Raw genomic sequence first — 111356 nt, 5'->3', positions numbered from 1 at the left:
CCTCACCCGGGTAGAGGTCGAGGTCGACGCCGTCGACGGCCTGGACCGCCCCGACGGTGCGCTTGATCAGCCCGCCGCCCTTGATCGGGAAGTGCTTCTGCAGGCCGCGCACGCTGAGGATCGGCTCCCCGCGACCCGCCGCCCCGCTGCCGGTGCGCTCCGTGGTGGGGGCGCTCATGCCCGGTCTCCGTCCGTCGTGCCGCGGTGGCTGCTGATGACGCTGCCGGTGTCGGGGACGTCGGCAGCCGGTTCGGTCTGGTCCGGCGGCGGGGCGTCGCCGGCGGTGGTCTCGCCGCCGGCCTCGCCGAGGGCGAGGTCGGTGGGGATGGCGTCCCCGGCCAGGACGGCGTCTGTCGCCGTCTCGCTGAACACCTCGGCGGCGTGGCCGTGCGCCCGCTCCACCTGCTCGGTGCGGATGCAGGCCGCCTCGTGCCCGGCCCCGACCTGGAACAGCGGCGGCTCGGCCGCGTCGCACTCGGCGATGTGCAGCGGGCAGCGCGGCGCGAACGGGCACCCGGGCGGCATGTTCACCAGCGAGGGCGGCGAACCGAGGATCGGGGTCAGCCGCTCCCGGGTGGGGGCGTCCAGCCGGGGCAGCGAGCCGAGCAGGCCGAGCGTGTAGGGCATCCGCGGCTCGTAGTAGATGTCCTCGACGCTGCCGATCTCGACCGGCCGGCCGGCGTACATGACCAGGACCCGGTCGGCGATGCCGGCGACGACGCCGAGGTCGTGGGTGATCATGACCATCGCCGCGCCGGTCTCCTGCAGCGCCGTCTGCAGCACCTCGAGGATCTGCGCCTGCACGGTCACGTCCAGCGCGGTGGTCGGCTCGTCGGCGATGATCACCTCGGGCTGGTTGGCCATCGCGATGGCGATGACCACGCGCTGGCGCATGCCGCCGGAGAACTCGTGCGGGTAGGAGTTCACCCGGTCGCCGGCGTTCGGGATGCCGACCAGCTCGAGCAGCTCGACCGCTCGGGTCTCGGCGGCCTTCGACGACAGCGACTTGTCGTGGATCCGCAGCGTCTCCTCGATCTGCGCCCCGACCTTGTAGACCGGGTCCAGCGAGGTCATCGGGTCCTGGAAGATCATCGAGACGCCCTTGCCGCGGATCCGCGACATGCTGCGGTCGCCCTGCCCGAGCAGCTCCTGGCCGCGGTACTTGACCGAGCCGGTGACCCGGGCGGAACCCGGCAGCAGGCCCATGACGGCCAGCGAGGTGACCGACTTGCCCGAGCCGGACTCGCCGACGATGCCGAGCACCTCACCGGAGCGCAGCGTGTAGTCGACACCGCGGACGGCGTGGACCAGGCCGTCGTCGGTGGGGAACCGGACGTTGAGGTCGGTGACCTGCAGCAGCGGTGCGGCCGCGTCGAAGCCGGGCAGGCTCTGGGTGCGACCGCGGCTGATCGTCCCGGTGGAGGAGACGGCGGTCGCGCCGGTGGTCCCGGGGGTGGACATGGAACTCCTTCTCAGGCCCGCACGCGGCGGTTGCTCGGGTCGAAGGCATCCCGGATCCCGTCGCCGATCAGGTTGATCGACAGCACGATGATCAGCAGGAGGATGCCGGGGAAGTAGAAGAGCCACGGGCGGGTCGACGCGGCCTGCACGCCGTCGGAGACCAACCGGCCCAGCGACGTGGCGTTCGGGTCGTTGACACCGAAGCCCAGGTAGGTCAGCGACGCCTCGAGGATGATCGCGGTCGCCGCGGCCAGCGTCGTCCAGACGATGAGCGAGCCGAGCGCGTTCGGGATCAGGTGCTTGAAGATGATCCGGCCGTTGGAGGCACCGAGGGAGTGCGCCGCCTCGACGTACTCCTTCTCGCGCAGCGAGAGGAACTGGCTGCGCACGATGCGCGCCAGGTCCAGCCAGCCGAACAGGCCCAGGATGATGCCGACCCCGAGCGGGGTGCGGGAGCCGGGGAAGTTGCTGGCGACCACGATCAGCACGACCAGCAGCGGCACGGTGAGGACCAGGTCGACCACGCGCATCAGGACGGAGTCGACCCACTTGCCGAAGTAGCCGGCCAGGGCTCCGACGAGCAGGCCCAGCGGCAGGGCGATGACGACGAACAGCAGCACGATGAACAGCGACCGCTGGACGCCGGACATCAGGCCGGCCAGCAGGTCGCGGCCGATCGCGTCGCTGCCCAGCAGGTAGCCCTGCGTGCCGGGCGGGACGGACTGCGCGCTGGAGTTCAGGTCGGAGTAGGACTTCCCGTCGAGCAGCGGGCCGATGAAGCCGAAGACCAGCAGCAGGCCGAAGACGACCAGCCCGGTCATCCCGACCTTGTTGTGCAGGAAGCGGCGGACGATCTGCTGCCGCTGGCTGCGGGCCTTGACGGTGAACTCGCGCTCGACCTCACCGCTGCCCTGCGGGGCACCGGGAACGGCCGGCTGCACGCCGCCGGCGGTGGTGCTGGCGTGGGTGGTGGCCATGGTGGTCTCTCTCTCTGAGGGGGTCGGCCGCTCAGGCCAGCCGGATCCGTGGGTCGAGGACCGCGTAGAGGATGTCGGCCACGAGGTTGAACAGGACGACGAAGACCGCGCTGACCAGCAGCCAGCCGAGCACGACGTTGATGTCGTTCTGCCCGATGCCGTCCTGGATCAGGTACTCCCCCATGCCGTGCCAGACGAACACCTGCTCGGTGATGATGGCGCCGCCGAAGAGGGTGCCGATGCCGAGGGCCACCACCGTGGTCAGCGGGATCAGCGCGTTGCGCAGCCCGTGCTTGAGCACGGTGCGCCGGTAGGTGAGGCCCTTGGCCCGCGCCAGGCGCATGTAGTCCGAGCCGAGGACGTCGAGCATCGACGCGCGCTGGAACCGGCTCCACGCGGCGAAGGTCAGCAGCGCCAGGCTGAGCGTGGGCAGCACGAGGTGCCCGAGCCGGTCCTGCCAGAGCTCCCAGCCGCTGGCGTACAGCGACAGGCCCGGTGTCTCCTCGCCGAGGGTGTAGACCACCTGACTGCCGACCAGGTCGTTGATCCCGCCGGCCACGAACTCCTTCAGCAGCGCGGCGAACCAGAAGGTCGGCAGCGCGATGAGGATGTAGGCGATGAAGGTGAACGTGTAGTCCGAGGGCTTGTACTGCCGGACCGCGCCGATGACGCCGACGATGATCGCCAGGATGACGGCGATGACGACCGCGCCGATGATCATCCGGCCGGTCACCATCAGCCGCGGCCCGAGCTGCTCGGCCACCGGGGTGCCGTTGACGGTCTGCCCGAAGTCCCCGGTGAGCACCCCGGAGAGCCAGTTCCAGTACCGCACGAAGAAGTTGTCGTTCAGCCCCAGCTGCTCGCGCAGGTTGTCGAAGAACTCCGGCGGCGGTGGGGGGTTGCGGTTGTAGTACTTGCTGAGCGGATCGAAGCTGGTGGCGCAGAGCGTGAACACCAGGAACGAGCTCACCAGCAACACGAGGACCGACGCCAGGATGCGCCGGATCGTGAAGAAGAACATGTGGTGACCTTACGCCGACAGCGGAAGTCGTCCGGGCGGAACGACCAGTGCAGCGAACACTCTGGACCAGCTCCCCGCAGCTCCTGCGGAGCCCCCCTGCGGAGGCGCGGGGACGGCCGCACCGACGCGCACACGGCGGTCATCGGCGCGACACAGCGGTGTCACATCGGGCCCGGACAGACCACGGCCCCCGGGGGGTGCCCGGGGGCCGTGGCTGCCGGCGGGCCGGCACCGCCGGAGCGGTGCGGGGCCGGGCTACAGGTGGTTCCCCGCCGTGCCGGGCAGGTGCGCGGCACGGCGGGTGGTGCGGTGCTTCGGGCGGTTCAGCGCCGTCGGGGAGCCCGACGGGTCACTGCACCGTCCAGGTGGACGCGTTCCACAGCGGGCCGGCCTGCGTCGGGTTGTCCTCGACGCCGCCGGTGGTGCTGGTGTAGGCGATGTAGGTCGGCTTCTGGTACAGCGGCAGGGTCGCCATCTGCTCCCAGAGGGCCGAGTCGATCTCGTTGCCGGTCGCCGCGACGGCCGACTCGTCGGTCTCGGTCAGCCACCGGCCGAGCAGGGTGTCGATCTCCGGCGACCCGACCCGCGAGTAGTTCTGCTGGACGGCACCGCCGGCGCCCTCGGGCGACTGGTAGATCGGCGGGGTCGAGGAGATGAACGGGCTGCCGACCCAGGCGAACAGGGCGACCTGGAAGCCACCGGCGACGAGGCTGGTGGGCTTGTCCGGGCCGGCGAAGATGTCCGGGTTGGCGTTGAAGACGCCCTCGATGCCGGCGGCCTTCAGCTGCGGGATCATGACGTTGATCGTCTGCTCGCGCAGCGGGTTGTTGGCCGTGGTGTCGATCTTGAACGACAGCCGCTGGGCGCCCTTGGCGTAGATGCCGTCGGAACCCAGGGTGTAGCCGGCCTGCTCGAGCAGCGCCTTGGCACCCGCGACGTCCACCGACTTGTACTGGTCGGGGGCGTTGTCCTGGTACTGCGACTGGTTGTTGAGCCAGATGCGGTTGTTCAGGACCTGCGCGTCGGAGGAGAACTGGCCGACGGTCTGGTCGACGATCTCCTGCCGGTCCAGCGCCATCGCGAAGGCCTGGCGCACCCGCACGTCGCTCAGCTGCGGGTCGGTGGTGTTGAAGTCCAGGTGCTCGAACGTGATGCCGAAGTTCACGTCGCTCTCGACGTTCGGCGCCAGGTCGTCGACCTGACCGACGAGGTCCAGCTGGGGCTGCGGGTAGATGACGTTCAGCTCGCCGCTCTTGAGCGCCTGGACCTGGGCCGTCGGGTCGTTGCCGACACCCTGGATGACCAGCTGCTCGAGCTTCGGCTTGTCACCCCAGTAGTTCTCGTTCGGGGTGAGGACGACGATCTGCTGACCGTTGTTGATGTTGGACTTCTTCAGCTGCCACGGGCCGCCGGAGATGTCCTGGGGCAGACCGTCGGCGATCGGCCAGCCGGTGCTGATGTAGGCACAGTTGGCCTCGGGGCTGCCCTGGTCCATCACGTGGGCGGGGAAGACCGGGCTGTTCGAGCCCGAGAAGAGGGCCTTCCAGTCCGCGAACGGGGAGAGCGTGACCGTCACGGTCTTGCCCTCGTCCGAGCCCTCGACCGAGGTGATCTTGTCGTAGCCGGTGGTGCTCAGCAGCGTCTCGCAACCGCCCGCGGCGGGGTCGGAGGACTTCTGGATGTTCCAGCTGTACTCGAAGTCGTCGGCCGTGATCGGCTCGCCGTCGCTCCAGTTGGCGTCCGGGTTGATCTTGTACGTGACCGTCTGCACGTCGCCGTTGACCTCGGAGGTCGGCTCCTCGGTCAGCAGCTGGTCGTCGTACTTCAGCGAGAAGTCCGGCTGGACGAGGTACGCCTGCGGGAGCAGCTGCGCCTCGATGTTCGCCACGGACGTCGCGTTGCCGGCCGAGATCAGCGGCATCAGGTTCTCGGGCCAGTCGGTCGCCTCGCCGTAGACCACGCGGCCGGAACCGGAACCGCCGTCGTCCCCGCCGCCGCTGTCGCTACCGCCACCGCACGCCGACAGGGCCATCGCACCGGTGACCCCGGTGGCGATGAGCACTGCGCTGCGCTTGCTCAACTTCACGTTCGATTGCCTCCTCGACCCGCACGAGCGGGGGGAACGTCCATGTCCGACCACCCCCGGGATCGGGGGGCGGCCTGGCTGCTGCCTGACCACACCCTGGCAGGCGACCGTCGGGAGACCGTCCTGCAGGGCGCGACGGACCGACATTAGGCAGGCACCGGAGACCCGTCGAGGACCGTCACCATTTTGTGACCCCACCTCAGGAATGCCGCCACACGGCCGGAACATTGCCGCAACAAGGGCCCTTCCGCCGAAGAGTTTCCGGTCCAGCGGCAGCCGCCCGGGAAGAGGTGATCACGCTGTCACCCTCACAGGCGACATCGCGTGTGCCCCGCCCTCACGCTGGGCACAACTCCTCTGACATCCACGGACCACAGGAGGCCCCGCATGAGCGCCATGGACAAGCTGCAGAACAAGGCCCAGGAGCTCGCCGGACAGGGCAAGGAGGCCGCCGGCAAGGCGACCGACGACAAGGACCTGCAGGCCGAGGGCCACAAGGACCAGGCCGCCGGGAACGCCAAGCAGGCCGGCGAGAAGGTCAAGGACATCTTCAAGTGACCTGCGGTCACTGACCTGCACCACCGAGAGCGCCGTCCCCGGTCCGCCGGGGGCGGCGCTCTCGCTTGTGCCTCCCCGGGTGGGGGCGCACGATGAGCTCGATGATGAGCCTCGCTAAGAAGAACGCCCGGATCCGTGGCTGACGTCCCCGCCACCGTGGAGGCCGCCGTCGAGGCCGCCCTCGCCGCCGGTGCGCGCTACGCCGACGCCCGGCTGGTCGACCGGCGGTACGAGTCGATGACCGCGCGGGACGGCGACGTGCGCGCGCTCACCCAGACCACGTCGGCCGGGCTCGGCGTCCGCGCCCTCGTCGGCTCGTCCTGGGGCTTCGCCGCACTGGGCGACCCGGCCGGCGACGACGACGCCCGCCGCACCGGCGCCCGCGCCACCGCGATCGCCGAGGCGTCGGCCGCCGTCCCCGGGCCGCCGGTCGACCTCGTCGGCGTGCCCGCCGTGCAGGGCGGCTGGGCCAGCGAGTGCCTCGAGGACCCGTTCGCCGTCCCGCTGGCGGAGAAGGGCGACCTGCTCACCGGCGTCACCGCGACGATGCGCGCCGCCGGGGTGGCCGTCGCCGAGGCCTCCTCCCAGGCGTGGGACACCCGCACCGCGTTCGTGTCCAGCGAGGGCGCCCGCATCGGCCAGCACGTGCGCGAGTGCGGCGCCGGCATGCACTGCCTCACCGTCGGCGACGGGGAGACGCAGCGCCGCTCCTACCCCGCCTTCCGTGGCCAGTTCGGCACCCGCGGCTGGGAGCTGGTGCGGTCGCTGGACCTGCCCGGCCACGCCGAGCGGATCGCCGCCGAGTGCCAGGAGCTGCTCACCGCGCCGCAGTGCCCCTCCGGGGACACCACGCTGCTGCTCGGTGGAGAGCAGATGTCGCTGCAGATCCACGAGTCGGTGGGGCACGCGATCGAGCTGGACCGGATCCTCGGCTGGGAGGCCGCCTTCGCCGGCACCTCCTGGCTGGACCTGCAGCAGCTGGGCTCGCTGCGCTTCGGCTCCGAGCTGATGAACATCACCATCGACCCGACGATCCCCGGGGCGCTGGGCTCCTTCGGCTTCGACGACGAGGGGACGCCGGCCACCGCCCGGGACGCCGTCCGCAACGGGATCTGGGTGGGCGTCCTCGCCGGCCGGGACTCCGCCGCTGTCGCCGGCCTGGACTACGCCGGCTCGGTCCGCGCCGACGGGTTCGCCCGGCTGCCCATGGTGCGGATGACCAACGTCGGCCTGGAGCCCGGTCCGCACACGCTGGAGGAGATGATCGCGGCGACCGACGACGGCGTGCTGATGGAGCACAACCGGTCCTGGTCGATCGACGACCGCCGGCTGAACTTCCAGTTCGGCTGCGAGATCGGCTGGGAGGTCAAGCGCGGCCGGCGCGGCCGGATGCTGAAGAACCCCTCCTACACCGGCATCGGCCCGCGCTTCTGGTCCTCCCTGGACATGCTCGGCGGCCGCGCCCCCGGGGAGTGGCGCGCGTGGGGCACCCCGAACTGCGGCAAGGGGCAGCCCGGCCAGGTCGGGCACACCGGCCACGGCGCGGCGCCGGCCCGGTTCTCCGGCGTCCGGGTGGGGGTGCGCGGGTGACCGCCCTCGACACCCTGGTCGCCGCCGTCCTCGACGAGGTGCGCCGGCAGGCCGGCGCGGACGCCGCCGCGGTGGTGCGGGCCGAGTCCACCGCGCTGGCGCTGACCCGGTTCGCCGCGTCGGCCGTGCACCAGAACGTCGCCGACGAGCGGACCACGCTGCACCTGCAGCTCACCGTGGACGGCGGCCGGACGGCGACCGCGTCGACCACCCGGACCGCCTCGGCGGCCGACCTGGTGACCGCCACCCTGGCCGCCGCCCGGCTGCGCCCGCGGGACGCCGACTGGCCGGGGCTCGGCGGCCCGGCCCCGCTGGTGTCGGCCGGCAACCCGGACGAGGCCACCGCGCAGGCCACCCCCGCCGAGCGGGCCGCCGCCGTGGCCGCGTTCGTCGAGGCCGCCGGCGGGCTGAGCACCGCCGGCTACGTGCAGACGTCGGCGAGCACCGCCGTGCTGGCCGACACCGCCGGTCAGCACGTCCGCGGCGCGGCCACCTCGGCGGCCTGCGACGGCATCGCCCGGCTGGGCGGCGCCGACGGCGTGGCCCGCTCGGCGTCCCGCCGGTTCGCCGACCTGGACCCCGCGGCGCTCGGCGCGCGGGCCGCGGCCAAGGCCCGGGCCGGGGTGGACGCCGTCCCGGTCGAGCCCGGCCGCTACGCCGTCGTGCTGGAGCCGGCCGCGGTCGGTGACCTCGTCGCCGGCCTGGCGTCGGGCCAGTTCAACGGCAAGGCCGTGGTGGACGGCACCTCGGGGCTGCGGCTGGGCGAGCAGCAGTTCGACCGGGCGGTCTCGCTGGTCGACGACGCGGCCGGCCCGGACGCGACTGGCCTCCCCTTCGACACCGAGGGCACCCCCGCCCGGCGCACCGAGCTGGTGCGCGACGGCGTCCCGGTCGGGCTGACCACCGACCGGCGGGTGGCCGCGGCGCTCGGGGGCTCCTCGACCGGGCACGCCTCGGACGTCTCGGCGACCACCGGTCCGGTCGCCGGCGACCCCGCGCTGGCCGCCGGCGACGGCGGCTCGGTCGACGACCTGGTGACCGGCCTGGAGCGCGGGCTGCTGATCAGCGATCTCTGGTACACCCGCGTCGTCGACCCCAAGCGGTCGGTGTGGACCGGGCTGACCCGCAACGGGGTGTGGCTCGTCGAGGACGGCCGGGTCGTCGCGCCGGTGAGCACGCTGCGGTTCACCCAGTCCTACCTGGAGGCGCTCGCCCCCGGCGCGGTGACCGTCGGTTCGGTCGTCGACCCGCAACCCGCCCGGCTGACGATGACCTACGCGGGCACCAACCGCCTCGCCGTCCCAGCCCTCCGCCTGTCGTCCTGGAACATCACCGGCAACACCACCGGCTGACCCCTCCCCCGCGCTTTCGCGCGCTCACGCACGCGCGCTTTCGCGCGACGGCGTACACGCGCTTTCGCGCGATCAGGTACGCGTACCGGTCAGCCGAGGACGCCGGCGTCGACGAGCGCGGCCCGGATCCTGTCGACGACGGCGTCCAGGTCTCGCAGGTCGATCGAGCTCAGCCGGATGACGCGCCAGCCCGCGGCGACCAGGCGTGCGTACCGCGCGTCGTCCTTGGCGATCTGCAGGTCGTCGAAGTGGTACTCACCCTCGTACTCGACGACCAACCTCGCCTCGGGCCACGCGAGGTCCACCTGCGCCAGGACGAGGCCCTCGTGGACGACCTCGTACTGCGGGACGGGATGCGGCAGGCCGGCGAAGTGACATGCCAACCGGACGCGCGACTCCGGCGGGCTCATCGCCCGGTGGTCGACGAGCGGCAGCAGAGCGCTCGCCCGCCTGCTGCCCCACTGGCCGCGCCGGCGGAGGAACTCGGTGGCCAGCCCGGATCCGGTGAGTCCGTCCTCGTTCTCCCGCCCGTCTCGCAACATGCCGTCGAGCAGTGCGACCGCGGCCGCGGTGGGCTCGAGCGTCGCGATGTCCCACGCCGTGCGAGCAGCCGTGGTGAGGAGCACTCCGTCGTCCGCGGTCCAGGTCTCCCGCAGGTGGACGTCGGTCCGGTGGACCTGCACCCCTCGGGGACCGGTCCACCGGCACTCCTGCGGGACGACGACGAGAACGGGGTCGGCGGACGAGCTGAAGGGTGCCCCGAACCAGGCCGCTGCCGAACGTCCGCCCAGAGCCGCCCCGGCGGGCATCAGCAGAGCAGCCGCTCGGGCCTTCAGCCGGTGGTCGTGCCGGAGTCCCGGATCCGCGTACACGTTGCGCAGCACCCGGCGGTACAGCCCTGACTCCAGTTGCCGTCTGGTCAGCGCCCCCTCAGCCAGTGCATGGGAACCCAGGAAGAGGCCGCCGAGGAAGCGGCGATGCGGCGTCACGGACGGCAGCGTCGCCCATCCGGCCACACCGGTGCGGCCGTCGTCCACAGCCCCGTGCTTGGTCGCGCGAAAGAGCGCGGACGTAGTCGCGCGAAAGCGCGCGGACGTAGTCGCGCGAAAGCGCGGGGAGGGGTCAGGGGTGGGTGAGGAGGGTGCGGACGGCGGGGAGGAGGGGGCGGTCGGCGGCGATCCAGGCCAGGTCCTCGAGCTCGTCGGCGGCCAGCCAGCGCAGCTCGGTGTGCTCGTGCGCCACCAGCTCCCCCGCCACGATCCGGCCGGCCCACACCCGCAGGGTCGAGGCGCCCGGGGGCCCGCCGGCGACGACGCCGTCCAGCGGCACCTCGCCGAGGAAGCCCTGCGGCTGCACGCGGACGCCGAGCTCCTCGGTGCACTCCCGGACCAGCGCGGTGAGGTCGGACTCCCCCCGCTCGACCTTGCCGCCGGGGAACTCCCACAGCCCGGCGAGCGGACCGGACCCGCGCTGGGCGACGAGCACCCGGCGCCGGTCGTCGACCAGCGCCGCGCCGACCACCTGGGTCACCTCCAGGGCCCGGCGGGCGGCCGCGGCGGCGAACGCGTCCAGGTGCGCCTGCATGGCCCGCTCCACCCGGCGCCGGAGCAGCCGGTCGGCGGGCCCGAGACCGGTGTCGACGTCGAGCTGCTCCTCCACGCGCGTGCCGTCGCCAGTCGCGGAGAAGTGCCGGGTGTGCACCAGCGTCCGCCAGCCGCTGCCGGGCGCCGCCCGGTAGACGTCCCGCCACGGCCGCTCGGAGACGACCTCCTCCAGCGGGTGCCCCCAGGGGCGGCCGAGGGACCTCGCGACGTCGAACGCCACGGTGAGCGGGGCCTCCACCAACGTGGTGAACCTCAACTGGAACACGGGTCCAGCCTGGCAGACACGGCAGGATGGCCTCCGTGCGCATCTCAGCCCGGGTCGACTACGCGGTACGGGCGGCCGTCGAGCTGGCCGCCGTCGCCCCCGAGTCCCTCACCTCCGACCGGATCGCGCAGGCGCAGGGGATCCCGGCCCGCTTCCTGCAGGCGATCCTCGGCGACCTGCAGCACGCCCGGCTGGTCACCAGCCAGCGCGGCCGGGAGGGCGGGTACCGGCTGGCGCTCCCCGCCTCGGAGGTGTCCATCGCCCGGGTCATGCGGGTCGAGCAGGGCTTCCTCGCCGAGGTGCACGGCCAGCGACCCGAGGACGTCGAGTACCCGGGCGCCGCCGCGCCGCTGGCGCACGTGTGGGTCGCCGCCCGCGAGGCCTACCGGCGGGTGCTGGAGAACGTCACGCTCGCCGACGTCGTGGCCGGCACGATGCCGCCGCAGGTCGCGGAGATGATCGAGCTGGAGAGCGCCTGGCGGTCGTTCAGCACCGCCGAGCAGGACTGAGCCCGAGCCGGCGGTCCCGGGTGTGGGACCATCGAGTCGTGACTGACTGCGGCGCTCTCCTCGTGGCGCGCCTGCACGTCGACCTGGCGCGCGTCTCCAGCGCCGCGTGTCGCGCCCCGCGCTGACCCCGGCACCGCTCGCGCAGCCTCCCAGAGCTGCTCCCCCGCACCCGGCCGCGTCGCGCACGCTCGGCGTGCCGGCGCAGATGGAGATCCCCTGACGTGTCCACCCCCACCCGCACCAGCAACCGGCCGCAGCGCGGCCAGGGACAGTGGGCGCTCGGCTACCGCGAGCCGCTGAACCCGAACGAGCGGATGAAGAAGGACTCCGACGGGCTCGACGTGCGCCAGCGGATCCTGGACATCTACGCGCACACCGGCTTCGACGGCATCGACCCCGGCGACCTGCGCGGGCGGATGCGCTGGATGGGCCTCTACACCCAGCGGGCGCAGGGCATCCCCGGCGGCAAGACCGCCGTGCTGGAGCCCGAGGAGCTCGAGGACTCGTACTTCATGCTCCGGGTCCGCATCGACGGCGGGCAGCTGAGCACCGAGCAGCTGAAGGTCATCGGCGGCATCAGCACCGAGTTCGGCCGGGACGTCGCCGACGTCACCGACCGGCAGAACGTGCAGCTGCACTGGATCCGGATCGAGGACGTGCCCGAGATCTGGCGCCGGCTGGAGGCGGTCGGCCTGTCCACCACCGAGGCCTGCGGCGACGTCCCCCGCGTCATGCTCAACTGCCCGCTGGCCGGGGTGCTCGAGGACGAGGTCATCGACGCGACCGGGGTCCTGCGGGAGACGGTGGACAAGTACCTCGGCGACCCGGCGTTCAGCAACCTCCCGCGCAAGTGGAAGACGTCGATGAGCGGCTGCGTCGACCGCTGCACCGAGCCGGAGATCGACGACGTCTCCTTCAACGGGGTGGTCAACGAGGCCGGCGAGGCCGGCTACGACCTGTGGGTCGGCGGCGGCCTGTCGACCAACCCGATGTTCGCCCAGCGGATCGGTGTGTTCGTCCGCCCCGACCAGGTGTCGGACGTGTGGGCGGCGTGCACGTCGATCTTCCGCGACTACGGCTACCGGCGGTCGCGGAACCACGCCCGGATCAAGTTCCTGATGGCCGACTGGGGCCCGGAGAAGTTCCGCCAGGTGCTGCAGGACGAGTACCTGCACGAGCAGCTCCCCGACGGCCCGGCCGCCGCCCCGCCGAAGCACGAGGAGCGCGACCACGTCGGCGTCAGCAGGCAGAAGGACGGCGGGAACGCGCTGGGCTTCGCACTGCGCACCGGCCGGCTCAGCGGCACGCTGCTCACCCGCATCGCCGACCTGGCCGAGGAGTTCGGCACGCAGGGCGGCCGGATCCGGACGACGACGCAGCAGAAGCTGGTGGTCCTCGACGTCCCGGACGAGCGGGTCGAGGAGCTGGTGGACGCACTGGCCGAGCACGACCTGCTGGTGCGCCCCAGCGCCTTCCGCCGGGGCACGATGGCCTGCACCGGCCTGGAGTTCTGCAAGCTGGCGATCGTCGAGACCAAGCAGCACGCCCAGGACCTGTACGCCGAGCTGGAGAAGCGGCTGCCGGACTTCGACGAGCCGATCGGCATCAACGTCAACGGCTGCCCGAACAGCTGCGCCCGCTTCCAGACCGCGGACATCGGCTTCAAGGGCATGATCGTCCGCAACGCCGAGGGCGAGAGCGTCGAGGGCTTCCAGGTGCACCTGGGCGGCCACCTGGGCGTCGAGGCCTCCTTCGGCCGCAAGTTCCGCGGTCACAAGATCACCAAGGACGAGACGGCGGACTACTGCGAGCGGGTGCTCCGCGGCTACCAGGAGCGCCGCGAGCCCGGTGAGCGGTTCGCCCAGTACGTCGCGCGGGCCGAGGAGGCGTGGCTGCTGTGAGCGAGGCGCCGTCCGCGGGAAGGCGCCGCCAGCTCCCGGTGTTCCACTGCCCGTACTGCGGCGAGGAGGACCTCGTCCCCGAGGGCGAGGGCTGGCACTGCGGTGCCTGCCTGCGCACCTTCGTCGTCCAGCTGACCGGAACAGGGGTGGAACGAGCGTGACCGCTGCCGTCGTCCGACCGACGCCCGAGCTCGCCGCGGAGGCCGATGCGCGCTTCGGCGGCATCGCCGACCCGGTCGAGCAGGCGCTGGCCGTGCTGACCTGGGCCGGGGACACCTTCGGCGAGGCGTTCGCGATCACCTCGAGCATGGCCGACGGGCTGCTCGCGCACCTGGCCGGCCGAGCCGTCCCCGGCGTCAACGTCGTGTTCCTGGACACCGGCTACCACTTCGCCGAGACGATCGGCACCCGCGACTGGATCACCAGCGCCCTGCCGATCACGCTGCACAACATCCTGCCGGCGCGCACCGTCGCCGAGCAGGACGCCGAGCACGGGCCGGCGCTGCACGAGCGCGACCCCGACCTGTGCTGCGCGCTGCGCAAGGTGCAGCCGCTGGCCGCGGCGCTGGCCGGCTACAGCGCGTGGGGTTCCGGCGTCCGCCGCGACGAGGCGGCCAGCCGGGCCGGCACGTTGCTGGTCGACTGGGACGCCAAGCGCGGCATGGTGAAGGTCAACCCGCTCGCCGCCTGGACCCAGGACGACGTCGACGCCTACATAGCCGAGCACCAGGTGCCGGTCAACCCGCTGCAGGAGATCGGCTACGCCTCCATCGGCTGCGAGCCCTGCACCCGCCCGGTCGCCCCCGGCGAGGACCCGCGCGCCGGCCGCTGGGCCGGCAAGAACAAGGTGGAGTGCGGGCTGCACACCTGACGAAGGACCTCGTCCCACCCCACGACGCGCTCCGCACGCCGCGGGCCCCTGGGACGAGGCCGCTCCAGCGGGCATGATCGACGCATGCCGCGTCCTCCGCGCCTGTCCCCCGACGACGTCGCCGCTGCACTGCGCGACCTCCCGCTGTGGTCCGGCGGTGCCGACGGGATCGAACGCACCCTCGAGCTGCCCAGCTTCCGGGCCGCGGTCGAGGCGATCAGCGTGATCGCCGACGCCGCCGAGCTCATGGACCACCACCCGGACATGGACCTGCGGTGGAGGAAGGTGCGGGTCGCCACCGTCTCGCACTCCGAGGGCGGGCTGACCGAGCTCGATCTCGACCTCGCCCGGCGGGTGGACGCCCTCTACCCCGCCTCCTGACCCTGCGTCACGGCGCGCGCCGACGTCCGGCGGGCGGTCCGGTGACCCACCTGGCGCACCGCGCCTCCCGCGGCGCGCCGCGAGTAGCTTCCGCCGGGTGACCACCACCACCGCCGGGCACGCCGCCGTCGACGGCTACGCCCGGGCCTGGCTGGAGCCGGACCCGGCGGCCCGCCGGGCGCTGCTGGAGCAGTGCTGGGCGGTGGACGGCGTCTACTGCGACCCGCTGGGGCAGGTGACCGGACGGGACGGGCTGGCCGACCACATCGGCGGGTTCCAGGCGGAGCAGCCGGGCGCCCGCCTCGAGGTGGTCAGCGGCGTCGACGAGCACGACGGCTGGCTGCGGTTCGGCTGGCAGCTGCGGGCGCCGGACGGCTCGGTGGCGCTGGAGGGCACGGACTTCGGGGAACTGGACGGCGACGGAGTGCTGCGCCGGATCATCGGCTTCTTCGGCCCCCTCCCCCCGGGTGGGTCGACGAGCTGACCCCGACGCCGCCTCCACGGACGGAGGACGGCATGGCTGCGATCGTGGTGCTCGGTGGTGGCGTGTGCGGTCTCGCGACCTCCCTGGTCCTGGCCCGGGACGGGCACGAGGTGACGGTGCTCGAGCGGGACGACGCACCGGTCCCGGACTCCACCGACGACGCGTGGGAGGACTGGCGGCGGCCCGGGGTGGCGCAGTTCCACCAGGCGCACTACCTGCAACCCCGGTGGGCCCGGCTGCTCGACGCGGAGCTGCCCGACGTCCGGGACGCCCTGCTGGCCACCGGGGCCCTGCGGTTCGACCCGCTCCGCAGCGCGCCGCCGACCGCCGGCGTCCAGGAGCGGCGCCCGGACGACGACCGGTTCACCACCGTGACCGCCCGCCGGACGACGCTCGAGCAGGTGGTCGCCCGGGTGGCCGCCGACGAGCCGCGGCTGCAGGTGCAGCGCGGGACCGCGGTCGACGGCCTGGTCACCCGCCGGGTCGACGGTGCCGCGCTCGTGACCGCCGTGCGCACGACCGGGGGCCGGGAGGTGCCCGCGGACCTCGTCGTCGACGCGACCGGCCGCCGGTCCCCGCTGCCGGACTGGCTGCACGACGCCGGGGACCGGCCGCCGTACGAGGAGGTCACGGACTCCGGGTTCGGCTACTACACCCGCTTCTTCCGCTCCCGGGACGGCGGGCTGCCCCAGGTCCGGGCGAGCATGCAGACCCATGTCGGGACGTTCTCCCTGCTCACGCTGCCGGCCGACCGCGGCACCTGGTCGGTCACGGTGGTCGTCGACTCCCACGACCGGCCGCTGAAGGAGCTGCGGCACGAGGACGTGTGGACGGCGGTGGTGGCCGCCTGCCCGCGGCACGCCCACTGGCTGGACGGCGAGCCGATCACCCGCGTGCTGCCGATGTCCGGCGTGCTCGACCGGTACACCCGGGCGGTGGTCGACGGCGTCCCGGTCGTCACCGGGCTGGTCGCCGTGGCCGACTCCTGGGCCTGCACCAACCCCTCGCTCGGGCGCGGCATCACCATGGGGCTGCTGCAGGCGGCGTGCCTGCGGGACGCCCTCCGGGACGGCGCGGACGACGACCCGACGGCCTTCGCCGCACGCTGGGACGACCGCGTGGAGGAGGCGGTGACCCCCTGGTACCGGGCGACCCTGGCGGTCGACCGGGCGCGGCTGGCCGAGATGCGGGCGCTGCGGGAGGGCCGGGTGCCCGACCCCCCGCAGGGACGCGCCGCGCTCGGACCGGCGCTGGGCCGGGCGGCCGCGTACGACCCGGAGCTGTTCCGCGCGATGCTGGAGATCATCGGCTGCCTCGCGCTCCCGGCAGAGGTGTTCTCCCGGCCGGGCCTGGCCGAGCGCGTGGCCCGGGTCGCCGGCGAGCAGCCCCCGGCACCCGCGCCCGGACCGGACCGCGAGGAGCTGCTCCGTCTCGTCGCCGGGGCGCCGGTGGGCTGACCGACCGTCAGGGTCGGCGACCGTCGCGTGGCGCTGCCCCCCGGCGGCGTCGGGGGCCGAGGTGTCGGCCGTCCGCGGAGGTCCCCGTACCCCGGGTTCCGCACCAGGACCCAGACCGGCGGGCAGACTCGCCGGGTGCGCCCCGTGCAGATCGTCCTCGACGCCCAGGACACCCAGCGGCTGGCGACCTTCTGGGCCGCCGCGCTCGCCGACCGCGGCTACCGCCTCCCGACCCCGCCCGACGGTGCGCCGGACTGGCCGACCTGGCTGCGCGCCCAGGGCGTGCCCGAGGAGCAGTGGGGCGCGGGCTTCGCACTGGACAACGACGACCCGGCCCAGCCCCGGCTGTACCTGCAGCGCGTCCCCGAGGGGAAGACCACCAAGAACCGGGTGCACCTGGACCTGCTGGCCGGGGGCGGGGCCGGCGTCCCGCTCCCCGAGCAGGAGCAGCGGGTGGACGCCGCGGTCGAGCGGCTGGTCGCGGCCGGCGCGGTCCTGGTCGAGCGGCGGACCGAGCTCGGCGTGCACTGGGCGGTCCTGCTCGACCCGGAGGGCAACGAGTTCTGCGCCTGATCAGGCGTCCGGGTCGCGCAGCCCGACCGCGTCGTGCCGCCAGAAGGTCTCGGCGTAGACGTGCGTGCCGGTCATCCACGGCTCGTACGCCGGCAGCAGCGCCGCCTGGAACGCCGGCTCGGGGATCCGCAGCGACGGCCGCCGGAAGCCGTGGTCGGCCCCGGCGACGAAGCCCAGCCGCCGGTAGAACGCCGGGTCCCCCTCCAGGAAGACGACGGGCACGCCCCGCGCGGCCATCTCCTGCAGGCCGGCGCGCACCAGGGCCGAGCCGGTCCCCCGCCGCTGGGAGCCGGGCAGCACCGCCAGCGGGCTCAGCGTGTACACCGGCACCAGCCGGCGCGGGGCGTCGAGCAGCCCCGGGACGAGGAGCACGTGCCCCAGCACCGCGCCGGCGTCCTCGGCGACCAGGCCGACCGCCCGGTCGTCGGCCCGCAGGTCGTCGACGAGGCCGGCGACCACCTCGCCGTGGTCGCCGAACGCCACCCGGTGCAGCTCGCGGACGGCGGCGGCATCGGTCGGCAGCTCGGGGCGCAGCAGGACCACGGCGCCAGCCTGCCGACGGCACCGCCGGCCGGCCACCGGTTTCCTCAGTCGGTGACGGGCAGGACCAGCAGGCGGAGCAGCCGGTCGGCCTCGGCGTCCGGGTCCGCGGTGAGGCCGGTGTGCACCGGACCGGGCTGGACGACGGTGCTCCGCGGGGCGGTCAGCCAGCGGAACCGCGAGCCGAGCGCCTCCCGCCCGGCCGCGCCGGCGACCACCGCCGCCGAGCAGACGTCGGCGGCGGCCTGCAGCGCCCCGGTGATGGCCACCGGGTCGGCGGTCGGGTCCAGCACGCGGAGCCGGTCGGCGTCCAGGTGCACCCGCGAGCCCAGGTAGTCGCGCTGCCGGCAGTAGACCAGCACGCCGGCGTTGAGGAACTCCCCGCGCTCGACCCGGGGCACCACCCGGAGCACCGCGTACTCGAAGGTGTCCTTGCGTGTCACAGCCCTCACCGCTGGGTGACCCCCTCCGGCGGCGGCGGACCCAACCACGACGGCCGGTTCTGCCCCCGCGGCGCGCTGCGGCGTCCGGCCCCGCCGGCGGCGGCCGCGGCGACCACGCCGGGCAGCCAGGAGTCGCGCGCGGCGAGCCGGGCCAGCAGCTGGGCGACGTACCGCTCACGGACGTCGTCCGGCGGGTCGTCGGGCGCGGGCCCCTCCAGCCAGGCGCCGGGCACCTGGGCCAGCACCTCGGTCAGCAGCCGCCGGGTGACCAGCGGACCGAGGGCCGCGTCGGCGGCGCGCACGTCGGGGTCGCACTCGACGAGCGCGTGCTGCGACGCGTCGTAGGGACGGGGAACAGCGGCGGCCGCACCCGGCCAGTTGTGGTGGAACGTCAGCGCGGCGCCGTGGTCGATCAGCTGCAGCCGGCCGTGCCAGAACAGCATGTTCGGGTTGCGCCAGGAGCGGTCGACGTTGCCGGTGAGCGCGTCGAACCACAGCACCCGGCCGGCCAGCTCCGGGCCGACCCGCGCCGCACCGGCCTCGAAGTCCAGCGCGCCGGGCAGGTAGTCCATGCCCAGGTTCACCCCCGCGGAGTTGCGCAGCAGCTCCTGGACCTCCTGGTCCGGCTCGCCGACCGCGAGCTCGGGGGCGACGTCGACGGTGACCAGCGCGGGCACCGGCAGCGCCAGCCGGCGGGCCAGCTCGCCGCAGACCACCTCGGCGGCCAGCACCTTCACGCCCTGCCCGGCGGCCCGCCACTTGACCACGTAGGTGCCGAGGTCGTCGGCCTCCATGAGCCCCGGCAGCGAGCCACCCTCGCGCAGCGGGGTGACGTAGCGGGTGGCGGTGACGGCGGGCAGCACAGTGCCCAGACCCTATGCGGTCCGCTGCGGCTGGAGCTGCACCTCCACCGGGCAGACGTGCGGCGGCGTGCCGACCACCCAGGCGACGGCGTCCGCGACGTCCGCGGGCTGCAGCAGCTGGTCCGGGCGGACCCCGGGGGCGCGCAGCCCCGCGCCGGCCGCGACCAGGCCGGGCGAGAGCAGCGTGACGGCGACGTCCCGGTCGCGGACGTCGAGGAAGACCGACCGGGCGAAGCCGGCCAGCCCGTGCTTGCTGGCGACGTAGGCCGGGTTGCCGGGGAAGGCGGTGTGCGCGGCCGCCGAGCCCAGGAGCACCAGCGAGGAGGGCGCCCCGGCCAGCAGCGCCGGCAGCACCCCGCGGGTCACCCGCATCGCCGCGGTCAGGTTGACCGCGACCAGCTCGTCCCAGACGCCGGGGTCACCGGTGTCCGCGGGCGCCCAGTCGAACAGGCCGGCGGCGTAGACCACCACCGACAGCCGCTCGGGCAGCTCCGCGAGGGCGGCGTCCACCTCCGCCGGTGCGCGCAGGTCGACGACGCGGGAGCGGTCGGGCAGCCGCCGGACGTCCCGCCCCCAGCCCAGGCAGTCGTGCCCGGCCGCGGTCAGCGCCCGGACCACCGCCGCCCCGATGTCGCTGCTCGCACCGACCACCAACGCCGTCCCCACCCGGCGGGGCCTACCCAGCCGCACGCACACTGACCCGGTGGGACTCCTCCGCCGCGCGACCCTCGACCAGTACGCCGGGACACCCTTCACCTACCCCGAGGTCGGCGGCACCCGGGAGCCCCAGCTGCCACCCGGCTACGACCACGTCGAGCGCGCGCACGTGATCGGCTCCGGCCGGACGTCCTTCGAGCGGGCCGGCGCGGCGGTGTTCCGCTGGGCGGGGCAGCGCGGCGCGGGGCTGCGGATCCAGGCCAGCGGCCCGGCGAGCACCCCGGGCACCGTCGTCCTGATGACGGCCGGGCTGCGGCGGGCCGGCCTGGACATCCCCTGCCGGGTGGTCTGGGTCGTCGACGAGCCGGACCGGCGGGGCTTCGGCTACGGCACGCTGCCCGGCCACCCGGAGAGCGGCGAGGAGTCCTTCGTCGTCTCGCTGCGGCCGGACGGCGAGGTCGTCTACGAGCTGCGGGCGTTCTCCCGGCTGGCGATGCCGTTCCCCCGGCTGGCCGCGCCGGTCGGCCACCGGGTGCAGACCCTGGCCCTGGACCGCTACGTCGCCGCGATGCGCCGGGCCGCCGGGCGCTGATCAGGAGGAGGCGGCCTCGGCGCGCTCCTGCTCGATCATGTCCTTGCTGCGCACCAGCCGGAGCAGCGTGACCACCAGCAGCCCGCCGGCCATGTTGAGCAGCGTCGTGTACCAGAACCAGGCCAGCCAGTCGCCGTAGCCGAACGGCGCACCCGCCTGCAGCGCGGCGAAGATGACCAGCGAGTCCAGGATCGAGTGGAACAGCTGCAGGCCGGCCAGCACGAGGGCACCGCCGAAGGCCGCGACGATCTTCGCCGGGTCCGACGTCGTGCCGTGCTGCATCCGGGTCATGACCGTGATCGCGATGCCGGCCAGGAACGCCAGCGACGCGGACTGCAGGTCCAGCGGTGCGTTCACGAACGTCGTCGCGCTCTCGACCGCGGTCGCCCGCAGGTCCGGGAGGGCGTGGACGACCACCCACATCAGCAGCCAGCCGCCGACCAGGTTGCCGGCCAGCGTGCCCACCCACAGCTTGCCCAGCTGGGGCGCGCTGGCCCGGCCGGCGACGACCGCGGTGACCGGCACCAGGAAGCCCTCGGTGAACAGCTCGCTGCGGGCCAGCAGCAGCGCCACGAAGCCGACCCCGAACGCGAGCCCGGCGAGCAGGTGGCTGCCGGTCTCGGCGTACACCGCCAACAGCAGGACGACGCCGATCCCGATCTCCAGCCCGCCGGCCAGACCGGTGGTCAGCACCTCCCGCCAGGTGCGGTGCAGCCGCTGGGCGCCCTCGCTGACGATCAGGTCGAAGGCCTCCTGGAGCTGGTCCTCCGTCTGCCCCTCGCTGTCCCCGAGCTCCTCGCGTGCGGTCTCCCGCCCCTGTGCCATGCGCACTGCCTACCCCACCCCGCCCGACGGCAACGCGGACCGGGCAGCGGGACGGCGCTCCGTTTCCCCGTGATCGACACCCGGGTAGGAGGCACTGCCGTCCACCTCCGAGCACAGGAGCCCGCAATGCCCCCCGCGCGCAAGCCCGACCAGTCCGCACCGGAGACCGTCAGCGCCACCGGCGTCGGCTACGAGGGGCCGGAGGACGGACGCGACCCGCGCGCCCAGGCCGGGGACTTCCTGACCTCCCCGATGGGCGTCCGGCTGCCGGACACCGACCACTCCCTCAAGGCCGGCCGCCGCGGCCCGACCCTGCTGGAGGACTTTCACCTCCGCGAGAAGATCAACGCCTTCGACCACGAGCGGATCCCGGAGCGCGTGGTGCACGCCCGCGGTGCCGCCGCGCACGGCGTCTTCACCGCCTACGGGACCGCCGGGACGATCACCCGGGCCGCCGTGCTGGCGGAGAAGGACCTCGAGACGCCGGTGTTCGTCCGGTTCTCCACGGTGCTGGGCTCGCGCGGCTCCGCCGACACCGCCCGGGACACCCGCGGGTTCGCGGTGAAGTTCTACTCGAAGGAGGGGAATTGGGACCTGGTCGGCAACAACATGCCGGTCTTCTTCATCCAGGACGCGATCAAGTTCCCGGACATCATCCACGCCGGGAAGCCCAACCCGAGCCGGGAGATCCCGCAGGCGCAGTCGGCGCACGACTCGTTCTGGGACTTCGTCACCCTGCACACCGAGGCCACCCACCACACGATCTGGAACATGAGCGACCGGGGCATCCCGCGCTCCTACCGGATGATGGAGGGCTTCGGCGTGCACACCTTCCGGCTGGTGAACGAGGCGCGGGAGACCGTGCTCGTGCAGTTCAAGTGGACGCCGAAGCTGGGCGTGCACTCCCTCACCTGGGAGGAGGCGCAGCTCGCCGCCGGCGCCGACCCGGACTTCCACCGCCGCGACCTGGCCGACGCCATCGAGGCCGGCGCGTTCCCGGAGTGGGAGCTCGGCGTGCAGGTGTTCCCCGACAATGACGAGCAGATGTACGAGGGCATCGACCTGCTCGACCCGACGAAGATCGTCCCCGAGGAGATGGTCCCGGTCCAGCCGATCGGGAAGCTGGTGCTCACCGCCAACCCGACGAACTACTTCGCCGAGACCGAGCAGGTCGCGTTCAACACCGGCCACGTCGTCCCGGGCATCGAGTTCACCAACGACCCGCTGCTGCAGGGCCGCAACTTCTCCTACCTGGACACCCAGCTCACCCGCCTCGGCGGGCCGAACTGGCGGCAGATCCCGGTCAACCGGCCGCACGCGCCGGTGAACGACAACCTGCGCGACGGGTTCATGCAGCAGGGCATCCCCACCGGCGACGCCCCGTACCTGCCCAACACCGTCGACGACGGCGAGCCGAAGCCGGCCGACTGGGAGCACGGCGGTTACGTGACCGTGCCGCGGCACGTCGAGGGCGACGTCGTCCGGGAGACGCAGTCCTCGTTCGAGGACCACTTCTCCCAGGCGGCGATGTTCTACGCGAGCCTCTCCGAGCCGGAGAAGGTGCACACCACCGAGGCCTACACGTTCGAGCTCGGCAAGGTCTACGAGAAGGAGATCAAGGTCCGGGCGCTCGGCGTCCTGGCCAAGATCGACACCGAGCTGTGCGCGAGGGTCGCCGCCGGCCTGGGGCTGCCCGCCCCGGAGCCGGACCTGGTCGAGCACCTCGAGGCCTCCCCCGCGCTCTCGCAGGTGACGGGGCAGACCCACCCGGTCGACGGCCGCCAGGTCGCGGTCATCGCCGGGCCGGACGCCGACCTGGCCGGCATCGCCGCGTTCCGCGAGGCGATCGAGGCGGCTGGGGCGCAGGTCAAGGTGCTGGCACCCGCCGGCGGCGAGCTCGGCAGCGGGAAGACCCAGCAGGTCGTCGAGCGCACCTACGTCACGGCCCGGTCGATCGAGTTCGACGCGGTCGTGGTCGCCGACGGCGCACCGAAGGAGAAGGACATCAAGGCCGTCGTGCTGCTGCACGAGGCATTCCGGCAGCTGAAGGCCTTCGGCACCTGGGGCGACGGCGCCGAGGTGCTCACCGCCGCCGGCATCGACACCACCGGCCCGGGGGTGCTCAGCGCGGACAGCGGCGCAGCGCTCGCGGCAGACGTGATCGCGGCCCTGTCCCTGCACCGGGTCTGGGACCGTGCGGCGCTCGTGACCTCGAGCGCGGTGCCGCCGGTCGGCTGAGCGACGACCCGACGGGCCCGGTGCGCAGCTGCGCACCGGGCCCGTCGTGCGTCATGCCGCGGGCTGCGCGACCGCGGTGGCCGGGTCGCCGTCGGCGGCGGCGGCGAGCGCCGGCACGACCTCGTCGATGAGGTAGGGCAGCGACAGCGGGCTGCCGAAGCCGAGCGCGGCGGACACGGCGCTGGAGTAGCCGCCCAGCAGCACCGTCCGGCCCTGGGTGACGACGTCGAGGCCGGAGAACAGGCTGTCCGCGGCGGCGTCGGCCTCGTCGTACCCGTTCACCGCGAGCACGTCGGCCTCCAGCAGGTCCAGCCGCTCCTGGCTCACGTCGGTGCTGGTGTCCGGCACGGCGAAGCCCAGGTCGCTGAAGAACTGGGTGCGCAGGTCGTCGCGGCCGAGCAGGTAGTGGCCCGAGCCGACCCCGGTCAGGTCGACCGCGATGCTGGTCCCGGCGAAGGAGGGGTTCTCGCTGGTCGCCTCGTCGAACCGGCCCTCGACGTCGTCGACGAGCTGCTGCGCCTCGTCGTCCTTGCCCAGCGCCTGGCCGGTGAGCAGGGTCTGCTCCTGCCACGGGGTGGCGCCGTCGGCGTACTCGTCGGTCTGCGCGAGCGTCGGCGCGATGCCGGACAGCTGGTCGTAGACCGCCTGGTCCATGAAGGAGTAGACGCCGATGATCAGGTCGGGGTCGAGCGCGGCGACGGCCTCGACGTCGATCTCCTCCCCGCCCACGGTCGGGAGCTCCGCGCCGTCGAGCTGCTCCTGGGCCCAGGGGCGCGAGGGGGCGTCGTAGTCGCCCAGGAGCTCGCGGACGCCGACCGGGGTGACCCCGAGGGCCAGCACGAAGTCCTCGTCGTTGAAGCCGACGGTGACCACGCGCTGCGGCTCGGCCTCGATCTCGGTGGTGCCGAACTTGTTCTCGATGCTCACCGGGAACGCGCCGTCGGTCGCGGCGGTGGCGCTGGCCTCCGCCTCCTCCTCGTCCCCGCCGCAGGCGGTCAGGCCGGCGACGGCGGAGAGCACGCCGGCGAGGGCGAGGGCACGGACGGGACGGCGGGGCACGGCGACTCCTCATGATCAGGACAGGTGACCTGAGGTTAGCCTGCCCTAAGGAGTCGCCGTGCACGGGGCCGTCAGCGCTTGGGCAGCTCCAGCGCCGAGGGGCCGAACCGCTCCACCCGCACCGCGGCCGCCGGGATGCCCAGCCCGACCAGCAGCTGGCTCGCCGCCTCGGCGAAACCGGCCGAGCCGCAGACGAACGCGGTCTGGCCCTCCTCCCACAGCGGCAGGAGGTCCATCGCGGTGAGCCGGGCCGCCGGCCGGATGCCGTGCGCCTCGCGGGTGGTGACGACCAGCGCGCCGGCCTCGGCGAGCTCGTCGGCGTAGGGCAGCTCGGCGAGCGTGCGCGCCGACACCGCGACCCGCAGCAGGTCCAGCCGGCCCAGGTCGCGGGCGTGCCGGACCATCGCCACCAGCGGGACGACGCCGGTGCCGCCGCCGACCAGCAGCGCCGGGGTGGTGCCGTCCCAGACGAACCAGCCGCCGATCGGCCCGCGCACCTCCAGCTCGTCGCCGGGCTCGACGACGTCGGTGAGGTACGGCGAGACCTCGCCGTCGTCCAGCCGCTCGACGAACAGCTCGACCAGGGGGTCACCCGGCGCGGAGGCCACCGAGTAGGACCGCTGCGCGGTGTACCCGTCCTCGGCGGTCAGCCGGACGACGTAGTGCTGCCCGGGCAGGTGGTCGACCCGGTCGTGGACGTCGAGCCGCAGCTCCACCGAACGGGCCACCGGACGGCGGACGCCGGAGACCGTCGCGGTGCGCCAGCCACCCGCCGGCGCGACCGCCCCGCTGGGCGGCCCACCCCCGGCGCCCAGGGGCGTCGGCGCCGGCCCGTCCTCAGTCACCTTGATACCGCTGCTGCTTCCACGGGTCGCCGCGGTCGTGGTAGCCGTTCTGCTCCCAGAAGCCCTGCTGGTCGCGCTTCAGCACGGTGATCCGGCTGATCCACTTGGCGCTCTTCCAGAAGTACAGGTGCGGCACCAGCATCCGCACCGGCCCGCCGTGCTCGGCGGTCAGCGGCTTGCCGTCGAACTCCCACACGATCCAGGCCTTGCCGCCGGTGACGTCCTCGATCGGCAGGTTGGTCGTGTAGCCGGTCTTCGACGTGGCCATCACGAAGCGGCCCTCGGCGGTGGGCTGGGCGACGTCGAGCAGCGAGTCGACGCTGATGCCGCCGAACACGGTGTCGAACTTCGACCAGGTGGTCACGCAGTGGATGTCGCCGCGGTACTCCGCACCGGGCAGCGCGTGCGCCTCGTCCCAGCTCCAGGTGGTCGGGTTGGCCACCTCGCCGTCGACGGTGATGCTCCAGGTCTCCGGGGTGATCCGGGGCGTCGGCTCGGCGGTGAGCACCGGCCAGTCACCCCCGACGTCGTACTGGCCGGGTGGCAGCCGCGGATCGCTGGCGGTTCGGCGGCGTCCGAGGAAGCCGCGGGTGGGTCCAGGCACGTCTCTGGTCCGTTCTGCAGGGCCCCTCGGGGGGCGCTCGGTCCGGTCACCGGCGATCTTCGCGCACGCCCGGCGCCCTTGTCTGCAGCGGCCCGGGGAACACCGCGCCGCCCCGCCTCGTTCCCCCGGACGAGGAACCCGCAGGTGAGGGTGGCCTTACATGAGGTGTGTCACGACCGGTTCACCTGGGTGTCATGTGTGCAGTGGGCTTACCGTGGCGCTGTGGCGACAGTGACGACGCAGCAGGCTCCACGCACGACCCGGAAGCCCGGGAAGTTCAGCAACTCGGTGGTCAAGAAGGCCGTCATGGCGGTCACCGGGATCATCATGATCCTCTACTTGATCGCGCACATGATCGGCAACCTGCACGCGTTCCAGGGCGCCGATGAGTTCAACGGGTACTCGCACTGGATCCGCACGATCGGTGAGCCGGCCGTGCCGGAGCAGACGACGCTGTGGATCATCCGGCTCGTCCTGCTGGTCTCGGTGGTGGCGCACTTCTGGGCGGCCATCTCGCTGTGGCGCCAGGCCCGGCGGGCCCGGCCGGTGCCCTACGTGACCAAGAAGCGCGTGCAGCAGAGCTTCGCGTCGCGCACGGTGCGCTGGGGCGGCCTGATCCTGGCGCTGTTCATCATCTGGCACATCCTCGACCTCACCTTCGGTGTGGTGAACCCGGCCGGCACCGGTACGACGCCCTACGACCGGTTGATCGCCAGCTTCTCGAACATCCCGATCACGCTGTTCTACGTGGTCTCGATGATCCTGCTCGGCCTGCACCTGCGGCACGGCATCTTCGCCGCCACCCAGACGCTGGGGCAGACCAACAAGCGCCGCGAGCGCGCGGTCAACGGCATCGCCTACGTGGTGTCCGGGCTGATCACCGTCGGCTTCATCCTCGTGCCGCTGTCCATCGCCTTCGGCCTCATCGACTGACGGAGTCACAGCCATGACACTCGAGCTCTTCACCGTCGGCGAGCCGATCGCCGACACCAAGGCCCCCACCGACGTCCCCGTCCCGCAGATGTGGGAGGAGCGGAAGTTCCGCGCCCGGCTGGTCAACCCGGCCAACCGGCGCCGGCTGTCGGTGATCGTCGTCGGCACCGGCCTGGCCGGTGGATCCGCCGCCGCCACGCTGGCCGAGGCCGGCTACCGGGTCAAGAACTTCTGGTTCCAGGACAGCCCCCGGCGCGCCCACAGCGTCGCGGCGCAGGGCGGGATCAACGCGGCCAAGAACTACCGCAACGACGGCGACAGCGTGCACCGGCTGTTCTACGACACGGTCAAGGGCGGCGACTTCCGCTCCCGGGAGACCAACTCCTACCGGCTGGCCGAGGTCAGCGCGGCGATCATCGACCAGGCGGTCGCCCAGGGCGTGCCGTTCGCCCGCGAGTACGGCGGCCTGCTGGACAACCGCTCCTTCGGTGGCGCGCAGGTCTCCCGGACCTTCTACGCCCGGGGCCAGACGGGCCAGCAGCTCCTCTACGGCGCCTACCAGGCGCTCGAGCGGCAGATCGGCCTCGGCAACGTCGAGACCCACGGCCGCACCGAGATGCTGGACCTGGTCGTCGTCGACGGCCGGGCGCGCGGCATCGTCGTCCGGGACCTGATCACCGGACAGATCAGCACCCACCTGGCCGACGCCGTCGTGCTGGCCTCGGGCGGGTACAGCAACGTCTTCTACCTCTCCACCAACGCCAAGGGCTCCAACGTCACGGCGGCGTGGCGGGCGCACAAGCGGGGCGCGCTGTTCGCCAACCCCTGCTACACGCAGATCCACCCGACCTGCATCCCGGTCAGCGGCGACTACCAGTCGAAGCTGACGCTGATGAGCGAGTCGCTGCGCAACGACGGCCGCGTCTGGGTGCCCAAGGAGCGCGGCGACGACCGCGACCCGCGGCAGATCCCCGAGGAGGAGCGCGACTACTTCCTCGAGCGCAAGTACCCGGCGTTCGGCAACCTGGTGCCCCGCGACATCGCCTCGCGCCAGGCGAAGAACGTCTGCGACGAGGGCCGCGGGGTGGGCCCGAACGGGCTGGGCGTCTACCTCGACTTCACCGACGCCATCGAGCGGCTGGGCCGCAGTGCCATCGAGGCCAAGTACGGCAACCTCTTCGACATGTACAACCGGATCACCGGTGAGGACGCCTACGAGACCGGGATGCGGATCTACCCGGCGGTCCACTACACGATGGGCGGGCTGTGGGTCGACTACGACCTGGAGTCCAACATCCCGGGCCTGTTCGTGATCGGTGAGGCCAACTTCTCCGACCAGGGCGCCAACCGGCTCGGGGCCAGCGCGCTGATGCAGGGCCTGGCCGACGGCTACTTCGTGCTGCCGAACACGCTGGCCAACTACCTCGCCGACGGGCCGTTCCCGAAGGTGGCGGCCGACCACCCGGCCGTGGTGGAGGCGGAGACGGCGGTCCGGACGCAGACCGAGAAGCTGCTGTCGATCAACGGCACCCGCACCGTCGCCTCGTTCCACCGCGAGCTGGGCCGGCTGATGTGGGACCTGTGCGGCATGGAGCGCTCCGAGGAGGGCCTGCGCAAGGCGCTGGACCGCATCCCGGAGATCAAGCAGGAGTTCTGGACCAACGTGAAGGTGTCCGGCGAGCAGGGCGTGTTCAACCAGAACCTGGAGCACGCCGGCCGGGTCGCCGACTTCATCGAGCTCGCCGAGCTGATGTGCGTCGACGCGCTGCACCGCAACGAGAGCTGCGGTGGGCACTTCCGGGCCGAGAGCCAGACCCCCGAGGGTGAGGCCCTGCGCGACGACGAGAACTTCGCCTACGTCGCCGCCTGGGAGTACACCCCGGACGGGACCCCGCCGGTGCTGCACCGCGAGGCCCTCGAGTACGAGTACATCCACCTCGCACAGCGGAGCTACAAGTGAACTTGACCCTCAAGATCTGGCGGCAGGTCAGCCCCGTCAAGAAGGGCAAGATGGTGAGCTACCACGTCACCGACGTCTCGCCCGACATGTCCTTCCTCGAGATGCTCGACGTGCTCAACGAGAAGCTCATCCTGGACGGCGACGACCCGATCGCCTTCGACCACGACTGCCGTGAGGGCATCTGCGGTTCCTGCGGCCTGATGATCGACGGCGTCGCGCACGGTCCGGAGCAGGCGACGGTGTGCCAGCTGCACATGCGGTCGTTCAAGGACGGCGACGTCATCGACATCGAGCCGTGGCGCTCCGGTGGCTTCCCGGTGGTCAAGGACCTCGTCGTCGACCGGTCGGCCTTCGACCGGATCATCTCCGCCGGTGGCTTCATCAGCGCCCCGACCGGCACGGCGCCGGAGGCGCACGCCACCCCGGTGCCGAAGAAGGACTCCGACGCCGCGTTCGACGCCGCCACCTGCATCGGCTGCGGCGCCTGCGTCGCCGCCTGCCCGAACGGCTCGGCGATGCTGTTCACCGCCGCGAAGGTCTCCCACCTCGGGCTGCTGCCGCAGGGCCAGCCGGAGCGGGACGCCCGGGTGCTGCGGATGGTGGGCCAGCAGGACGCCGAGGACTTCGGCGGCTGCACCAACATCGGCGAGTGCTCCGCGGTGTGCCCGAAGGGCATCTCGATGGAGACCATCTCCCGGCTGAACCACGACCTGCTCGGCGCACTCCGGGCAGGAGCGGTCCCGGCCAGCTGAACGAGGACCCCGTCGAACGGGCCGGCACCCCACTGGGGGTGCCGGCCCGTTCGTCGTCCGGCCCCGTCCGGAGGCTCGTCCCGAGCTCGCGAGGGACGAGAGGGACGGGGTCCTTCAACTGATGCCGAGCCGGTCGGTGAGGAACAGGAAGGTGACGGCGAAGTCGTTGCCGGCCACCTCGCTGCGCAGCCGGTCCCAGTCCAGCTGCTCCCGGACGGCGCGGACGTGCGGGAGCAGCCGGCCGAAGTCGCAGTAGTGCTCGGTCATCGACCGCAGCTTGCTGGACAGCAGGTCGGTGGCCGGCAGCACCGGCAGCCGGATGCCCAGCAGGTCCATGTCCGTGGACCGCTCGATCAGCGCCGGCCCGACCGGCTCGCCGACGACCCGGTGCAGCACGTCGACCTCGGCACCGTCGCAGCCGACCTTGAACAGCCAGTCCTCCGGCGGCCGGGTCACCGCGAACCCGGCCTCCTCCAGCACGTGCACCGCCCGCTCGGTGTCCTCCTCGGCGACGACGAAGTCGACGTCGTTCTCCGACTCGGGCGCGCCGTGCGCCCACAGCGCGTAGCCACCGGCCAGGGCGAAGGGCACCCCGCCGGCCTTCAGCGCGGACGCGGTGCGCTTGAGCGCCCCGCGCAGGGCGTCGCGGTCGGCGGGCACGCAGCACTCTCCACGGTCAGGGGTCGGATCGAGTTGAGGCACTACCCGGGCGGGTAGCGGTCACGCGTGCGCCTCGCGACCTTCAACATCCTGCACGGACGCTCCCTGACCGACGACCGGGTGGACGTCGACCGGTTCGCCGCCGCCGTGGCGACGCTGGACGCCGACGTCCTGGCGCTGCAGGAGGTCGACCGGGAGCAACCGCGCTCGCACCACGCCGACCTCACCGCGGTGGCCGCCGAGGCGATGGGCGCCGGGGCCCACCGGTTCGTCGCGGCGATCGCGGGCACGCCGGGGGCCACCTGGATGGCCGCGACCGGGCGCGAGCAGCCGGGGACGGCGGAGTACGGCATCGCGCTGCTGTCCCGGTACCCGGTGCGCTCCTGGCAGGTGGTCCGGCTGCCCGCCATCCCCTTCCGCTTCCCGATGTGGCTGCCCGGTCCGCGCAAGGTGATCGTGGTCGACGAGGAGCCGCGGGCCGCCGTGATCGCGGTGGTCGAGACCCCGCACGGCCAGCTGACCGTGGTCAACACCCACCTGTCGTTCGTGCCGGGGTGGAACCGGCGGCAGCTGCGCCGGCTGCGCCGAGACCTGGACGCGTTCCCCGGCCCGCTGGTGCTGATGGGCGACCTGAACATGACCCCGCCGACGCCGACCGCGATCACCGGCTGGGAGCCGCTGGCCGGCGGCCTGACCTTCCCGCTCGACGAGCCGGACCGGCAGCTGGACCACGTGCTGCTGCGCGGGTCGTTCGCCTCGGTCACCGCGGTGTCCGCGCCGGCGCTGCCGCTGTCGGACCACCGCGCGCTCACCGTCGACCTGGGCTGAGCGAGGACCATGGGACCCGTGCCCGCCCCCACGCTCGTCTTCGACGGCGACTGCGCCTTCTGCACCCGCTCGGCCGACCTCGCCCGTCGCGTGCTGCCCGCCGACGTCCAGGTCGTCCCCTGGCAGTGGACCGACCTGGCCGCCGCCGGGGTCACCGAGGAACGTGCCCGGTCCGAGGTGCTGTGGATCGGCCCGGACGGCGCGGTGGCCGGCGGTGCGCCGGCGGTGGCCCTGGCGCTCCGGGCAGCCGGCGCGCCGTGGTCGCTGGCCGGCGTGCTGCTCTCGCTGCCGCCGCTGCGCTGGGTGGCTCCTTTCGTCTACCGGCTGGTCGCGGCCAACCGGCACCGGCTGCCCGGTGGCACCGCGGCCTGCCGGATGCCCCCGCCGGCGGCCTGATCAGGCGGCGTCGTCCTCCCGGCGGGTGACCAGCTCGAGCAGCCGCGGCGCGAGCGCGTCGGCCACCAGCGCGTAGCCGGCCGAGGAGGGATGGAACCGGTCGGCGGAGAACAGCGACGGGTCGCCGGCGAACCGGGCGGTGAGCTCCGGCGGGACCGGGACGACGACTCCCCCGGCGGCCTCCGCGGCGGCGGTCTGCCGGGCCCGCGACTGGTCGCAGATGCCGGCCACCACGGCGCGGAACGCCGGCGGGACCCAGGCCACCGAGGAGAGGTCCGGCGTCGGGACGACGAGCACCTCGGTGCCGCGGGCGCGCAGCTCGCGCACCGCTGCACCGAGTGCGGCCGCGGCCCGGGCCGGCGGCACCTGGCGGGTCAGGTCGTTCGCACCGACGACCAGCAGCGCCAGGTCCGCGTCGACGGCGGCGGCCCGCTGGAGCTGCGCGGCGAGGTCGAGGGAGGTGGCGCCGGGCACCGCGACGACGTGCAGCTCGACGGTGGAGCCGGCCTCGGTCAGCGCGCGGGTCAGCCGGGCGCCGAGGGTGTCCTGCGGGCCGGTGGCACCGGTGCCGAAGGCGAGCGAGTCACCGAGGACGAGGAAGCGCATGCCTGGTGCAACCGCCCCCGCCCCGGGCCTCATCCCGGCTCCGTCAGCCGCCCTGGGCGAAGAGGGCAGCGGCCTGGGCGTCGTCCACGAACGGGTACTTGACCTTGAACTGGGCGAGCGCGTCCGGCACCGAGAGCACGTGCGTCTCCCGCCTCCCCGTCGCGTCGACGGTCTGCACGGTGACCATGTCGCCGTTGATGGGCACCCAGTGGGTCTCGGCGTAGTCGGTGAACACGTTCATGCCGCCATCCTGACCGCCGGCCCGATGAGTTCGGCCGGCCGGGGCGGTCTCCACCGCGACCACCACCTCGGGAGGACGTCATGACCAGCAGCACCCGCACCCACCTCACCGCCGTGCACACCGTGGCCGTGCCGGTCACCGACCAGGACCGGGCGCTGGCCTTCTACGCCGGCGTCCTGGGCTGCGAGGTGCGGCTCGACGGCTCCTACGGTCCCGGCGCCCGGTGGCTGGAGGTCGCGCCGCCCGGTGCCTCGACCACGCTCGCGCTGGTCCGCCGGGAGGACGGGACGTCCGGCATGGACACCGGCATCCGGCTGGCGACGACGGACGCCGCGGCCGACCACGCCGCCCTGCGCGCCGCCGGGGCCGACGTCGACGCCGAGCTGATCGACATGGGGCCGCAGGTCCCGCCGATGTTCACCTTCCGCGACCCGGACGGGAACACGCTGGTCGTCGTGCAGACGCCGTAGCGTCCGCGCCGTGGCCACCTGGGACGACGTCGCACGGCTCGCCCTCGCCCTGCCGGAGGCGACCGAGGGCCCCACGCACGGCGGCAACCGCAGCTGGCGGGTGCGGGACAAGCAGTTCGCCTGGCAGCGGCCGCTGCGGCCCCGGGACCTCGCCGAGCTGGGGGACGCCGCACCGGCCGGCCCGGTGCTGGGCGCGTACGTCCCGGACGTCGGGGCGCGCACGGCGCTGATCGCCGACTCGCCCGCGATCTACTTCACCACCGCGCACTTCGCCGGCCCCCCCTCGGTGCTCGTCCGGCTCGCCGAGATCGACGCCGCCGAGCTCGCGGAGCTGCTGGACGAGGCGTGGGCGTGCCGGGCGCCCCGGCGGCTGGTCGCCGAGCGCCGCGGGGCCGGCTGAGCTCAGCCGGCCTCCGCGGCCGTGGCCACCGCCGCCAGGTGCCGCTGCTTGTCCGCCTCGGGCAGGAAGCTGGCCCGGAAGCTGTGCTCCGCCAGCGACCGCCGCTCCGCGGCACCCAGGCCGAGCGCCCGGCTGACCGCGACGGTGTTGTCGTGCAGGTAGCCGCCGAAGTAGGCCGGGTCGTCGGAGTTGACGGTGACCAGCAGGCCGTCGTCCAGCATCGCGCGCAGCGGGTGCGCCGCCAGGTCGGGCACCGCCCGCAGGGCGACGTTGGACAGCGGGCACACCGTCAGCGGGACCTGCTCCTCGCGCAGCCGGGCCACCAGCGCGGGGTCCTCGATGCTGCGGATCCCGTGGTCGACCCGTTCGACGCCCAGGGCGTCCAGCGCGCCGAGCACGTAGCCGGGCGGCCCCTCCTCCCCCGCGTGCGCGACCCGGTGCAGGCCCTCGTCGGCGGCGAGTGCGTAGGCGCGCCGGAACAGCTCGGGCGGGAAGCCCACCTCGGCGCTGTCCAGCCCCACCCCGATGACCAGGTCGTGCCACGGGCGCAGCCGGGGAACCAGGGCCTCGGCCTCCGCCGGGTCGCGGTCGCGCAGGAAGCAGGCGATCAGCCGGGCGCTGAGCCCGTGCCGCTCCTCCGCCGTCCGGAATGCCTCGGCCAGGCCGTCGAGGACGACCTCCAGCGGCACGCCGCGGCTGGTGTGCGCCTGCGGGTCGACGAACACCTCCGCGTGCCGCACCCCCTGCGCCGCGGCCCGGGTCAGGTAGGCCTCGGCCAGGTCGGTGAAGTCCTGCGGCTGCTGCAGCACCTCGCTGAGCTCGTAGTAGAGGTCCAGGAAGGACGGCAGGTCGCTGAAGGAGTACGCCCGGCGCAGCGACGCCAGGTCCGGGTGGGGCAGCCGGACCCGGTTGCGCCGGGCCAGCTCGACCGCCAGCTCCGGCTCGAGGGTCCCCTCGATGTGCAGGTGCAGTTCCGCGGTGGGCAGCGCCGCGGGGACGGGCGAGGACATGGGCGGACGGTAGCCGCCCCGGTCAGCCACCCGCGGGCCGGCGGTGCACGTCCCGGACGGCGAGCACCAGCGCGGCCACGGCGAACACGACGCTCACCGTGAGGCCGGACGCGTAGGCGCGCCCGTAGTCGGCCTGCCGCCCCGCACCGCCGGCCGCCGCGCCGGAGACCGAGGCGTAGAAGACCGCGGTGATGACCGCGGCGCCCACGGCGTTGCCGAAGCGCTGCGCGGTCTGCAGCACCCCACCGGCGGTCGACCCGCCGCGGACGTCGACCTCGGCCAGGGACAGCGCCTGGTTGGGTGTGATCACCGAGCCGCCGCCCAGGCCGGCGACCAGCAGCGCCGGGGCCATCGCCACCGCCACCGTCCCGGGTTCGACGTCGCCGGCCAGCGCCAGCGCCAGCACCGCGGCCGCCGCCACGCCGACCAGGAACAGGCCGAGCGCGACGACGAGGACCCGCTGCCCGAGCCGGGCCACCAGCCGGCCGCCGACCGGCGCGGACAGGGCCGCACCGACCGCGTAGGACGACGCGGTCAGCCCCGACTGCAGCGGGCTGTAGCCGAGGCCCTCCTGGAGGAAGAGCGCCAGGACCAGCGGGGTGCCGGTGTAGGCGCAGAAGAAGAGCACGGCCAGCACGGTGCCGTCGGTGAAGGACCGGATCCGGAACAGCGCCAGGTCCACCAGGGGGTACCCGCGGCGGCGTCCCGGGCCCCGCTCCCAACCCACGAAGCCGGCGAGCACCGCGAGCGCCGGGAGGAGCAGCAGCGCCAGCCGGAGGTCGTGGTCGGCGTCGTACTGGACGACCGGGAACAGCAGCCCGAGGACGCCGACCGCCAGCAGCGCGGCGCCGGGCAGGTCCAGCGGCCGGGAGGTGTCCCGGGGCGGCGGCGAGGGCAGCAGCCGGGCGCACAGCACCAGCGCCAGCAGGCCCACCGGCACGTTGACCAGGAAGCACAGCCGCCAGCCGTGCTCCGGCCCGCCCAGGGCGATCAGGGCGCCGCCGACGACCGGGCCGGCGGCGGTCGCGATGCCCACGGCCGCCCCGATCGTGCCGAACGCCCGGCCGCGCTCGCGCTGCGGGAACAGCTGCTGCACCAGGCCGGAGACCTGCGGGTTGACCAGCCCGCCGGCCAGTCCCTGCAGCACCCGGCCGGCGATCAGCACCCCCGGCGTGGGGGCCAGCCCGACCAGCGCGCTGCAGACGACGAAGGCGGCGATCCCGATCAGCAGCACCCGCCTGCGGCCGCGGTCGTCACCCAGCCGGCCACCGATGATCGGCACCATCCCGAAGGCGAGCGCGTACCCCGAGACCACCCACTGCAGCTCCGAGGGACCCGCGCCGGTGCTCGCGCCGATCGAGGGCAGCGCGACGGTGACGATGCTGACGTCCAGCAGCGTCATGAACAGCGCGGAGACGCAGACGCCGAGGGCCACCCACCGCCGCGGGTCGAGCTGCTCGGTGTCCTCCGGGGCGGTGCTGGTCACGGTCGGCATCCTCCAGCGGCCACCACCGGGCCGCCCGCTCAGCGACCGGGCTCGTCCCGGGTCGTCAGTTGCTTGTGCCAACTCATTGTCGTCCCGCGCTCAAGGAGTCCGGCGCACCGGCCGATCTGGTCCTGGGTCACCCGATCAGGTGACCGTCCAGCGGAAGGGGAGCAGCGGACATGGGCACGCAGGCAACCACCCCGGCACGGTCCGGCACCCGGCTGGCCCGGTCGGTCGCGACGATCGCCGTCGCCGCCGCCCTGGGCCTCGGGGTCACGCCCGGCACCGCCGGCGCCGCCCCGACGAACCCCAGCGACACCCAGCTGAGCCAGGCGCAGCAGGCCAAGGCCGACGCCGCCGCGCAGGTCGGCGCGCTGTCCGCCGCCCTCGCCGCCGCCCAGGCCCAGGTGGACGACGCCCGCGCCCGGTCGGCCATCGCGCTGGACACCTTCCAGGGCCGGCAGGCCGAGTACGAGGCCGCGCAGGCGACCGCCGACGAGGCCGCGGCCGCGGCCCAGCGCGCCCGGGACGACCTGGCCGCCGCGCAGGCCGACCTCGCCGACTTCGCCCGGCAGGGCTACCTGCAGGGCAGCACCTCACCCACGCTCGAGGCCCTGATGACCGCCGAGGGGCCGGCGCAGATCGTCGAACGGGCCGCGCTGCTGGAGGCCGCGGGCGCCCACCAGGGCAGCGTCGTCACCGCGGTGACCGCCGCCGAGCAGCAGGCCACCGCCGCCGACCTCACCGCGCAGACCGCGCTCGCCCAGGCGGCCACCCTCCAGCAGCAGGCCGCCGACGCGCTGGCCACCGCCGAGGCGCTCGAGGTGGACGCCCGGCAGCAGGCCGCGGGGCTGGCCGACCGGCAGGCCGCCGTCCAGCGGCAGCTCGAGGAGGCGCAGCGGACGCTGACCGGGCTGGAGGGCGCCCGGGCCGCCGCCGAGCAGTACGCCGCCCAGCAGACCGCCGCCGCTGCCCGCGCGGCCGCCAGCCACTCGGTCTCCTCCGGGGTGGTCACCACCGCCGGTGCCGGCTCGTCCGCCGCCGTCGAGACGGCCATCTCCGCGGCCCGCAGGTGGCTGGGCACGATCTACGCCTGGGGCGGTGGCTCGCTCAGCGGCCCGAGCGTGGGCTGGGGCGTCGACGCCGGCGTCGTCGGCTTCGACTGCTCGGGCCTGACCCGGTACGCCTACGCCCAGGCCGGCATCAGCATCCCGCGCAACAGCAGCGCGCAGTACTCGGCGCTGCCCCGGGTCTCCCGCAGCGACCTGCAGCGCGGTGACCTGGTCTTCTGGGCGACGAACACCAGCAGCCCCGCGACGATCCACCACGTCGCCCTCTACCTGGGCGACGGGCAGGTCCTGGAGGCCCCGGAGAGCGGGTCCCGGATCCGGGTCACCGCGATGCGGTGGAGCGGCTTCATCGGCGGGGCCCGCCCCAGCGCCTAGCTGAGGGCCTCGGCGGTCAGCTCGACCGAGCGGAGCCGGCCCTCCGTCGTCGGCGACTGGTGAGCGACGATCAGCTCGTCGGCGTCGGCCTGCTTGCGGAAGCCGTCCAGGTACTCGCCGACGTCGTGCGGCGTGCCCACCGCGGCGTAGGTGAACATCGAGCTGACGTGGTGCCCGGCCCCCTGCTCGAGCAGCAGGTCGGCCTCCTCGTCGGTGAAGCTGCGCCCGCGGCCGAACAGCCCGACGGCCATCGTCCGGCGCACCGCCTGCAGGTTCTCCTCCGCCTGGGCGCGGGTGTCGGCGGCGATCACGTTGACGCCGGCGATCACGTGCGGGGCCTCGAGCTCGGCGGAGGGCTGGAACTCCCGCCGGTAGGTGGCGACGGCGGCCTCGAGCGCCTGCGGGGCGAAGTGGCTGGCGAAGGCGTAGGGCAGCCCCAGCGCCGCGGCCAGGTGGGCGCCGAACAGCGACGAGCCGAGCACGTACAGCGGCACGCGCGAGCCCTTGCCGGGGATGGCGTCGACCCCGGGCACCCGGGTCTGCCCGGCCAGGTAGCCCTGCAGCTCCAGCACGTCCTGCGGGAAGGTGTCGGCCGAGTTCGGGTCGCGGCGCAGCGCGTACATCGTGTTCTGGTCCGAGCCGGGCGCGCGGCCCAGCCCCAGGTCGATCCGCCCGGGGTACATCGCGTCGAGCGTGCCGAACTGCTCGGCGATGGTCAGCGGCGAGTGGTTGGGCAGCATGACCCCGCCGGCCCCGAGCCGGATCGACGTCGTCCGCGCGCCCACGTGCGCGATGAGCACGCTGGTCGCCGACGAGGCGATCGTCGGCATGTTGTGGTGCTCGGCGTACCAGACACGACGGTAGCCGTGCTCCTCCGCGCGCTGGGCGAGCGCCACGCTGGCCGCGATGCTGCTGCTGACGGTCTCGCCGCGGGCGATCGGGGCGAGGTCGAGGACGGACAGCGGGATGCGCATGAGGTGCCTTCCGGGTCGAGTACCCGGAGCAACGCGGGAGGCGCCGCCGTCCTTCCCCCCGCCGCCCTTTCGGAACCGCGTCGCGCGTGCCAGGCTGGGGGATCCACCGTGGACGCAACGCCTTCTCCTCAGGAGCAGCCGTGTTGACCCGGAGCACGTACGCACCGGACTACGTCGAGCAGCGGCAAGCCGCCGTCGAGGCCCAGCTGGCCGCCTACCGGAGGCTGGTGACCGAAGCCGCCTGCGCCCCCGAGGCCCTGCACGACTTCGAGCCGGTCTTCTTCAACAACATGGTCATCGCGCTGGAGCACAGCTTCGTCCACCGCGGGCAGGGCCGGGTCGGCGAGCACACCGCCCTCGACGAGGTCGCGCTGATCAGCGAGTCGCTGCACCGCGGCGACACGCTGGTCAACGACCGGCAGATCCGGCTCGACCCGGCACGGACGGTGCTCGGCTACCGGCACGGCGACCGGATCGCCGTCCGCGAGGCCGACTTCGTCGCCCTGGCCAAGGCGTTCTTCGCCGAGCTGGAGGACGCCTACCTGTAGCCCCGGACGACGTCCACGACCAGCTCGGGGACGACGTAGGGCTCCCCCGGCACCGCCCGCTCCGGGAAGTCGAAGACCGCCAGCATCGACTGCATCCGGTAGTCCGGGGTGACCGCCACCGAGCGCACCAGGCGCCCGTCGACGGAGAAGACGGCACCGCCGGGCCGCCAGTCGACCGCGTAGGTGTGGAACTCGGCCACGTCGAGCGCCAGCCGCGGGGCGGCGAAGTCCTCGGCCACCCGCGGGTCCCGGAACGGGTGCGTGCCCATCCCCACGGCGGCGCTGGCCCGGCCGTCGTCGCCCACCCGGACCGCGTCCCCGAAGACCTCGGCCACGCAGATCTCCGCCGAGCGCTCGGGCCGGTCCTCGAAGCCGACCAGCCACCAGGCCGCCATCGACCGGGCGGTCAGGGTCATCCGCGCCCGCACCTCCAACCGGCCGTACGTCGGCGTCCAGCCCGCCTGCGCCGGCTGCTCCTCCCGGACGACCGCGCCCGGCCGCACCGGCTGCTGCCCGACCGTGCTGCCGACCGGGCCGGAGAACACCCCGGACTGGACGCCGGAGACCCGCAGCGGCGGGTGGTCGTCGGGGCACCAGAGCGGGTGGTCCGCGGGCACGGACAGCCGCAGGCAGGAGTCGCGCACCTCGTAGGCGGCCGCAGTGTCCGCCCGCGAGCTCCACTGCGGGAGGTAGTGCGGCACCCAGACGGCGGTGTCGAGGTCCGGTCCGTCGAAGTCGTCGGCGAAGGTCGGCGAGGTCGGCACGGTCGGCATCCTGGAGCCGCCGCCCGCCGCGGGGAAGCCCCCCGACCGCGCGCCGTTCCGGCCCGGCGCCGTCCGCAGGTCACTACGGTTGCCCCGTGCGCGACGGGGAGGGCAGGACGACCGGCAGCAGCCGGTCCCCCCGGGGCAACCCCGGGGCACCGTGAGAAGCCCAGGCACGGCGGCATGAGCCGGACGGCGCGCTCCGCGCACTTCCCGGCACATCGCCCAGGGACAGGCTGGCCTCCCCGTCGCGCACCCGCCCGGCCGGCGTGAGCACCGGACGGCAGGCCGCCGCCACCGCCTCCGGGGTGGCCACCGCGCTGCTGGCCGGGCCGTGGCGCCGCAGGGAGATGGTGCGCCGGGTGGCGGTCGCCCTCGGCCAGGCCCGCGCCGCGACGTGGGTGGGCACGATGGTCGGCGAGGTGCAGACCGGCTACCCCCAGCCGCCGGTCGACCGGCCCCGGGAGCTGGCCCGCTTCCTGCGGACGACGGTGGGCTGGGCCCGCGGGCAGGACGCGACGCCGCCGCCGCGCGTGCTGCGCTGGGAGCCGCGGCCGACCGAGCTGGCCTGGTCCCGCGCCCCGGTCGCCGACCTGCCGGACCAGGCCGCGGTGGCCCGGCTGCTGGACGTCGACGCCGGCGAGCTCGCCTGGTTCGCCGACGCCCGCGGCCTGGAGCGCACCGCGGCCGGGCCGCTGCGGCACTACCGGTGGCACGTCGTCCCGCGCCCGCACGGCGTCCGGCTGCTGGCCGCGCCGAAGCCCCGGCTGAAGGAGGCGCAGCGGCGGCTGCTGCGGCACGTGCTGGCCCGGGTCCCGGTGCACGACGCGGCGCACGGGTGCGTGCCGGGCCGGTCGGTGCGCACCGCGGTCGCCCCGCACGCCGGGTCCCCGGTGGTGCTGCGGATGGACCTGGAGGCGTTCTTCGCCTCGGTCGCGGCCGAGCGGGTGCGCGGGCTGCTGCTCGGCCCGGCCGGGCTGCCGGAGCCGGTCGCGCACGTGCTCACCTCGCTGGTGACGACGGTGGTGCCCGCGCAGGTGTGGCGCGAGGTGCCCGTGCCGCCCGGCGTCGAGGACCGGGAGCGGCACCGCCGGCTGGGCCGGCAGCTCGCCGTGGCCCACCTGCCGCAGGGAGCGCCGACGTCGCCGGCGCTGGCGAACCTGGTGTGCTTCCGGCTGGACCGGCGGCTCGCCGGGCTGGCCGCCTCGTACGGCGCGCGGTACACCCGCTACGTCGACGACCTGACCTTCAGCGGCGGCCCGGCCGTCGGCCGGGACCGCTTCGCCGACCTGGTCACCCGGGTCGTGGCCGACGAGGGGTTCCGGGTGAACGCCGCCAAGACGGCGGCGACCAGTGCCGCCCGCCGCCAGTCGGTGCTCGGCACGGTGGTCAACACCCGGCCCACGCTGCCCCGCCGCGAGCGGGACTCGCTGCGGGCGCTGCTGCACAACTGCGCCGTCCACGGGTGGGCCGGGCAGACCCGCGGCCGCGAGCCCGCGACCTTCCGGGACCACGTGCTCGGCCGGGTGGCGTGGGCGGCGTCGCTGGACCCGGCCTTCGGCGCGCGGCTGCACGCCCTGGCCGAGCGGGTCGACTGGTCGGCCGAACCGGCCGGCTAGCGGCTCTGCAGCGCGTCGAGCGCCACGGCCATCGACGCCGCCACCCGGAAGTCCAGCCGCGGATCGGGCACGGTCACCGTGTACCGGTCGCGGACCGCCTTCTGCCGCTCGCTGACCATCACCGGCCGGCCGGTGGCGGTGTCGGTGAAGTCGAAGTGGAAGACGAAGGGCACCCAGACGTCACCGACGTAGGGCAGCACGTCCCAGACCCGGCGCAGGACGGCCACCGACATGCGGCGCTCCTGCCCGACCGCCTGCAGCCCGGGCACCGACAGGTCCCAGGTGGAGCGCAGCAGGCTGGCGCCGAACTGCTTGCGGAACGACCCCAGCGGCACGCCGCTCTCGTCGAGCACGTCGTGCTCGGCGTGCACGTCCAGCCGCTGGCGGGCCTTGAAGGAGAACACCCGGCGGGTCCGCGACTCGTCGGCGAAGAACTCGACCTCCTCCTTGAGCTTCATCCGCTTCTGCTCGGCGAACGCCAGCAGCTGGCCGTCCCCGCCGTCCGGGGCGACCGCGCGCACCTCGTAGCGGTTGACCATGACCGTGATGCGCTGCTTCACGACGAAGGCCGGCACGACCATCGGGGCGGACGGACCTGTCACTGCTGCTCCTGGGGCTGGGTGGACCTGGCAGCTCATCCTGGCGCACCCGCCCCGCTCAAGCGCCCTTGCGCCGGCTGCGGCTGCGGGTCTCCCGCGCCGACCGCCAGGCGTCGACCCACCGCTCGGCCACGTGCTCGGTGAGGTGGCCGGCCAGCACCGCGGCGTGCGCCGCGGCCGCCTGGTCCCGCCGCCGCTGCGGGTCCTCGATCGCCACCGAGGTCCACTTCGCCCAGTCCCGGGCGGCGCGGGCCCGCCAGCCGAGACCCAGGCGGTCGTACTCGGGGCTCGCCGCCCGCACGCAGGCGACGCCGCGGGCGGAGTACTCCAGCGCCTTGAGCCAGCTCTTGCAGGCGTTGAACCGGTCCAGCCGCAGCGGCGCGATGCCGACGTCGAACAGCTCGCCGAGCACGGTGGCGTAGGCGTCGACGTCGTGCAGCCAGGGCACCTCCGTCGGCTCGTCGGTCAGCCCCATCAGCGCCCGGGCCTCGCCCTTCTGGCCGAGCACGGCGAACCGGCTGCGACCGCGGGTCCGGTCCAGCGCCTGCTGCAGCCCCGACCCCATCTCCTGCAGGTCGTAGGGGTGCCCGTGGGCGCTGCCGGTCCAGCCGACGGTCACCACGTCGGGCTCCCGCTCGTAGGCCGGCGGCAGCTCGGCGATCCGGCGCGGCACGGCGTTGGGGACGACGACGCCGCGGCCGTGGCGGGCGTACTCGGTGAGCAGCGCCGGGGTGGAGACGGTGACCAGGTCGGCCTGCTGGGCGCACTCCAGCGCCCGCCGGCCCATGCCCTGGGTGACCAGCGCCGAGTACGCCGGGGAGCCGAACGGCACGCCCGACAGCAGGTCGTCCATCTCCACCACGACCGCCACTCCCTGCGCCTGCAGGAGCTCGATGCAGCGGAGCATCCCGGCGCTCTTGGGCAGCTGGAGGACGACGACGTCGGCACCCTCGGCGTCCACGGAGACCACCTGCGGCTCGCCGCCGTCGGCGGACTGCACCGTGCGGGTGGACAGCCCGGTCCGGACGACCACCTCGACGTCGGCGCCGAGCTCCCGGACGGCCCGGACCGGTTCGGTGACCCGGTAGTACTCCGAGCCCAGGTGGTTGGCGGACATGATCAGGACGCGCATGTCGGGGACGACTCCTCGCTCGGGGCAGTGCTCCCCGCCGTCATCGGCAGTCGCCGGGCCGGTGGCTACCCCAGCCGGTCCAGCAGGGCGAAGGTGCGCCGGGCCATCAGGTCGGCGCCCAGCTCCCGCTCCGCCCGGGCGCGCGCCCGGGCGCCGAGGTCCCCGCGCCGCCCGGCACCGGCGAGCAGCGGCGCCAGCGCGCCGGCCAGCGCGCCGGCGTCGGCCACCGGGACGACGACGGCGTCCCCGCCCACCGCGGTGCGGACGTCGCCGACGTCGGTGGCCACGCACGGCAGCCCGGCGGCCATGGCCTCCAGCAGCACCAGGGGCAGGGCCTCGTGCCGCGAGGAGAGGCAGAACAGGTCCAGCCCGGCGAGGAAGCCGGGGCCGTCGTCGACGTGGCCGGCGAAGGTCACCGGCAGGCCGGCGGCCGCGGCGCGCAGCTGCTCCTCGTCGCGGCCCCGCCCGCCGATCACCAGCTCCAGCGCGACGCCCTCGTCGACCAGCCGGGCCACCGCCCGCAGCAGGACGTCGAACCCCTTCTGCGCGGTCAGCCGGCCCAGCGCGCCCACCCGCGGCGGCGTCCGGCCGGCCGGTCCGGACGCCACGACCGGCAGGTCCACGCCGTTGGGCACGACGTGCACCCGGTCGGCAGGGACGCCGAGCTCGTCGACCAGCTGGTCGCGCCCACCGGCCGAGGGGCTCAGCACCAGGGAGAGCCGGCCGTAGAGCGCCGCCAGCCGGCGGTGCCGCTCGCCGGTGAGCACGTCCCCGGCCAGGTGCAGGACGCCTGCGGTCGGTGCCACGGTGAGGGCCGCGGCGACGGCGGCGGCGTTGGACCCCGGGTCGACCAGGTTCACCACCACGACGTCCGGGCGCTGCGCCGCGACCGCCGCCGCCAGGTCCGGCGCGGCCGCGCGGTGCCGGGCGAGTGGCACGACCGTTCTCGGGGAGGCCGGCAGCGCCGCCGCGAACCCCGCGGCGACCGGCTCGGTGCACACCAGCGACGCCGTCCAGCCTGCGTCGGCCGCCCGGCGGACCAGGTGGGTCTGGTAGACCTCCGCGCCGCCCCAGGCGTCGGAGTCGGCGACGAAGGTGACCCGGCGGCTCACCCGGCGTGCTCCGCGAGGAGCTGCCGGGCCGCGGTGAGGACGTCGCCGACCCGGACCGACGCGGCGCACCGGAAGTCGATCGGGCAGACCAGGTGCGGGCACGGCGCGCAGGGGACGTCGGCGACCACGGCGCGGTGCCGCGGCCCGCGGTGCGCCCAGCGGACCGGGTCGCCGGGCAGGAACACGGTGACGCTGGCCGCGCCCACCGCCGCGGCCAGGTGCGCGGAGCCGGTGTCGTTCCCGACGAGCAGCGCGCTGTCGCGCAGCAGCGCGGCCAGCCCGCCGAGGCCGGTCTCCCCGGTGAGGTCGGTGACCGGCGCGTGCATCGCGTCCCGCACCGCGCTGCTGTTCGCCCGCTCCCCCGCCACCCCGGTCAGCACCACGTCCCAGCCGTCGGCGGCCAGCGCGTCGCCGACGGCGGCGTACCGCTCCACGGGCCACCGCCGGGTGGGCGAGGAGGCGCCCGGGTGCAGGACGACGTACCGCCCCGGCCGCAGGCCCGCCGCCGCCGTGGTCGCGGCGTGCGCCGCCTCGTCCTCCGCCGTCACCGGGAAGTACATGACCGGCGGTGGCCCCGGCGGGAGGCCGAGGTGCTCGAGGAGCCGCAGGTGCCGGTCGGCCTCGTGCAGCTGCACCGGGTAGCGCAGGTGCAGCGGGGCAGCGGCCGGAGGCGGCTCCCACCCGGTCGGCGCGAACCCGCCGACCAGCCGGGCGCCCAGGGCACCGGTCACCGCGTTGGCCGCCGGCCGGTCGCCGTACACCTGCAGGGCCAGGTCGAACCGCCGCTGCGCCGCCGCGGCGGCGAAGGCCGGCCAGCCCGCGGGGTCGGGGGTGCGCTCGGGGATGCCCTCGGCGCCGGGGAAGGGCAGCAGCTCGTCGACGCCGTCGGCGAGGCGGGCGACGACCGGCGCCATCTCCGGCCAGGTGATCAGCGTGACGCGCAGGTCCGGCCGGAACTCCCGCAGCCGGCGCAGCGCGGGGGCGGAGCAGAGCAGGTCGCCCAGCCCGACGCGCAGCCGGACGAGCGCCACCCGCCGCACCGCGGGGTCGGCCAGCGGGGCGGTCACGAGAGCCATCCTGCCGGGCCTCGCGGCAGGTCGCACCGCGTGTTGTACTGCGGGCCCCGCACTCCCGGAGGTGGTCGTGGGCAGCCTGACCGGCAACGGCGTCGGCCTGCACGTGCTGCGGCTGTGCAGCGTCTTTGAACCCGCGCCGGCCCCGGGCGGCTCCGCCGTCGCGGGCCGGGCGGCCCGGTTCGACCCGATCGGCGGGATGCAGAACCACACCGCGGCGCTGACCCGCTGCCTGGACGCGCTGGGGCACCGGCAGACGGTCCTCACCTCCCGGCTGGCCGGCCCGCGGCGCACCGACCGCCTCGGCCGCGCCGCGGTCGTGCACCGCACCGGGGTCGCGACCACCCGGCTGCGGCAGCTGTGGGCGCTGGCCGCGCTCCCCCGGGCGCTCGCCCACCCGGCCGGCACCCCGGCGATCGACGTGGTGCACGCCCACCAGGGCGAGGACCTCGCGACGCTGGTGCTGGCCCGCGCCGCGGCCCGGCGGCACCGCTGCCCGCTGGTGGTGACCGTGCACTGCAGCGTCGGCCACACCCTGGCCGGCCGCACCCTGCACGTGCGGCTGCTCCGCGCGGTCGGTGGCTGGATCGAGCGGACGACGCTGCGCCGGGCGGACGCCGTCGTGGTGCTGACCGAGCGGACCGCGGCGGCGCTGCGGGCCGACGGCGTGCCGGCCGGCCGGATCGCGGTCGTCCCCTCCGGCTTCGAGCCCGCGCTGTTCGCCGCGCCCGACACCGGGGCCGGCGCGGAGCCGGCCCGGCTGCGGATCGGCTACGTCGGCCGGCTCGCGGCGCAGAAGCGGGTCGATTTGCTCGTCACCGCGTTCGGGCGGATGACCGAGGACGCCGACCTGGTGGTCGTCGGCGACGGCCCGGAGCGCGCGCGGGTGCACCGGCTGGTCGAGCAGAGCCCGGCGGCCGACCGGATCCGGACCACCGGGTTCGTCGAGCACTCCGCCGTCCCGGGGGTGCTCGCGTCGCTGGACGTGCTGGTGCTGCCCTCGGCCTACGAGGAGATGGGCTCGGTGCTCACCGAGGCGATGGCGGCCGGGCTGCCCGTGGTGGCCAGCGACGTCGGCGGCATCCCGGAGGTCGTGCGGCACGGGGAGACCGGGCTGCTGGTGCCGCCCGGCGACGTCGCCGCGCTGGCCGCTGCACTCGACCGGCTGGTGGCCGACCCCGGGCTGCGCGACCACCTCGCGGCCGGGGCCCGGCGCCGCGCGGCGGACTACTCGTGGCCGTCCCTGGCCGCCCGCGTCGCGGAGCTGTACCGCCGGGTGCGGAGCGGGGACGTGGCGCAGCCGACCGCTGCATGAGCCCGCCGCGGGTCGCCGTCCTCGTGCCGGTGCACGACCAGTCCGCGTTCCTGCCCCGGGCGCTGGACGGGCTGCTGGCCCAGCACCTGACCGACTGGGAGGCCGTCGTCCTGGACGACGGCTCCCCCGACCCCGAGGCCGTGCGGGAGGTCGTGGCCGGGCTGCCCGACCCGCGGGTGCGGCTGCTCTGCCGGCCGGTCAACCGCGGCCTCGGCGCGACGCTCAACGCCGGGCTGGACGCCACCGCCGCGCCGCTGGTCGCCTACCTGCCCGCCGACGACGTCTGGGCGCCCAGCCACCTGACCGCGCTGGTGGCCGCGCTGGCGGACCCGGCGGTCGCGCTGGTCTGCGCCGGCCTCACCGAGCCCGCCGGGACGCCCTACGCCCAGCTGGTCCAGGTGGCGCACCGCCGCACGCCCGACCGGTGGACCGAGCGGGCCGAGCTGGAGACCGACGACCTGGACCGGCTCCTCTGGGCGCGGGTCCGCGCCCACGGCCGGACGGCGGGGACCGGCTCGGTCACCTGCACCTGGACCCGGCACCCCGGGCAGCGGTCGCGGGCGATCCGGGAGTCCACCGACGGCGGGCTGAACGTGTTCCGCAGCCGCTACCGGGTTCCCCAGCCGCTGCGGTTCGCCTCCACCGACGGCGGTGAGGTCGACGAGGTCGCCCGCTACTCCCGGTTCCGGGCGCAGCAGCACCCACCCGCCGACGGGCTGAGCGTGCTGCTGGTCGGGGAGCTGGCGTTCAACCCGGAACGGGTGCTGGCGCTGCGCGAGCGCGGGCACCGGCTCACCGGGCTGTGGACCACCGACGGCCTGGGCGACGCCACCGTCGGCCCGCTGCCCTTCGGGCACGTGCCCGACCTGGACCGCGACCGCTGGCCGGGCGCCGTCCGGGAGCTGCGACCGGACGTGGTGTGGGCGCAGCTGAACTGGCGGGCGGTCCCGTTCGCGCACGCGGTGCAGTCCGCCTTCCCCGACCTGCCGTTCGTCTGGCACTTCAAGGAGGCGCCGCAGCGCAGCGTGCTGCGCGGCGAGTGGCCGCTGCTCGCCGACCTGGTCCGCCGGGCCGACGCCTGCCTGTTCGCCACCGACGAGGAGCGGGACTGGTTCGCCGCAGCCCTCCGCGGGCGGGTGGACCCCGCTCGGCTCGGGGTGCTCGACGGCGACCTGCCCAAGCGGGACTGGCTGGACGCCCCGTTCAGCCGGAAGCTCTCCGCCGACGACGGCGCGCCGCACACCGCGGTCGTCGGCCGGCCCGCCGGCCTGGACGCGGCCTGGCTGCTGGACCTGGCCCGGCGCGGAGTGCACACCCACCTGTACGGCCAGGTCCGGGCGCCGGGCCCGAAGGGCTCGTGGACCGGCTGGCTGGCGGAGGCGCTGGCGACCGCCCCGGAGCACGTGCACGTGCACCCGGCGGTGGGCCCGGAGGAGTGGGTGGCCGAGCTGTCCCGGTACGACGCCGGCTGGCTGCACCGGTTCACCAGCACCAACGGCGGGGACCTGCGCCGCGCCAGCTGGGACGACCTCAACTCCCCCGCCCGGCTGCCCGTGCTGCTGGCCGCCGGGCTGCCGGTGCTGCAGCAGGCCAACCCGGGGTCGACGGTGTCCGTGGAGCGGGTGCTGCGCCGGGACGGGACCGGGCTGTTCTACCGCTCCGCCGACGAGGTGGCCGCCGTGCTGGCCGAGGAGCTGGGGACCGGCAGCGGGGCCGCCGCCGCCCTCGCGGTGCGCGAGGAGCACACCTTCGACGCCCACGCCGACCGGCTGCTCGAGCTGTTCGCCTCGGTGGCCCGGTGACCGCTCAGCCGCGGACCGCGGCGTAGCGGTCCAGCAGCGCGCGCACGTGGTCGGCCGGGTCGTGCCGCTCCCGCACCCGGGCCCAGGCCGCCCGGCCCGCCGCGGCGGCGACGTCCGGGCGGTCGAGCAGCCCGGTCACCGCCGCCGCCAGCGCCGGGGCGTCACCCGGCGGGACGAGCCGACCGGTGACGCCGTCCTCGACCAGCTCGGGGATGCCGCCCACCGCCGACGCCACCACCGGGACGCCCTGCGCGCCGGCCTCCAGCACGGCCATCGGGCAGTTCTCCCACCACAGCGCCGGCAGCACGGCCGCCGCCGCGCCCCGCAGCTCCCGGCGGACGACGTCCGGCGGCTGGGCGCCGAGCACGTCGACCGGCAGGGCCTCGGCCGCCACCCGGGCCCGGACCTGCCCCTCCAGCCGGCCGGACCCCAGCAGCCGGACCCGGACGCCCGCCGGCAGCCGGGCGGCGGCGTCCAGCAGCGTGCCCACGCCCTTCTCGGCGACCAGCCGGCCGGCGTAGAGGACGTACGGCGGCTCCGCCGGTGCCCGGCGCGGCTCGTCCGCGGCCACCACCGGGTTGGTGAGCACGTGCACCCGGGCGGCGGGCAGGCCACCGTCGACGACCCGGTCGCGGAGGAACGCGCTGGGGGCGACGAAGGCGTCGACCCGGTCGTAGAGCCCGCGGGCCCGGGCGGCCCAGGAGTCCGCGGCGGCCGCGACCGAGCGCCAGCGGGAGCCCTCCAGGCAGCGGTGCCGCAGCACCTCGAGGTGCCGGCCGGGCAGGCACCCGGTGCACGGCGCCCCCTCGGCGAACAGCCGGTAGCCCGGGCAGACCGGCTTGTAGTCGTGCAGCGTCATGACCGTCGGGACCCCGCGCCGGCGCAGCGCGTCCAGCACCGACGTGGTCAGCCGCTCGAACACGTGGTGCACGTGCGCCACGTCGGGGCGGACCTCGTCGACGACGGCGGCCAGCGCCCGGTAGGCGCGGGGCGACCAGGTGCCCGCCCAGGCCTCCCCGAACCGGGTGCGCGCGCGGCTGCCGGCCGCGGCGGGCAGCCGGTCCCGGACCGGGGTGGGCAGCGTGCGCTCCTCGGCCACCGCGAAGGGCACCACCTCGTGCCCGGCCCGGCGGAGCAGGTCGGCGGTGAGCACCAGCACCGTCTCCGCGCCGCCCGGCCCGTCGGTCCAGTGGTTGCCCACCAGCAGGACGCGCACCTCAGCCGGGTTCGGCGAACCGCAGCACCGCCTGCAGCGGGGGGCTGGCCAGCCGGCGGGCGGCGATGTCGGCCAGCAGCGCAGGGCCGTCGTCGAACGGGACGACGTCGGTGACCAGGTGCCGGCGGACCTCGTCCCCCCGGTCGCGCAGCAGGTCGAGGGTGGCGGCCGCCAGCGCCGTCCGCGGCCAGGCGCCGCCCATCCCCCGCGGCACCCGGGAGATCTGCGCGCAGACGACGGACAGCCCGTTGTGGTGGAACTCCTCGCCGAGCCGGACCGCCCCGGCGCCGCCCTGGTGGAAGCCCAGGTCGACGACGACGCCCTGCGGCCGCAGCGCCTTGAGCGCGGTGGCCAGCGCGGTGTCGTGGCCCTGGCACTGCAGGACGACGTCGGCCCCGGCGTCGCCGGGCCCGTGCTGCCAGCGCTGCTTGGCCGCCCACCACGCCTCGCCGCCGGTGTCGTCGAGCACCTGCAGGCCGAGCGCCTCGGCGACCCGGCGGCGGTCGGCGGAGGGCTCGACGACGAGTACCTCCGCGGCGCCGTGCCGCTCGGCGAGCATCGCGGTGACCAGCCCGATCACCCCGCCGCCGGTGACCAGGACGTGCTGCCCGCGGACCCCGTCGGCCAGCCCGGCGCCCGGCCCGGCGAGCGCGGCGGCGGCGTGCAGCAGCCCGTTGACGCAGATCGGGCCCATCTGCGCGAGGTAGACCCCCAGCAGCGGATCCAGGTCGTCGGGCACCGGGATCACGGCGCTGCGGGCCGGGTCGGCGCAGCGGCCGGTGCGGTGGCCGTAGGCCATCGCGACCACGGTGCCCTCGGCCAGGTCCGCCGTCCGGCTCTCCAGGACCCGCCCGACCTCCATGTAGCCCAGGCCCGGGACCGGGTAGCCGGCGAGCGGTGCGCCGGGCGCCCCGAACGACCGCGTCCCGATGTCCCAGCCGACCTGGTGGTGCGGGTCGGTGCCGCGGACCAGCGCCGCCTCGGTGCCGGCGCTGACGCCGCTCCAGAGGGTGTGCACCCACGCCTGACCGTCGTCCGGCTCGGGCTCGACGTCGTCCAGGACCACCGGGCGCCCCGGCTCGGCGACACCGATCGCGCGGACCTGCCGCCCGCTCACGCCGGCACCCCGGCGGGCTGGGCCAGCTCGACGACGCCGTCCCCGGCGGCGGCCGCGGCCACCGCGCTCACCAGCCGGTGGGTGCGCAACGCCTCGGCGTACGGGGCCCGGACGTCGTCGCCCTCACCGCGCACCGCGGCGACGAACGCCCGGTCCTCGGCCGCGATCGGGTCGACCTGCCGGTCGAGGGTGCGCTCGCCGTCGGCGTCGGAGACGACGAGCTGGTGCTCGGTGAGCCACAGCCCGAGCCCGGGGGCGACCAGCTCGACGCCGATCCGGTGCCCGCGCGGCAGCAGGCAGCTGTTCGAGAACGACCCCACCGCACCGGTGTCGAAGGTGAGCGCCGCGGTGGTCACGTCCAGGATGTCGCCCGGGGCGGAGCCCGACCTCGACCCGACCGCCGCCCCGCCGACGACCTCGCCGACCAGCACGCGGGCCACGTCGAAGAGGTGGGTGGCCTGCTCGACGGTCTGCCCGCCGGACTGCTCCTGCCACGACCACCAGGGCACCCGCGGGGCCTTGTCCAGCCAGGCGGCCAGCACCATCCGCGCCGGGCTGGCGGCGAGCAGCTCGCGGGCGTGCTCGAGGGTGTCCAGGTACCGCCAGTGGTAGCCGACCGCGGTGAGCAGCCCGGCGGACTCGATCCGCGCGGCCAGCCGCTCGGCGGTGGCCAGGTCGGTGGCCAGCGGTTTCTCCACGAACAGCGGCAGGCCCCGGTCGACCGCGGCCTCCTCGACCGCGCCGTGGCCGTGCGGGGGGACGCAGACGTAGAGCGCGTCGAGCTCCTCGGCGTCGAGCAACTGCTGCCAGCCGGGGTGGGCGCGGGCCCCTGCGCGCGCGGCCAGCTGCTCCGCCCGCTCCAGCTGGGGATCGGCCACCCCGACGACCCGGACGTCGTCCAGCGTGCTCAGCGAGTCCAGGTGCCGGCCGCCGATGAACCCGGCGCCGACCAGCCCGATGCGTGTGGTCACGCCCGCCGGGTGCCCGGGCGCACACCCGCCCAACCACGGCGTTCCCGGCGCTGCTCACCCGAACGTGCCGTCGTCGTGCTCGTCGGGACGGCGGGGCCGCCGTGGGACCACGCGCGCCCCGGTGCGTGGATCATGGCCCGATGCTGATCACCGAGGAGCGGGACGACGGCGCCGTCCTGCGGATCGAGCACGGCCGGGTCGGTGCCCTCGACGTGGAGCTGCTGGACGCCCTCACCGAGGCCGTGAGCGCATCCGACCGGGCGCTGGTCATCACCGGCACCGGCTCGTCCTTCTCCGCCGGGGTGGACCTGCGCCGGATCCTGGAGGGCCGCCGGCCGTACACCGAGGCGCTGCTGACGGCGCTGTCCCGCACCTACCGCGCCGTGTTCGACCACCCGCGGCCCACGGTCGCGGCGGTCAACGGGCACGCGATCGCCGGCGGCTGCGTGCTCGCCCTGGCCTGCGACCTGCGGCTGATGTCGGGCGGACGGATCGGGTTGACCGAGCTGGCAGTCGGCGTCCCCTTCCCGACCACCGCCCTGGAGGTCGTCCAGCACGCGCTCGGCCCGCGCACCGGCCGGGTGCTGCTCGGTGGGCAGCTCGAGGACCGTGAGCACGCGCTGGCCCTGGGGATGGTCGACGAGCTCACCGAGCCCGGCGAACTGGTGCCGCGGGCGGTCGCGCTCGCTGCCGAGCTGGCCGCCCGGTCGCCGGAGGCCTACCGGCTGGCCAAGGTCCAGCTGCACCGCCAGGCGAACGCGGCGATCGAGGCCACCGCCGGCGGTGACGCGGCCGTCCTCGCCGGCTGGGCCTCCGACGACACCCGACTGCGGATCGAGGCCGCGCTCGCGGCGCTGTCCCGGCGCTGACCACCGGGACCACCGGCCGTGGGACGGACCGACATCCGCCGATGACCTCGGTGCCGCAGAACGGTCATACCTGTGACCTAGCGTGCAGCTCGCAGACGCCGAAGCCAGGAGGTCGTCATGAGCCCGACCGTTGTCAGCCTCGACCAGCTCGACCACGACATCGCGGTCGCCTACATCGCGCTCGGCGTGGCCCGCAGCTCGTGGGACCGGTGCCCGAGCGCGGAGAACGCGCACGCCGTCGACGAGGCGGAGAGCTGCGTGAACCGCCTGCTCGACGATCGGTTCGCGGCCCAGCAGTGACCCCCGGGGACGGCGCCCTGATCTCGCCGGGCCGGTCGCCGCGGACTCAGGCCGGCTGACCGTGCTCGGCACGCAGGCCGAGGGCGGGGCCCGCGGTCCCGTCCGGGAACGACACCCCCGTCAGCTGCTCCGACAGGCGCCAGATGCGCTGCGCGTCCTCGGCGCTCCGGAGCGGCCGGTACAGCTCCTGCTCGGCCGGCGGGCCGCTCATGTGCCGGAACCGGCTGGGCCCGTAGAAACGGCTCCCAGCGGCGTCCGGCGACGTGGCGGCGAGCAGCGCGGGGAGGGCGGCGGTCTCCGGCGTCCCGGCGACGCCGAGCGCCGACAGCCGCCTGATCAGCCGGATCTCGCGCGACTCCGAGGGCCGGCCGATGCCGGGCTGGGCCGAGAGCAGGTTCGTCGGCGCGATCCCGGGGTGGGCGAGGTTGCTCGTCAGGCCCCAGCCGTGCGCCCGGCTGCGGCGGTCGAGCTCGAGGGCGAAGAGGCCGACGGCGATCTTCGACGAGCTGTAGGCGCGCATCGGGTGGTACGAGCGCTCCCAGTCCAGGTCGTCCCAGTGGACGGCGTTGCTGTTCGCGGCCACGCTGGTCTGCGAGGTGACGCGCGCCCGGCCGGCGCGCAGCAGCGGCATCAGGTGCGCCACGAGGGCGACGTGCCCGAGGTGGTTGGTCCCGAGCTGCAGCTCGTGCCCGTCGACCGTCGTCCGCCGCTCCGGCGGGGTCATCACCCCGGCGTTGGCGATCAGGACGTCGACCGGGCGGCCCTCGGTGAGCAGGGCGGCGGCGAAGGCGGCGACCGAGTCGAGCGAGGCGAGGTCGAGGGCGTGCAGGGTGACGGTCGCCCCGGGGACCCGGGCGCGGATGTGGGCGACGGCCGCCTCGCCCTTGCCGCGGTCCCGGACCGGGAGGACCAGGTCGGCGCCGGCCGCGGCGAGCCGGCGGGCGATGACCAGGCCGATGCCGTCGCTCCCCCCGGTGAGCACCGCTCGTCGTCCCGAGAGGTCGGGGACGGTGATGTCGATCGTCGTGCGGGCCATGCTGGGCTCCTGTCGTCGAGGTGCGCTGGTCGCGCCGTGGCACCACCGTCGCCCGTCCCGCGGCCGGGAGGCAGGGCTCGCTGATCCCCCCGTCCGGGTCGCGGAGAGGGGGATCGACGGGCCGTGGCTGTGCCGGCGCAGCACCGGTAGACAGGGCTGCGCCGCCCGACGAGGCGGGCGGACGTCGTGCAGGAGGAGACACGTGGTGATCGACCGAGCCGGGTTGGCCGGGTTCCTGCGGGGTCGCCGAGAGGCGCTGCAGCCCGAGGACGTCGGCCTGCTCCGCGGGCCGCGCCGCCGGACCGCCGGCCTGCGCCGGGAGGAGGTCGCCGTCCTCTGCCACATGTCGACCGACTACTACACGCGGATCGAGCGCGAGCGCGGCCCGCAGCCCTCGGCGCAGATGATCGCCTCAATCGCGCAGGGGCTGCACCTGTCCCTCGACGAGCGCGACCACCTGTACCGGCTGGCCGGGCACCAGCCGCCGCAGCGGGGGGCGAGCAGCGAGCACGTGAGCCCGGGCCTGCTGCGGATCTTCGACCGCCTCGGCGACACCCCCGCCGAGATCGTCACCGAGCTCGGCGAGACGCTGCGCCAGACACCGCTGTCGGTGGCCCTCACCGGCGACGCGACGCGGTACACCGGCCCGGCGCGGAGCCGGGGTTACCGCTGGTTCACCGACCCGTCGGCCCGGCTGCTGCACGTGGCGGAGGACCGGGCGCACCTGTCCCGCATGTACGCCGCCGGGCTCCGCGCCCTCTTGGCGGTGCGCGGGCCCGGGTCACGGGCGGCGCAGCTGACCGACCTGCTGCTGGAGCGCAGCGAGGAGTTCCGCGTGCTGTGGGAGACGCACGAGGTGGGCATCCACCCGGACGAGGTCAAGCGCTACGAGCACCCCGAGGTCGGCCGGCTCGAGCTGAACTGCCAGACGCTCGTCGACCCGGACCAGGCCCACCGGTTGATGGTCTACACGGCAGTGCCCGGCACCGAGAGCCACGAGAAGCTGCAGATGCTCGCGGTGATCGGCACCCAGTCGCTCAGCTCACCGAGCCTCGGCGGCGCAGACCCCGGGGACTCCTGACCTTGCGGCGTCCCGGGCCCGGTCACACGTTGAAGCGGAACTCCACGACGTCGCCGTCGGCCATGACGTAGTCCTTGCCCTCGATCCGCACCCAGCCGCGGGACTTGGCCTCGGCCATCGAGCCGGCCTCCATCAGCTGGTCGAAGCTGACGACCTCGGCCTTGATGAAGCCGCGCTGGAAGTCGGTGTGGATGACGCCGGCCGCCTGCGGAGCAGTGGCGCCGACCGGGATCGTCCAGGCCCGCGACTCCTTGGGGCCGGCGGTCAGGTAGGTCTGAAGCCCCAGCGTGCGGAAGCCGACCCGGGCCAGCTGGTCGAGGCCCGGCTCGTCCTGGCCGATGGAGGCCAGCAGCTCAGCTGCCTCGTCGGCGGGCAGCTCGATCAGCTCGGACTCGGTCTGCGCGTCGAGGAAGATCGCCTCGGCCGGGGCGACCAGCGCCCGCAGCTCGTCGAGCACCTCGGTGTTGGCCAGCTCGTCGGCGTCGACGTTGAAGACGTACAGGAACGGCTTGGTGGTCAGCAGCGTCAGCTCGCGCAGCGGCTCGGGGTCGACGCCGGCGGCGAACAGCGTCGTCCCCTTGTCGAGCACCTCCTGGGCGGCGACGGCAGCGTCGTGCAGCGCCTTGCGCTCCTTGTCCTTCCGCGACTCCTTCTCCAGCCGCGGGATGGCCTTCTCCAGCGTCTGCAGGTCGGCCAGCACCAGCTCGGTGTTGATCGTCTCGATGTCGTCGGCCGGGTCGACCTTGCCCTCGACGTGGACGACGTCGGGGTCGGTGAACACCCGGATCACCTGGCAGATCGCGTCGCTCTCGCGGATGTTGGCGAGGAACTTGTTGCCCAGCCCCTGGCCCTCGCTGGCGCCGCGCACGATGCCGGCGATGTCGACGAAGGACACCGTCGCCGGGATGATCTTCTGCGAGCTGAACACCTCGGCCAGCTTGGCCAGCCGCGGGTCGGGGACGCCGACGACGCCGACGTTGGGCTCGATCGTGGCGAACGGGTAGTTCGCGGCGAGCACGTCGTTCTTGGTAAGCGCGTTGAAGAGCGTCGACTTGCCGACGTTGGGCAGGCCGACGATCCCGATGGTGAGACTCACGGGAGACCAGCTTACGGGCGTCAGACGAGCAGTCTCGGTCCGATGAGGATCTCGGTGCCGTCGGGCCGCCAGGTGTGCCATCGCCCGTCGGGATCTCGTTCGACCCGGAACCCGTGGTGGACCTTGGTGTGGTGCCGTTCGCAGAGCAGCCCGGAGTTGTCCAGGTTGGTCTCCCCACCGTTGATCCAGTGGATCAGGTGGTGGACGTCGCACCAGTGCGTCGGGGCATCGCATCCGGCGAACACGCAGTGCCCGTCGCGGGCCTCGACGGCCTTGCGGAGCCCGGGCGTGACCACCCGGTGGTCGCGGCCCAGGTCCAGCGGGACCCCGTCGGGGCCCATCACGATGCGGGAGATGCTGCCGTCGCAGGCCAGCCAGCGGGCCCGCGCGGCCGAGATCTGCGACCCGAACCCTGTCCTGGCGGCGCCGGGGTTGGTCGCGGGGTCGACGAAGTCGTCCATGTCCAGCCCGAGCACCACGTGCGGCTTCTGCGTCCGCAGCGTGGGCAGGTTCCCGGCAGCCAGCTGGTTGTCGACCAGCTGCACCAGGGCGTCGGCCTGCTGCTGGGCGCGGGTCCGCTCATCACCCTTCGGGCGGGAGGCCTGCACGATCGACTCGATCCCGGCCAGCACCTTCTCGATCCCGACCGCATCCAGGTCGAAGCGGCCGGTGCCGCTGCCATCGGCGTGCCGGGTGACAGTGAACCGCCGTCCCTCGGTGGGGTCGGGCTCGGCCCCGTCGGGGTCGAGGGCCTCCCGGTAGTGGTGCACCACCTGCGGCAACCGCGCGTGAGACTCACTGTGCGCGACAACGACCAGCGCCTGGTCGATGACGCCCAGGTCCACGCCCTGCGCGTCCGCGGCAGCCCGCGCCGCGTCGTCCGCGATCGGCGCGATCGCAGCCACCTGCCCGGCAGTCACCGTGCCGTCGGCAAACGCCGCCGCGGTGGCCGGCAGATGCTCCAAGGCCCGACCCGAGCGCACCATCCGACCGGCTTCGCCAGGGGTGAGATGGCCGTGGCCGCGCAGCCAGGAGGCCATCGTCTTCTTACCGTCATGCTCAGCCGCGCCGGTGGCGTCAGCGTGCCGCACGGTGCGGGTCAGCTCCGCGGCGACCCGATTGGCCAGTTGCAGCAGCGCCGCCGTGCGCGCCAGGACCGCACCCGAGGGCAGCGCGAAGAGGTCCTCAGCGGCGAGCGCATCGAGCGCGGACTGCAACTCGCCCACTGGACACCTCCGCCACGTCTTCGAACACCTGTACGAAGTCTAGCGGAACAAGCACCATCTCGCGACCTGAATCCCCAGGTCAGACGCCTGCCCACAGATCCGGAGACGCCCTTGACAAGGTGCCGCGGAAGACGCCGGACCACCGAAAGCGCGCCTTTGGCGGAGGGGCAGTGAGCCGGGCGTCAGGAGGCCGTCAGGCGGCGCCGGGGCCGGGGAGGAGCCCGCGCTCGACGGCCACCAGCACGGCCCGAGTCCGGTCGTCGACGCCCAGCTTGGCGAACACCCGCAGCAGGTGGGTCTTCACCGTCGCCTCGCCGATGAACAGCTCTCGGCCGATCTCGGCGTTGGTCAGCCCGCGGGAGACCCCGGCGAGCACCTGCAGCTCGCGGGCGGTCGGCGCCTCGACGGCCGGCGCGCGCATCCGGGACATCAGCCTCGCCGCCACCGGCGGCGCCAGCACGGTCTCCCCGCGGGCCGCGGCCCGGACGGCGTCGGCGAGCTGCGGCAGCGGGGTGTCCTTGAGCAGGTAGCCCGTCGCGCCGGCCTCGACGGCCCGCACGATGTCGGCGTCCGTGTCATAGGTGGTCAGCACCAGCACCCGGACGTCGGGGTGCGCGGCGGCGATCCGGCCGGTCGCCGTCACGCCGTCCATCCGCGGCATCCGCAGGTCCATCAGGACGACGTCCGGGCGGTGCTCGGCGACCGCGGCCAGCGCCTCGAGCCCGTCGGAGGCCTCCGCCACGACGTCCAGGTCGGGCTGGGCGGCGAGCCAGCCGACCAGCCCGCCGCGGACCACCGGGTGGTCGTCGACCACGAGGACCCGGGTCACCGGACCGGCACCCGCACCGTCACCCGGGTGCCCTCGCCCGGCGCGGACACCACGTCGACGGCACCGCCCACCTGCGCCGCCCGGTCCCGCAGCCCGGCCAGCCCGACGCCGGGGGCGGCCGCGGCGTCGAAGCCCACGCCGTCGTCCTCGACGTGCACGGAGACCTGCGCCGACGCACCCGTCCCGACCCGGCTGACCCGCAGCACCACCGCGGTGGCCGAGGCGTGCCGCCGGACGTTGGCCAGCGCCTCCTGGGCGCCGCGCAGCAGCACGATCTCCTCGGCGCGGGACAGGCCGCCGCCGTCGCCCAGCGCGGAGGTGTCCAGCCGGGTGGCCAGCCCGGTCTCCCGGCCGAACCGCTCGGCGAGCCGCTGCAGCGCCTCCACCAGCGTCGAGGAGTCCAGCGCCACCGGGGCGAAGGCGGCGACCATGGCCCGGGCCTCGCCGAGGTTCTCCCGGGCCACCTCCTCGATGAGCGCCACCCGCTCGGCGGCCGCCAATGGGTCCGCCGGCAGCTGGGCCGCCACCGTCTGGGCCAGGACGACGATGCTCGTGTAGCCTTGGGCGAGGGTGTCGTGCACCTCGCGCGCCCACCGCTCCCGCTCCGCCGCGACGCCCCGCTCGTGGTGCGCGACCGCCAGCTCGTCGCGGGTGGCCTGCAGCTCGGCGATGAGCTGGTCGCGCTGCACGCTCAGGGTGAGCAGGCGGTGCACCCACAGCCCCATGAGCAGGCTCAGCGCCGCGCCCAGCAGCGTCTCCCCCGGCCCCCACAGCGGCTCGTCGCCGCGCGTCCAGGCGACCAGCGGGCCGGCGGTGGCGGCCGCAGCGAGCACCAGGGTCCACAGCACGCCCGCCGGCAGCGTCCCGGTCACGAACCAGACCAGCGGGTAGGCGACCCACATGACGAACAGCAGCGACGGCTGCTGCCAGGCCAGCACCGCCACCACCGCGACGTGCACCGCCAGGAAGCCGGCGGCCCGCAGGCCGCCGGCGTCGACCGCCGCCCACGCACCGGCCAGCAGGTAGGAAAGCGCCCACACCGCCAGTGCCGCCACCAGCAGCGGGCGGTCGCCGTCCAGCGCCTCGACCAGCGCGACGGCGACCACCGCGGCGAACGCCAGGTGCAGCACCCCGCCGACCACCCGGGCCGTCCCACGCGGCAACGGGCTGCTGCCGTCGTCCCGGGCCGGGACGACGGCAGCGCGCCAGCCGGAGCCGGAGGTCACCCCTCGGCCCGACGCCACCGGAACGTCCGCACGCACACCACGAGACCGATGATCACCCATGCCAGCAGCACCAGGACAGTGCGACCGTGCTCCCAGCTGCCGGCGACCTCGAACGCGCCCGCCTGCTCGGGCAGGAACGCCGACCGCATCCCCTGGGTCAGCCACTTCAGCGGGAACAGCGCGGCGAGCTGCTGCATCCAGCCGGGCAGCTCCAGGAAGCCGAAGAAGACGCCGGAGAAGAACTGCAGGACCAGCGCCAGCGCGGAGATGCCGGTGGTCACCGAGGACGCGTTGCCCGGCAGCGCCGACACCGCGATCCCGAGCACCGTGCCGGCCAGCGCCCCGAGCACGGCCACCCAGCCGAAGGTGAGCCAGTGGGCGAGGTCGACGGGCATCGGGACGTCGTAGCCGTAGCGGGCCACCGGCAGCAGCAGCGCGAGCTGCGCGGCCACCGCGACCAGCACCTGCCCGGCCTTGCCCGCGAAGTAGGCGGCCGGCGGGGTGCCCAGCAGCTGCAGCCGGGCCAGCTGGCCGGCCTCGCGCTCGGCGGCGACCGTCGTCCCGACCGCCTGGAAGCTGATCAGCATGATGCCGGTGGCCGCGATCCCGGCCAGGAAGTACTGCGGGAACGGGATGTCACCCGGCCGCTCGTCGCCCCCGAGGATCGCCGAGAAGATCACCATCATCAGCACCGGGTAGGCGAAGGTGAACACCACGAGCTGCCGCTCGCGGGCGAACAGCCGCAGCTCCAGACCGGTGCGGGCGAGCGCGATCCGCGCGGCCGACGGCGGGGCGGGGCGGGGTGCCAGGACGGTGGTCATCGCGGGTCTCCTCCGGGGGTGGCACCGACGAGGGCGAGGTAGACGTCCTCCAGGCCGGGACGGGTGACGGACAGGCCGGGCACCTCGTTCCGGGTGGCGGCGAGCAGGTCGCGCAGCACCAGGGACGGCGTCTCGCTGCGCACCTCGCGCCAGTCGCCGTCCTCCCGCCAGCGCACGGTGGCGACCCGGCGCAGCGCGGCGCCCAGCTCGGCGGGCGGGGCCACCTCGACCAGCCGGCCGCCGGCGACGACGCCGACCCGGTCGGCGAGCTCCGCGGCCTCGTCCAGGTAGTGGGTGGTGAGCAGCACCGTCGTCCCGCCGGACCGCAGGTCGCGGACCAGCTGCCAGAACTGGCGGCGGGCGACCGGGTCCATCCCGGTCGTCGGCTCGTCGAGGAACACCAGCTCGGGGCTCCCCTGCACGCCGAGGGCGACCGCCAGCCGGCGGCGCTGGCCGCCGGACAGCCGGCGCACCCGGGTGCCGGCCTGCTCGGTGAGCCCCACGGCGGCCAGCAGCTCCGCGGTGGGCCGCGGGGTGGCGGTGTAGTGCGCGAAGTGGTCGAGGGTCTCTTGGACGCTGAGCTCCTGGCCGGCGCCCTCGCCCTGGCTGACGACGCCGACCCGGGCCCGCCAGCCGCGGCCCGCGACCGCCGGGTCCTCGCCGAGCACCAGCACCTCGCCGGCGTCCCGGCGGCGCACGCCCTCGAGCACCTCGATCGTGGTGGTCTTGCCCGCCCCGTTCGGGCCGAGCAGGGCGAAGCACTCGCCCCGCCGCACCTCGAGGTCGAGTCCGTCGAGGACGGCCCGGCCTCCGTAGCTCTTCGCGAGGCCGCGGACGAGCACGGCCGGCGCCGGGCCGGTCGGGGTCGCCGGCGGTGCCAGCTGCGTCGATGTCATGCACCCACCCTGTCGCCGGCCGGCCGCGTCCGGGACCACCGGAGTGCGGGTCCGCCGTCCACCGATCGGTGGACGGCGGACCGGCTCAGCGGGTCAGCTGCGGGTACAGCGCCGCCACCCCGCCGGCGAGACCGGCCTGCACCTGGCGGCTGACCTCGTCGGCCACGATCTCGGTGCTGTCGGCCTCGATCGCGTCGACGGCGATCCGGGCGATCTCGGCCGGGTCGGACTTGGGCGCCTCGACGTCCGCGGCCATGTCGGTGTCCATGTACCCGACGTGCAGCCCGGCGACGGTGACGCCGCGGGGGGCGAGCTCGGCGCGTAGCCCGTTGGTCATCGACCAGGCCGCGGACTTGGCCGCGCTGTAGGCCCCGGTGCCCGGGAAGCTGACCCAGGACAGCGCGGACAGCACGTTCACGATGGTGCCGCCGGCCCGCTCGACCTGCGGCAGGAACGCCCGGACCACCGACAGCGTGCCCAGGTAGTGGGTGTCCAGCTCGGCCTGCAGGTCGGCCAGGTCGGCGGTCAGCAGGTTGCTGCGGGTGTCGATGCCCGCGTTGTTGACCAGCAGCGAGACGTCCCCGGTCGCCGCCGCGGCCGCGGCGATCGAGGCGGGGTCGGTGATGTCGAGCGCGAGCGGGGTGACGCCGGGCAGGTCGACCGACCCGGGCCGGCGGGCACCGGCGAGGACGGTCGCCCCGCGGGAGACGAGCTCGGCGGCGAGCGCCCGGCCGAAGCCGCGGTTGGCGCCGGTGACGAGGGCGGTGGTGGTGCGGAAGTCCACGAGTCTGCTCCAGTTGGTTCGATTCTCGTACTTAGTGGCTGGAACGGTAGGCCCCTTCGGTGCGGACGTCGAACGCACCCCCCACCGCGGTGTCCGAAAGCCGCCAGTCAGCGCCCGCCGGTGGTGCCATGCTCGTGCCGTGACCGGGACCCTGGAGCGCGGACGACTCGACGCGGAGCACTGCTACCGCGCGGTGACCAGCCGCGACCCGCGGTTCGACGGCTGGTTCGTGACCGCGGTACACAGCACCGGCATCTACTGCCGGCCCTCCTGCCCGGCGCGGACCCCGCTGCAGCGCAACGTCGAGTTCCACACCACCGCGGCCTCGGCCCAGGCGGCCGGCTTCCGCGCCTGCCGCCGGTGCCGGCCGGACGCCGTCCCCGGCTCCCCCGACTGGGACGTCCGCGCCGACGTCGTCGCCCGGGCGATGCGGCTGATCGCCGACGGCGAGGTGGAGCGCGGCGGCGTCGGGGGGCTGGCCGGCCGGCTCGGCTACTCCGAGCGCCAGCTGCACCGGCTGCTCACCGCCGAGCTCGGCGTCGGCCCGCTCGCGCTGGCCCGGGCGCAGCGCGCCAGGACCGCCCGGCTGCTGATCGAGACGACGCTGCTGCCGATGGCCGACGTCGCCTTCGCGTCCGGCTTCGCCTCCGTCCGGCAGTTCAACGACACCGTCCGGTCGGTGTTCGGGACGACGCCCTCCGCGCTCCGCCCGGCGACCCCGCGCAGCGACGGGGGCAGCCCGGGGTGGCTCACCCTCCGGCTGGCCGCCCGCGCCCCGTTCGCGGCCGACGAGGTGCTGCTCTTCCTCGGCGCGCACGCCACCCCGGGCCTGGAGGAGTGGGACGGGACGACGTTCTCCCGGGTGCTCGACCTGCCGCACGGGCCCGCCGTCGTCCGGCTCTCCCCCGCCCCGGACGGCAGCGCGGCGGTCAGCGCCCGGCTGCGGCTGCACGACCTGCGCGACCTCGGGGTCGCGGTGACCCGGTGCCGGCGGCTGCTGGACCTGGACGCCGACCCGGCCGCGATCGACGCCGTGCTCGGGGCGGACCCGGCGCTGGCGCCGCTGGTCGCCGGGGCGCCGGGACGCCGGGTGCCGACCGCGCCGGACGCCGAGGAGCTCGCCGTCCGCGCGGTGCTCGGCCAGCAGGTGTCGGTGGCCGGCGCCCGCACGCTCACCGCCCGGGTGGTCACCGCCGCGGGCCGCCCGCTGGCCGAGCCGGTCGGCACCCTGACCCACGCCTTCCCCCGCGCCGCCGACCTGGCCGGGGCCGACCTCACCGCGGTCGGGCTCACCGGCGCGCGGCGGCGCACCGTGCACACCCTGGCCACCGCGCTGGCCGAGGGCGCGGTGGTGCTCAACCCGGGCGCGGACCGGGACGAGGCCCGGCGGCAGCTGCTGGCGCTGCCCGGGATCGGCCCGTGGACGGCGGCCCTGGTCGGGCTGCGCGGGCTGGCCGACCCCGACGTGTGGCTGCCCGGCGACCTGGCGCTGCGCCGCAGCCTGGCCGCGCTGGGCAGCTCCGACGCCGAGGCCGACGGGCGCTGGCGGCCGTGGCGTTCCTACGCCGTGATGCACCTCTGGGCGCTCGCCGTCCCCACCCTCTTCACCCGCGGTCCCCTCTCCGATCGGAGCCCGTCATGAGCACCGCCCCCGCCCGGTTCGCCTGCGTCGCCACCCCGCCCGGCCCGTTCACCGTCGTCGTCACCGCCGGGCCCGACGGCGAGGACGTCGTGCTGGCCAGCGGCTGGACCGACGACGTCAGCGACCTGCTGCCCGTCGTCCACCGGTCGCTGCGGCCGACCTGGGTCGAGCGCGCCGACACCCTGCCGGTGCTCGACGTCGTCGCGGCGTTCACCGCCGGGGACGTCGCCGCCATCGACGCCGTGCCGGTGCGGCAGCGGTCCGGCCCGTTCCTCACCGACGCCTGGGAGGTGCTGCGCACGGTGCCCGCAGGCCGGCCGGACACCTACGCCGAGTTCGCCGCCCGGTGCGGCCGCCCGTCGGCGGTCCGCGCGGCCGCCGGCGCCTGCGCGCGGAACGCCGCGGCGCTGTTCGTGCCCTGCCACCGGGTGCTGGCCACCGGCGGCGGGCTGGGCGGCTTCCGCTGGGGGACGCCGGTCAAGCGGTGGCTGCTCGACCACGAGGCGGAGCACGCCCCCGTCGGCGTGTGAGCCTCAGACCGGCGCGGACAGCTCCAGGTTGATGTCGTCGGGGTCCTGGACCGACAGGATCGCCAGGCCCAGGCCGTCGAGCTCGGTGACCTCCCCGTGCACCACCCCGGCCTCGTCGAGCCGGGCGGCGGCCGCCCGGAGCTCGGCCAGCGAGCCCAGCGCGAGGCTCAGGTGGTCCAGCCCGACCCGGGTGGACTCGAAGACGTCGCCGGTCGCGGCCACCGGGCGCAGGCCGACGAGCTGCTCGCCGACCGGGAACACGCACCCGCCGAAGAGCCGCTCCGGGTCCTCGCGCACGCCCGGGCCGTCGACCTGGTCGCTGAAGTCGAAGACCGGGTCGACGCCGAGCAGCGAGCGGTAGAACGCCCTCGACCGGGCGATGTCGGTGACGGTGAGCCGGACGTGGTGGACGGCCCGGGGCTGGGCCAGCGGGGACTCGGTCATGCCGCCACTGTGGGACACGCGGACCGGCGCCGCTCACCCGGAACTGTCGGAGCCCTGGGGCAGGCTCCCGGGCATGGACGCCGCCTCCCTGCTCCTCGGGCTCCTCCTCGGCGCGCTGCTGGCCACCGCCGTGACCCTCGGCGTGGTGGCGCTGCGCGCCCGGCCGGCCGCGGCGCCCGACGCGCTCGAGCCGGTGCACGAGTCGCTGGACCACCTGCACCGGCTGCTGGCCGGCATCGAGCGGGACCGCGCCACCGCGCACGGGGAGCTGCGCGAGCAGGTCGGCACGATCGGGCAGACCTCGGCGCTGCTCCGCCAGGAGACGGCGGCGCTGGTCACCGCGCTGCGCACGCCGCACGTGCGCGGCCGCTGGGGCGAGCTGCAGCTGCGCCGGGTGGTCGAGGTCGCCGGGCTGCTGGAGCACTGCGACTTCGTCGAGCAGCCGTCGGGCACCACGGAGGACGGCGCCCGGGTGCGGCCGGACCTGGTGGTCACCCTCGCCGACGGGCGCCAGGTGATCGTCGACGCGAAGGTGCCGTTCACCGGCTACATCGACGCCGTCCAGGCCACCGACCCGGCGGTGCGCGCCCAGCGCGTCGCCGACCACGCCCGCCAGCTGCGCACCCACGTCGACGCGCTGGCCGCCCGCCACTACCCCACCGCGTTCGGCTCGGCGGCGCCGTTCACCGTGCTGTTCGTCCCCTCCGACGGCTTCCTCACCACCGCGCTGGAGGCCGAGCCCGCGCTGCTGGAGCACGGGTTCGCCCGCGACGTCATCGTCGCGACGCCGAGCACGCTGCTGGCCCTGCTCCGCACCGTGGCCTACTCGTGGCGCCAGGAGCGGCTGGCGCAGGACGCCGCCGCGGTGCTCGAGGTCGGCCGCACGGTGCACACCCGGCTGAGCACGCTGTCCGGCCACCTCACCCGGCTCGGTTCGGCCCTGGGCTCGGCGCTCACCCGCTACAACGAGACGGTCGGCTCCTACGAGAACTCGGTGCTGGTGGCCACCCGCCGGTTCGACGATCTCGGGGTCGCCGCCGCGCCGGTGCCCACCCCGGGGCCGGTCGAGGGCGCGGTGCGGGTGCTGCGGTCGGTGCCCGACGGCGAGCCGGGCCCGCGTCCGGCCGAGCTGCCGCTGCCCGGCGTGCGTTCCCCCGTCCCCGGCAGCGGGCCCTCGGCCACCGGGTACGGCGGCCCGGTCTACGGCAGCACGGCCTACGGCAGCGGGGTCGACGGCAGCGCCGGCTGAGCCGCGCCCGGCACCCGCGCGGCGGCTGGGGTCGCTGGGGCTGGAGAGGTGCAGCTGTGCACAAAGCGCCACCCGGCACCCCCGACACCAGCGACTTATGGCCCGCCACTCCCGCGATCTCCAGGATCTACTCAGGAAGGGCCGTTACCGTGGCCCGACCGGGTGGTGCGTTGACGCGTGCTGCCGTCGACGAGGAGGTGCACCATCGCTCCGGTCACTGTCGATGCTCGAGCTGGGGACTGGCGGGAGGAAGCCGTGCGTGCAGAGCGCAACGACGCCGGCTCCGCGGCCGGCCGCGGGTACCCGTCGCCGCGTGCGGGGGGCAGCAGTGCGCGTGGTCGCGCACCCGAACGGCCCGAGCGGGAGCGCCCGGAACGCGGGCACCCGGCCCGTGGCGGTCGCCCGCCCGAGCGCCGCGGCCCCGATCCCCGGTCCGCCCGCAGCGGACCGCCCCGGCCGTCCGCCGAGGTCCCCCGGCTCGCGGCCGACGACCGGCGTATCGGGTCCGCCGCATCCGGCCGGACCCGCACCGCGCCGGTCCCGGACTCCCGGCTGCGCGGCGTCCTCGCCGTCCTGGGCGTCTTCCTGCTGACCCTCGTCGCCGCGGCCGCCGACTCCTACATCGGGCTGGGCCTGGGGATGATCACCCTGGTCGCGCTCACCGCGGGCACCGCGGTGGCCACCCTGATCGTCCGCCGGCGGGACCTGCTCACCGTGGTGATCGCCCCGCCGCTGGTGTTCATCGCGGTGGCAGTGGTCAACCTCGCCCTGGCGCCGTCCGCGGACCTGACCCTGCCGGGCCTGGCGACGCTGCTGGTCCGGGGCTTCCCGGCGATGGGCATCGCCACCGGCGCGGCCGTCGCGCTGTCGCTGTTCCGGATGGCCACCAAGCGCTGAGCCGCACACGCAGGAAGGGGTCCTTCGACTAGTCGGACTCGACCGCGAGCGCCGCGCGCTTCTGCTTGAGCTCGTGCGGCAGCGCGAACACCAGCCGCTCCTCGGCGGCCTTGATGGTCGACACGTCCGGGTAGCCGCGCTCGGCCAGCCAGTCGAGCACGTCGCTGACCAGGATCTCCGGCACCGAGGCCCCGCTGGTGACGCCGACGGTGCCGACCCCCTCCAGCCACGCCTCGTCGATCTCGGAGGCGAAGTCGACCAGGTGGGAGTCGCGGGCGCCGGCCTCCAGCGCCACCTCGACCAGCCGGACGGAGTTCGACGAGTTCGTCGAGCCGACCACGATCACCAGGTCGCACTCACCGGCCATCTGCTTGACGGCCTGCTGGCGGTTCTGGGTGGCGTAGCAGATGTCGTCGCTGGGCGGGCTCTGCAGACCGGGGAAGCGGGCCTTGAGCGAGTCGACGGTGGTGAGCGTCTCGTCGACCGACAGCGTGGTCTGGGACAGCCAGACCACCTTCTCCGGGTCGCGGACCTGCACGGAGGCGATGTCGTCGGCGCCGTCGACGAGCTGGGTGTGGGCCGGCGCCTCGCCCATCGTGCCCTCGACCTCCTCGTGCCCGCGGTGGCCGATCAGGAGGATGTCGTAGTCCTCCTTGGCGAAGCGCTTGGCCTCCATGTGCACCTTGCTGACCAGCGGGCAGGTGGCGTCGATCGTCCGCAGCGACCGGGCCTCGGCCTCGGCCTTGACCGCCGGGGAGACACCGTGCGCGCTGAACACCACGACGGCGCCCTCGGGGACCTCGTCGGTCTCGTCGACGAACACCGCGCCGCGCCGCTCCAGGGTGGCGACGACGTGCTTGTTGTGGACGATCTGCTTCCGGACGTAGACCGGCGCGCCGTGGATCTCCAGTGCCCGCTCGACGGCGACCACCGCCCGGTCGACGCCGGCGCAGTACCCCCGGGGGTCGGCCAGCAGGACGCGTCCGCGCGGTTCAACCATGAGGCCATGGTAATGAAAGGACCCGCCTGCCCCCCACCACTCGCAAGCTCGTGGCGGGCCCCTGCAGGCGGGCCGGCCCCAAACGGGTGCAACATCACAGGTCCGGGTGCCGTTGATCGTCGCGTGGGGCACGCTTGAGCCATGGCTCGAGAGATCCCCGAGGTCGTCCGCGCATTCGCCGGACTGGCCGCCACCGTGCTCGATGAGGCCCGCAAGCTCCCCGCGACGCTGCCCGGGCTGCCGGTCCGCGTCATCGGGCAGGTCCTGCAGCACTCGCTGAAGCTCCAGCAGCAGTACTCCGGGCTGGTGGCCCGCGGCGACGAGCTGTTCACCGGGCTGCGCGGCGACGACGAGCCCGGGATGGCGACCTTCGACGACGACCTCCCCGCCGCTCCCCCGCCCGCCACCGCGAACCGCAGCTCCGCCTTCGACCGGGTCGACGAGGACGCGCTGCAGGACGCCGAGCTGGACGCCGGGTCCGACCCGGTGTTCGAGCAGCTCTCCGACGAGCTCGCCGACGACATGGCCGTCGCCGACCTGCCCCTGGCCGGGTCCGACGGCCTGGCCGACTCCGACGGCCTGCCGGACTCCGACGGCCTGCCGGAGGAGACCGCCGTCGTCCTGGCGCTGACCGCGGACGACGGGGACCTCAGCCCGGCCGAGGTCGCGGCGCTCCCCGACGACCCGCAGGCCGACGCGATCACCGCGGTGGTCGACGAGCTGGCCACCGAGGTCGACGCGGAGGTCGGGGCAACGGCCGGGGCCGACGTCCCCGAGGAGGTGCTCGACGAGCTGAGCGCCGACACCGTCACCGAAGCCGCCGAGGACGAGGCCGCGCTCGAGGAGGCCGTCGTCGAGGCCGTCCTCGAGGAGGCCGCGGTCGAGGAGGCCGTCGAGGAGGCGGTCGCCCTCGAGGAGGCACTGGAGGACGCCGCCGTCGAGGAGGCCGTCGTCGAGGCCGTCCTCGAGGAGGCCGCGGTCGAGGAGGCCGTCGAGGAGGCGGTCGCCCTCGAGGAGGCACTGGAGGACGCCGCCGTCGAGGAGGCCGTCGTCGAGGCCGTCCTCGAGGAGGCCGCGGTCGAGGAGGCCGCGGTCGAGGAGGCCGCGGTCGAGGAGGCCGTGGAAGAGGCGGTCGCCCTCGAAGAAGCCGTGGAGAACGCCGCCGTCGAGGACGCGGTCGTCGAGGCCGTCCTCGAAGAGGCCGCGGTCGAGGAGGCCGTGGAAGAGGCGGTCGCCCTCGAAGAAGCCCTGGAGGACGCCGCCGTCGAGGAGGCCGTCGCCGACGAGCTCATCGCCGACGCCGCGGTCGGTGACGCCCCGCCGGCCGAGCCGGCCGACACCCCCGCCGACACCCCCGCCGACACCCCCGCCGACACCCCCGCCGACACCCCGGACGTCGCCGCGCTCGAGGACGCCGCCGAGGAGCTCGTCGACCTGGGTGGCCCGGAGGCAGCCGAGAGCGTCACCCCCGGCAGCGACGTCACCGACAGCGCCGCCAGCGACCCGCTGGTCGCAGCCGAGCCGGCCGGGGATGCCGGCCCGGACGTCGCCGCGCTCGAGGAGGCGGCCGAGGAGCTGGTCGACCTGGGCGGCCCGGAGGCGGCCGAGAGCGTCACCCCCGGCAGCGACGTCACCGACAGCGCCGCCAGCGACCCGCTGGTGACGCCGGAGCGCGACGAACCGGCCGCGGGCGACGGCGCCGGGGCCACCAGCCCGGTCGAGGGGTACGACGCGTTCAGCATCCCGGCGCTGCGCGGGCGGCTGCGCAGCTACCCGATCGAGACGGTCGCCGACCTGCTGGACTACGAGCGGGCCACCCGGGCCCGGGCGCCGTACGTGACCCTGCTGCAGAACCGGCTGGAGAAGCTCAGCGCCGACCGCGGCTGACCGCGACCGGCCGAGCCGGTCCGGTTGGCCGCCGGGGGCCGGGTGTGGTGCCAGGATCCTGACCGGTCCGGGGACTCACCCGGCCGAGCGAGCACCGGGGAGACGGGTGGCCAGCAGCAGGCCAGGCGCAGCGCACCGGGCGGCACGCCGCCGCGGGTCCAGCACGCGCCGCGTCGTCGTCACGGTGGTGCTGCTGGCCGTGGTGGCCGCCGTCGTCGGGCTGGTCCGCGAGGCCCGGTCGTCCGACGCCCCGGTGACCGCCGACGCCGCCGGGACGTCGACGAGCGCGGCCGCGCCGTCCAGCAGCGCGCCCGCGACGACGTCGTCCGCGGCGCCGGCGACTCCGCCGCCGGCCGCGCCGACCTTCGACCGGACCCAGCTGTCCCTGGACGCCCCGGACAGCCTGTGGGTGGTCGTGGACAAGGCTCGGCCGCTCGCCCCGCTGGAGTACGCGCCGGCCGACCTGGTCGACATCGGCGGCCGGCAGCTGCGGGCCGAGGCCGCCCAGGCGATGCGCGACATGACCGCCGCCGCGGCCGCGCAGGGCCTGACCGTCACCCTGCAGAGCGCCTACCGCTCCTACGACTACCAGGTGGACACCTTCCGCAACCAGGTCGCCCGGTTCGGTGAGGCGCGGGCCGAGATCCAGGTCGCCCGCCCCGGCTACAGCGAGCACCAGACCGGGCTGGCCGCGGACGTCGGTGGCGGCGGCTGCGACATCGAGAGCTGCTTCGCCACCACCGCCGAGGGCCGGTGGGTCGCCGACCACGGCGCCGAGTTCGGCTGGATCGTCCGCTACCCAGACGGCGCGCAGGACGTCACCGGCTACAAGTACGAGCCCTGGCACGTCCGCTACGTGGGCGTCGCGCTGGCGACCGAGCTGCAGCGCACCGGGACGCGGACCCTCGAGGAGTTCTTCGGGCTGCCCGCGGCTCCGGGCTACCCCGGCTGACGTCAGAGCCCCGTGGCAGGCTCGCGGACGTGACCTCCCCGTCGTCCCCCGAGCAGCCGTGGCCGGTGCGCACCGTCGCCCGCAAGGTCGCCGAGTGGATCGGCCGGCTCGGTGAGGTCTGGGTCGAGGGGCAGGTCGCGCAGCTGTCCCGGCGGGGCGGCGCAGCCACCGTCTTCCTCACCCTGCGCGACCCCGCCGCGGACCTCTCCATCCCGGTGACCTGCCCCCGCGACGTCGCCGACCGCCCGGGGCTGGAGCTCACCGAGGGCGCCCGGGTCGTCGTCCGGGCCCGGCCGGACTACTACGTCGCCCGCGGCTCCTTCTCGCTGCGCGCCACCGAGATCCGCGCCGTCGGGCTGGGCGAGCTGCTCGCCCGGATCGAGCGGATCCGGCGGCTGCTGGCTGCCGAGGGCCTGTTCGACGCCGTGCGCAAGCGTCCGCTGCCCTTCGCCCCCGCCGTCGTCGGCGTGATCACCGGCCGGGACAGCGCAGCCGAGCGCGACGTGCTGGTCACCGCCCGCCGCCGCTGGCCCGCGGTGCGCTTCGCGGTGCACAACTGCGCCGTCCAGGGGCCGACGGCGGCCGAGTCGGTGATCGCCGGGCTGCGGAAGCTGGACGCCGACCCCGCCGTCGAGGTGATCGTGATCGCCCGGGGCGGCGGCTCGGTCGAGGACCTGCTGCCGTTCTCCGACGAGGGCCTGGTCCGGGCGATCGCGGCCACCCGCACCCCGGTGGTCACCGCCGTCGGCCACGAGACCGACACCACGCTGGTCGACCACGTCGCCGACGTCCGGGCGGCCACCCCCACCGACGCCGCGCACCGCGTCGTCCCCGAGATCGGTGAGCAGCGGCGGCTGGTCGACGGGCTGCGCGCCCGCGCGCGGCACCTGCTCGGCACCCGCCTGGAGCAGCAGGAGCGCTGGCTGGAGTCCGTGCGCAGCCGTCCGGTGCTGGCCGACCCCCAGCGGCTGCTGACCGGCCGGGCCGACGACGTGGCCATGCTGCGCGGCCGGGCGACCCGCACGCTCACCCACCGGCTCGAGGGCGCCGAGCGGGACCTCGTGCACGCCCGCGCGCAGGTGGCCGCGCTGTCGCCGCAGGCCACCCTCGACCGCGGCTACGCGGTGGTGCAGCGCGACGACGGGGCGCTGGTGCGCGACCCGGCCGAGGTGGCCGACGACGAGCGGCTGCAGGTGCGGGTCGCCGGCGGTCGGCTGCCGGTGCGGGTGGACCGGCAGGATGGGCGACCGTGAGCACCCCGGACCCGGCCGCCGAACCGACCCAGACCTACGAGCAGGCCCGCGAGGAGCTCGCCGACGTCGTCCGCCGGCTCGAGGCCGGCGGGCTCACCCTGGAGGAGTCGCTGGGCCTCTGGGAGCGCGGCGAGCAGCTAGCCGAGGTCTGCCAGCACTGGCTGGACCGGGCCCGCGAGCGCCTGGCCGCCGCCGCCCCGACCGACAGCTGACGCCGCCGCCCCTCAGGGCGCGTACGGCTGCAGGGAGCCGGCGAGGGTCTCCAGCTCGTCCTCCGACGCCGAGCCGGTGACCAGCAGGGTCGCGGTGCCCTCGGCGCGGGTCAGCGCCGTCTCCCCGCGCGGCGTGGTCAGCCGCTGCCAGGTGTCGGCGCCGACCTGCTGGGTGCCGTCCTCGGTGGCGTCGTCCAGGACGTCGGTGAGCGCGGTGGTGTCGGGGTCGTCGCTGATCACGTACTGGGCGAACTCCTCGGCCGGGGTGAGCCAGCCGATCTGCAGGCTCACCGGGTCCCCGGCCGCCGCCTGGCCGGCGTCGGTGCGCACGCTGGTGGGCCGCCAGTCGTCGGACAACCCCCGGGGCACCAGCAGCTGGTAGCCGGCCAGCTCCGCCGCCGCCCGCTCGGCGCTGGAGGTGTCCACCTCGCGGACCGGGTCGTCGGGGTTCTGCCGGATCGCGGTGACCCCGACGACGAGCAGGCAGCCGAGCACCAGCGGCAGCAGCGACCGGACCATGTTGGCGGCGGTGAACCGCTGCATCCGCTCGACGGCGGGTGACGTCGGGACCTCGGACGGCTCGGCCTGCGGGGGGACGGGACCGCCGGGCTGACCCTGCTGGCCGGTTTCGGGCATGCCCCTAGGATCGCAGCACTGCTCCCCCACCCCGCCGACAGCGTCGTCCGGCGGTCGTCAGGAGGTCCTGTGTCCCTGCCCCTGCCCGACGGACCACTGCCCGGCGGCACCGCCGCCCGGCCCAGCACCGGCGGCCGGGGCGACCGTCCGCCACCGGACCGCAACCTGGCCATGGAGCTGGTGCGGGTCACCGAGGCCGCGGCGATGGCCGCCGGCCGCTGGGTCGGCCGGGGCGACAAGAACGGCGGGGACGGCGCCGCGGTCGACGCGATGCGCGCGCTGATCGGCACCGTGAGCATGCGCGGCGTCGTGGTCATCGGGGAGGGCGAGAAGGACGAGGCCCCGATGCTCTACAACGGCGAGGAGGTCGGCGACGGCACCGGCGGTCACTACGACGTCGCCGTCGACCCCATCGACGGCACCACGCTGATGGCCAAGGGCATGCCCAACGCCGTCGCGGTGATGGCGGTGGCCGACCGGGGCGCGATGTACGACCCCTCGGCCGTCTTCTACATGGACAAGATCGCCACCGGGCCGATCGCCGCCGACGTCATCGACATCACCGCGCCGGTGGCCGAGAACATCCGCCGGGTGGCCAAGGCCAAGCGGGTGTCGGCCGCCGACGTCACCGTCTGCATCCTGGACCGCCCCCGGCACGAGACCCTGGTCCAGGAGGTGCGCGAGGCGGGCGCCCGGATCAAGTTCATCACCGACGGCGACGTCGCCGGCGCGATCGCCGCGGCCCGCGAGGGCACCGGTGTCGACCTGCTGATGGGCATCGGCGGCACCCCGGAGGGGATCATCACCGCCTGCGCGCTCAAGTGCATGGGCGGCGCCCTGCAAGGCCGCCTCTGGCCGCGGGACGACGCCGAGCGGCAGAAGGCGCTGGACGCCGGGCACGACCTGGACCGGGTGCTGCACATCGACGACCTGGTCCGCGGCGACGTGTTCTTCGTGGCCACCGGGATCACCGACGGCGAACTGCTGCGGGGCGTGCAGTACCGCGCGGGCGGCTGCACCACGCAGTCGCTGGTCATGCGCTCGCGGTCGGGCACCATCCGGTCGATCGACAGCCTGCACTCGCTGGCCAAGCTCAACGCGTACTCCGCCGTCCCGTTCGGCGACGACGACGACAGCTGAACCGGCGCGCTAGGGGCGGGGCGGCGGGGGCGGCAGCGGGGGCCGGCGGGCGGCCAGCCGGTCGAGCACCCCGCGCCAGCGGCTGGCGGACTCTCCCGGTGCCAGGCTGCGCAGCTTGAGGTCCCCGAAGACCGTCCAGCCGCGGACGACGACCCGCGGCGTGCCGGCCAGCCGGGGCACCGCGGCCAGCTGGGTCTTCCGGTCGCCGAACACCGTCCGGCCCTCGATCTCGGTGGCGACGCCCTCGCTGACGATCACCTCGACGTCGCCGAACACGGTGCCCAGCTGCAGGTGCACCACCTCCTCCGCGGTGCGCAGCCCCCGCAGGTCGATCCGGACGTCGCCGAAGACGGTGCTCACCCTGTCCGGCACGCTGGTGGTCGCGGTCAGCTTCACGTCGCCGAAGACGGTGGAGATCGCACCGCTGACCCGCTCGCCGACGACCTCCCCCACCGCCGGGACGGCGGAGGCAGGCGCCGGGAGGTCGGCCAGCAGCGCGTCCAGCTCGGCGGTGGTCACCGCCGTGTACGCCGCCGACGCGCGCTGGCCGAACTCGTCGAGGTCGATGCGCCCCTCCCCGACCGCGGTCTGCAGCCGGGCCACGGTCGCGTCGCGGTCGGCGTCCCCGGCCCGCACGCCCGGCGGAGCCGCCTCGGGACCGGGCTGACCGTCCGGGGCGGGCTCCGGGTGCTGCGTCATGCCGGGACCCTAGCGACGGGTCCCGCGCGCCGTCCTGGCCCTCAGTCGGTGTCGGAGTAGACGTCCGCGCAGTACGCCCACTCCCCGCCTCCCCGCCGCCCGGCGCAGGTGTCGCCGTACTCCTCGTAGGCGGAGTCCACGTCGGACTCGTCGTAGAGGGCGTCGCAGGAGGACATGTCGCCGTCGTGGCAGGCGACGGCGAGCTGGTCGAGCACCGGGTCGTCCCCGAGGCCGGTGGGCGCGCTGGTGGCGGTGGGCGCCGGGACCGTCGAGTCCGGGATCGCCCTCGCGAGCGCGACGACCACGGCGACGACCACGGCCAGCAGCGCCACGCCCCCGATGACCAGCCCGATCACCAGCTTCCGGCGGCCCGGCGGCCGGGCACCGGGGTACGCCCCGTGGGGCGCGCCGGCATAGCCGTACGGCGGCATCCCGTACGGCGGCTGCCCGTACTGCGGCTGCCCGTGGTGGGGTGCGCCGTACTGGGGCGGCCCGTACTGCGGTGGTCCGTACTGCGGTCGCCCGTACTGCGGTGGCCCGTACTGCGGGGCGCCGTGCTGCGAGGCCGCGTACAGCGAGGCCCCGTACTCGGTGCCCCCGTACGGCGGCTGCTGGTAGGGCGGCTGCTGGTACGGCGGCCCGTACGTGGGCTGCGGGTACGGCGTCGTCCCGTCGGGCTCCGGCGCCGTCCCCCACGGGGGCGGGTCGCCGGACGGCGGTCGGGTCATCGGTGCTCCTCGGCGGGGTGCGTGGTCAGTCCAGGTCGGTGCAGACGTAGACGTCGAAGGCCTTGACCCGGCCCCCGCAGGTCATCGCGTACCGCTCGTACTCCGACAGCGGCGCGGACTCCGCGTACAGGTCGTCGCAGGACTGCAGGTCCCCGCCGAAGCAGGCGTCGGCGTAGCCGTCGAGGACGGGGTCGTCCCCCAGCTCACCGGGGGCCACCGGCTCGGACTGCTCGACCTCCGGCAGCCCGCCGGGCGGGTAGGCGCTCCAGCCGAAGGCGCCGCCCCCGGTCAGCTGCCCGGCCGCGGCGGCCGCGGAGGAGTCGCCGATCGCCCGGCCGAGGTCGTCGGCGGACGAGCTGACGACGACCGCGCCGAGGACGGCGGCGAGCACCAGCCCGACGGCCACGACGGCGGAGGCGACCACGGCCGGGAGCAGCGCCCGGCCGGTCGACGGCGCCGGTACGGGCTGCCCGGGCCAGGGCGGGGCGGTCGGTGCCCAGGTGCCCTGCGCGGGGTACCCGGCCTGCCAGCCGCCGGGGGCGTGACCCGGGGAGTACGGGTCGCCCGCGGCGTACCACTGGTGCTGGCCGGGGCCGTGCTCGGACATGGGGTCCCTCCGTCTGCGGCGTTGTCGCCGCTCCACCATGACGGGACCATGGCCTCGCCGGGTCGTCGCTCACCCGGCTGGGTGAGTCGGCATCCGGGGCCTGTCTAGGGTCGCTGCAGCACCACCCACCACTTCAGCAGCCGACCGACAGGACCTGGGAGCGCAGCGTGGCCACCGAGGACGACTTCCGCATCGAGCACGACTCCATGGGTGAGGTGCGCGTCCCCTCATGGGCGAAGTGGCGCGCGCAGACCCAGCGCGCCGTGGAGAACTTCCCGATCTCCGGCACCCCGATCGAGCGCGAGCTGATCGGCGCGCTGGCCGCCATCAAGGGCGCCGCGGCCGGCGTGAACGCCTCGCTCGGCGTGCTGCCCGAGGACGTCGCTGGCGCCGTGACCGAGGCCGCCGCTGCGGTGGCCCGGGGCGAGTGGGACGAGCACTTCCCGATCGACGTCTTCCAGACCGGCTCCGGGACGTCGAGCAACATGAACACCAACGAGGTCATCGCCACCCTCGCCACCGAGGCGCTGGGCTCGCCGGTGCACCCCAACGACCACGTGAACGCCTCGCAGTCGTCCAACGACGTCTTCCCCTCGGCGATCCACGTCGCCGCCACCCAGGCCATCGTCCGCGACCTGGTCCCGGCGCTGCAGCACCTGGAGCTGTCGCTGGAGCGCAAGGCCGACGAGTTCGCGGAGGTCGTCAAGAGCGGCCGCACGCACCTGATGGACGCCACCCCGGTGACCCTCGGCCAGGAGTTCGGCGGCTACGCCGCGGCCGTCCGCTACGGCGTCGAGCGGCTGCAGGCCTCGCTGCCCCGGATCGGCGAGCTGCCTCTCGGCGGCACCGCCGTCGGCACCGGCATCAACACCCCGCCCGGCTTCGCCGCCGCGATCATCGAGCGGCTCGTCGCCGAGCTCGACCTGCCGCTGTCCGAGGCCCGCAACCACTTCGAGGCGCAGAGCTCGCGCGACGCGCTGGTCGAGGGCTCCGGCCAGCTCAAGACCATCGCCGTCGGGCTGGTGAAGATCGCCAACGACCTGCGCTGGATGGGCTCGGGCCCGCGCACCGGCCTCGGCGAGATCGCCCTGCCCGACCTGCAGCCGGGCAGCTCGATCATGCCGGGCAAGGTGAACCCGGTCATCCCCGAGGCCGTCATCCAGGTCGGCGCCCAGGTGATCGGCAACGACGCCGCGGTCACCTACGCCGGCACCACCGGCGTCTTCGAGCTGAACGTGACCCTGCCGCTGATGGCCCGCAACGTGCTCGAGTCGATCCGGCTGCTGGCCAACGTCAGCCGGCTGCTGGCCGACCGCTGCGTCGACGGCATCGTGGCGAACGTCGAGCAGTGCCGGACCTACGCCGAGTCCTCCCCCTCGATCGTCACCCCGCTGAACAAGTACATCGGCTACGAGGAGGCGGCCAAGGTCGCCAAGCAGTCGCTGGCCGAGCAGAAGACGATCCGCCAGGTCGTCGTGGAGCGCGGGTACGTGGAGCAAGGCAAGCTCACCGAGGAGCAGCTGGACGCCGCCCTCGACGTGCTGTCCATGACCCACCCCTGAGGAAGGACCCCGTCCTCCCCACCCTTCGCGAGCTCAGGGCGGGGCCCTGGACGGGGCCAAAGGGCTGCACGGCCCCTGCCCTGCCACTGAACGGCGGGGGCCGTGTCGCGACCGGCGGAGAACTGAGTAGCGTCCTGAGCTGATGAGCGAGACAGCGAGCACCTCAGACACGGCCCTGCGCTGGCCCGGCGGCGAACTGCCGCTGCGGGTCATCCCCTCCACCGAGGGGTCCGAGGGCATCGACACCAGCAAGCTGCTGGCGACGACCGGCCAGGTTGCGTTGGACATCGGGTTCGTCAACACCGCGTCCTGCACCTCGGCGATCACCTACATCGACGGGGACCAGGGGATCCTGCGCTACCGCGGGTACCCCATCGACCAGCTCGCCGGCCAGGCCAGCTTCCTCGAGGTCTCGTACCTGCTCATCCACGGCGAGCTGCCGACGGCCGACCAGCTGGCCGAGTTCGACCAGGGCATCCGGCGGCACACGCTGCTGCACGAGGACCTCAAGCAGTTCTTCAAGGGCTTCCCGAGCGACGCGCACCCGATGCCGGTGCTCTCCTCGGCGGTCAGCGCCCTGTCGACCTTCTACCAGGACTCGCTGGACCCCTTCGACCAGCGCCAGGTGGAGATCTCCACCCTCCGGCTGCTGGCCAAGCTGCCGACCATCGCGGCCTACGCCTACAAGAAGTCGGTCGGCCAGCCGTTCCTCTACCCGGACAACTCGCTGGGCCTGGTGGAGAACTTCCTGCGGATGACCTTCGGCTTCCCGGCCGAGCCCTACGAGGCCGACCCGGAGCTGGTCAAGGCGCTGGACATGCTCTTCGTCCTGCACGCCGACCACGAGCAGAACTGCTCGACCTCCACGGTGCGGCTGGTCGGGTCCTCGCACGCCAACCTCTTCGCGTCGGTCTCGGCCGGCATCAACGCGCTGTTCGGCCCGCTGCACGGCGGGGCGAACCAGTCGGTGCTGGAGATGCTGGAGGCGATCAAGCGCGACGGCGGCGACATCGGCCGCTTCGTCGCCCGGGTCAAGGACAAGGAGCCCGGCGTCAAGCTCATGGGCTTCGGGCACCGGGTCTACAAGAACTACGACCCGCGCGCGGCCCTGGTGAAGGAGACCGCCGACACGGTGCTCAACAAGCTCGGCGGCAACAACGAGCTGCTCGACCTGGCCCGCCAGCTGGAGGAGGTCGCGCTCTCCGACGACTACTTCATCCAGCGCAAGCTCTACCCGAACGTCGACTTCTACACCGGGCTCATCTACCGGGCCATGGGCTTCCCGACCAAGATGTTCACCGTGCTCTTCGCGCTCGGCCGGCTCCCCGGCTGGATCGCCCAGTGGCGCGAGATGATCGAGGACCCGGCGACGAAGATCGGCCGCCCGCGGCAGGTCTACACCGGCGAGACCGAGCGCGCCTTCGTGCCGGTCGACCAGCGCTGACCCCAGCAGCACCCCGCACGAGGCCCCGTCGTCCGCACCGGACGGCGGGGCCTCGTCGTGTCCCCGGCCGGCACCCCGATGGGGTGAGCGGCACCCCCCGAACCGGTGACGGAGCTGTGCCCACCCCCCGGGCCCGTCGATGTGATCAGGACACCGGACGCCACCAGGCGTCCGGGCCGATCCGTCGCACGGGGCAGGGAGGGACGCGGTGGCCGCACCACGCGCGCAGGCAGCTGCGCCCCGGACCCGCGTCCCGGCCCGTCCCCCGGCCGGCCGGGCACCCGCCCGACGGACGGCGACCGTGCCGCGGGCCGGCGCGCCCCGCACCGGCACGGCCGCCCGCCCGGGCACCACCGGTCGCCGTCCCGCCCCCCGCACGACCTCCGCCCCGCGGACCCGCACCCCGGGCGCCGTCCGGGCCTGGGGACGCCGGCTGGCCGTCCTCGCCGGGACGACGCTCGCGCTCACCACCGTCCTCGCCGCGCTCGCCCAGCCGCCGACCGAGGCCGGGCAGGTCCCCGGCAGCTCCGACGCCCTCGGGCAGGCGCAGGCGACGGCGGCGACCCTCGCCGACGCGACCTCCCGCTACCGGTCGGCGCTGGCCGCGGCCACCGCCTTCGACACCCAGGCGCAGCAGGCCCGCGACGCCGGTGCCGCCGCACGGGCCGCGGTCGCCACCGACCGGGCCGCCGTCGGTGCCTACGCCGCGGCCGCCTACCGGCGCAGCGCCCAGGAGCGCTGGCCGCTGGCCCAGCTGTCGCTGACCACCCCGGGCACGACCACCGACGTGCTGCACGCCACGGGCCTGGCCGAGCGGCTGTCCGACGAGCAGGCCGCGCAGGTGGCCCGCGCCGGGACCGCCGCGGTGCACGCCGCCACCTACACCGACACGGCCCGGGCCGCCGAGACCGCGGCCGCCGATGCCCGGCGCACGGCCGCGGGCGTCCTGCTCGAGGTGCGCGAGCTGGTGGCCGCCCTCGACCCCGCCGTCAGCGCCCGGTGGGCCGGACTGGGCACCAGCCCCGCGGCCACCGCGCAGCAGGGGCGCAACGCCGCAGCGCTGGCCGACTGGCAGGGCTACCTGGGCCAGCTCGCCACCGGCGGGATCACCCCGCCGCCGGCCGCCGACCTGACCGACCCCACCGACCTGCCCAGCGGGCTCGCCCCGCTGCGGGACGCCTCCGGCGCGCCGGTCGCCGGGGTCGCCTCCACCTTCGTCGCCGGCCGCACGCTGACCGTGCTGCCCGCCGAGACCGTCGCCGCGGTCAGCGCCGCGTTCTCCCAGCTGGGAAAGCCGTACCTGGCCGACCAGAGCGGCCCCGACGGGTACGGCTGCGGCGGGCTGACCTCCACCGCATGGACGGCGGCCGGCGTCGGCCTGGGGAGCGGCCTGGCCGAGCAGTGGGCGGCGGGCACCCCGGTGCCGGTCGGCCAGCTGCAGGTCGGTGACCTGGTCTTCAGCACCGACGCCCGCGACGGCCTGGACGACGTCGGCCTCTACCTCGGCGGCACCAGCGTGCTGTCCGCCTCGGCCGACCGCTGGCAGGTGGCCGTCCGCGACGTGACCGACCTGAGCACCGCCGTCCGGGTCACCGTCCCGGTGGCGACCCCGACCGATCCGCCGGTCACCGGCACGGGTGCCGCGACCTGCGGAGCGACCTCGGCGCCCGGCACGGCGGCCCAGCCGGTGCCCCCGGCGTGGGGCGGCCTCGCCAACGGGCAGATCCCCCGCGACCAGCTGTGCCCGGTCGGCAAGGGGCAGCGGCTGCGCTGCGACGCGGCCGCCGCCTACACCGCGATGTCCGCCGCCTACGCGGCGACGTTCGGCAGCCCGCTGTGCATCACCGACTCCTACCGCTCGCTGGACGCCCAGGTCGACGCCCACCACCGCAAGCCGGCGATCACCGCGGTGCCCGGCACCTCGAACCACGGCTGGGGGCTGGCGGTCGACCTGTGCGGCGGGGTCAACGTGTTCGGCACGACCCAGACGGCGTGGATGCAGGCCAACGCCGCGCACTACGGCTGGGTGCACCCGGACTGGGCACAGGCCGACGGGCGCAACCCGGAACCGTGGCACTGGGAGTACGGCCACCTGATCAGCTGAGCGTCACGCCCAGCCGAGGTCGGCGAGCTCCCGCCACGGGATCGTCACGCTGGCGTCGGCGGCCTCGGCCACCAGCCGGCGGGCGACCGGGGCGTCCGCGCAGGCGACCGGCCGGCGCGGGGTGACGACCACGTGCGGGTCGTGCAGCCGCAGACCGCGGCCGGCCATCCCGGCGAGCACCACCTCCGGGCGGACGAGCACCGCGGTGTCGACGCCGGGCTGCGCGGAGGTCCACAACCCGACCGGGCCGGCCATCCGCAGCTCCCCCGCGACCCCGGCCGCGCGGCCCAGGGCCGAGGACCGGGTCTGGTGCACGGCCGGCAGGGTCGCGGTGCGGGAGGGGCGCCAGGGCACCAGGACCCCGTCGCGGACCAGGACCACCCGCCAGCCCAGCGTCGTCTGCCGGGCGTCGGTCCAGTCGAGCACGGCGATCCCTCCGGCGGCGGCGAGGCGGTCGGGCACCGGCCGTCGGGCGAGCCAGGCCGCGAGCGCGGCGGTCACGCCCTCGGGAGTGGCGGCCACCCGGGCGCGGGTCATCTCGGCCGCGAGCTCGCCGAGCAGCACCCGGGTGGTCCGGCCGGCCTCGTCGAGCACCAGCATCGGCCCGCGGACGCCGTCGAGCACCTGCAGCTCCAGCAGCGGGTCGAGCCCCGCGGCGGTGAGCCGGGAGACGGCGGCCCGGACGTCGGGGACCCGCACCTCCGAGCGGTCCAGCCGGCGGAACAGCCCGGCCGGTGCACCGAACAGCGCTCCGGTCACGCGCTGCGTCCGCCGGTCAGAGCCTCCCGGGCGACGTCCGCCAGGTCCGGGAGCGACAGCACGCTCGCCAGCTCGACGGCCGACAGCCGGACCGGGACGACGTCCTCGCCCCAGCCGGTGGCCCGGCGGACCCGGGCGGTCGGCGCCGGCCAGACGACCTCGCGGGCCGCGGCGACGTGCAGCTCGGTGAGCACCTCGGCGAGGTGGACGGCGGCGACCGGGTGCACCGGGCCGCCGGCCAGCGCGTCGGTGACGACCCGCTCCACCTCACGGCGGTCGACGGCGCTGAGCCAGTGCGGCACCAGGACGGCCTGGGCCGGGTCCTGCAGGGGCGGGAGGCTCATGCCCGTCCCGCCCGGCGGAGGGTGGCCGGCACGGCGGGGCGGCGCGGCGGAGCGGGGGGCGCAGCCACCGGGCGGCTCCCCGCGGGGCGGCGCGGGCTCTCCGGTGCGGTCACGAGCTGTACATCGGCAGGTGGACGACCCGGTGGACCCCTGTGCAGCAGCTTTTCCCCGCCGCGCCGGTCCCCGGGCAGCACGACGGCCCGCCGTCGTCCCCACCGGAGCGGGGACGACGACGGGCCGTCATGAGGTGCTCGCGGCCCCTTCCAGGGGCCGCCGGATCATCCGGCCAGCTCGGCGAGCCGCTCCTTGAGGGCGCGCTCGGCGCGGTCGGCGTGCACGTTCATGTTCCGCACCGAGGTGTTCAGGTCCGCCGACAGCTGGGTCTTGGTCTGCCCGCCCCAGGTGGTCAGGTACCACGTGGCCCAGCCCAGCACGTTCGGCTGGGCGGCGCGCTGGTCCCGGCGCGCGGTCGGGTCGGGGGCGCAGGCGGCGGTCAGGGCGTGCGAGAGCAGGGTCTGCTCCGCCTCCCCCATGATCTCGTCGGGCACCTCGGCGCTGTCCGGGACGACGAACTCGACCGCGTCCGCCCCGCCGTCCAGGGACTGCAGGTTGCGCAGCCCGTTGAGCGTGGCGACGGTCTGGGAGTTGCGGCGCAGCGTGGCGACGCTCTGCCCCATGTAGGCGGCGAGCTCCTTCTCGCTGGGCCGGCGCTGGTGCTCGGCGGTGAAGGACGCGATCGCCTTCTGCTGCTTGTTCTCGGTGTCGGCCGCGGTCCGGCCGTAGGCGTTGCGGCCCAGGTCGTGCACCCACTTGGACAGCTGGGTGGCCAGGTAGGCCCCGAAGGGGACCGACTTGGTCTCGTCGTAGGTCGACACGGCCTTGAGCACCCACTCGGCCACCTGCTGGTCGATGTCGTCGTTGTCCGGCAGGTGCAGCCGGATCGTCGACATGTTGCGCTGCAGGCGCTTGAGGCTGACCCGGCAGTAGTGCCGGCACAGGTCGGACAGGAACGCGGCGGGCAGGTCGCGCGGCGCCCGGCGGCGGACGCCGGTCTCCGGCCGGAGCCCGACCGTGCCGTAGCCCCCGGCGGCGCACCAGCTGCGGACCAGCGCGGCCAGCGGCTCGGCGGACCCGGGCTCGCCGTCGACGCGGTACAGCCCGTCGCCCTCGTCGTAGGTGACCGTGACGCCGGCCGGCAGCGCCGCGCGGAACTCGGCCAGCGGCAGCTCGCGGTCGGTGCGGAAGTGCACCCGGTCGCGGGGGGTGATGGGCGCGAGCGCCCAGCCCTCGGCCTCGGGGAGGCCCCCGAACACCAGCGGCTCGCGGTGACGGCGCTCCTCGGTGGCGGTGGTGTCGGCGGGCAGTGCGACGGCGATGTTCTCGGACACCGGTCCTCCTGGGGGAAGTGCAGGCGGGCATGGTGGGTACGGGCACGGACGCCGCGGGGCAGTGCCCCCGGGGCGGCCGGGTGGAGCGCGCCGGCGACGGGCCGGCGGAGCGTCAGACGAGGACGGGGGCGCCGCGCCGGGCGGCGGTGGCGCCGGCCAGGTCGACGGGCGTGCGCGGCGACGGGATCCGCGGCGCGGCGGCGCGGGGGCGCGCGGTGTCGGCGGCCTCGAGGACACCGGCGGCGGCGGCGCGCTCGGTCTCGCTGGGCTCGCCCACGTAGACCGGCATGTAGTCGTAGAGGTCGGTGAACAGACCGTCGACGAACGCGTAGGCGGCCTGCGCCTGGTCGGAGAACTTCGCGATCAGCTCGCGGGGGCCGAGCTCGACCCCGACGGTGACCCGGACGACGCGGTCGTCGCCGCTCAGCCCGGTGAGGGCGAAGGGGACGGTGTCGTGCCGCAGCGCCAGCGCGGACAGCGCGGCGAGGCAGCGGCGGGTGGACGACCGGCGGGGGCGCAGCTGGACGTGCACCACCACCGTCTCCGGGAAGACCGACGCGGGGCACACCGGCTCGAGCGCGTCGGTGCCGACGGCGTCGAGGAACCCGTCGGCGGTCGTGTCGACCCGGAGGTCCACACCGTCGGCCGGACCGGTTGCGAGTGCGCTGAGTTCCATCGTGGTCTCCCCCTGTAACGGTGGCGCTGTGGGGAGAGACTTGCGCAGGATCGATCCGGCCGACGGCGAGACTCGCCGTCCTGTTACTAGTGAGACAAACGAGTCGAGCGGTTATTGAGCCGTATTAGTCACGGTGTTGTCACATCTTGCTGGGGGACCCGGGCCGACCCTGGTGCAAATGCTGCCAAGGCGGCCACCGCATCGGCCGCGACCTCGGCCGCGAGGCTGTTGGCCTCGGTGATCTGCCGGTAGACCTCCTCGCGGTGGATGGTCACCTCGCGGGGGGCCTTGAAGCCGAGCCGCACCGTCCCGCCGCGCACCTCGACGACGTAGACCTCGATGTCCTCGCCGATCCGGATGCTCTCGCCGACGCTGCGGGTGAGTGTGAGCATGGGAACCCCTCCATGGGTCTGTGTGTCGCCATCCGTGGCACCCGCCGGCCGGCGGGGTCAGGGGGAGCGCTCCGTCGCGGGACGGAGCAGCTGCCCCCTGTCGTTCTCGGCAGGTGTCATGCCCACCGGGAGGTCCGGCGACCCCTGATCAGCGCAGGAAGTCCAGCAGGGTGGGCTGCAGCACCTGCGCGGTGACCTGGAGCGCCGCCTGGTAGCTGACCTGCTGCGCCTGCATGTTCATGATGGTCTTCGGCAGGTCGACGTCCTCGGTGGCGCCCAGCTGCGCGCTCAGCGTCAGCGCGCGGGACTGGTTCGTCGACGCGGCCTTCTCCATCCGCTGCGCCCGGGTGCCGACGTCGGCCGTCGCCTTGGTCATCCGGCTGATCGCGTCGTCGAGGGCCGCGAGGTCGCTGGTCAGCCCGGCCTGGTCCCGGCCGGCGGCGTGGGTGGCGATGTCCTGCACGACGGCGAACAGGTCGCGGCCGGCGGCCGGGTCACCGAAGGCCTCGGCGCCGGTGATGTCGGCCCGGATCGTCTCGGTGTCCGACACGCGCCGGTTCACCGGGACGATCGGGATCCCCCCGGTGCCGCCGACGCCGACGTAGGCGCCGGTGCCGTCGTAGGCCGTGGTCCCCGACGTCGCACCGCCGAACAGCGGCCGGCCCGCGATGACCTGGTTGGCCTGCCCGAGCATGCTCTCCCGCAGCCCGGTCACCTGGGCGGAGACGGCCTGCGCGGACTCCGGCGAGGCCACCCCGCCGTTGAGCGCCTGGACGGTGAGGTCCCGGACCTTGCGGGTCTGGGCGAGCATGTCCTGCAGCGCGGTGTCGGTGGCGTCGAGCAACCCCGTGCCGTCGGTGATGTTGCGGGCCTGCTGCTCGTTGTCGGCGATGCTGCGCCGGGTGAGCATCGAGGTGTTGGTGCCCGTCGGGGAGTCCGAGGGCCGGCTGATCGTCGTCCCCGAGGTCAGCTGCTGCTGCAGCTTGTCCAGGGCGGCGAGGTTGCTGTTCAGCCCGAGCAGGCTGTTCTGGGTGATGGCGCGCTGGGTGATCCTCATCAGGAGACGCCCATCCGGTTGATCAGGACGTCGAGCGTCTCGTCGAGCGCGGTGATCATGCGCGCGGCCGCCGAGTAGGCGTGCTGGAACTGCAGCATGTTGGTCATCTCCTCGTCGATGCTCACCCCGGAGACCGACATCCGGGCCGAGTCGACCTGGGTGCTGATGACGGTCTGCGCGGTGAGGTTGCCCGTCGCGACCGACGCCTGGACCCCCAGCCCGACGATCATCTTGCGGTAGACGCCGTCCGCGCTGCCCGCGGCCGAGCCCAGCTGGGCGATCCGGTCGGCGTTGAGGCTGTCGCCGGAGGCGATGCCCCCCGCGGCGGCCTTGGACAGCGAGGCGGCGGCCAGCTTGTCCGGGTCGCTGATCCGCAGCCGGATGTTCGCCGCGGTGACCGTGCTCGGGAGCACCGCGTCGGTGCCGGTGCCGGTGCCGTCGTCCAGCACCGGGCCCCCGGCGGTGCCGGTGAGGTCGAAGCCGGCCTGGTGCGCGGTGTTGAGCTGGGTGACCAGCTGCTGGGCGACGCCGTCGATCATCGCCCGGTACTGCGGGATGGTCGTGGTCATCGCGGTCAGCTCGCCCTCGGCGGTGCCGCCGGGCTTGACCGTCGTCCCGCCCGGCGCGGTCACCAGCCGGGGCGGGTCGGTCGCGCCGGCGGCCGGGTCGGTGCCGCCGGCCAGGGCCAGGGAGATCGTCGTGCTGCCCGACACCAGGGTGACCCCACCGAGGTTGACCGTCACGGTCCCGTCGGCCTCGCTGGTGGAGGTCGCGCCGGTCTGCTCCGCGATCTTCAGCACCAGCGCGTCGCGCTTGTCGGAGAGCTCGTTGGTGGGCAGCCCGGCCTGGCCGGCCTGCTTGATCGACTGGTTGAGGGTGGCGATCGAGGCCGCCGAGGCGTTCACGTCGTCGACGAGCACGCCCAGGTCGTCCAGGTTCTGCGACCACTGGGCGTCCAGCGTCGAGCTGATGGTGTGCAGGTTCGCCACGACCGTCTGGGTGGTCTGCAGCACGGCCGTCCGCGCGCCGCCGCCGTTGGCCACGGTGGTGTTGTTGGTGACGTCGCCCCAGGCGGACCACATCTTCGACAGCTGGGCCTGCAGGCCGTCGTCGCCGGGCTCGTGGAAGGCGTCTTCGATCTGGCGGAGGGTGGACTGCCGGACCGTCAGCGACGCGGTGGTGGCGTGCTCGGTCTGGGCACGGCTCTCCATGAAGGCGTCCCGGATCCGGATGACCGTGTCCCCGTCGACGCCCTGGCCGATGCCGGAGCTGGTCGAGAAGACCGCCGGCACGGTGGAGGCGGAGATGGACTTCAGGTCGACGCGCTGCCGCGAGTAGCCGTCGGTGTTGACGTTCGCGATGTTCTGACCGGTCACGTCCATCGCGCGCTGCGAGGCGAACAGCGCCGAGGACGCCGCGGTCAGCCCTGAGAAGGTGCTCACTGCCCTGCCCCTGTCGTGTATTCGGAGGTGCTGCGGGTCCGGCGGCGGCTCACAGCGCGCCGTCCAGGGTCACCGAGCGGTAGGCGTTGCCGGCCGCGCGGCCGCTGTTGGTGTAGGTGCCGGCCGACGGCGTCCGGGCGCTGGTCAGCGCGTCGCTGATGGCCGCGAGGCCGCCCTCGAGCATCTCCCGGTTGGCGTCGGAGAGCCCGCGCAGCTCGGTCACCAGGACCAGCAGGCTCTCGTGGTGCTTGGCGTAGAGGTCCGACCACGGGGCCGGCGCCGAGTCGGCGAGCTGGCGCAGCGAGGGGTTGGCGTCCATCCCGAGCCGGCCGGCGATCTGCTCGGTCGCCGCGGCCCGCTCGACCTCCAGCGTACGCAGCTGCTCGAGCACCACCTCGATCTCGTGGGCGATGCGCGCCAGCCAGCGGGTCTTGCCCGACAGGATCAGGTACTGCTTCTCCTCGGCCTTGAACAGCAGCAGGTCGAGCAGTTCCTGCTCCCGCCACAGCAGGGTCGACAGGTGCTGGTGGTCCATACCCGGCCCCTCCCTCGTCGTCTGCACTCGCAGCTCCCCACCGGTCGGTGGGTGCTCGTCGAGGGACCCATCGGCACCGATCCCCGGTCGGTCAAGCCGAGATCGGCCGAGCACCGACGGGCGGACCAGGCGGCGCACACGATTCGCCCAGGAATGGTCCCGAAGCGGGCGGATCCTGCCGAGAAGGACGTCGTGAGCCCAGTCCGCACCCCGGTTGACGAGCGCCCGCCCTCCGACGTGGACGCGCTGGTGACGACGCACCTGCCGTTGGCCCAGTTCGCGGTGAACGCGGTCGCCGCGCGCATCTCGCTGCCCAGTCACGTCAGCAGGGACGACCTGCTCTCCTGCGCGCACGTCGCGCTGGTGGAGGTGGCCCGGCGCTTCGACCCCAGCGCCGGCGCGACCTTCTCCACCTACGCCCTCCCCCGGCTGCAGGGCGCCGTCCTCGACGAGCTCCGCTCCGGTGACTGGGCCAGCCGCTCGGTGCGGGCCGCGGCCCGGCGCACGGACGCCGCCGCGGACGCCCTCACCATCCGGCTGGGCCGGCCGCCGACCCGGGAGGAGCTGGCCGAGAGCCTCGGGGTGCCGCGCAGCGAGCTGGACACGCTGCAGGTCGACGTCCACCGGGCCGTGATGGTCAGCATCGACGCCGAGAGCGGCACCGAGGGCGGCTCGCTGGACCTGCCGGCCACCGGCGACTCCCCCGAGCGCGCGCTGCTGCGCGGCGAGCGGGCCCGGCACCTGCAGGAGGCGATCCGGGCGCTGCCCGACCGGCTCGACGAGGTGGTCGAGCGCAACTTCTTCGGCGACGAGTCGCTCACCGACATCGCCGACAGCTTCGGCGTCACCCTCTCCCGGGTCTCCCAGATGCGCGCCCGGGCGCTGACCCTGCTGCACGCGGCGATGAGCGAGATCTGGGAGGGGCAGCCGGTGACCGCCGACGGCGGCGTGAGGGCCCGCAACCAGCAGCGGGCCTACGTGGACCGGGTGGTCGCCCAGCAGACCGCCGCCCGCACGGCCGCGCTCCCCCCGTCGCTGCCCGCACCGGCCCCGCGTCCCCGGCGCCGGCCGGCCTGGCAGCTGCCCGAGCCCGCGGGCGCCCCGGGCGCGACCCGACCCGCCTGAGGGAGACCGGCCGAGAAAGTTCTCCGGTTCGGGTCAAGGTCCCACCCGACCCAGCCGTTACCAGTGAGGCAACGCCCCGCAGCACGGATGCAGCGGGAGTCACCAGGAAGCCCCGATTCCACGGAGGAACACCATGGGCATGAGCGTCAACACCAACATCTCGGCGATGAACGCCTACCGCAACCTGTCGGCCACCAACGACTCGATGAGCAAGTCGCTGGAGCGCCTCTCCTCCGGCTTCCGCATCAACCGTGCGGCCGACGACGCGGCCGGGCTCGCCATCTCCGAGGGTCTGCGTTCGCAGATCGGCGGCATCACCCAGGCCGTCCGCAACACCCAGGACGGCGTCAGCGTCGTGCAGACGGCGGAAGGTGGCCTCTCCGAGACCACCTCGATCCTCCAGCGCATGCGTGACCTGGCCGTGCAGTCCGCCAACGACAGCAACGACGTCAACTCCCGCGCCGCCATCAACGCCGAGACCACGGCGCTGAAGTCGGAGCTCACCCGCATCGCCGACAAGACCACCTTCAACAACGTGAACCTGCTCAACGGGTCCTTCACCGGCAAGCAGTTCCAGGTCGGCTACGCGGCCAACGACGTCATCAACGTCAACATCAACTCCACCGGCGTCACCCCGGCCAAGACCTCCTACGCCAACGGTGCCGCCACCACGACCGCCGCCACCGCCAGCTTCACGGTGGGTGCGGTCACCGTCACCACCACGGCCCTGACCGCCAGCAGCGACGCGAACAACATCGCGACGCAGCTGAACGGCCAGGCCAACTTCGCGGCCTCCTTCACGGCGGCCGTGGACCCGAACACCGGTGGTCTGACCATCACCGCGAAGGACGCCACCCTGACCGGCGCCATCACCATCGGCGGCACCGGCCTGGGCACCACCACCGGCGCCACCGCTCCGACCGCAGTCGCGGCCGGCACGGCCACCGGTGGCTTCTCGGCCACCGACCTGGGCGTCAACGGCATCACCCTGGCGGACAAGGCCGGGGCGAACAGCGCCATCACGGTCATCGACAGGGCCATCACCCAGGTCTCCAGCGCCCGCGCCAACCTCGGTGCGCTGCAGAACCGGTTCGAGCACACCATCAACAACCTGAAGACGACGAACGAGAACCTGACGGCGTCGGAGTCCCGGATCCGCGACACGGACATGGCCCAGGAGATGACCAACTTCACCCGGAGCCAGGTCCTCACCCAGGCCGGTACGTCGATGCTGGCCCAGGCGAACCAGTCCACCCAGAGCATCCTCAAGCTCCTGGGCTGAGCCTGACCGCACCACCCCGCACCACCCGCTGAGGGGGGAGGCCCCGGCCTCCCCCCTCAGTTCGTGCACCACCTGACAGAGAGAGCGAGAACTCATGAGCGGCGTGAGCGTCGGCACCGGCCTGGCCTCGGGGACGGACTACACCACCCTGATCACCCAGCTGATGGCCATCGAGGCCCAGCCGCAGACGCTCCTGAAGAACCAGCTCTCGGCCACCCAGAGCCAGGCCAACGGGCTGCGCCAGATCAACACCGGCTTCGCCGCCCTGGCCGGCGCCGCGAAGGCGCTCACCGTCGCGACCGCGTGGACCGCCGCCAAGGCCACCAGCTCCTCCTCCGCCGTGACCGCCACCGCCACCACCGGCGCCGCGGCCGGCTCCCTCACCTTCTCCGTCGACCAGCTGGCCACCCCGCACACGCTGGTCAGCGGGCAGAACTGGACGAAGACCACCGACGCCTCCGGGCTCGGCTCGCCGCTCACGGTGAAGAACACCGCCGCCGGCACCACCACGGACATCACGCTCACCGACTCCGATGCCGACGGCACGGTGAGCCTCGCCGAGGCGGTGGCCTCGATCAACAAGGCCGGCGCCGGCATCACCGCCAGCGCGGTCAACACCGGGTCGGGTTACCGGCTGCAGGTGACCTCCACCGGCACGGGCAAGGCCAGCGACTTCTCGCTGAGCTCGGCCACCCTGCCGGCCTTCTCGGTGCTGGCCCAGGCGCAGGACGCGCAGGTCACGATCGGCGGGACCAGCGCGAACGCCTACAAGGTGACCTCGTCGACCAACACCTTCACCGGCGTGCTCGACGGCACCTCCTTCACCGTCGGCGCGACCACCCCGTCGGCCACCCTCACGGTCGCCAGCGACCCGAGCGCCGCGGTCGCCGCCGTCCAGGCGCTGGTCACCGCGGCCAACAACGTGCTCGGCACCATCGACTCGCTCACCGACACCTCGTCCGGCTCGACCGCCCCGCTCAAGGGGAACTGGTCGCTGGGCAGCATGGCCGGCAACATCCTCAACGCCGTCTCCAGCGCGGTCGGGGTGGGCACCAGCACGGCCTCGGCCGGTTCCCTGGGCCTGCAGCTGACCAACAACGGCACGCTGAAGTTCGACGCGACGGTGTTCCAGGCCAAGCTGGCCGAGAACCCGGCGCTGCTGCAGGGCGTGTTCGGCGGCGCCGTCGGCGCCGGCACCGACCTCATCGCCGGCACCATGGACGACGACCTGGTCACCGACGGCGTTGCGGCGCGGCTGCAGCGGCTGGCCACCCAGGCGAGCGACTCGGTGAGCGGCAGCATCACGAGCCTCGCCAAGGGCCAGGACACCCGGGCGAAGGACCTCCAGGACCAGATCGACTCCTGGGACCTGCGGCTGGCCTCGCGCAAGGCGACGCTCACCGCGCAGTACACCGCGCTGGAGACCGCGCTCGGCAAGCTGCAGAACCAGTCCACCTGGCTGACCTCGCAGATCAAGCAGCTGCCCAGCTGGTCCTCGTCCGACTCCTGAGTCCCGCTCCCCTCCGACTCCCCTCCCCAGGAGAACCACCGATGAGCACTGCCTCGCTCCGCGCCCGCTACCTCGGCGACTCGGTCGCCACCGCCTCACCGCAGCAGCTCCTGGTGATGCTCTACGACCGGCTGGCCCTCGACCTCCAGCGCGGCGAGGCCGCCCTCACCGCGGGCGACCGGGAGGGGGCGCACGGCCAGCTCATGCACGCGCAGGAGATCGTCCTGGAGCTGCGGGCCAGCCTGCGGGTGGAGATCTGGGACGGCGGCCCGCGGCTGGCCGCGCTGTACACCTGGCTGCTCGACGAGCTCATCCAGGCCAACATCCGCGGTGACGTGCGCCGGGTCGTCGACTGCCGCCGGATCGTCGAGCCGCTGCGCGACGCGTGGGCGCAGGCCGCCGTGGAGTGCGCGGGGAGCCCGGTGTGACCGGGGAGCCGCCTCGTCCCCGGGGCGGCCGCAGCCGGGCCGGCGACTTCCCCGCCCTGGTGGCGGAGGCCCGGGCCTGGCCCGCCGTGCTCGACGCCCTCGAGGGCGACGTGTACGAGGCGGAGGAGACCCTCGCCCGCAACCGGGCCGACGAGATCGCGGCCTGGGGCCGGCGGAGCACCGACTGGATCCCGCCGAGCAACCTCGGCCCGCTGCCCGACGACCTCCGAGAGCGCGCCGCGCGGCTGCTGCAGCACCAGCTCGCGGTGGCCGAGCAGCTCGTCGAGCGGATCACCCAGTCCCAGAAGCAGCGCAACGTCGCCGCCCGGATGTCCTACGCCCCCACCCGCCCGGTCGCCTCCTACGTCGACCGGGCGATGTGAGGAGGACCCCCGTTCCCCCCACGCTCTGCACGCTCAGCGCGGGCCCCTGAACGGGGGCCGAACCACTCTTCCCGTCCCCGGGCCGAAGCCGTCGCTTCGACCCGGGGACGGTTGCGTTTCGTCACTCGACGACCCGATCCGGCTCCCCGCCCGTCACGATCCCCTCCCCGACTGCCGATGACCTGAGGGCACGGAGTGCACCATCCCGCCACGGATCGGCGGACCCCCACCCGCAGGCACCTCCTGCGGGTGCGTCCCGCCGTACCCGGAGGTAATCCGTGCTGCGTCGCTCCCCCACGAGCGCCCGGTGATCACCGACACGACCATGACCGCGCTGCACGCCGCCCTCACCGGGCTGCAGCAGCGGGCCGACGTGACCGCCGACAACATCGCCAACGTCGACACCCCCGGCTTCCTCGCCTCCCGCGTCAGCTTCGAGTCGACGCTGCGCGACGAGCTGGCCAACGGGGAGACGCCGCGCGTCCAGCAGAGCGCGGTGAACCAGTCCATGGACCCGACCAACACCAACGGCAACAACGTCAACCTCGACACCGAGACGACGATCGCCACCGAGACCGGCCTGCGCTACCAGCTGGCCCTCAACGCGCTGGACGGCAAGTACAGCCTGCTGCGCTCGGCGCTGAGGACGTCCTGACGTGTCGACCTTCGACGTGCTGCGGATCTCCGGGTCCGGCCTCTACGCCAACCGGAAGTGGATGGACGCCGTCTCGGACAACCTGGCGAACATCAACACCGCCACCTCCACCGACCAGGCCGCCTTCCAGGAACGGATGATCGTCGTCCAGGCCGCCGACTACGGCTCCGGCCAGGGCGGCGTCCAGGTGGCCGGCGCGCAGTTCGGCAGCGCCGAGGGCCGGCTGGTCTACGAGCCGGAGAACGCCCTCGCCGACGCCGACGGCTACGTCCGCTACCCCGACATCGACATGGGCGACCAGATGACCCAGCTGATCCAGGCCCAGCGCAGCTACCAGGCGAACCTGTCCTCCATCGACCGCGCCACCACCGCCTACCGCGCGGCGCTCCAGCTCGGGAAGGGCTGACCATGACCTCGCCGATCAGCGGCATCACCTCCGCGATGTCCGGCATCCCCGGCCTCGGCGCGCTGCCCGGGGTGGGCGACGTCGCCGGCACCGCGGCGACCACCGGCACGCCGTCGACGTCGGGCGCGGACTTCGCCTCGATCCTCGCGAGCTCGGTCGACCAGCTGCAGGGGATGCACTCGACCACCGACGCGCTGGCCACCCAGGCCGCCACCGGCGACCTCAACGACGTCACCGACTACATGATCGCCAGCAACGAGGCAAAGTTGGCGACCGACACCGTGGTGACGCTGAAGAACCAGGCGGTGTCCGCCTTCACTGAGATCATGAGGATGAACGTCTGATGCCTGCCGCCCTCGCCGGCCCGCTGGCCAAGGCCCGCTCGCTGCTGCAGACGATCAGCATCGGCCAGAAGATCGTCATCGGCCTGCTGGTCGCCGGCCTGGTGCTGGGCGGCTTCGTCTTCTACCGCTGGATCACCGCGCCGACGCTGTCGCCGCTGTTCTCCAACCTCGCCTCGGCCGACGCCTCGGCGATCGTCGAGGAGCTCAACACCGAAGGGGTGGCGTACACCCTGGCCGACGGCGGCCAGACGATCATGGTGGCCCAGGACAAGGTCTCCAGCCTGCGGCTGACCATGAGCGGCCTGGGCCTGCCGGCGGACAACGAGTCCGGGTACGCGCTGCTCGACGAGCAGGGCATCACCACCAGCGAGTTCCAGCAGCAGGTCTCCTACCAGCGCGCGCTCGAGGGCGAGCTGGCCAACACCCTCACGTCGCTGGACGGCGTCACCGCGGCGGTCGTGCACATCGCGCTGCCCAAGGACGAGGTGTTCGCCACCGACGAGGGCAAGCCGACCGCCTCGGTGCTGCTGGACCTGGCGCCGGGCACGACGCTGTCCGGTGAGCAGATCCAGGCGGTCACCCACCTGGTCTCCTCCAGCATCGAGAAGATGGACCCGGCCGACGTCACCGTGGCCGACCAGACCGGCGCGGTGCTGTCCGCGGCCGGGGAGGGCGCGACCGCGGGCACCGGGGACGCGCAGGCCCAGGCCGAGCAGGAGTACGAGGCCCGGCTGGCCGCCAACGCCCAGCAGATCCTCGACCGGATCGCCGGGCCGAACAACGCGGTGGTGACCGTGCGGGCCGACCTCAACTTCGACAAGGTCGACACCACCGCCGAGTCCTACGACTACACCGCCGGCACTCCGGCGCTGTCCGAGAGCACCACCACGGAGGGCTACACCGGCAGCAACGGCGCCACCGGTGGCGTGCTGGGCGCGGAGACCCCGACCACCGGCGGGACCGGGGACTCGACGTACGACAAGTCCTCGACCACCTCCAACAACGCCGTCGGCAAGACGGTGACCACCACGGAGGGCGCGGTCGGGACCGTCGACCGGCTCACCGTCTCGGTGGCCATGGACAGCGCGACCGCCGGCGGGGTCGACCAGGTGCAGCTGCAGAACCTGGTCAGCAACGCCGTCGGGCTGGACACCGCCCGCGGGGACGCCATCACGGTCGCCTCCATGGCGTTCGACCAGACGGCGGCCGAGCAGGCCGCGGCCGACCTCAAGGCCGCCCAGGCCGCCGAGAAGAGCGCGCAGATGTGGTCGCTCATCAAGACCGGCGGCATCGCGCTCGGCATCGCGCTGCTGGTGCTCGTCGTCTGGCTGCGCTCCCGGCGCAACCGCGAGGAGTACGAGGAGTTCGAGGACGAGGAGACGGACTTCGAGCCGATCCAGGTCGAGAGCGTCCGCGACCCGGCGCTCGACGACCGGGCCCACCAGCTGGCCGTGGCCCAGCGGGAGAAGGTCCGCGGCGAGATCTCCGAGATGGTCAGCGACCGGCCCGACGAGGTCGCCACCATGCTGCGCGGCTGGTTCGCCGACGCGAAGTGACCGACCGCCCGGTGGCGGGTCGGGTCCCCGGTATCGGGGACCTGGCCCGCCACCGGCGTCTTCTGGTCCCGGTGCCCGACCGGCCCGGGACTGCCGATGGAGGAGGAGGGCGCCGACCGCGCCTCCCAGGCACGAGGAGTGAGCAGTGAGCATCGCCAGCGTCGAACAGCTCGTCGGGGTGGCACCGACCTCGGTCATGCCCGTCGTGGTGGCCCGCAAGGAGCTGCCCGGCCTGCGCAAGGCGGCGGTGTTCCTGGCCCAGCTCTCCAAGGAGGAGGCCGGCGCCGTGCTCGCGCAGCTGCGCCCCTCCGAGGTCGAGAAGCTCACCAGCGAGCTGATGCGCCTGCAGGGGGTGGACGGCGCCGACGTCGACGACGTGCTCAGCGAGTTCCACTCCCTGATGCAGGCCCGCCGCTTCGTCGGCACCGGGGGCGTCGAGTTCGCCCGCGAGGTGCTCGCCGCCGGCCTGGGCGAGGAGAAGGCCGACGGCATCCTCTCCCGGCTCAACGTCGTCTACACCGAGCTGCCGTTCGCCTCGCTGCGCAACAGCGACGTCCGCCAGCTGGTCACCTTCCTCAAGGACGAGCACCCGCAGGTCATCGCCCTGGTGCTGGCGCACCTCCCGGCGCCGCAGTCGGCCGAGGTGCTGTCGGGCTTCCCGCCGGACCAGCAGGCCGACGTCGCCTACCGGATCGCCGTCATGGACCGCACCTCGCCGGAGATGGTCCGGATGGTCGAGGAGGAGCTGGGCCGCCGGATGGGCTCGCTGCTCGCCTACCAGGACATGGCCACCGTCGGCGGCGTCGAGACGCTGGTGGAGATCATCAACCGCTCCTCCCGGCCCACCGAGCGCTCCATCCTGGAGTGGCTGGAGGGCAGCGACCCGGAGCTGGCCGAGCGGATCCGCTCGCAGATGTTCGTCTTCGAGGACATCGTCACCATCGACGACCGGTCGCTGCAGCTGGTGCTGCGCGACGTCGAGGCCAACGACCTGGCCACCGCGCTCAAGGGCGTCCGCACGGACGTCCGGGACAAGGTGGTCCGCAACCTCTCCGAGCGCGCCGGGGAGAACCTGCTGGAGGAGATGGAGCTGCTCGGCCCGGTCCGCACCCGGACCGTCGAGGAGTCCCAGGCCAAGATCGTCGCCGTCATCCGCACGCTCGAGGAGCAGGGTGCGCTGACCATCTCGCGGGGCGGTGAGGACGATTTCGTCGCCTGAGCGGCGCGAGCCGCGGGAGACGCTGCTGCTGCGCGGCTCCTCCGCCGCCGAGGCGGTCCCGTACCAGCGGGCCGGCGCCGCCCCGACCTGGGGCCGTCGCTCCGGACGGCGCAGCGAGCAGCCCGTGGACGCTGCTGCCCCGGTCCCGCCGCCCGCTCCCGCACCCCGCGCCCCGGTGGCCGCTCCGGTGCCGCCCGCGCGGCGCGCCACCGACGCCGGCGTCGTGCTCGACGTGGGCACCGCCCGGGGGGAGGCCGGCGCCGCCGGCCCGACCGGCCGGCGGCTGGGCGACGTCTACGCCGAGCAGCTGGAGCGGCTCCGCGAGGAGGCCCGCCGGGAGGGCTGGGCCGCCGGCCACGCCGAGGGCCTGGTGGCCGCCGGTCAGGTCGTCGCCGCCGCCGAGCGCGCCGCCGAGCAGCGTCTCGCCGACGTGCAGGCCCGCTGGGAGCGCCGGCTGGCCTCCGCGACGGCGGCGATGGGCGCGGCGGTCGAGCGCCTGGACGCCACCGCGGCGCCGGTCGTCGACGACCTGCGGGACAGCGTCCTGGACGCGGTCGTGCTGCTGGTGGGCGACCTGCTCGGCCGCGAGGTGGCCACCGCCGACGCCAACGGGCTCGACGCCCTCCGCCGGGCGCTGACCCTGTGCCCGACCGATGTGCCGGTCGTCGTCCGGCTGCACCCCGACGACCTCGCCGAGGTGCCCGCGGCGGCGCTGGCCCAGCTACCGGCCTCCGTCACCGTGGTGGCCGACGAGGCCGTGGAGCGCGCCGGCGCGCTGGCCGAGGCCGGCAGCGTCCGGGTGGACGCCCAGCTGACCAGCGCCCTGCAGCGCGTGCTGGAGGTGCTGCACTCGTGACCCGCGTGCTCTCCCCCGCCGTCCTGGACAGGGCCCGGATCGCGGCCCGGCCGCAGCTGACCGGCATCGTCACCGGCGCGATGGGCCTGACCCTGAGCGTGGAGGGCATCACCGCCGCCGTCGGCGACCTCGTCGAGGTCTCCCCCGGGCAGCGGCCGCTGCTCGCCGAGGTGGTCGCCGTGCACCGGGACCGGCTCACCTGCATGCCGCTGGGCGACCTGTCCGGCATCCGATCGGGCACCCCGGTCCGGCCCACCGGCCGCCCGCTGCAGGTGCCCGTCGGCGAGGCGCTGCTCGGCCGGGTGCTCGACGGGCTCGGCCGGCCGCTGGACGGCGGGCCGCCGCTGGGCAGCCTGGTCTCCTACGTCGACCTGACCAGCGAGACGCCCAACGCGCTCACCCGGGCGCGGGTCAGCCGCCCGCTGGCCACCGGGGTGCGCGCGCTGGACACCCTGGTGCCGGTCGGCCGCGGTCAGCGGCTGGGCATCTTCGCCGGCTCCGGCGTCGGCAAGTCCACCCTGCTCTCCCAGATCACCCGCGGCACCGACGCCGACATCCGGGTCATCGGGCTGATCGGCGAACGTGGCCGCGAGGTCCGCGAGTTCATCGAGGAGGACCTCGGCCCGGAGGGGCTCGCGCAGTCCGTCGTCGTCGTCGCCACCTCCGACGAGCCGCCGCTGGTCCGGCTCAAGGCCGCGTTCGTCGCCACCCGGATCGCCGAGGCCTTCCGCGACCAGGGCCGCGACGTCCTGCTGATGATGGACTCGATCACCCGCACGGCGATGGCCCAGCGCGAGGTCGGGCTCTCCGCCGGGGAGCCGCCGGCCACCCGGGGCTACCCGCCGAGCGTGTTCGCGATGCTGCCCAAGCTGCTGGAGAAGGCCGGCACGAGCACCGCCGGGTCGATCACCGGGCTGTACACCGTGCTGGTCGACGGCGACGACCACAACGAGCCGATCGCCGACACCGCCCGCTCCATCCTGGACGGGCACGTGGTGCTGACCCGCAAGCTGGCCACCGCCGGCCACTTCCCGGCCATCGACGTGCTGGAGTCGATCTCCCGGGTGGCCACGGCGGTCGTCCCCGGCGCGCAGATGACCGACGCCCGGGAGCTCCGCCGGATGCTCGGCGCGCTGCGCGACGTCCGGGAGCTGATCGAGATCGGCGCCTACCAGACCGGCACCGACCCCCTCGTCGACCGCGCCCGCCGGCTGGTGCCCGACATCGACGCCTTCCTGCGGCAGTCCACCGCCGACTCGACGCCGCTGCCCGAGGCCTGGGCCCGGCTGCACGCGATCATCACGGCCGCGTGAAGCAGGCCCCCTTCCGCCTCGAGCCGGTCCTCCGGCTGCGCCGCACCGAGGAGCGCGCCGCCGGGCTGGCCGCCGCCGCGGCCGCCCGCGAGGCCGCCGCCGCCGCCGAGCGGGCCGAGCAGCAGGCGCAGGCGCTGTCCACCCGCTCCCTGCCCGGCGGGCTCGACGGCCGGGCGTTCATCGCGGCGATGGTCGCATCGACCACCGCGGCTGCCGATGTCTCAGCTGCACGGGCACTCGCCGTGGCCCAGGCCGAGCAGGCCGAGCTGGTCCGCGAGCGGTGGACCGAGGCCGCTCAGCGCACCAAGGGGCTCGAGCGGCTGCGCGAGCGGCACGTGGCCGCACTGCAGGCAGCGGCCGACGTGGCCGAGGCCCGGGTGGTCGACGACCTGGTCACCCGACGGCACAGCACCGACCGACGGCGAGAGGAGGAGCAGACGTGGACGGACTGAGCGCGGTGCAGAGCCGGATCAGCGAGATCCAGACCCGGTTCCTCACCACCCCGACGACGACGGCGCGCTCGGCCTGGTCGGCCGCCGCCACCACCGCCGGGCTCACCGGCACCGCCGCGGCGGTGGCCTCGGCGACGGGCAGCACCACCGGTACCGGTGCCGGCACCTCGGCCGTGGTCCAGGCGGCGCAGCGGTACCTCGGCGTCCCCTACACCTGGGGCGGCACCGACGCGAGCACCGGCTTCGACTGCTCCGGGCTGGTGCAGCAGGTCTACGCCGACCTCGGCATCGACCTCCCCCGCACCTCCTCGCAGCAGGCCACCTCCGGTCGCCCGGTCGCCTCGGTGGCCGAGGCCCAGCCCGGCGACCTGGTGTTCTACGACTACACGTCGTCCCGCCCCGGCATCGACCACGTCGGCATCTACATCGGCAACGGGCAGATGATCTCCGCACCGCAGGAGGGCGAGGTGGTCAAGGTCCAGGACGTGGGCAGCCCCACCGTCATCCGCCGGGTGCTCCCGGACGCGACCGCCGCGACCAGCGCGACGACCGGCAGCAGCGGCAGCCTCGGCGGCGTCCCGTACGCCGACCTCTTCACCCAGGCCGGCCGCCGGTACGGCGTCGACCCGGCCGTGCTCGCGGGCATGGCGAAGACGGAGTCGAACTTCAACGGCGCCGCCGTCTCACCCGCCGGCGCGCGGGGGCTCATGCAGTTCATGCCGGCCACGGCCGCCGGCCTCGGCGTCGACACGAGCGACCCCGCGTCCTCGATCGACGGCGCGGCCCGCTACCTGAGCCAGCTGACCGAGCAGTTCGGCTCCACCGAGCTCGCGCTGGCCGCCTACAACGCCGGCCCCGGCACGGTGGCGCGCTACGGCGGCATCCCGCCCTACGGCGAGACCCAGTCCTACGTCCAGAAGGTGACCAGCGCCGCGGAGGCCTACCGATGACAGCTCCCAGCCTCCTGACCGCGGCACCGGCCGCCCCGGCTCCCGGGTCCACCGGCCCGGCGTCCGCAGGCACGGCCGAGTCCGCACCGGCCTTCGCCACCGCCCTGGACGACGCCCTCACCGGCAGCGGCACCCCCGACCGGGACGCCCCGCGCGCCACTGCCGACGACGAGCCGGCCACCGACGCCCCCGCCACGGACGCCGCCGCCCCCACCCCGGTCGTGCCGGTGGAGCCGGGCCTGTGGGCGCTGCTCAGCGTCGCGCAGCCGGTCACCGTCCCCCCGGCCGGCGGTCCGTCCGCCGCCCCCGCTGCGGAGCCGACCACGGCCCCGGTCGGCGCTGCGGTGGCGGTCCCGCAGGTCCCGGTGGGTCCGGCGACCGCACCCGTCGCCGACGCCGTCCCGGCCGCCGGCACACCGGCTCCGGCCCCCGGCGCGGACGTCCTGGCCGGGCCGGCCGGGACTGCCGCTCCGGCGTCCGCTCCCCCGGCTCCTCCGGTCGCGGCTCCGCTCCTCCCGGCGACGACCGCCCCGGCGACCACCGCCGCGGCACCCTCGGAAGAGCCCGCCGCCATCCCGTTCTCCGTGGTGCTCGCCGCTGCGCCGGCCGGTCCGGCGACCGGCACCGGTGCCGCACCCGGCCCGACCGCCGTGGCCGACGCGCCGGCCCCGACCCCGGGTGTGCTGCTCACCGCTGCCGCCGGCACCGCCTCCGACGGCGGCGCGCAGACCTCCGACGGGGGCGCCGGCGGGCAGGGGGCCGGGTCCGCACCGGCCGCTGCCGCACCGGCGCCCGACGTCGACCCGGTGTTCGCCCCGGCCGCTGCCGCGCCGGCCGCACCGGCCGCACCGGCCGCACCGGTGACCACCGTCCCGGCGGCCGCCGTGCCGGGCGACGAGCCCTCGGTCGCGGCCCAGCTGGGCCGCCAGCTCGCTGTGCTGACCTCCGCCCCGGACGGCAGCCAGACGATGACGCTGGTGATCACCCCCGACGACCTCGGCCCGGTCACCATCCAGGCCACCGTGACGAACGGGACGCTCGACCTGACCCTGACCGGCGCGCGCGAGACGGGCCGGCACGCCCTGGCCGAGGCGCTGCCCGACCTGCGCCGCGACCTCGAGGGCGCGGGCTTCTCGCTCGGCCGGCTCGAGGTCGGCGCCGACGCCGACGGGGGCGGGAGCCCGTGGGCCCGGGCGGCGCAGCAGCAGCTGGCCGACTCCCAGCAGGGGCAGGGCCGACCCGGCCAGCCCGCCGCCGCGCCCCGCAGCTGGGCGCTGACCGGCGACCACCCCGGTGGGGGCAGCACCGCCCGCGCCTCCGACCTGTCCACGTCGTCCGGCGTGGACGTCCTCGCGTGAGGGAGACCCCCAGATGACCGCCCCAGTCAGCGGCGCCGGCCCGGTGGCGACGAACACGGCCACCACCCAGGTGAGCAACGCCAACGGGTTCGACTCCGAGACGTTCCTCAAGCTGCTCGTCGCCCAGCTGAAGTACCAGGACCCCAGCGACCCGGCCAGCAGCAGCGAGCTGATGGCGCAGACCGCCACCCTCGCCCAGGTGCAGAGCCTGGACGCCATCGCCAAGCAGAACAGCGAGTCGCTCACCCTGCAGAAGTCGCTGAGCGCGGGAGCGCTGGTCGGCCAGACCGTCTCCTACACCGACTCCGACGGCGCCACGAAGACCGGGGTGGTCACCGCGGTCAAGATCAGCAGCGACCCCACGGCGCAGTCCCAGGCCGTCATCGGCGGGGTCGACGTCGACCTCGCCCGCCTCTCGCAGGTGGCGCTCCCGACCGCCACCGCCGCCGGCTGACGACGGCGTCCCCGCCCCCGCACCCCCCGACCTGACCCGAGGAGCTCCCCGTGCTGCGTTCCATGTTCTCGGCCATCTCCGGCCTCAAGGCGCACCAGACCAAGCTCGACACCGTCGGCAACAACATCGCCAACGTCAACACCGTCGGCTACAAGTCCAGCCAGACCGTCTTCCAGGACACCCTGTCCCAGGTGCTGAGCAACGGCTCGGCACCCACCGAGACGACCGGTGGCACCAACCCGGCCCAGGTCGGCCTGGGCGTGAAGGTCGCCGGCATCACCACGAACTTCAGCCAGGGCTCCACGCAGAGCACCAGCCGGTCGACCGACTTCATGATCAGCGGCGACGGCTTCTTCGTCACCCAGGCGGGCAACGAGCAGCTGTTCACCCGGGCCGGCTCGTTCGACTTCGACGGCCAGGGCCGGCTGGTCACCTCCGACGGGTCGATCCTGCAGGGCTGGACGGCCACCGACGGCGTCGTGGACACCAACGGCGCCATCGGCGACCTGTCGGTGCCCTACGGCCAGGTCATGCCGCCGCAGGCCTCGAAGACCGGTGGGTTCACCGGCAACCTCACCAGCGGCGCGGCCACCGGCGACGCGGTGGAGAGCCAGATCACCATGTACGACGCGCTGGGCAACGCCCACCAGATCACCGCCACGTTCACCAAGACGGCGGCCGCCAACGCGTGGTCGCTGACCCTCAAGGACGAGAACGGCGCTGACCTCACCCCGGACACCGACACCGCCACCGCCGGCGTCCAGGGCCCGGTGCTGGACTTCGACGCCGCGACCGGCCAGCTCGCCGCGGCCGACCGGACGCTGACCTTCGCGCCTTCCGCGGCGATGGCCGGCAGCTGGCCGGGGACGCTCAGCCTGGACCTGAGCACGATCAGCCAGTTCGGCGCGAAGAGCTCGCTCAAGCCCACCACCACCGACGGCTTCGCGATGGGCACGCTGCAGTCGTTCTCGCTCAGCTCCGACGGCACGATCGTCGGCGTCTACTCCAACAGCCTGCGCCAGGACATCGGCAAGCTCGCGCTGGCCACCTTCTCCAACCCCGGCGGGCTGGAGAAGTCGGGGAACTCCTCCTACCGGGTGGGCAACAACTCCGGGGTCGCCGTCATCGGCGCCGCCGGGACCGGCGGCGCGGGCACCCTCACCGCGGGCGCGCTGGAGATGTCCAACGTCGACCTCGCGTCGGAGTTCACCGACCTGATCATCGCCCAGCGCGGCTTCCAGGCGAACAGCCGCGTGATCACCACCTCCGACGAGGTCCTGCAGAGCCTGGTCCAGCTCGGCCGCTGATCCAGGCCCCGGCCCGGTCGCCCCCGCGGGGTGACCGGGCCGGCCGGCTCAAGCACCGGCGCCCCGACGCCGATGACACCACTGCGGCGGCGACGACGCCCCGCACGGCTCCCGCCACCCCGAACCTGTGAGGACCCCTCCCGTGATCCGTCTGACGCGCCTCAACGGCGAGCACTTCGTGCTCAACGCCGAGCTGATCCAGCGCGTGGAGGGCCACCCCGACACCGTGGTCACCCTGCGGGACGACACCAAGTACGTCGTCACGGAGACCGTCGACCAGGTCGTCCGCGAGGTCCGCGACTACCGGGCGGGCATCCAGGCGGTCGCCTTCCAGATGGACCGCGGCGACTACCGCCCGCCCACGACCACCGACCTGAAGGGCACCGAGAACGCCTCGGTCGTGCCCTTCCCGACCCGAGACGAGCGCTGACCCATGGACCCCGCCACCCTGATCGGGTTCGTCATCTCCCTGGTCGCCTTCTTCGTCTTCATGGTCCTGGAGGGCGCCGACCCGACGTCGCTGATCTTCCTCCCGGCGATCATCCTGGTCATCATCGCGACCTTCGGCGCCGCGCTGGCCAGCCAGACGATGGCCGACATCAAGAAGATCCCCACCTGGTTCAAGATGGCGCTGGTGCCGGGCAAGGTGCCGCCGGCCACCGAGCAGATCCAGATCCTGGTCACCCTGGCCGAGAAGGCCCGCAAGGAGGGCCTGCTCGCCCTCGAGGCCGAGGTCAAGAAGATCGAGTCCCCCTTCCTCAAGCGCGGGCTGCAGATGAGCATCGACGGCACCGACCCCGAGGACCTGCGCAGCATCCTCGAGGGCGAGATCATGGCGAAGAAGACCGAGGACAAGGTCGCCGCCAAGTTCATGAACAACATGGGCGGCTACGCGCCGACCATCGGCATCCTGGGCTGCATCGTCGGCCTGATGAACGTCATGGGCAACCTCAGCAACCCCGAGGCGCTGGGCCCGATGGTCTCCGCGGCGTTCATCGCCACCCTGTGGGGCGTCATGGCGGCCAACTTCTGGTTCCTGCCGATGGGCGCCAAGATCCTGCGGGTCAGCGCCCTCGAGGCCGCCCAGATGGAGCTGCTCGTCGAGGGGATCGCCGAGATCCAGGCCGGCACCAGCCCGCGCACCGTCCGGGCCAAGCTCACCTCCCTCGTACCGCCTGGTGAGCAGGGGCGCGAGGCGGCATGAGCAAGACCAGCAAGAGCAGCGGCCACGGCGGGCACGGCGGCCGGGCCAAGAAGCACGAGGAGCACGAGGAGCACGAGAACCACGAACGGTGGCTCGTCTCCGGCTTCGACATGATGACGCTGCTGTTCGTGCTGTTCGTCGTCCTGTACGCCATGAGCTCGATCGACGCGGCCAAGTTCACCGCGTTCGCCGAGGGCGCACGCGAGGGCGGCGGCGCCCCGGTCACCATCCTCAACGACGGCGCGGCCATCGACGCGCCGACGGAGAACGACAGCCCGCTCAAGCCCGTCCAGGTCGCCCAGGAGGCCGCGATCGACGGCACCGCGCAGACCGAGGCGGAGGCGGCGGCCGCCGAGGCGGTGGCCGCCCAGCAGGCGCAGCAGACCGCCGCGGAGGCCAAGGCGGCCTACGACCAGCTGGCCGCGGCCCGCGACGCCCTGGCGGCCGCGGTTGCCGCGGCCGGCCAGGCCGGCTCGGCGCAGTTCGTCATCGACGAGCGCGGCCTGGTCGTGCGGGTGGTCTCCGACCCCGTGCTCTTCGCCCCGGAGTCCGCCGTGCTGCTGCCCGCCGGGATCACCACGCTGGACGCGCTGGCGCCGGGGCTGGGCGCGCTGCCCAACCCGCTGCGGATCGAGGGGCACGCCAACTCGCTCCCGGTCACCCGCGGCGGGCCGTGGCCCTCGAACTGGGAGCTGTCGGCGATCCGCGCGACGACGGTGCTGCGGCACCTCTCCGAGGCCGACGGGCTGGCCGAGGACCGGATGTCCGCCGCCGGCTACGGCAGCACCCGCCCGCTCGTGCCCGACAGCGACCCCAACTACGTCACCGCCAACCGGCGCGTGGACATCGTCGTGGCGTCCATCGCCTCGGCCGACGCCAACGCCCTGCTCCCCGGGCTGGAGGCGGCCGCCGAGAAGGACGCCGCCGCCCCCGCCGCGGAGGCGAGCGCCCCAGCCAGCACCACCGACGACGCAGGTCAGAGCACCACCGACTCCGAGGGAGGCCACGGATGAGCAAGAGCAAGAAGGACGAGACGCCCGCGGACGAGGACGCTCCGAAGGGCGGGAAGAAGAAGCTGCTCGTGATCGGGCTGGTGGCCGTGCTGGCCCTCGGGGCGGCGGCCTGGTTCTTCCTGTTCAGCGGGAGCGGTGCGGCCGAGGCCGAGCCCGCAGCGGAGGCCGGCGCGGTCGTCCTCCCGGTCGACCCGGTGGCCATCAACCTGGCCGGCGGCAGCTACCTGAAGCTGGGCTTCACCCTGCAGTTCTCCACCGTCTGGGACGAGAACGCCAGTGGCGGGCACGGCAGCGCGGCCCCCGACGGGTCCAAGGCCATGGACATCGCCATCTCGCAGTTCTCCGGCGCGGCCCTGGCCGACGTGCAGACCAACCGCGAGGCGATGAAGGCCGCCTTCGAGCAGGCCGTCATCGAGGCGTACCACGGCGAGGTCTACGAGCTCTGGTACACGGAGTACGTCACCCAGTAGCAGAAGGACCCCGTTCCAGCGCCTCACCAGGCGCTCCCGTACCAGCCGGTGCCGGTCCCCCGGCACCGGCTGGTCTCCGGCGGTCAGGGTCGACCGGACCCCCGCCGATGAGGACATGCGTGAGCTTGTCCGACATCGTGGCCGACGCGCCCAGCGTGCCTGCCCCCCGTTCCCCCGAGGGACAGGGCCGCTCGCGGCGGCGCCAGCCGCGCACCTACGACTTCCGCCGCCCCACGAAGCTCTCCCGCGAGCACGTCCGGATCCTGCAGATCGCGCAGGAGAACTTCGCCCGCCAGGCGACGACGACCCTGACGTCGATGCTGCGCACCGGCGCCCGGCTGGAGCTCGTCGGGATCGAGCAGTACTCCTACGACGACTACATCGCCACGTTGCCGCTGTCGTACTTCGTGGCGACCTTCACCCTCGAGCCCCTCCCGGGCAAGGGCGTGCTGGCCTACCCGCTGGACACCGCGATGGCCATCGTCGACCACATGCTCGGCGGGGCCGGCGCCGGCGACCAGCCGGTGCGGCCGATGACCGCGATGGAGAGCGCCATCACCAGCCACCTGCTGGAGCGGCTGCTCGGCGAGCTGGCCGACGCCTTCGCGCACATCACGCCGCTGACCCCGGTGCTCGACGGCGTCGAGTACAACCCGCAGCTGGCCCAGGCCGCCGCGGGCTCGGAGACGGTCATGGTCGCGACCTACTCGATGCGCATCGGCTCCCGCGAGCCCGACGCGACGCTGGTGCTGCCGTTCTCCGCCTTCGCCGCCTCGCTGAACAACGCCGCCTCCCCGCAGCTGTCGGACTCCGCGAAGCACAAGCGGAAGCGCGCCGCCGAGGCGCTGAAGGAGCGGCTGGCCGAGGTCCCGGTCGACGTCAGCGTCCGGTTCAACCCGCTCGAGGTCCCCTCCGGCGACCTGCTGTCCCTGGCGGTCGGTGACGTGCTGCTGCTGCGCCACGCGCAGGACAGCCCGCTGGAGGTCACGACCAACGACGTCATCTTCGCGCACGCGCTCCCGAGCAACCACCGGCGCCGCCTGGCGGCCGAGATCGTCCCCGACACCGCGACCAGCGGGAAGGAACACGCATGACCACCGCCTTCGGCACTGACCGTTCGTCGGACTCCGAGACCATCGCCACGGCCGTCGCGGCCGCGGCGCGGGCCGCTGCCGCCGCGATGCCCGCCGAGCTGGACCTGCGCCCCGGGGACACGGTGGCCGACCCCGAGTCGGTGCCGCTCCCGCCGGCGCCCGGCGCCGCGGTGACCGCGGCGCTCGGCGGCGAGGTCAGCGGTGACATCGTGCTGGTGCTGTCGGAGGAGATCGTCGGCGCGCTGACCAACTCCCCCGTCGGCGCCATGGACGTCGCCACCGCGCTGCGCCCCGCGCTCGAGGCCGCGGCCGCGGCGCTGGGCCGGGTGCGGGTCGCCGCCGAGCGCGTCGAGGACGTCGTCGCCGCGCTGGACGGGCTGCGCGACAAGGGCGTCTTCCTCGCCGTGCCGCTGATCGCCAACGGCGAGATCTCGGCGACCCTGGCGCTGCAGGTCACCCTGCCGCGGCCGCGCGAGCGGCGCGGCAGCCTGGACCTGCTGCGCAACGTGGCCATGGAGGTCACCGTCGAGATCGGCCGCACCCGGATGACGGTCTCCGAACTGCTCTCGCTCCACCCCGGCGAGGTCATCGAGCTCGACCGGGCCGCCGGGGCGCCGGCCGACCTGCTGGTGAACGGCACCCTGATCGCCCGCGGCGAGATCGTCGTCGTGGACGAGGACTTCGGGCTGCGGATCAGCGAGATCGTCACCGAGGCCACCGAGTACGGGACGCCGTCCGCATGACCTGGATGGTCCTGCGCCTGGTGCTGTGCCTGGCGTTCATCGCCGCGGTGCTGCTGTTCGCCAGCCGGGTCGCCAAGAAGCGCGGGCTCGGCGGGGCGACCGGCGTCATCGAGGTCGTCGCCCGGCAGCGGATGGGCCGGGCCAGCAGCGTGTCGGTCCTCCGGGTCGCCGGCCGGGTACTGGTCGTCGGCGCCACCGAGGAGCAGGTCACCCTGCTGGCCGAGGTCGAGGACGACGAACTGTCGGCCGCGCTGGACGCCCAGCTCGCCCGGTCGACCACCACCGGCCCGGCCGGCGTCGACGACGACCCGGCCACCGGGGTGCTCACCCGCCGTCCGGCGCTGCCCGCCCGGTCCGGTGGCGGCGGTGCCCTGGCCGGCTCGGTGCTCGACCGCGGCACCTGGACGTCGGTGGTGCAGGAGCTGCGCGAGCGGACGGTGCGCCGGTGACCGCCGCGCTCCCGGTCCTGCTGCCGGCCCCGGCCCTGAGCCCCGCGGACGGTGCCGCGGCCCGCCGCCGCCGCATCGCCTGGCTGCTGCCGCTGCTGGTGCTGACCGTCGTCGCGCTGTGGTTCGTGCTGGCCGACCCCGCCTCCGCGGCGCCGACCGCGCCCACCGCACCCACGGCCCCGGTCGCCCCGGTGGTCGACGACGGCGGGGTCGACATCTCCGTCGGCGGCAACAGCCCCAGCCAGGCCGTCACCCTGATCCTGGCGATCACGGTGCTGTCCATCGCGCCGTCGGCCCTGCTGCTGGTCACCTCGTTCACCAAGATGCTCGTGGTGCTGTCGCTGACCCGCAACGCCCTGGGCCTGGCCTCGTCGCCGCCCAACCAGGTGCTCACCGGGATCGCGCTGTTCCTCACCATCTTCGTGATGGGCCCGGTGTTCTCCGACATCAACGAGGTCGCCGTCCAGCCCTACCTCGACGGCACGATCAGCGCCTCGCAGGCCTACGACGTCGGCGAGGCGCCGCTGAAGAGCTTCCTGCTGGACAACACCCGGGACGACGAGCTGAAGCTCATGATCGGCCTGTCCGGCGAGGAGAAGCCGGCCGACGAGGCGTCGGTGAGCATGCTGACCCTGATCCCGGCGTTCGTGCTCTCCGAGCTCAAGAGCGCCTTCATCATCGGACTGGTCATCTTCATCCCGTTCCTGGTGCTGGACATGCTGGTCAGCGCCGCGCTGATGTCGATGGGCATGATGATGGTGCCGCCGTCGGTCGTGGCGCTGCCGTTCAAGCTGCTGCTGTTCGTGATGGTCGACGGCTGGGCGCTGATCACCACGGCGTTGGTGGGGTCCTACTCGTGACCGACACCGACGTCACCGAGATCGCCACCCAGACGATGCTCGTGGCGGCCAAGGTCGCCGCCCCGATCCTGCTCACCGCCCTGCTGGTCGGTTTCATGATCTCGCTGTTCCAGGCGGCGACCCAGATCCAGGAACAGACGCTGTCCTTCGTGCCCAAGATGATCGCGGTCGCGATCGCGCTGCTGGTGACCGGCAACTGGGTGCTCTCGGAGCTCATCTCGTTCACCCAGCAGCTGTTCGGTGAGCTGCCGCGGCTGCTCGGCCAGAGCTGAGGCCGCGGTGGACCTCCAGGTCCCCTCGGCGACCCTGGCCGCGCTGCTGCTGGCCACGGTGCGTGCCAGCGGGTTCGTGATCATGGCGCCGCCGTTCAACTCGGCGGCCATCCCGGTCGCGGTGAAGGGCGCGCTGGCCATGGCGCTGGCGGTCGTGGTGTTCCCGCACATCAGCGGCGACCTGCCGACGATCACCGCGGGCTTCCTCATCGTCAGCGCGGTCACCGAGGCCCTCATCGGCGCCGCGCTGGGCTTCGTCATCCAGGTGCTGTTCACCGCCGTCCAGCTGGCCGGCGACCTGATCGACCTCTCCGGCGGGTTCTCCCTGCAGCCGGCCTACGACCCGCTGTCGCTGACCACGCACTCCTCGATCGGCAAGCTCCACTACATGCTGGCGACCACGCTGCTGTTCACCAGCGGCGGGCACCTGCTGCTGGTCCGCGGCTTCGTCACCTCCTACGAGGGGCTGCCGGTGGGCGGCTCGATGCCCACCGACCAGCTGGGCTCCACCCTCGTCACGGTCTTCTCCATGATGTTCCTGGCCGCCCTGCAGATCGCCGGCCCGATGGTCGCGGTGCTGCTGCTCGCCGACGTCGCCCTGGCCCTGCTGTCCAAGGCCGCCCCGTCGCTGAACATCTTCGCGTTCGGGTTCCCGGTGAAGATCCTGCTCACCCTGACCCTGCTCGGGCTCACCTTCCCGCTCCTGCCGCCCGCCCTCGACGCGCTGATGAACACCGGCCTCGAGGCGATCACCTCCTTCCGGAGCGGGTAGATGGCCAAGGACGGACCGGGTGGTGAGAAGACAGAGAAGCCGACAGCGCAGAAGCTGAAGCAGGCCCGCAAGGACGGGCAGATCCCGCGGACGCAGGAGCTGGGCACCTGGCTCGGCGCGGCCGCCGCCAGCGTGCTGCTGCCGATGCTCGTCGGCCGCGCGTTCGGTTCGGTCCGCCAGCTGTTCGTGCAGATCGGCACGGTGGCCGCCGACCCGCAGCCGGCCGCGCTCTCCGCGCTGATGGGCCAGGCGCTGTTCGCCTTCCTCGGCGCGGTCCTCCCGATCGCGCTGGGCATGATGCTGGTCGGCACGCTGGCCTCGGCCGCCCAGGGCGGGGTGGTGCTCAGCGGCAAGGGGATCAAGCCGACGCTGGGCAAGCTCAACCCGCTGCCCGGGCTCAAGCGGATGTTCGGCACCCACGGGCTCTGGGAGTCGATCAAGGCGCTGATCAAGACGATCGCGCTCGCCGTGGTCATCTGGGCGACGTCGGACAAGGCCCAGCACCTGGTCTCGGCCTCCGGGGCGCTGCCGCTGTCGGAGGTCACCCGGGTCTTCACCGAGTCCGCCGTGCTGATGTTCCGGGTCGTCGGCATCACCGGGCTGGCGATCGCGCTCGCCGACTACCTGGTGGTCCGCCACCAGACGATGACCAAGCTCAAGATGAGCCAGTACGAGATCAAGCAGGAGCACAAGAACTCCGAGGGCGACCCGCACATGAAGGCCCAGCGCCGGGCCACCCAGATGGCGATGTCCCGGAACCGGATGATGGCCGAGGTCGCCGACGCCGACGTGCTGCTGATCAACCCCACCCACGTCGCGGTCGCGCTGAAGTACGAGCCGCTGCGCGGGGCGCCCCGGGTCGTCGCCAAGGGCGCCGGGGAGGTCGCCACCCGGCTGCGGGCGCGGGCCGAGGAGTGCCGGGTGCCGATGGTCCAGGACATCCCGCTGGCCCGGGCGCTGCACGGCTCCTGCGACATCGGCCAGGAGGTGCCCGCGCAGCTGTTCACCGCGGTCGCCCGGGTGCTGGCCTTCGTGATGCACCTGTCCAACCGCGGGGTCCGCGGCGGCGTCCACCGGCCCGGCTTCGAGGCCCCCGACGTCGCCGGGCTGCCCCGGGCCAGGCGCCGCTGACGGCCGGCCCCGCCTGCACCGTCCGCACCGGACGTCCCGCCCGGCAGACCGGGGTGGGACGCCCGGCGCTGGTGGTGCCCGTGGGGCGTCGGGCGGGGCCGCCGCGCGCCCGCCGCGGTACGGACCGTTCCGGGGACTGCCGAGAACGGCGTCGAGGGCGTGCTGCGCCCTCCCGCCGTCCGGCGCCGCTGCTCAGGAACGAGGTCCCGTGGGAAAGCTGACGAAGGTCGCCGTCCCCATCGGGGTCGTCTCCATCGTCCTGATGCTCGTCGTCCCGCTGCCGGCCGCCGTGCTGGACCTGCTGCTCGGCTTCAACATCGTCGCGTCGCTGCTGATCCTGCTGGTCTCCATGCAGATCAAGCGGCCGCTGGACTTCGCCGTCTTCCCGTCGCTGGTGCTCATCGCGACGCTGATGCGGCTGGCGCTGAACGTCTCCTCGACCCGCCTGGTGCTCAGCGACGGCTACGCCGGCAAGGTCATCGAGGCCTTCGGGCACTTCGTCATCGGCGGCTCGCTGATCGTCGGCCTGGTGATCTTCGTGATCCTCACGATCATCCAGTTCGTCGTCATCACCAACGGTGCCGGCCGCGTCGCCGAGGTCGGCGCCCGCTTCACCCTCGACGCGATGCCCGGCAAGCAGATGGCGATCGACGCCGACCTCAACGCCGGCCTGATCAACGAGACGCAGGCACGCAAGCGCCGCCAGGAGGTCACCTCCGAGGCCGACTTCTACGGCTCGATGGACGGCGCCAGCAAGTTCGTCAAGGGCGACGCCATCGCCGCGATCATCATCACGATGATCAACCTGATCGGCGGCTTCGC

The 111356-nt window shown here is 74.4% G+C and carries 120 protein-coding genes (2 of these 120 cut by a window edge); 69 read left to right on the top strand and 51 right to left on the bottom strand.

Features of this window, described 5'->3' with window-relative positions:
* From MODMU_RS05460 to MODMU_RS05440, 5 genes are all read right to left on the bottom strand, one after another.
* Positions 1-178, bottom strand: partial view of an ABC transporter ATP-binding protein gene (locus MODMU_RS05460; protein WP_014739190.1) — the beginning only. Its footprint begins 887 nt before the window's first position; the window shows 178 of its 1065 coding nt (coding positions 1-178); the start codon lies at positions 176-178; its stop codon lies beyond the left edge, outside the window.
* Positions 175-1461, bottom strand: coding sequence for an ABC transporter ATP-binding protein (locus MODMU_RS05455; protein WP_014739189.1), 1287 nt, complete (start codon positions 1459-1461; stop codon positions 175-177). Before MODMU_RS05455 ends, MODMU_RS05460 begins: the two co-directional genes overlap by 4 nt.
* Positions 1462-1472: 11 nt before the next feature.
* Positions 1473-2438 (bottom strand): ABC transporter permease, encoded by a 966-nt coding sequence (locus MODMU_RS05450; protein WP_014739188.1) that lies wholly within the window; start codon positions 2436-2438, stop codon positions 1473-1475.
* Positions 2439-2469: 31 nt separating this feature from the next.
* Complete coding sequence (locus MODMU_RS05445) at positions 2470-3459, bottom strand: ABC transporter permease (RefSeq protein WP_014739187.1); 990 nt, start codon at positions 3457-3459, stop codon at positions 2470-2472.
* Positions 3460-3808: 349 nt separating this feature from the next.
* Entirely contained in the window at positions 3809-5545 is a 1737-nt protein-coding gene (locus tag MODMU_RS05440) for an ABC transporter family substrate-binding protein (RefSeq protein WP_014739186.1), read from the bottom strand.
* Positions 5546-5932: 387 nt separating this feature from the next.
* On the opposite strand from MODMU_RS05440, the gene MODMU_RS05435 reads away from it, so the two are divergent.
* The 3 genes from MODMU_RS05435 (at position 5933) to MODMU_RS05425 (ending at position 9045) form a co-directional block, all read left to right on the top strand.
* Positions 5933-6103, top strand: a complete 171-nt coding sequence (locus MODMU_RS05435) for a CsbD family protein (RefSeq protein WP_014739185.1) — start codon at positions 5933-5935, stop codon at positions 6101-6103.
* A gap of 135 nt (positions 6104-6238) precedes the next feature.
* The gene (locus MODMU_RS05430) at positions 6239-7693 is read left to right on the top strand and encodes a TldD/PmbA family protein (RefSeq protein ID WP_014739184.1); all 1455 of its coding nucleotides are present in this window, start codon (positions 6239-6241) and stop codon (positions 7691-7693) included.
* Entirely contained in the window at positions 7690-9045 is a 1356-nt protein-coding gene (locus tag MODMU_RS05425; protein ID WP_014739183.1) for a TldD/PmbA family protein, read from the top strand. Before MODMU_RS05430 ends, MODMU_RS05425 begins: the two co-directional genes overlap by 4 nt.
* An 89-nt stretch (positions 9046-9134) precedes the next feature.
* On the opposite strand, the gene MODMU_RS05420 is transcribed toward MODMU_RS05425, so the two are convergent.
* Both MODMU_RS05420 and MODMU_RS05415 read right to left on the bottom strand, forming a co-directional pair.
* Complete coding sequence (locus MODMU_RS05420) at positions 9135-10034, bottom strand: endonuclease domain-containing protein (RefSeq protein WP_166503403.1); 900 nt, start codon at positions 10032-10034, stop codon at positions 9135-9137.
* A 133-nt stretch (positions 10035-10167) separates the two neighbouring features.
* The gene (locus MODMU_RS05415) at positions 10168-10914 is read right to left on the bottom strand and encodes a (deoxy)nucleoside triphosphate pyrophosphohydrolase (RefSeq protein ID WP_014739181.1); all 747 of its coding nucleotides are present in this window, start codon (positions 10912-10914) and stop codon (positions 10168-10170) included.
* A gap of 26 nt (positions 10915-10940) precedes the next feature.
* On the opposite strand from MODMU_RS05415, the gene MODMU_RS05410 reads away from it, so the two are divergent.
* The 8 genes from MODMU_RS05410 (at position 10941) to MODMU_RS05380 (ending at position 17090) form a co-directional block, all read left to right on the top strand.
* Positions 10941-11423, top strand: coding sequence for an RrF2 family transcriptional regulator (locus MODMU_RS05410; protein ID WP_231851767.1), 483 nt, complete (start codon positions 10941-10943; stop codon positions 11421-11423).
* Between the two features lie 221 nt (positions 11424-11644).
* On the top strand, positions 11645-13324 hold the full coding sequence (locus MODMU_RS05405; RefSeq protein WP_014739179.1) for a nitrite/sulfite reductase: 1680 nt from the start codon (positions 11645-11647) through the stop codon (positions 13322-13324).
* On the top strand, positions 13312-13485 hold the full coding sequence (locus MODMU_RS28080; protein WP_197537529.1) for a hypothetical protein: 174 nt from the start codon (positions 13312-13314) through the stop codon (positions 13483-13485). Before MODMU_RS05405 ends, MODMU_RS28080 begins: the two co-directional genes overlap by 13 nt.
* Positions 13482-14195 (top strand): phosphoadenylyl-sulfate reductase, encoded by a 714-nt coding sequence (locus MODMU_RS05400; RefSeq protein WP_014739177.1) that lies wholly within the window; start codon positions 13482-13484, stop codon positions 14193-14195. Before MODMU_RS28080 ends, MODMU_RS05400 begins: the two co-directional genes overlap by 4 nt.
* A gap of 84 nt (positions 14196-14279) precedes the next feature.
* The gene (locus tag MODMU_RS05395; RefSeq protein WP_014739176.1) at positions 14280-14576 is read left to right on the top strand and encodes a 4a-hydroxytetrahydrobiopterin dehydratase; all 297 of its coding nucleotides are present in this window, start codon (positions 14280-14282) and stop codon (positions 14574-14576) included.
* A 97-nt stretch (positions 14577-14673) separates the two neighbouring features.
* Positions 14674-15060 (top strand): nuclear transport factor 2 family protein, encoded by a 387-nt coding sequence (locus MODMU_RS05390; protein WP_014739175.1) that lies wholly within the window; start codon positions 14674-14676, stop codon positions 15058-15060.
* Positions 15061-15092: 32 nt separating this feature from the next.
* Entirely contained in the window at positions 15093-16517 is a 1425-nt protein-coding gene (locus tag MODMU_RS05385; RefSeq protein ID WP_014739174.1) for an FAD-dependent oxidoreductase, read from the top strand.
* 135 nt (positions 16518-16652) lie between these two features.
* Positions 16653-17090 (top strand): VOC family protein, encoded by a 438-nt coding sequence (locus MODMU_RS05380; RefSeq protein ID WP_197537385.1) that lies wholly within the window; start codon positions 16653-16655, stop codon positions 17088-17090.
* Here MODMU_RS05380 and MODMU_RS05375 read toward each other — a convergent pair whose 3' ends face one another.
* From MODMU_RS05375 to MODMU_RS05360, 4 genes are read right to left on the bottom strand one after another with little or no spacing between them, the layout of a single operon-like run.
* Positions 17091-17633 (bottom strand): GNAT family N-acetyltransferase, encoded by a 543-nt coding sequence (locus tag MODMU_RS05375; protein ID WP_014739172.1) that lies wholly within the window; start codon positions 17631-17633, stop codon positions 17091-17093. It abuts the gene before it with no gap.
* A gap of 44 nt (positions 17634-17677) precedes the next feature.
* Positions 17678-18073, bottom strand: coding sequence for a DUF3037 domain-containing protein (locus MODMU_RS05370; protein ID WP_041794977.1), 396 nt, complete (start codon positions 18071-18073; stop codon positions 17678-17680).
* A 5-nt stretch (positions 18074-18078) separates the two neighbouring features.
* A complete protein-coding gene (locus tag MODMU_RS05365) occupies positions 18079-18936 on the bottom strand; it encodes a HipA family kinase (RefSeq protein WP_014739170.1) in 858 nt (285 codons plus the stop codon).
* A 12-nt stretch (positions 18937-18948) separates the two neighbouring features.
* Positions 18949-19602, bottom strand: coding sequence for an SDR family oxidoreductase (locus MODMU_RS05360; RefSeq protein WP_166503402.1), 654 nt, complete (start codon positions 19600-19602; stop codon positions 18949-18951).
* Between the two features lie 37 nt (positions 19603-19639).
* Here MODMU_RS05360 and MODMU_RS05355 point away from each other — a divergent pair, with 37 nt between their 5' ends.
* On the top strand, positions 19640-20185 hold the full coding sequence (locus MODMU_RS05355) for a DUF1990 domain-containing protein (protein WP_014739168.1): 546 nt from the start codon (positions 19640-19642) through the stop codon (positions 20183-20185).
* On the opposite strand, the gene MODMU_RS05350 is transcribed toward MODMU_RS05355, so the two are convergent.
* On the bottom strand, positions 20186-21010 hold the full coding sequence (locus tag MODMU_RS05350; protein WP_014739167.1) for a formate/nitrite transporter family protein: 825 nt from the start codon (positions 21008-21010) through the stop codon (positions 20186-20188).
* Positions 21011-21136: 126 nt separating this feature from the next.
* Here MODMU_RS05350 and MODMU_RS05345 point away from each other — a divergent pair, with 126 nt between their 5' ends.
* Entirely contained in the window at positions 21137-23248 is a 2112-nt protein-coding gene (locus MODMU_RS05345) for a catalase (RefSeq protein WP_014739166.1), read from the top strand.
* A gap of 51 nt (positions 23249-23299) precedes the next feature.
* Here the strand turns inward: MODMU_RS05345 and MODMU_RS05340 are convergent, their stop codons facing one another.
* From MODMU_RS05340 to MODMU_RS05330, 3 genes are all read right to left on the bottom strand, one after another.
* On the bottom strand, positions 23300-24307 hold the full coding sequence (locus MODMU_RS05340) for an ABC transporter substrate-binding protein (RefSeq protein ID WP_014739165.1): 1008 nt from the start codon (positions 24305-24307) through the stop codon (positions 23300-23302).
* Between the two features lie 71 nt (positions 24308-24378).
* The gene (locus MODMU_RS05335) at positions 24379-25152 is read right to left on the bottom strand and encodes an FAD-binding oxidoreductase (protein WP_083869670.1); all 774 of its coding nucleotides are present in this window, start codon (positions 25150-25152) and stop codon (positions 24379-24381) included.
* Positions 25145-25756 carry a sulfite oxidase-like oxidoreductase gene (locus MODMU_RS05330; RefSeq protein WP_014739163.1) on the bottom strand — a complete coding sequence of 204 codons (612 nt, stop codon included), beginning with the start codon at positions 25754-25756 and terminating at the stop codon, positions 25145-25147. The genes MODMU_RS05335 and MODMU_RS05330 overlap by 8 nt, the downstream gene beginning before the upstream one ends.
* Positions 25757-25978: 222 nt before the next feature.
* Between MODMU_RS05330 and MODMU_RS05325 the strand changes: the two genes are divergently transcribed.
* The 3 genes from MODMU_RS05325 to MODMU_RS05315 are packed head-to-tail and all read left to right on the top strand — an operon-like array spanning position 25979 to position 29401.
* Positions 25979-26689 (top strand): succinate dehydrogenase cytochrome b subunit, encoded by a 711-nt coding sequence (locus MODMU_RS05325; RefSeq protein ID WP_014739162.1) that lies wholly within the window; start codon positions 25979-25981, stop codon positions 26687-26689.
* A 13-nt stretch (positions 26690-26702) separates the two neighbouring features.
* The gene (locus MODMU_RS05320) at positions 26703-28649 is read left to right on the top strand and encodes a fumarate reductase/succinate dehydrogenase flavoprotein subunit (protein ID WP_014739161.1); all 1947 of its coding nucleotides are present in this window, start codon (positions 26703-26705) and stop codon (positions 28647-28649) included.
* Positions 28646-29401, top strand: coding sequence for a succinate dehydrogenase/fumarate reductase iron-sulfur subunit (locus tag MODMU_RS05315; protein WP_041794976.1), 756 nt, complete (start codon positions 28646-28648; stop codon positions 29399-29401). The genes MODMU_RS05320 and MODMU_RS05315 overlap by 4 nt, the downstream gene beginning before the upstream one ends.
* Before the next feature lie 114 nt (positions 29402-29515).
* Here MODMU_RS05315 and MODMU_RS05310 read toward each other — a convergent pair whose 3' ends face one another.
* Complete coding sequence (locus MODMU_RS05310; RefSeq protein ID WP_041794975.1) at positions 29516-30061, bottom strand: nucleotidyltransferase; 546 nt, start codon at positions 30059-30061, stop codon at positions 29516-29518.
* A 66-nt stretch (positions 30062-30127) separates the two neighbouring features.
* On the opposite strand from MODMU_RS05310, the gene MODMU_RS05305 reads away from it, so the two are divergent.
* Positions 30128-30889, top strand: a complete 762-nt coding sequence (locus MODMU_RS05305; RefSeq protein ID WP_014739158.1) for an endonuclease/exonuclease/phosphatase family protein — start codon at positions 30128-30130, stop codon at positions 30887-30889.
* An 18-nt stretch (positions 30890-30907) separates the two neighbouring features.
* Positions 30908-31285: a thiol-disulfide oxidoreductase DCC family protein gene (locus MODMU_RS05300; protein ID WP_014739157.1), complete on the top strand. Its 378-nt coding sequence runs from the start codon at positions 30908-30910 to the stop codon at positions 31283-31285.
* Here the strand turns inward: MODMU_RS05300 and MODMU_RS05295 are convergent, their stop codons facing one another.
* Positions 31286-31891, bottom strand: coding sequence for a GDSL-type esterase/lipase family protein (locus MODMU_RS05295; RefSeq protein ID WP_014739156.1), 606 nt, complete (start codon positions 31889-31891; stop codon positions 31286-31288). It abuts the gene before it with no gap.
* Between the two features lie 43 nt (positions 31892-31934).
* Entirely contained in the window at positions 31935-32132 is a 198-nt protein-coding gene (locus tag MODMU_RS05290) for a hypothetical protein (protein WP_014739155.1), read from the bottom strand.
* A gap of 80 nt (positions 32133-32212) precedes the next feature.
* On the opposite strand from MODMU_RS05290, the gene MODMU_RS05285 reads away from it, so the two are divergent.
* Both MODMU_RS05285 and MODMU_RS05280 read left to right on the top strand, forming a co-directional pair.
* Positions 32213-32602 carry a VOC family protein gene (locus tag MODMU_RS05285; protein WP_014739154.1) on the top strand — a complete coding sequence of 130 codons (390 nt, stop codon included), beginning with the start codon at positions 32213-32215 and terminating at the stop codon, positions 32600-32602.
* 10 nt (positions 32603-32612) lie between these two features.
* A complete protein-coding gene (locus tag MODMU_RS05280; RefSeq protein WP_014739153.1) occupies positions 32613-33002 on the top strand; it encodes an MmcQ/YjbR family DNA-binding protein in 390 nt (129 codons plus the stop codon).
* A 2-nt stretch (positions 33003-33004) separates the two neighbouring features.
* Here the strand turns inward: MODMU_RS05280 and MODMU_RS05275 are convergent, their stop codons facing one another.
* Both MODMU_RS05275 and MODMU_RS05270 read right to left on the bottom strand, forming a co-directional pair.
* Entirely contained in the window at positions 33005-34012 is a 1008-nt protein-coding gene (locus tag MODMU_RS05275) for an adenosine deaminase (protein WP_014739152.1), read from the bottom strand.
* Positions 34013-34034: 22 nt separating this feature from the next.
* On the bottom strand, positions 34035-35498 hold the full coding sequence (locus MODMU_RS05270) for an MFS transporter (RefSeq protein WP_041795984.1): 1464 nt from the start codon (positions 35496-35498) through the stop codon (positions 34035-34037).
* Positions 35499-35677: 179 nt separating this feature from the next.
* Here MODMU_RS05270 and MODMU_RS05265 point away from each other — a divergent pair, with 179 nt between their 5' ends.
* Positions 35678-36943, top strand: coding sequence for a C40 family peptidase (locus tag MODMU_RS05265; protein WP_014739150.1), 1266 nt, complete (start codon positions 35678-35680; stop codon positions 36941-36943).
* On the opposite strand, the gene MODMU_RS05260 is transcribed toward MODMU_RS05265, so the two are convergent.
* Complete coding sequence (locus MODMU_RS05260) at positions 36940-37917, bottom strand: LLM class flavin-dependent oxidoreductase (protein ID WP_014739149.1); 978 nt, start codon at positions 37915-37917, stop codon at positions 36940-36942. The two genes, MODMU_RS05265 and MODMU_RS05260, sit on opposite strands and share 4 nt — an antisense overlap.
* 140 nt (positions 37918-38057) lie before the next feature.
* Here MODMU_RS05260 and MODMU_RS05255 point away from each other — a divergent pair, with 140 nt between their 5' ends.
* On the top strand, positions 38058-38465 hold the full coding sequence (locus MODMU_RS05255; RefSeq protein WP_014739148.1) for a hypothetical protein: 408 nt from the start codon (positions 38058-38060) through the stop codon (positions 38463-38465).
* Here the strand turns inward: MODMU_RS05255 and MODMU_RS05250 are convergent.
* Positions 38456-39238, bottom strand: coding sequence for a glycoside hydrolase family 16 protein (locus MODMU_RS05250; protein WP_014739147.1), 783 nt, complete (start codon positions 39236-39238; stop codon positions 38456-38458). The two genes, MODMU_RS05255 and MODMU_RS05250, sit on opposite strands and share 10 nt — an antisense overlap.
* 260 nt (positions 39239-39498) lie before the next feature.
* On the opposite strand from MODMU_RS05250, the gene MODMU_RS05245 reads away from it, so the two are divergent.
* Entirely contained in the window at positions 39499-40848 is a 1350-nt protein-coding gene (locus tag MODMU_RS05245; RefSeq protein WP_014739145.1) for a reverse transcriptase family protein, read from the top strand.
* Here MODMU_RS05245 and MODMU_RS05240 read toward each other — a convergent pair.
* The 4 genes from MODMU_RS05240 to MODMU_RS05225 all read right to left on the bottom strand — a co-directional run bounded on the left by MODMU_RS05240 (position 40845) and on the right by MODMU_RS05225 (position 44767).
* Positions 40845-41450 (bottom strand): LURP-one-related family protein, encoded by a 606-nt coding sequence (locus MODMU_RS05240; protein ID WP_014739144.1) that lies wholly within the window; start codon positions 41448-41450, stop codon positions 40845-40847. The genes MODMU_RS05245 and MODMU_RS05240 overlap by 4 nt on opposite strands.
* 55 nt (positions 41451-41505) lie before the next feature.
* Positions 41506-42579 (bottom strand): glycosyltransferase family protein, encoded by a 1074-nt coding sequence (locus tag MODMU_RS05235; RefSeq protein WP_014739143.1) that lies wholly within the window; start codon positions 42577-42579, stop codon positions 41506-41508.
* Between the two features lie 65 nt (positions 42580-42644).
* Positions 42645-43691, bottom strand: a complete 1047-nt coding sequence (locus tag MODMU_RS05230) for a glycosyltransferase (RefSeq protein WP_014739142.1) — start codon at positions 43689-43691, stop codon at positions 42645-42647.
* Complete coding sequence (locus MODMU_RS05225) at positions 43688-44767, bottom strand: glycosyltransferase family 9 protein (RefSeq protein ID WP_014739141.1); 1080 nt, start codon at positions 44765-44767, stop codon at positions 43688-43690. The genes MODMU_RS05230 and MODMU_RS05225 overlap by 4 nt, the downstream gene beginning before the upstream one ends.
* Positions 44768-44834: 67 nt before the next feature.
* Here MODMU_RS05225 and MODMU_RS05220 point away from each other — a divergent pair, with 67 nt between their 5' ends.
* Both MODMU_RS05220 and MODMU_RS05215 read left to right on the top strand, forming a co-directional pair.
* Positions 44835-46079 (top strand): glycosyltransferase, encoded by a 1245-nt coding sequence (locus MODMU_RS05220; protein WP_014739140.1) that lies wholly within the window; start codon positions 44835-44837, stop codon positions 46077-46079.
* Positions 46076-47881, top strand: a complete 1806-nt coding sequence (locus MODMU_RS05215; RefSeq protein WP_014739139.1) for a glycosyltransferase — start codon at positions 46076-46078, stop codon at positions 47879-47881. Before MODMU_RS05220 ends, MODMU_RS05215 begins: the two co-directional genes overlap by 4 nt.
* Positions 47882-47885: 4 nt before the next feature.
* Here the strand turns inward: MODMU_RS05215 and MODMU_RS05210 are convergent, their stop codons facing one another.
* Genes MODMU_RS05210 through MODMU_RS05200 form a run of 3 tightly spaced genes read right to left on the bottom strand, consistent with a single transcriptional unit; the run spans position 47886 to position 51185 of the window.
* Positions 47886-49097: a glycosyltransferase gene (locus MODMU_RS05210; protein WP_014739138.1), complete on the bottom strand. Its 1212-nt coding sequence runs from the start codon at positions 49095-49097 to the stop codon at positions 47886-47888.
* Position 49098: 1 nt separating this feature from the next.
* Positions 49099-50214 (bottom strand): zinc-binding dehydrogenase, encoded by a 1116-nt coding sequence (locus MODMU_RS05205; RefSeq protein WP_014739137.1) that lies wholly within the window; start codon positions 50212-50214, stop codon positions 49099-49101.
* Positions 50211-51185 (bottom strand): Gfo/Idh/MocA family protein, encoded by a 975-nt coding sequence (locus MODMU_RS05200; RefSeq protein WP_014739136.1) that lies wholly within the window; start codon positions 51183-51185, stop codon positions 50211-50213. Before MODMU_RS05200 ends, MODMU_RS05205 begins: the two co-directional genes overlap by 4 nt.
* Positions 51186-51325: 140 nt before the next feature.
* On the opposite strand from MODMU_RS05200, the gene MODMU_RS05195 reads away from it, so the two are divergent.
* Together MODMU_RS05195 and MODMU_RS05190 are read left to right on the top strand one after the other, a co-directional pair.
* On the top strand, positions 51326-52054 hold the full coding sequence (locus MODMU_RS05195; RefSeq protein ID WP_014739135.1) for an enoyl-CoA hydratase/isomerase family protein: 729 nt from the start codon (positions 51326-51328) through the stop codon (positions 52052-52054).
* A gap of 117 nt (positions 52055-52171) precedes the next feature.
* Positions 52172-52354 (top strand): hypothetical protein, encoded by a 183-nt coding sequence (locus tag MODMU_RS05190; RefSeq protein ID WP_014739134.1) that lies wholly within the window; start codon positions 52172-52174, stop codon positions 52352-52354.
* A gap of 46 nt (positions 52355-52400) precedes the next feature.
* Here the strand turns inward: MODMU_RS05190 and MODMU_RS05185 are convergent, their stop codons facing one another.
* Entirely contained in the window at positions 52401-53390 is a 990-nt protein-coding gene (locus MODMU_RS05185) for an SDR family oxidoreductase (protein WP_014739133.1), read from the bottom strand.
* Positions 53391-53592: 202 nt separating this feature from the next.
* Between MODMU_RS05185 and MODMU_RS05180 the strand changes: the two genes are divergently transcribed.
* A complete protein-coding gene (locus tag MODMU_RS05180; protein ID WP_014739132.1) occupies positions 53593-54471 on the top strand; it encodes a helix-turn-helix transcriptional regulator in 879 nt (292 codons plus the stop codon).
* A 22-nt stretch (positions 54472-54493) separates the two neighbouring features.
* On the opposite strand, the gene ychF is transcribed toward MODMU_RS05180, so the two are convergent.
* From ychF to MODMU_RS05145, 7 genes are all read right to left on the bottom strand, one after another.
* Positions 54494-55567, bottom strand: a complete 1074-nt coding sequence (ychF, locus tag MODMU_RS05175; protein WP_014739131.1) for a redox-regulated ATPase YchF — start codon at positions 55565-55567, stop codon at positions 54494-54496.
* A 20-nt stretch (positions 55568-55587) separates the two neighbouring features.
* The gene (locus MODMU_RS05170) at positions 55588-56793 is read right to left on the bottom strand and encodes an HNH endonuclease signature motif containing protein (protein WP_014739130.1); all 1206 of its coding nucleotides are present in this window, start codon (positions 56791-56793) and stop codon (positions 55588-55590) included.
* A gap of 193 nt (positions 56794-56986) precedes the next feature.
* Positions 56987-57622, bottom strand: coding sequence for a response regulator (locus MODMU_RS05165; RefSeq protein ID WP_014739129.1), 636 nt, complete (start codon positions 57620-57622; stop codon positions 56987-56989).
* Positions 57619-58866 (bottom strand): sensor histidine kinase, encoded by a 1248-nt coding sequence (locus tag MODMU_RS05160; RefSeq protein WP_231851766.1) that lies wholly within the window; start codon positions 58864-58866, stop codon positions 57619-57621. Before MODMU_RS05160 ends, MODMU_RS05165 begins: the two co-directional genes overlap by 4 nt.
* Positions 58845-59669: an ABC transporter permease gene (locus MODMU_RS05155; RefSeq protein ID WP_014739127.1), complete on the bottom strand. Its 825-nt coding sequence runs from the start codon at positions 59667-59669 to the stop codon at positions 58845-58847. Before MODMU_RS05155 ends, MODMU_RS05160 begins: the two co-directional genes overlap by 22 nt.
* Complete coding sequence (locus tag MODMU_RS05150; protein WP_014739126.1) at positions 59666-60565, bottom strand: ABC transporter ATP-binding protein; 900 nt, start codon at positions 60563-60565, stop codon at positions 59666-59668. Before MODMU_RS05150 ends, MODMU_RS05155 begins: the two co-directional genes overlap by 4 nt.
* A gap of 85 nt (positions 60566-60650) precedes the next feature.
* Positions 60651-61349, bottom strand: a complete 699-nt coding sequence (locus MODMU_RS05145) for an SDR family oxidoreductase (RefSeq protein ID WP_014739125.1) — start codon at positions 61347-61349, stop codon at positions 60651-60653.
* Positions 61350-61488: 139 nt separating this feature from the next.
* On the opposite strand from MODMU_RS05145, the gene MODMU_RS05140 reads away from it, so the two are divergent.
* Both MODMU_RS05140 and MODMU_RS05135 read left to right on the top strand, forming a co-directional pair.
* Positions 61489-62991, top strand: coding sequence for an AlkA N-terminal domain-containing protein (locus tag MODMU_RS05140; RefSeq protein ID WP_014739123.1), 1503 nt, complete (start codon positions 61489-61491; stop codon positions 62989-62991).
* Positions 62988-63521, top strand: a complete 534-nt coding sequence (locus tag MODMU_RS05135) for a methylated-DNA--[protein]-cysteine S-methyltransferase (RefSeq protein WP_014739122.1) — start codon at positions 62988-62990, stop codon at positions 63519-63521. The genes MODMU_RS05140 and MODMU_RS05135 overlap by 4 nt, the downstream gene beginning before the upstream one ends.
* 3 nt (positions 63522-63524) lie before the next feature.
* Here the strand turns inward: MODMU_RS05135 and MODMU_RS05130 are convergent, their stop codons facing one another.
* Positions 63525-63965, bottom strand: coding sequence for a VOC family protein (locus MODMU_RS05130; protein ID WP_014739121.1), 441 nt, complete (start codon positions 63963-63965; stop codon positions 63525-63527).
* Positions 63966-64038: 73 nt separating this feature from the next.
* On the opposite strand from MODMU_RS05130, the gene MODMU_RS05125 reads away from it, so the two are divergent.
* Entirely contained in the window at positions 64039-65214 is a 1176-nt protein-coding gene (locus MODMU_RS05125; RefSeq protein WP_014739120.1) for a DNA recombination protein RmuC, read from the top strand.
* Positions 65215-65469: 255 nt separating this feature from the next.
* Entirely contained in the window at positions 65470-66111 is a 642-nt protein-coding gene (locus MODMU_RS05120) for a DUF6542 domain-containing protein (RefSeq protein WP_014739119.1), read from the top strand.
* Between the two features lie 28 nt (positions 66112-66139).
* On the opposite strand, the gene MODMU_RS05115 is transcribed toward MODMU_RS05120, so the two are convergent.
* A complete protein-coding gene (locus tag MODMU_RS05115) occupies positions 66140-67111 on the bottom strand; it encodes a 4-hydroxy-3-methylbut-2-enyl diphosphate reductase (RefSeq protein WP_014739118.1) in 972 nt (323 codons plus the stop codon).
* A gap of 141 nt (positions 67112-67252) precedes the next feature.
* Between MODMU_RS05115 and MODMU_RS05110 the strand changes: the two genes are divergently transcribed.
* From MODMU_RS05110 to MODMU_RS05095, 4 genes are all read left to right on the top strand, one after another.
* Positions 67253-68998, top strand: coding sequence for a hypothetical protein (locus MODMU_RS05110; protein WP_014739117.1), 1746 nt, complete (start codon positions 67253-67255; stop codon positions 68996-68998).
* Between the two features lie 106 nt (positions 68999-69104).
* Entirely contained in the window at positions 69105-69950 is an 846-nt protein-coding gene (locus tag MODMU_RS05105; RefSeq protein ID WP_197537382.1) for a M15 family metallopeptidase, read from the top strand.
* 29 nt (positions 69951-69979) lie between these two features.
* Entirely contained in the window at positions 69980-71203 is a 1224-nt protein-coding gene (xseA, locus tag MODMU_RS05100; protein ID WP_014739115.1) for an exodeoxyribonuclease VII large subunit, read from the top strand.
* Positions 71200-71415 (top strand): exodeoxyribonuclease VII small subunit, encoded by a 216-nt coding sequence (locus MODMU_RS05095; protein WP_014739114.1) that lies wholly within the window; start codon positions 71200-71202, stop codon positions 71413-71415. Before xseA ends, MODMU_RS05095 begins: the two co-directional genes overlap by 4 nt.
* A 12-nt stretch (positions 71416-71427) precedes the next feature.
* Here MODMU_RS05095 and MODMU_RS05090 read toward each other — a convergent pair whose 3' ends face one another.
* Positions 71428-72051, bottom strand: a complete 624-nt coding sequence (locus tag MODMU_RS05090) for a DUF4245 domain-containing protein (RefSeq protein ID WP_014739113.1) — start codon at positions 72049-72051, stop codon at positions 71428-71430.
* 69 nt (positions 72052-72120) lie between these two features.
* Between MODMU_RS05090 and glpX the strand changes: the two genes are divergently transcribed.
* A complete protein-coding gene (glpX, locus tag MODMU_RS05085) occupies positions 72121-73191 on the top strand; it encodes a class II fructose-bisphosphatase (protein ID WP_014739112.1) in 1071 nt (356 codons plus the stop codon).
* A gap of 9 nt (positions 73192-73200) precedes the next feature.
* Here glpX and MODMU_RS05080 read toward each other — a convergent pair whose 3' ends face one another.
* Genes MODMU_RS05080 through MODMU_RS05070 form a run of 3 tightly spaced genes read right to left on the bottom strand, consistent with a single transcriptional unit; the run spans position 73201 to position 75225 of the window.
* Positions 73201-73890, bottom strand: coding sequence for a DUF1707 SHOCT-like domain-containing protein (locus tag MODMU_RS05080; RefSeq protein WP_014739111.1), 690 nt, complete (start codon positions 73888-73890; stop codon positions 73201-73203).
* A gap of 41 nt (positions 73891-73931) precedes the next feature.
* Positions 73932-74618 carry a hypothetical protein gene (locus tag MODMU_RS29035; protein ID WP_014739110.1) on the bottom strand — a complete coding sequence of 229 codons (687 nt, stop codon included), beginning with the start codon at positions 74616-74618 and terminating at the stop codon, positions 73932-73934.
* Between the two features lie 25 nt (positions 74619-74643).
* Positions 74644-75225: a hypothetical protein gene (locus MODMU_RS05070; protein WP_014739109.1), complete on the bottom strand. Its 582-nt coding sequence runs from the start codon at positions 75223-75225 to the stop codon at positions 74644-74646.
* A gap of 167 nt (positions 75226-75392) precedes the next feature.
* Between MODMU_RS05070 and MODMU_RS05065 the strand changes: the two genes are divergently transcribed.
* The 3 genes from MODMU_RS05065 to MODMU_RS05055 all read left to right on the top strand — a co-directional run bounded on the left by MODMU_RS05065 (position 75393) and on the right by MODMU_RS05055 (position 80335).
* Positions 75393-76787 (top strand): class II fumarate hydratase, encoded by a 1395-nt coding sequence (locus tag MODMU_RS05065; RefSeq protein ID WP_014739108.1) that lies wholly within the window; start codon positions 75393-75395, stop codon positions 76785-76787.
* A gap of 142 nt (positions 76788-76929) precedes the next feature.
* Positions 76930-78231: a citrate synthase gene (locus tag MODMU_RS05060; protein ID WP_014739107.1), complete on the top strand. Its 1302-nt coding sequence runs from the start codon at positions 76930-76932 to the stop codon at positions 78229-78231.
* A 208-nt stretch (positions 78232-78439) separates the two neighbouring features.
* A complete protein-coding gene (locus MODMU_RS05055; RefSeq protein WP_085984732.1) occupies positions 78440-80335 on the top strand; it encodes a D-alanyl-D-alanine carboxypeptidase family protein in 1896 nt (631 codons plus the stop codon).
* 3 nt (positions 80336-80338) lie between these two features.
* On the opposite strand, the gene MODMU_RS05050 is transcribed toward MODMU_RS05055, so the two are convergent.
* From MODMU_RS05050 to MODMU_RS05015, 8 genes are all read right to left on the bottom strand, one after another.
* On the bottom strand, positions 80339-81094 hold the full coding sequence (locus MODMU_RS05050; protein ID WP_014739105.1) for a hypothetical protein: 756 nt from the start codon (positions 81092-81094) through the stop codon (positions 80339-80341).
* Positions 81091-81438 (bottom strand): hypothetical protein, encoded by a 348-nt coding sequence (locus MODMU_RS05045; RefSeq protein WP_014739104.1) that lies wholly within the window; start codon positions 81436-81438, stop codon positions 81091-81093. Before MODMU_RS05045 ends, MODMU_RS05050 begins: the two co-directional genes overlap by 4 nt.
* A 278-nt stretch (positions 81439-81716) precedes the next feature.
* The gene (locus MODMU_RS05040) at positions 81717-82826 is read right to left on the bottom strand and encodes a sigma-70 family RNA polymerase sigma factor (RefSeq protein WP_014739103.1); all 1110 of its coding nucleotides are present in this window, start codon (positions 82824-82826) and stop codon (positions 81717-81719) included.
* Positions 82827-82938: 112 nt separating this feature from the next.
* Complete coding sequence (locus MODMU_RS29315) at positions 82939-83502, bottom strand: hypothetical protein (RefSeq protein ID WP_014739102.1); 564 nt, start codon at positions 83500-83502, stop codon at positions 82939-82941.
* 128 nt (positions 83503-83630) lie between these two features.
* Positions 83631-83894: a carbon storage regulator CsrA gene (csrA, locus tag MODMU_RS05030; protein WP_014739101.1), complete on the bottom strand. Its 264-nt coding sequence runs from the start codon at positions 83892-83894 to the stop codon at positions 83631-83633.
* A 148-nt stretch (positions 83895-84042) separates the two neighbouring features.
* Complete coding sequence (locus MODMU_RS05025; RefSeq protein WP_014739100.1) at positions 84043-84951, bottom strand: flagellin N-terminal helical domain-containing protein; 909 nt, start codon at positions 84949-84951, stop codon at positions 84043-84045.
* Positions 84951-86393, bottom strand: coding sequence for a flagellar hook-associated protein FlgK (flgK, locus tag MODMU_RS05020; RefSeq protein ID WP_014739099.1), 1443 nt, complete (start codon positions 86391-86393; stop codon positions 84951-84953). Before flgK ends, MODMU_RS05025 begins: the two co-directional genes overlap by 1 nt.
* A gap of 49 nt (positions 86394-86442) precedes the next feature.
* Positions 86443-86928: a flagellar protein FlgN gene (locus tag MODMU_RS05015; RefSeq protein ID WP_014739098.1), complete on the bottom strand. Its 486-nt coding sequence runs from the start codon at positions 86926-86928 to the stop codon at positions 86443-86445.
* Between the two features lie 192 nt (positions 86929-87120).
* Between MODMU_RS05015 and MODMU_RS05010 the strand changes: the two genes are divergently transcribed.
* From MODMU_RS05010 to flhA, 29 genes are all read left to right on the top strand, one after another.
* Positions 87121-88053 (top strand): sigma-70 family RNA polymerase sigma factor, encoded by a 933-nt coding sequence (locus MODMU_RS05010; RefSeq protein ID WP_014739097.1) that lies wholly within the window; start codon positions 87121-87123, stop codon positions 88051-88053.
* A gap of 139 nt (positions 88054-88192) precedes the next feature.
* Positions 88193-89335, top strand: a complete 1143-nt coding sequence (locus MODMU_RS29310; RefSeq protein WP_269454061.1) for a flagellin N-terminal helical domain-containing protein — start codon at positions 88193-88195, stop codon at positions 89333-89335.
* Between the two features lie 94 nt (positions 89336-89429).
* Positions 89430-90845: a flagellar filament capping protein FliD gene (gene fliD, locus MODMU_RS05000; RefSeq protein ID WP_014739095.1), complete on the top strand. Its 1416-nt coding sequence runs from the start codon at positions 89430-89432 to the stop codon at positions 90843-90845.
* Positions 90846-90886: 41 nt separating this feature from the next.
* A complete protein-coding gene (gene fliS, locus MODMU_RS04995; protein WP_014739094.1) occupies positions 90887-91273 on the top strand; it encodes a flagellar export chaperone FliS in 387 nt (128 codons plus the stop codon).
* The gene (locus tag MODMU_RS04990; RefSeq protein WP_014739093.1) at positions 91270-91656 is read left to right on the top strand and encodes a hypothetical protein; all 387 of its coding nucleotides are present in this window, start codon (positions 91270-91272) and stop codon (positions 91654-91656) included. The genes fliS and MODMU_RS04990 overlap by 4 nt, the downstream gene beginning before the upstream one ends.
* A 307-nt stretch (positions 91657-91963) precedes the next feature.
* A complete protein-coding gene (flgB, locus tag MODMU_RS04985) occupies positions 91964-92311 on the top strand; it encodes a flagellar basal body rod protein FlgB (RefSeq protein WP_014739092.1) in 348 nt (115 codons plus the stop codon).
* 1 nt (position 92312) lies between these two features.
* The gene (flgC, locus tag MODMU_RS04980) at positions 92313-92717 is read left to right on the top strand and encodes a flagellar basal body rod protein FlgC (protein ID WP_014739091.1); all 405 of its coding nucleotides are present in this window, start codon (positions 92313-92315) and stop codon (positions 92715-92717) included.
* A 2-nt stretch (positions 92718-92719) separates the two neighbouring features.
* Positions 92720-93061, top strand: coding sequence for a flagellar hook-basal body complex protein FliE (fliE, locus tag MODMU_RS04975; RefSeq protein WP_014739090.1), 342 nt, complete (start codon positions 92720-92722; stop codon positions 93059-93061).
* On the top strand, positions 93061-94617 hold the full coding sequence (gene fliF / locus MODMU_RS04970; protein WP_014739089.1) for a flagellar basal-body MS-ring/collar protein FliF: 1557 nt from the start codon (positions 93061-93063) through the stop codon (positions 94615-94617). The genes fliE and fliF overlap by 1 nt, the downstream gene beginning before the upstream one ends.
* A 145-nt stretch (positions 94618-94762) precedes the next feature.
* Positions 94763-95836 carry a flagellar motor switch protein FliG gene (gene fliG / locus MODMU_RS04965; protein WP_014739088.1) on the top strand — a complete coding sequence of 358 codons (1074 nt, stop codon included), beginning with the start codon at positions 94763-94765 and terminating at the stop codon, positions 95834-95836.
* Positions 95814-96692: a FliH/SctL family protein gene (locus tag MODMU_RS04960; RefSeq protein WP_014739087.1), complete on the top strand. Its 879-nt coding sequence runs from the start codon at positions 95814-95816 to the stop codon at positions 96690-96692. The genes fliG and MODMU_RS04960 overlap by 23 nt, the downstream gene beginning before the upstream one ends.
* Positions 96689-98005, top strand: a complete 1317-nt coding sequence (locus MODMU_RS04955) for a FliI/YscN family ATPase (protein WP_014739086.1) — start codon at positions 96689-96691, stop codon at positions 98003-98005. Before MODMU_RS04960 ends, MODMU_RS04955 begins: the two co-directional genes overlap by 4 nt.
* Positions 98002-98457, top strand: a complete 456-nt coding sequence (locus MODMU_RS04950; RefSeq protein WP_014739085.1) for a flagellar FliJ family protein — start codon at positions 98002-98004, stop codon at positions 98455-98457. Before MODMU_RS04955 ends, MODMU_RS04950 begins: the two co-directional genes overlap by 4 nt.
* Positions 98445-99407, top strand: coding sequence for an NlpC/P60 family protein (locus MODMU_RS04945; protein WP_041794963.1), 963 nt, complete (start codon positions 98445-98447; stop codon positions 99405-99407). The genes MODMU_RS04950 and MODMU_RS04945 overlap by 13 nt, the downstream gene beginning before the upstream one ends.
* A complete protein-coding gene (locus MODMU_RS04940) occupies positions 99404-100765 on the top strand; it encodes a flagellar hook-length control protein FliK (RefSeq protein ID WP_014739083.1) in 1362 nt (453 codons plus the stop codon). Before MODMU_RS04945 ends, MODMU_RS04940 begins: the two co-directional genes overlap by 4 nt.
* Positions 100766-100778: 13 nt before the next feature.
* Entirely contained in the window at positions 100779-101219 is a 441-nt protein-coding gene (locus tag MODMU_RS04935; RefSeq protein WP_014739082.1) for a flagellar hook assembly protein FlgD, read from the top strand.
* A 50-nt stretch (positions 101220-101269) separates the two neighbouring features.
* Positions 101270-102526 (top strand): flagellar hook protein FlgE, encoded by a 1257-nt coding sequence (locus MODMU_RS04930; RefSeq protein WP_014739081.1) that lies wholly within the window; start codon positions 101270-101272, stop codon positions 102524-102526.
* A 142-nt stretch (positions 102527-102668) separates the two neighbouring features.
* A complete protein-coding gene (locus MODMU_RS04925; RefSeq protein WP_014739080.1) occupies positions 102669-102956 on the top strand; it encodes a flagellar FlbD family protein in 288 nt (95 codons plus the stop codon).
* Positions 102957-102959: 3 nt separating this feature from the next.
* Positions 102960-103730, top strand: coding sequence for a motility protein A (locus MODMU_RS04920; RefSeq protein WP_014739079.1), 771 nt, complete (start codon positions 102960-102962; stop codon positions 103728-103730).
* Positions 103727-104743: an OmpA/MotB family protein gene (locus MODMU_RS04915; protein ID WP_014739078.1), complete on the top strand. Its 1017-nt coding sequence runs from the start codon at positions 103727-103729 to the stop codon at positions 104741-104743. Before MODMU_RS04920 ends, MODMU_RS04915 begins: the two co-directional genes overlap by 4 nt.
* Positions 104740-105213: a flagellar basal body-associated FliL family protein gene (locus tag MODMU_RS04910; RefSeq protein ID WP_014739077.1), complete on the top strand. Its 474-nt coding sequence runs from the start codon at positions 104740-104742 to the stop codon at positions 105211-105213. The genes MODMU_RS04915 and MODMU_RS04910 overlap by 4 nt, the downstream gene beginning before the upstream one ends.
* Positions 105214-105332: 119 nt before the next feature.
* The gene (locus MODMU_RS04905; RefSeq protein WP_014739076.1) at positions 105333-106307 is read left to right on the top strand and encodes a flagellar motor switch protein FliM; all 975 of its coding nucleotides are present in this window, start codon (positions 105333-105335) and stop codon (positions 106305-106307) included.
* Positions 106304-107050 (top strand): flagellar motor switch protein FliN, encoded by a 747-nt coding sequence (fliN, locus tag MODMU_RS04900; RefSeq protein ID WP_014739075.1) that lies wholly within the window; start codon positions 106304-106306, stop codon positions 107048-107050. The genes MODMU_RS04905 and fliN overlap by 4 nt, the downstream gene beginning before the upstream one ends.
* Positions 107047-107499, top strand: a complete 453-nt coding sequence (locus MODMU_RS04895) for a FliO/MopB family protein (RefSeq protein WP_014739074.1) — start codon at positions 107047-107049, stop codon at positions 107497-107499. Before fliN ends, MODMU_RS04895 begins: the two co-directional genes overlap by 4 nt.
* Positions 107496-108359: a flagellar type III secretion system pore protein FliP gene (gene fliP / locus MODMU_RS04890; RefSeq protein ID WP_014739073.1), complete on the top strand. Its 864-nt coding sequence runs from the start codon at positions 107496-107498 to the stop codon at positions 108357-108359. Before MODMU_RS04895 ends, fliP begins: the two co-directional genes overlap by 4 nt.
* Positions 108356-108631: a flagellar biosynthesis protein FliQ gene (gene fliQ / locus MODMU_RS04885; RefSeq protein ID WP_014739072.1), complete on the top strand. Its 276-nt coding sequence runs from the start codon at positions 108356-108358 to the stop codon at positions 108629-108631. Before fliP ends, fliQ begins: the two co-directional genes overlap by 4 nt.
* A gap of 7 nt (positions 108632-108638) precedes the next feature.
* Positions 108639-109403: a flagellar biosynthetic protein FliR gene (fliR, locus tag MODMU_RS04880; RefSeq protein ID WP_014739071.1), complete on the top strand. Its 765-nt coding sequence runs from the start codon at positions 108639-108641 to the stop codon at positions 109401-109403.
* A complete protein-coding gene (locus MODMU_RS04875; protein ID WP_014739070.1) occupies positions 109404-110534 on the top strand; it encodes an EscU/YscU/HrcU family type III secretion system export apparatus switch protein in 1131 nt (376 codons plus the stop codon).
* A 208-nt stretch (positions 110535-110742) separates the two neighbouring features.
* Positions 110743-111356: the beginning of a flagellar biosynthesis protein FlhA gene (gene flhA / locus MODMU_RS04870; protein ID WP_014739068.1), read on the top strand. The gene runs 1429 nt beyond the window's last position; 614 of the gene's 2043 nt are visible here — the first part of the coding sequence; its start codon is at positions 110743-110745; its stop codon lies beyond the right edge, outside the window.

Origin of the sequence: Modestobacter italicus, from assembly GCF_000306785.1 — a bacterium.
Classification (GTDB): Bacteria; Actinomycetota; Actinomycetes; order Mycobacteriales; family Geodermatophilaceae; genus Modestobacter; species Modestobacter italicus.
The sequence above is the reverse complement of the archived record's forward strand: the minus strand, read 5'-3'. Positions and strand labels throughout refer to the sequence as shown.

What these genes read in the sequence shown, in the direction of transcription:
- fliF (WP_014739089.1), top strand. Translation starts at nt 93,061, where the DNA reads ATGCCTGCCGCCCTCGCCGGCCCGCTGGCCAAGGCCCGCTCGCTGCTG.
- MODMU_RS05185 (WP_014739133.1), bottom strand. Translation starts at nt 53,390, where the DNA reads ATGGCCCGCACGACGATCGACATCACCGTCCCCGACCTCTCGGGACGA.
- MODMU_RS04915 (WP_014739078.1), top strand. Translation starts at nt 103,727, where the DNA reads ATGAGCAAGACCAGCAAGAGCAGCGGCCACGGCGGGCACGGCGGCCGG.
- MODMU_RS04935 (WP_014739082.1), top strand. Translation starts at nt 100,779, where the DNA reads ATGACCGCCCCAGTCAGCGGCGCCGGCCCGGTGGCGACGAACACGGCC.
- fliD (WP_014739095.1), top strand. Translation starts at nt 89,430, where the DNA reads ATGAGCGGCGTGAGCGTCGGCACCGGCCTGGCCTCGGGGACGGACTAC.
- MODMU_RS05090 (WP_014739113.1), bottom strand. Translation starts at nt 72,051, where the DNA reads ATGCCCGAAACCGGCCAGCAGGGTCAGCCCGGCGGTCCCGTCCCCCCG.
- MODMU_RS05225 (WP_014739141.1), bottom strand. Translation starts at nt 44,767, where the DNA reads ATGGCTCTCGTGACCGCCCCGCTGGCCGACCCCGCGGTGCGGCGGGTG.
- MODMU_RS04895 (WP_014739074.1), top strand. Translation starts at nt 107,047, where the DNA reads ATGACCTGGATGGTCCTGCGCCTGGTGCTGTGCCTGGCGTTCATCGCC.
- MODMU_RS05190 (WP_014739134.1), top strand. Translation starts at nt 52,172, where the DNA reads ATGAGCCCGACCGTTGTCAGCCTCGACCAGCTCGACCACGACATCGCG.
- MODMU_RS05155 (WP_014739127.1), bottom strand. Translation starts at nt 59,669, where the DNA reads ATGACCACCGTCCTGGCACCCCGCCCCGCCCCGCCGTCGGCCGCGCGG.
- MODMU_RS05195 (WP_014739135.1), top strand. Translation starts at nt 51,326, where the DNA reads ATGCTGATCACCGAGGAGCGGGACGACGGCGCCGTCCTGCGGATCGAG.
- MODMU_RS05450 (WP_014739188.1), bottom strand. Translation starts at nt 2,438, where the DNA reads ATGGCCACCACCCACGCCAGCACCACCGCCGGCGGCGTGCAGCCGGCC.
- MODMU_RS05290 (WP_014739155.1), bottom strand. Translation starts at nt 32,132, where the DNA reads ATGAACGTGTTCACCGACTACGCCGAGACCCACTGGGTGCCCATCAAC.
- MODMU_RS05080 (WP_014739111.1), bottom strand. Translation starts at nt 73,890, where the DNA reads ATGACGCAGCACCCGGAGCCCGCCCCGGACGGTCAGCCCGGTCCCGAG.
- MODMU_RS05070 (WP_014739109.1), bottom strand. Translation starts at nt 75,225, where the DNA reads ATGTCCGAGCACGGCCCCGGCCAGCACCAGTGGTACGCCGCGGGCGAC.
- MODMU_RS05125 (WP_014739120.1), top strand. Translation starts at nt 64,039, where the DNA reads ATGGACGCCGCCTCCCTGCTCCTCGGGCTCCTCCTCGGCGCGCTGCTG.
- MODMU_RS05025 (WP_014739100.1), bottom strand. Translation starts at nt 84,951, where the DNA reads ATGAGGATCACCCAGCGCGCCATCACCCAGAACAGCCTGCTCGGGCTG.
- fliS (WP_014739094.1), top strand. Translation starts at nt 90,887, where the DNA reads ATGAGCACTGCCTCGCTCCGCGCCCGCTACCTCGGCGACTCGGTCGCC.
- MODMU_RS05385 (WP_014739174.1), top strand. Translation starts at nt 15,093, where the DNA reads ATGGCTGCGATCGTGGTGCTCGGTGGTGGCGTGTGCGGTCTCGCGACC.
- MODMU_RS05295 (WP_014739156.1), bottom strand. Translation starts at nt 31,891, where the DNA reads ATGCGCTTCCTCGTCCTCGGTGACTCGCTCGCCTTCGGCACCGGTGCC.
- MODMU_RS05275 (WP_014739152.1), bottom strand. Translation starts at nt 34,012, where the DNA reads ATGTCCTCGCCCGTCCCCGCGGCGCTGCCCACCGCGGAACTGCACCTG.
- MODMU_RS05320 (WP_014739161.1), top strand. Translation starts at nt 26,703, where the DNA reads ATGACACTCGAGCTCTTCACCGTCGGCGAGCCGATCGCCGACACCAAG.
- fliE (WP_014739090.1), top strand. Translation starts at nt 92,720, where the DNA reads ATGACCTCGCCGATCAGCGGCATCACCTCCGCGATGTCCGGCATCCCC.
- MODMU_RS04875 (WP_014739070.1), top strand. Translation starts at nt 109,404, where the DNA reads ATGGCCAAGGACGGACCGGGTGGTGAGAAGACAGAGAAGCCGACAGCG.
- MODMU_RS05110 (WP_014739117.1), top strand. Translation starts at nt 67,253, where the DNA reads ATGGCTCGAGAGATCCCCGAGGTCGTCCGCGCATTCGCCGGACTGGCC.
- MODMU_RS05445 (WP_014739187.1), bottom strand. Translation starts at nt 3,459, where the DNA reads ATGTTCTTCTTCACGATCCGGCGCATCCTGGCGTCGGTCCTCGTGTTG.
- MODMU_RS05060 (WP_014739107.1), top strand. Translation starts at nt 76,930, where the DNA reads ATGAGCGAGACAGCGAGCACCTCAGACACGGCCCTGCGCTGGCCCGGC.
- MODMU_RS05265 (WP_014739150.1), top strand. Translation starts at nt 35,678, where the DNA reads ATGGGCACGCAGGCAACCACCCCGGCACGGTCCGGCACCCGGCTGGCC.
- MODMU_RS29315 (WP_014739102.1), bottom strand. Translation starts at nt 83,502, where the DNA reads ATGGAACTCAGCGCACTCGCAACCGGTCCGGCCGACGGTGTGGACCTC.
- MODMU_RS04920 (WP_014739079.1), top strand. Translation starts at nt 102,960, where the DNA reads ATGGACCCCGCCACCCTGATCGGGTTCGTCATCTCCCTGGTCGCCTTC.
- MODMU_RS05410 (WP_231851767.1), top strand. Translation starts at nt 10,941, where the DNA reads ATGGCCTCCGTGCGCATCTCAGCCCGGGTCGACTACGCGGTACGGGCG.
- MODMU_RS05150 (WP_014739126.1), bottom strand. Translation starts at nt 60,565, where the DNA reads ATGACATCGACGCAGCTGGCACCGCCGGCGACCCCGACCGGCCCGGCG.
- MODMU_RS29310 (WP_269454061.1), top strand. Translation starts at nt 88,193, where the DNA reads ATGAGCGTCAACACCAACATCTCGGCGATGAACGCCTACCGCAACCTG.
- MODMU_RS05045 (WP_014739104.1), bottom strand. Translation starts at nt 81,438, where the DNA reads ATGAGCCTCCCGCCCCTGCAGGACCCGGCCCAGGCCGTCCTGGTGCCG.
- fliN (WP_014739075.1), top strand. Translation starts at nt 106,304, where the DNA reads ATGACCACCGCCTTCGGCACTGACCGTTCGTCGGACTCCGAGACCATC.
- MODMU_RS05260 (WP_014739149.1), bottom strand. Translation starts at nt 37,917, where the DNA reads ATGCGCATCCCGCTGTCCGTCCTCGACCTCGCCCCGATCGCCCGCGGC.
- MODMU_RS04910 (WP_014739077.1), top strand. Translation starts at nt 104,740, where the DNA reads ATGAGCAAGAGCAAGAAGGACGAGACGCCCGCGGACGAGGACGCTCCG.
- MODMU_RS04940 (WP_014739083.1), top strand. Translation starts at nt 99,404, where the DNA reads ATGACAGCTCCCAGCCTCCTGACCGCGGCACCGGCCGCCCCGGCTCCC.
- MODMU_RS05395 (WP_014739176.1), top strand. Translation starts at nt 14,280, where the DNA reads ATGCCGCGTCCTCCGCGCCTGTCCCCCGACGACGTCGCCGCTGCACTG.
- csrA (WP_014739101.1), bottom strand. Translation starts at nt 83,894, where the DNA reads ATGCTCACACTCACCCGCAGCGTCGGCGAGAGCATCCGGATCGGCGAG.
- MODMU_RS05285 (WP_014739154.1), top strand. Translation starts at nt 32,213, where the DNA reads ATGACCAGCAGCACCCGCACCCACCTCACCGCCGTGCACACCGTGGCC.
- MODMU_RS05215 (WP_014739139.1), top strand. Translation starts at nt 46,076, where the DNA reads ATGAGCCCGCCGCGGGTCGCCGTCCTCGTGCCGGTGCACGACCAGTCC.
- MODMU_RS29035 (WP_014739110.1), bottom strand. Translation starts at nt 74,618, where the DNA reads ATGACCCGACCGCCGTCCGGCGACCCGCCCCCGTGGGGGACGGCGCCG.
- MODMU_RS05350 (WP_014739167.1), bottom strand. Translation starts at nt 21,010, where the DNA reads ATGGCACAGGGGCGGGAGACCGCACGCGAGGAGCTCGGGGACAGCGAG.
- MODMU_RS05345 (WP_014739166.1), top strand. Translation starts at nt 21,137, where the DNA reads ATGCCCCCCGCGCGCAAGCCCGACCAGTCCGCACCGGAGACCGTCAGC.
- MODMU_RS05250 (WP_014739147.1), bottom strand. Translation starts at nt 39,238, where the DNA reads ATGCCGACCGTGCCGACCTCGCCGACCTTCGCCGACGACTTCGACGGA.
- MODMU_RS05130 (WP_014739121.1), bottom strand. Translation starts at nt 63,965, where the DNA reads ATGACCGAGTCCCCGCTGGCCCAGCCCCGGGCCGTCCACCACGTCCGG.
- MODMU_RS05455 (WP_014739189.1), bottom strand. Translation starts at nt 1,461, where the DNA reads ATGTCCACCCCCGGGACCACCGGCGCGACCGCCGTCTCCTCCACCGGG.
- MODMU_RS05135 (WP_014739122.1), top strand. Translation starts at nt 62,988, where the DNA reads ATGAGCACCGCCCCCGCCCGGTTCGCCTGCGTCGCCACCCCGCCCGGC.
- MODMU_RS05115 (WP_014739118.1), bottom strand. Translation starts at nt 67,111, where the DNA reads ATGGTTGAACCGCGCGGACGCGTCCTGCTGGCCGACCCCCGGGGGTAC.
- MODMU_RS05235 (WP_014739143.1), bottom strand. Translation starts at nt 42,579, where the DNA reads ATGCGCGTCCTGATCATGTCCGCCAACCACCTGGGCTCGGAGTACTAC.
- MODMU_RS05015 (WP_014739098.1), bottom strand. Translation starts at nt 86,928, where the DNA reads ATGGACCACCAGCACCTGTCGACCCTGCTGTGGCGGGAGCAGGAACTG.
- MODMU_RS05435 (WP_014739185.1), top strand. Translation starts at nt 5,933, where the DNA reads ATGAGCGCCATGGACAAGCTGCAGAACAAGGCCCAGGAGCTCGCCGGA.